Source organism: Streptomyces sp. NPDC025721 (genome assembly GCF_055558595.1).
This window is the reverse complement of the sequence record NZ_JBVHMF010000019.1, coordinates 1-115,343: the sequence shown is the minus strand read 5'-3', so window position 1 is coordinate 115,343 and position 115,343 is coordinate 1. Positions and strand designations below refer to the sequence as shown.

General features: G+C 71.5%; 96 protein-coding genes (1 of these 96 running past the window's edge). 53 read left to right on the top strand and 43 right to left on the bottom strand.

Annotation, left to right across the window (positions count from 1 at the left end; genetic code table 11):
- Positions 1-1,562, top strand: partial view of a phosphoenolpyruvate carboxykinase (GTP) gene (locus tag ACZ4EF_RS24830; protein WP_467506417.1) — the 3' portion only. The gene continues 259 nt to the left of window position 1, outside the view; 1,562 of the gene's 1,821 nt are visible here — the last part of the coding sequence; its start codon lies beyond the left edge, outside the window; it ends in the stop codon at positions 1,560-1,562.
- Between the two features lie 82 nt (positions 1,563-1,644).
- Here ACZ4EF_RS24830 and ACZ4EF_RS24825 read toward each other — a convergent pair whose 3' ends face one another.
- The gene (locus ACZ4EF_RS24825) at positions 1,645-2,859 is read right to left on the bottom strand and encodes a pyridoxal phosphate-dependent aminotransferase (protein ID WP_391127123.1); all 1,215 of its coding nucleotides are present in this window, start codon (positions 2,857-2,859) and stop codon (positions 1,645-1,647) included.
- A 91-nt stretch (positions 2,860-2,950) separates the two neighbouring features.
- Between ACZ4EF_RS24825 and ACZ4EF_RS24820 the strand changes: the two genes are divergently transcribed.
- Positions 2,951-5,230: a KAP family P-loop NTPase fold protein gene (locus ACZ4EF_RS24820; protein ID WP_467506416.1), complete on the top strand. Its 2,280-nt coding sequence runs from the start codon at positions 2,951-2,953 to the stop codon at positions 5,228-5,230.
- On the opposite strand, the gene ACZ4EF_RS24815 is transcribed toward ACZ4EF_RS24820, so the two are convergent.
- Both ACZ4EF_RS24815 and ACZ4EF_RS24810 read right to left on the bottom strand, forming a co-directional pair.
- Positions 5,133-6,737, bottom strand: coding sequence for an N-acyl-D-amino-acid deacylase family protein (locus ACZ4EF_RS24815; RefSeq protein ID WP_467349413.1), 1,605 nt, complete (start codon positions 6,735-6,737; stop codon positions 5,133-5,135). The genes ACZ4EF_RS24820 and ACZ4EF_RS24815 overlap by 98 nt on opposite strands.
- 433 nt (positions 6,738-7,170) lie before the next feature.
- Complete coding sequence (locus ACZ4EF_RS24810) at positions 7,171-8,529, bottom strand: alanine racemase (protein WP_401721715.1); 1,359 nt, start codon at positions 8,527-8,529, stop codon at positions 7,171-7,173.
- 147 nt (positions 8,530-8,676) lie between these two features.
- On the opposite strand from ACZ4EF_RS24810, the gene ACZ4EF_RS24805 reads away from it, so the two are divergent.
- From ACZ4EF_RS24805 to ACZ4EF_RS24795, 3 genes are read left to right on the top strand one after another with little or no spacing between them, the layout of a single operon-like run.
- Positions 8,677-9,750 carry a sugar kinase gene (locus tag ACZ4EF_RS24805; RefSeq protein WP_467506415.1) on the top strand — a complete coding sequence of 358 codons (1,074 nt, stop codon included), beginning with the start codon at positions 8,677-8,679 and terminating at the stop codon, positions 9,748-9,750.
- Entirely contained in the window at positions 9,747-10,583 is an 837-nt protein-coding gene (locus tag ACZ4EF_RS24800) for an IclR family transcriptional regulator (protein ID WP_467506414.1), read from the top strand. The genes ACZ4EF_RS24805 and ACZ4EF_RS24800 overlap by 4 nt, the downstream gene beginning before the upstream one ends.
- On the top strand, positions 10,580-10,990 hold the full coding sequence (locus tag ACZ4EF_RS24795) for a RidA family protein (protein ID WP_355347857.1): 411 nt from the start codon (positions 10,580-10,582) through the stop codon (positions 10,988-10,990). Before ACZ4EF_RS24800 ends, ACZ4EF_RS24795 begins: the two co-directional genes overlap by 4 nt.
- Positions 10,991-11,147: 157 nt before the next feature.
- Here the strand turns inward: ACZ4EF_RS24795 and ACZ4EF_RS24790 are convergent, their stop codons facing one another.
- The gene (locus ACZ4EF_RS24790; protein ID WP_391049374.1) at positions 11,148-12,644 is read right to left on the bottom strand and encodes a chitinase; all 1,497 of its coding nucleotides are present in this window, start codon (positions 12,642-12,644) and stop codon (positions 11,148-11,150) included.
- A gap of 389 nt (positions 12,645-13,033) precedes the next feature.
- On the opposite strand from ACZ4EF_RS24790, the gene ACZ4EF_RS24785 reads away from it, so the two are divergent.
- From ACZ4EF_RS24785 to ACZ4EF_RS24735, 11 genes are all read left to right on the top strand, one after another.
- Entirely contained in the window at positions 13,034-13,882 is an 849-nt protein-coding gene (locus tag ACZ4EF_RS24785; protein ID WP_467506413.1) for a hypothetical protein, read from the top strand.
- A 12-nt stretch (positions 13,883-13,894) separates the two neighbouring features.
- On the top strand, positions 13,895-14,617 hold the full coding sequence (cpaB, locus tag ACZ4EF_RS24780; RefSeq protein WP_355347863.1) for a Flp pilus assembly protein CpaB: 723 nt from the start codon (positions 13,895-13,897) through the stop codon (positions 14,615-14,617).
- Positions 14,614-16,182, top strand: a complete 1,569-nt coding sequence (locus ACZ4EF_RS24775) for a CpaE/TadZ family protein (RefSeq protein ID WP_355347866.1) — start codon at positions 14,614-14,616, stop codon at positions 16,180-16,182. The genes cpaB and ACZ4EF_RS24775 overlap by 4 nt, the downstream gene beginning before the upstream one ends.
- Positions 16,183-16,319: 137 nt before the next feature.
- Positions 16,320-16,670 (top strand): TadE/TadG family type IV pilus assembly protein, encoded by a 351-nt coding sequence (locus ACZ4EF_RS24770; RefSeq protein ID WP_391049161.1) that lies wholly within the window; start codon positions 16,320-16,322, stop codon positions 16,668-16,670.
- On the top strand, positions 16,667-18,001 hold the full coding sequence (locus ACZ4EF_RS24765; RefSeq protein WP_401312911.1) for a CpaF family protein: 1,335 nt from the start codon (positions 16,667-16,669) through the stop codon (positions 17,999-18,001). Before ACZ4EF_RS24770 ends, ACZ4EF_RS24765 begins: the two co-directional genes overlap by 4 nt.
- A 59-nt stretch (positions 18,002-18,060) precedes the next feature.
- Positions 18,061-19,017: a type II secretion system F family protein gene (locus ACZ4EF_RS24760; RefSeq protein WP_467506441.1), complete on the top strand. Its 957-nt coding sequence runs from the start codon at positions 18,061-18,063 to the stop codon at positions 19,015-19,017.
- 55 nt (positions 19,018-19,072) lie between these two features.
- Positions 19,073-19,975, top strand: a complete 903-nt coding sequence (locus tag ACZ4EF_RS24755; RefSeq protein ID WP_467506412.1) for a DUF5936 domain-containing protein — start codon at positions 19,073-19,075, stop codon at positions 19,973-19,975.
- Positions 19,976-20,423: 448 nt separating this feature from the next.
- Positions 20,424-20,684, top strand: a complete 261-nt coding sequence (locus ACZ4EF_RS24750) for a hypothetical protein (protein ID WP_467349420.1) — start codon at positions 20,424-20,426, stop codon at positions 20,682-20,684.
- A gap of 29 nt (positions 20,685-20,713) precedes the next feature.
- Positions 20,714-21,277: a pilus assembly protein TadG-related protein gene (locus tag ACZ4EF_RS24745; protein ID WP_467349501.1), complete on the top strand. Its 564-nt coding sequence runs from the start codon at positions 20,714-20,716 to the stop codon at positions 21,275-21,277.
- A 31-nt stretch (positions 21,278-21,308) separates the two neighbouring features.
- Positions 21,309-21,896, top strand: a complete 588-nt coding sequence (locus tag ACZ4EF_RS24740) for a hypothetical protein (RefSeq protein ID WP_467506411.1) — start codon at positions 21,309-21,311, stop codon at positions 21,894-21,896.
- Between the two features lie 5 nt (positions 21,897-21,901).
- Complete coding sequence (locus ACZ4EF_RS24735) at positions 21,902-22,594, top strand: OmpA family protein (protein WP_467506410.1); 693 nt, start codon at positions 21,902-21,904, stop codon at positions 22,592-22,594.
- A 232-nt stretch (positions 22,595-22,826) separates the two neighbouring features.
- Here ACZ4EF_RS24735 and ACZ4EF_RS24730 read toward each other — a convergent pair whose 3' ends face one another.
- Positions 22,827-23,591 (bottom strand): GNAT family N-acetyltransferase, encoded by a 765-nt coding sequence (locus tag ACZ4EF_RS24730; protein ID WP_391161702.1) that lies wholly within the window; start codon positions 23,589-23,591, stop codon positions 22,827-22,829.
- Between the two features lie 50 nt (positions 23,592-23,641).
- Between ACZ4EF_RS24730 and ACZ4EF_RS24725 the strand changes: the two genes are divergently transcribed.
- Complete coding sequence (locus tag ACZ4EF_RS24725) at positions 23,642-24,157, top strand: hypothetical protein (protein ID WP_391049173.1); 516 nt, start codon at positions 23,642-23,644, stop codon at positions 24,155-24,157.
- Here ACZ4EF_RS24725 and ACZ4EF_RS24720 read toward each other — a convergent pair.
- Positions 24,154-24,525 (bottom strand): DUF192 domain-containing protein, encoded by a 372-nt coding sequence (locus tag ACZ4EF_RS24720; RefSeq protein ID WP_401312928.1) that lies wholly within the window; start codon positions 24,523-24,525, stop codon positions 24,154-24,156. The two genes, ACZ4EF_RS24725 and ACZ4EF_RS24720, sit on opposite strands and share 4 nt — an antisense overlap.
- 88 nt (positions 24,526-24,613) lie before the next feature.
- On the opposite strand from ACZ4EF_RS24720, the gene ACZ4EF_RS24715 reads away from it, so the two are divergent.
- On the top strand, positions 24,614-25,351 hold the full coding sequence (locus tag ACZ4EF_RS24715) for a prepilin peptidase (protein ID WP_402711097.1): 738 nt from the start codon (positions 24,614-24,616) through the stop codon (positions 25,349-25,351).
- Between the two features lie 316 nt (positions 25,352-25,667).
- On the opposite strand, the gene mgrA is transcribed toward ACZ4EF_RS24715, so the two are convergent.
- Positions 25,668-26,711, bottom strand: a complete 1,044-nt coding sequence (gene mgrA, locus ACZ4EF_RS24710; protein WP_355347898.1) for an L-glyceraldehyde 3-phosphate reductase — start codon at positions 26,709-26,711, stop codon at positions 25,668-25,670.
- Between the two features lie 112 nt (positions 26,712-26,823).
- On the opposite strand from mgrA, the gene ACZ4EF_RS24705 reads away from it, so the two are divergent.
- The 4 genes from ACZ4EF_RS24705 to ACZ4EF_RS24690 all read left to right on the top strand — a co-directional run bounded on the left by ACZ4EF_RS24705 (position 26,824) and on the right by ACZ4EF_RS24690 (position 32,190).
- Complete coding sequence (locus tag ACZ4EF_RS24705) at positions 26,824-27,585, top strand: isoprenyl transferase (RefSeq protein ID WP_355347900.1); 762 nt, start codon at positions 26,824-26,826, stop codon at positions 27,583-27,585.
- A gap of 312 nt (positions 27,586-27,897) precedes the next feature.
- Positions 27,898-29,217: a PhoH family protein gene (locus ACZ4EF_RS24700; protein ID WP_355347904.1), complete on the top strand. Its 1,320-nt coding sequence runs from the start codon at positions 27,898-27,900 to the stop codon at positions 29,215-29,217.
- A gap of 456 nt (positions 29,218-29,673) precedes the next feature.
- The gene (locus ACZ4EF_RS24695; protein ID WP_467349430.1) at positions 29,674-30,360 is read left to right on the top strand and encodes an aggregation-promoting factor C-terminal-like domain-containing protein; all 687 of its coding nucleotides are present in this window, start codon (positions 29,674-29,676) and stop codon (positions 30,358-30,360) included.
- 192 nt (positions 30,361-30,552) lie between these two features.
- The gene (locus ACZ4EF_RS24690) at positions 30,553-32,190 is read left to right on the top strand and encodes an AI-2E family transporter (protein ID WP_355347910.1); all 1,638 of its coding nucleotides are present in this window, start codon (positions 30,553-30,555) and stop codon (positions 32,188-32,190) included.
- Between the two features lie 94 nt (positions 32,191-32,284).
- On the opposite strand, the gene ACZ4EF_RS24685 is transcribed toward ACZ4EF_RS24690, so the two are convergent.
- The 15 genes from ACZ4EF_RS24685 to ACZ4EF_RS24615 all read right to left on the bottom strand — a co-directional run bounded on the left by ACZ4EF_RS24685 (position 32,285) and on the right by ACZ4EF_RS24615 (position 53,206).
- A complete protein-coding gene (locus tag ACZ4EF_RS24685; RefSeq protein WP_467506409.1) occupies positions 32,285-34,699 on the bottom strand; it encodes an FtsX-like permease family protein in 2,415 nt (804 codons plus the stop codon).
- Entirely contained in the window at positions 34,696-35,397 is a 702-nt protein-coding gene (locus tag ACZ4EF_RS24680; protein ID WP_391049189.1) for an ABC transporter ATP-binding protein, read from the bottom strand. Before ACZ4EF_RS24680 ends, ACZ4EF_RS24685 begins: the two co-directional genes overlap by 4 nt.
- A complete protein-coding gene (locus ACZ4EF_RS24675) occupies positions 35,394-35,918 on the bottom strand; it encodes a PadR family transcriptional regulator (RefSeq protein ID WP_355347919.1) in 525 nt (174 codons plus the stop codon). Before ACZ4EF_RS24675 ends, ACZ4EF_RS24680 begins: the two co-directional genes overlap by 4 nt.
- 105 nt (positions 35,919-36,023) lie before the next feature.
- Entirely contained in the window at positions 36,024-36,290 is a 267-nt protein-coding gene (locus ACZ4EF_RS24670) for a type II toxin-antitoxin system antitoxin (RefSeq protein ID WP_355347922.1), read from the bottom strand.
- On the bottom strand, positions 36,287-37,231 hold the full coding sequence (locus ACZ4EF_RS24665) for an SPFH domain-containing protein (protein ID WP_467506408.1): 945 nt from the start codon (positions 37,229-37,231) through the stop codon (positions 36,287-36,289). Before ACZ4EF_RS24665 ends, ACZ4EF_RS24670 begins: the two co-directional genes overlap by 4 nt.
- A 179-nt stretch (positions 37,232-37,410) precedes the next feature.
- Positions 37,411-38,859: a catalase gene (locus ACZ4EF_RS24660; RefSeq protein ID WP_391049197.1), complete on the bottom strand. Its 1,449-nt coding sequence runs from the start codon at positions 38,857-38,859 to the stop codon at positions 37,411-37,413.
- A 548-nt stretch (positions 38,860-39,407) separates the two neighbouring features.
- A complete protein-coding gene (locus ACZ4EF_RS24655; RefSeq protein ID WP_467506440.1) occupies positions 39,408-41,564 on the bottom strand; it encodes an ATP-binding SpoIIE family protein phosphatase in 2,157 nt (718 codons plus the stop codon).
- Between the two features lie 194 nt (positions 41,565-41,758).
- Entirely contained in the window at positions 41,759-42,433 is a 675-nt protein-coding gene (locus tag ACZ4EF_RS24650; protein ID WP_355348005.1) for a class I SAM-dependent DNA methyltransferase, read from the bottom strand.
- Between the two features lie 284 nt (positions 42,434-42,717).
- A complete protein-coding gene (gene fomD, locus ACZ4EF_RS24645; RefSeq protein WP_355347933.1) occupies positions 42,718-43,392 on the bottom strand; it encodes a cytidylyl-2-hydroxypropylphosphonate hydrolase in 675 nt (224 codons plus the stop codon).
- Between the two features lie 23 nt (positions 43,393-43,415).
- Positions 43,416-44,801, bottom strand: a complete 1,386-nt coding sequence (locus ACZ4EF_RS24640; RefSeq protein ID WP_401721751.1) for a class II fumarate hydratase — start codon at positions 44,799-44,801, stop codon at positions 43,416-43,418.
- Positions 44,802-44,934: 133 nt separating this feature from the next.
- Positions 44,935-45,426, bottom strand: a complete 492-nt coding sequence (locus ACZ4EF_RS24635) for a DoxX family protein (RefSeq protein WP_467506407.1) — start codon at positions 45,424-45,426, stop codon at positions 44,935-44,937.
- Between the two features lie 19 nt (positions 45,427-45,445).
- Positions 45,446-47,203, bottom strand: coding sequence for a discoidin domain-containing protein (locus ACZ4EF_RS24630; protein ID WP_391049204.1), 1,758 nt, complete (start codon positions 47,201-47,203; stop codon positions 45,446-45,448).
- A 17-nt stretch (positions 47,204-47,220) separates the two neighbouring features.
- Entirely contained in the window at positions 47,221-49,104 is a 1,884-nt protein-coding gene (locus ACZ4EF_RS24625; RefSeq protein ID WP_467506406.1) for an adenylyl cyclase, read from the bottom strand.
- A gap of 96 nt (positions 49,105-49,200) precedes the next feature.
- Positions 49,201-50,307 carry a DUF1996 domain-containing protein gene (locus tag ACZ4EF_RS24620; protein ID WP_355347946.1) on the bottom strand — a complete coding sequence of 369 codons (1,107 nt, stop codon included), beginning with the start codon at positions 50,305-50,307 and terminating at the stop codon, positions 49,201-49,203.
- A gap of 1,243 nt (positions 50,308-51,550) precedes the next feature.
- Entirely contained in the window at positions 51,551-53,206 is a 1,656-nt protein-coding gene (locus ACZ4EF_RS24615) for a fumarate hydratase (RefSeq protein WP_401312956.1), read from the bottom strand.
- A 132-nt stretch (positions 53,207-53,338) separates the two neighbouring features.
- Here ACZ4EF_RS24615 and ACZ4EF_RS24610 point away from each other — a divergent pair, with 132 nt between their 5' ends.
- Together ACZ4EF_RS24610 and ACZ4EF_RS24605 are read left to right on the top strand one after the other, a co-directional pair.
- Positions 53,339-54,034, top strand: a complete 696-nt coding sequence (locus ACZ4EF_RS24610) for a DUF1707 SHOCT-like domain-containing protein (protein WP_355347952.1) — start codon at positions 53,339-53,341, stop codon at positions 54,032-54,034.
- A 333-nt stretch (positions 54,035-54,367) separates the two neighbouring features.
- A complete protein-coding gene (locus ACZ4EF_RS24605) occupies positions 54,368-54,721 on the top strand; it encodes a WhiB family transcriptional regulator (protein WP_188281299.1) in 354 nt (117 codons plus the stop codon).
- Between the two features lie 138 nt (positions 54,722-54,859).
- On the opposite strand, the gene glpX is transcribed toward ACZ4EF_RS24605, so the two are convergent.
- Positions 54,860-55,891: a class II fructose-bisphosphatase gene (gene glpX / locus ACZ4EF_RS24600; protein WP_355347954.1), complete on the bottom strand. Its 1,032-nt coding sequence runs from the start codon at positions 55,889-55,891 to the stop codon at positions 54,860-54,862.
- Between the two features lie 164 nt (positions 55,892-56,055).
- Between glpX and ACZ4EF_RS24595 the strand changes: the two genes are divergently transcribed.
- A complete protein-coding gene (locus ACZ4EF_RS24595) occupies positions 56,056-56,613 on the top strand; it encodes a DUF4245 domain-containing protein (RefSeq protein ID WP_467506405.1) in 558 nt (185 codons plus the stop codon).
- A 140-nt stretch (positions 56,614-56,753) separates the two neighbouring features.
- Here the strand turns inward: ACZ4EF_RS24595 and ACZ4EF_RS24590 are convergent, their stop codons facing one another.
- The 3 genes from ACZ4EF_RS24590 to xseA all read right to left on the bottom strand — a co-directional run bounded on the left by ACZ4EF_RS24590 (position 56,754) and on the right by xseA (position 59,111).
- Complete coding sequence (locus ACZ4EF_RS24590; RefSeq protein WP_391049214.1) at positions 56,754-57,347, bottom strand: malonic semialdehyde reductase; 594 nt, start codon at positions 57,345-57,347, stop codon at positions 56,754-56,756.
- Positions 57,348-57,465: 118 nt separating this feature from the next.
- Complete coding sequence (locus tag ACZ4EF_RS24585) at positions 57,466-57,747, bottom strand: exodeoxyribonuclease VII small subunit (protein WP_467506404.1); 282 nt, start codon at positions 57,745-57,747, stop codon at positions 57,466-57,468.
- Positions 57,748-57,902: 155 nt separating this feature from the next.
- Positions 57,903-59,111, bottom strand: coding sequence for an exodeoxyribonuclease VII large subunit (xseA, locus tag ACZ4EF_RS24580; RefSeq protein ID WP_467506403.1), 1,209 nt, complete (start codon positions 59,109-59,111; stop codon positions 57,903-57,905).
- Between the two features lie 88 nt (positions 59,112-59,199).
- On the opposite strand from xseA, the gene ACZ4EF_RS24575 reads away from it, so the two are divergent.
- Both ACZ4EF_RS24575 and ppgK read left to right on the top strand, forming a co-directional pair.
- On the top strand, positions 59,200-60,198 hold the full coding sequence (locus tag ACZ4EF_RS24575; protein ID WP_355347969.1) for a 4-hydroxy-3-methylbut-2-enyl diphosphate reductase: 999 nt from the start codon (positions 59,200-59,202) through the stop codon (positions 60,196-60,198).
- A gap of 30 nt (positions 60,199-60,228) precedes the next feature.
- A complete protein-coding gene (gene ppgK, locus ACZ4EF_RS24570) occupies positions 60,229-60,966 on the top strand; it encodes a polyphosphate--glucose phosphotransferase (protein WP_355347972.1) in 738 nt (245 codons plus the stop codon).
- Here ppgK and ACZ4EF_RS24565 read toward each other — a convergent pair.
- Positions 60,887-61,450, bottom strand: coding sequence for a DUF6542 domain-containing protein (locus ACZ4EF_RS24565; RefSeq protein ID WP_355347975.1), 564 nt, complete (start codon positions 61,448-61,450; stop codon positions 60,887-60,889). The genes ppgK and ACZ4EF_RS24565 overlap by 80 nt on opposite strands.
- A 229-nt stretch (positions 61,451-61,679) precedes the next feature.
- Between ACZ4EF_RS24565 and ychF the strand changes: the two genes are divergently transcribed.
- Positions 61,680-62,768: a redox-regulated ATPase YchF gene (gene ychF, locus ACZ4EF_RS24560; RefSeq protein ID WP_355347978.1), complete on the top strand. Its 1,089-nt coding sequence runs from the start codon at positions 61,680-61,682 to the stop codon at positions 62,766-62,768.
- A 49-nt stretch (positions 62,769-62,817) separates the two neighbouring features.
- Here ychF and ACZ4EF_RS24555 read toward each other — a convergent pair whose 3' ends face one another.
- Positions 62,818-62,946, bottom strand: a complete 129-nt coding sequence (locus ACZ4EF_RS24555; RefSeq protein WP_401312967.1) for a hypothetical protein — start codon at positions 62,944-62,946, stop codon at positions 62,818-62,820.
- A 563-nt stretch (positions 62,947-63,509) separates the two neighbouring features.
- On the opposite strand from ACZ4EF_RS24555, the gene ACZ4EF_RS24550 reads away from it, so the two are divergent.
- Positions 63,510-64,610, top strand: coding sequence for a hypothetical protein (locus ACZ4EF_RS24550; protein WP_467506402.1), 1,101 nt, complete (start codon positions 63,510-63,512; stop codon positions 64,608-64,610).
- A 20-nt stretch (positions 64,611-64,630) separates the two neighbouring features.
- Here the strand turns inward: ACZ4EF_RS24550 and ACZ4EF_RS24545 are convergent, their stop codons facing one another.
- The gene (locus ACZ4EF_RS24545) at positions 64,631-65,179 is read right to left on the bottom strand and encodes a hypothetical protein (protein WP_467506401.1); all 549 of its coding nucleotides are present in this window, start codon (positions 65,177-65,179) and stop codon (positions 64,631-64,633) included.
- Positions 65,180-65,229: 50 nt separating this feature from the next.
- On the opposite strand from ACZ4EF_RS24545, the gene ACZ4EF_RS24540 reads away from it, so the two are divergent.
- Complete coding sequence (locus ACZ4EF_RS24540; RefSeq protein ID WP_467506439.1) at positions 65,230-65,601, top strand: effector-associated constant component EACC1; 372 nt, start codon at positions 65,230-65,232, stop codon at positions 65,599-65,601.
- Positions 65,602-65,796: 195 nt separating this feature from the next.
- Here ACZ4EF_RS24540 and ACZ4EF_RS24535 read toward each other — a convergent pair whose 3' ends face one another.
- Positions 65,797-66,540, bottom strand: coding sequence for a hypothetical protein (locus tag ACZ4EF_RS24535; RefSeq protein ID WP_467506400.1), 744 nt, complete (start codon positions 66,538-66,540; stop codon positions 65,797-65,799).
- A 727-nt stretch (positions 66,541-67,267) separates the two neighbouring features.
- On the opposite strand from ACZ4EF_RS24535, the gene ACZ4EF_RS24530 reads away from it, so the two are divergent.
- Positions 67,268-70,132 (top strand): hypothetical protein, encoded by a 2,865-nt coding sequence (locus ACZ4EF_RS24530; protein ID WP_467506399.1) that lies wholly within the window; start codon positions 67,268-67,270, stop codon positions 70,130-70,132.
- A gap of 95 nt (positions 70,133-70,227) precedes the next feature.
- On the top strand, positions 70,228-71,658 hold the full coding sequence (locus ACZ4EF_RS24525) for a hypothetical protein (RefSeq protein ID WP_467506398.1): 1,431 nt from the start codon (positions 70,228-70,230) through the stop codon (positions 71,656-71,658).
- Between the two features lie 55 nt (positions 71,659-71,713).
- On the opposite strand, the gene ACZ4EF_RS24520 is transcribed toward ACZ4EF_RS24525, so the two are convergent.
- Positions 71,714-72,604 carry an RICIN domain-containing protein gene (locus ACZ4EF_RS24520; protein ID WP_467506397.1) on the bottom strand — a complete coding sequence of 297 codons (891 nt, stop codon included), beginning with the start codon at positions 72,602-72,604 and terminating at the stop codon, positions 71,714-71,716.
- A gap of 88 nt (positions 72,605-72,692) precedes the next feature.
- Positions 72,693-74,759, bottom strand: coding sequence for an ATP-binding protein (locus tag ACZ4EF_RS24515; RefSeq protein WP_467506396.1), 2,067 nt, complete (start codon positions 74,757-74,759; stop codon positions 72,693-72,695).
- A gap of 473 nt (positions 74,760-75,232) precedes the next feature.
- Between ACZ4EF_RS24515 and ACZ4EF_RS24510 the strand changes: the two genes are divergently transcribed.
- On the top strand, positions 75,233-76,180 hold the full coding sequence (locus ACZ4EF_RS24510) for a GntR family transcriptional regulator (RefSeq protein ID WP_355348329.1): 948 nt from the start codon (positions 75,233-75,235) through the stop codon (positions 76,178-76,180).
- Positions 76,181-76,328: 148 nt separating this feature from the next.
- Here the strand turns inward: ACZ4EF_RS24510 and ACZ4EF_RS24505 are convergent, their stop codons facing one another.
- Entirely contained in the window at positions 76,329-77,699 is a 1,371-nt protein-coding gene (locus tag ACZ4EF_RS24505) for a glycoside hydrolase family 18 protein (RefSeq protein WP_467506395.1), read from the bottom strand.
- Positions 77,700-77,791: 92 nt separating this feature from the next.
- On the opposite strand from ACZ4EF_RS24505, the gene ACZ4EF_RS24500 reads away from it, so the two are divergent.
- From ACZ4EF_RS24500 to ACZ4EF_RS24465, 8 genes are all read left to right on the top strand, one after another.
- Positions 77,792-78,859 carry a DUF4190 domain-containing protein gene (locus ACZ4EF_RS24500; RefSeq protein WP_467506394.1) on the top strand — a complete coding sequence of 356 codons (1,068 nt, stop codon included), beginning with the start codon at positions 77,792-77,794 and terminating at the stop codon, positions 78,857-78,859.
- A 77-nt stretch (positions 78,860-78,936) separates the two neighbouring features.
- Complete coding sequence (locus tag ACZ4EF_RS24495; protein WP_355348321.1) at positions 78,937-79,689, top strand: GntR family transcriptional regulator; 753 nt, start codon at positions 78,937-78,939, stop codon at positions 79,687-79,689.
- 212 nt (positions 79,690-79,901) lie between these two features.
- A complete protein-coding gene (locus ACZ4EF_RS24490) occupies positions 79,902-80,375 on the top strand; it encodes an RpiB/LacA/LacB family sugar-phosphate isomerase (protein ID WP_467506393.1) in 474 nt (157 codons plus the stop codon).
- A 4-nt stretch (positions 80,376-80,379) separates the two neighbouring features.
- A complete protein-coding gene (locus ACZ4EF_RS24485) occupies positions 80,380-80,574 on the top strand; it encodes an SPOR domain-containing protein (protein WP_355348316.1) in 195 nt (64 codons plus the stop codon).
- A 59-nt stretch (positions 80,575-80,633) separates the two neighbouring features.
- Positions 80,634-81,026, top strand: coding sequence for a (deoxy)nucleoside triphosphate pyrophosphohydrolase (locus tag ACZ4EF_RS24480; protein WP_355348313.1), 393 nt, complete (start codon positions 80,634-80,636; stop codon positions 81,024-81,026).
- Positions 81,027-81,049: 23 nt separating this feature from the next.
- Positions 81,050-81,883: an alpha/beta fold hydrolase gene (locus tag ACZ4EF_RS24475; RefSeq protein ID WP_467506392.1), complete on the top strand. Its 834-nt coding sequence runs from the start codon at positions 81,050-81,052 to the stop codon at positions 81,881-81,883.
- A gap of 768 nt (positions 81,884-82,651) precedes the next feature.
- Positions 82,652-85,180 carry a SpoIIE family protein phosphatase gene (locus tag ACZ4EF_RS24470; RefSeq protein WP_467506391.1) on the top strand — a complete coding sequence of 843 codons (2,529 nt, stop codon included), beginning with the start codon at positions 82,652-82,654 and terminating at the stop codon, positions 85,178-85,180.
- Positions 85,181-85,392: 212 nt separating this feature from the next.
- On the top strand, positions 85,393-87,936 hold the full coding sequence (locus ACZ4EF_RS24465) for a SpoIIE family protein phosphatase (RefSeq protein ID WP_391161743.1): 2,544 nt from the start codon (positions 85,393-85,395) through the stop codon (positions 87,934-87,936).
- Positions 87,937-87,973: 37 nt separating this feature from the next.
- Here ACZ4EF_RS24465 and ACZ4EF_RS24460 read toward each other — a convergent pair whose 3' ends face one another.
- The 6 genes from ACZ4EF_RS24460 to ACZ4EF_RS24435 all read right to left on the bottom strand — a co-directional run bounded on the left by ACZ4EF_RS24460 (position 87,974) and on the right by ACZ4EF_RS24435 (position 94,984).
- Positions 87,974-88,690, bottom strand: a complete 717-nt coding sequence (locus ACZ4EF_RS24460) for a PspA/IM30 family protein (RefSeq protein ID WP_467506390.1) — start codon at positions 88,688-88,690, stop codon at positions 87,974-87,976.
- Positions 88,691-88,812: 122 nt separating this feature from the next.
- Positions 88,813-90,867, bottom strand: coding sequence for a TPM domain-containing protein (locus tag ACZ4EF_RS24455; protein WP_391049260.1), 2,055 nt, complete (start codon positions 90,865-90,867; stop codon positions 88,813-88,815).
- A gap of 177 nt (positions 90,868-91,044) precedes the next feature.
- The gene (locus ACZ4EF_RS24450) at positions 91,045-91,812 is read right to left on the bottom strand and encodes a succinate dehydrogenase/fumarate reductase iron-sulfur subunit (protein WP_355348299.1); all 768 of its coding nucleotides are present in this window, start codon (positions 91,810-91,812) and stop codon (positions 91,045-91,047) included.
- The gene (locus ACZ4EF_RS24445; RefSeq protein WP_355348296.1) at positions 91,809-93,776 is read right to left on the bottom strand and encodes a fumarate reductase/succinate dehydrogenase flavoprotein subunit; all 1,968 of its coding nucleotides are present in this window, start codon (positions 93,774-93,776) and stop codon (positions 91,809-91,811) included. The genes ACZ4EF_RS24450 and ACZ4EF_RS24445 overlap by 4 nt, the downstream gene beginning before the upstream one ends.
- 1 nt (position 93,777) lies before the next feature.
- Positions 93,778-94,602, bottom strand: a complete 825-nt coding sequence (locus ACZ4EF_RS24440; protein WP_355348294.1) for a hypothetical protein — start codon at positions 94,600-94,602, stop codon at positions 93,778-93,780.
- A gap of 94 nt (positions 94,603-94,696) precedes the next feature.
- On the bottom strand, positions 94,697-94,984 hold the full coding sequence (locus ACZ4EF_RS24435) for a hypothetical protein (protein WP_355348291.1): 288 nt from the start codon (positions 94,982-94,984) through the stop codon (positions 94,697-94,699).
- Between the two features lie 353 nt (positions 94,985-95,337).
- Between ACZ4EF_RS24435 and ACZ4EF_RS24430 the strand changes: the two genes are divergently transcribed.
- The 7 genes from ACZ4EF_RS24430 to ACZ4EF_RS24400 all read left to right on the top strand — a co-directional run bounded on the left by ACZ4EF_RS24430 (position 95,338) and on the right by ACZ4EF_RS24400 (position 105,338).
- Complete coding sequence (locus tag ACZ4EF_RS24430; protein ID WP_355348288.1) at positions 95,338-97,095, top strand: ABC transporter family substrate-binding protein; 1,758 nt, start codon at positions 95,338-95,340, stop codon at positions 97,093-97,095.
- A gap of 186 nt (positions 97,096-97,281) precedes the next feature.
- The gene (gene typA, locus ACZ4EF_RS24425; RefSeq protein WP_391161664.1) at positions 97,282-99,147 is read left to right on the top strand and encodes a translational GTPase TypA; all 1,866 of its coding nucleotides are present in this window, start codon (positions 97,282-97,284) and stop codon (positions 99,145-99,147) included.
- Positions 99,148-99,587: 440 nt separating this feature from the next.
- On the top strand, positions 99,588-101,231 hold the full coding sequence (locus ACZ4EF_RS24420) for a peptide ABC transporter substrate-binding protein (RefSeq protein WP_391049267.1): 1,644 nt from the start codon (positions 99,588-99,590) through the stop codon (positions 101,229-101,231).
- Between the two features lie 140 nt (positions 101,232-101,371).
- Positions 101,372-102,295, top strand: a complete 924-nt coding sequence (locus ACZ4EF_RS24415; protein WP_188285682.1) for an ABC transporter permease — start codon at positions 101,372-101,374, stop codon at positions 102,293-102,295.
- A 1-nt stretch (position 102,296) separates the two neighbouring features.
- Positions 102,297-103,259: an ABC transporter permease gene (locus tag ACZ4EF_RS24410; RefSeq protein ID WP_355348360.1), complete on the top strand. Its 963-nt coding sequence runs from the start codon at positions 102,297-102,299 to the stop codon at positions 103,257-103,259.
- A gap of 11 nt (positions 103,260-103,270) precedes the next feature.
- On the top strand, positions 103,271-104,299 hold the full coding sequence (locus ACZ4EF_RS24405; protein ID WP_355348278.1) for an ABC transporter ATP-binding protein: 1,029 nt from the start codon (positions 103,271-103,273) through the stop codon (positions 104,297-104,299).
- A complete protein-coding gene (locus tag ACZ4EF_RS24400; RefSeq protein ID WP_355348275.1) occupies positions 104,262-105,338 on the top strand; it encodes an ABC transporter ATP-binding protein in 1,077 nt (358 codons plus the stop codon). The genes ACZ4EF_RS24405 and ACZ4EF_RS24400 overlap by 38 nt, the downstream gene beginning before the upstream one ends.
- 70 nt (positions 105,339-105,408) lie before the next feature.
- On the opposite strand, the gene ACZ4EF_RS24395 is transcribed toward ACZ4EF_RS24400, so the two are convergent.
- Positions 105,409-105,792: a VOC family protein gene (locus tag ACZ4EF_RS24395; RefSeq protein ID WP_467506389.1), complete on the bottom strand. Its 384-nt coding sequence runs from the start codon at positions 105,790-105,792 to the stop codon at positions 105,409-105,411.
- Positions 105,793-106,088: 296 nt separating this feature from the next.
- Here ACZ4EF_RS24395 and ACZ4EF_RS24390 point away from each other — a divergent pair, with 296 nt between their 5' ends.
- The 5 genes from ACZ4EF_RS24390 to ACZ4EF_RS24370 all read left to right on the top strand — a co-directional run bounded on the left by ACZ4EF_RS24390 (position 106,089) and on the right by ACZ4EF_RS24370 (position 111,835).
- Entirely contained in the window at positions 106,089-107,735 is a 1,647-nt protein-coding gene (locus ACZ4EF_RS24390) for a peptide ABC transporter substrate-binding protein (RefSeq protein ID WP_355348269.1), read from the top strand.
- 100 nt (positions 107,736-107,835) lie between these two features.
- Complete coding sequence (locus ACZ4EF_RS24385; protein WP_355348266.1) at positions 107,836-108,759, top strand: ABC transporter permease; 924 nt, start codon at positions 107,836-107,838, stop codon at positions 108,757-108,759.
- Positions 108,752-109,735, top strand: a complete 984-nt coding sequence (locus ACZ4EF_RS24380; protein ID WP_355348263.1) for an ABC transporter permease — start codon at positions 108,752-108,754, stop codon at positions 109,733-109,735. The genes ACZ4EF_RS24385 and ACZ4EF_RS24380 overlap by 8 nt, the downstream gene beginning before the upstream one ends.
- Positions 109,736-109,746: 11 nt before the next feature.
- The gene (locus tag ACZ4EF_RS24375) at positions 109,747-110,772 is read left to right on the top strand and encodes an ABC transporter ATP-binding protein (RefSeq protein WP_355348260.1); all 1,026 of its coding nucleotides are present in this window, start codon (positions 109,747-109,749) and stop codon (positions 110,770-110,772) included.
- A 10-nt stretch (positions 110,773-110,782) separates the two neighbouring features.
- Positions 110,783-111,835 carry an ABC transporter ATP-binding protein gene (locus tag ACZ4EF_RS24370; protein ID WP_401852792.1) on the top strand — a complete coding sequence of 351 codons (1,053 nt, stop codon included), beginning with the start codon at positions 110,783-110,785 and terminating at the stop codon, positions 111,833-111,835.
- A 120-nt stretch (positions 111,836-111,955) separates the two neighbouring features.
- Here the strand turns inward: ACZ4EF_RS24370 and ACZ4EF_RS24365 are convergent, their stop codons facing one another.
- From ACZ4EF_RS24365 to ACZ4EF_RS24355, 3 genes are read right to left on the bottom strand one after another with little or no spacing between them, the layout of a single operon-like run.
- Positions 111,956-113,089, bottom strand: coding sequence for an ABC transporter ATP-binding protein (locus tag ACZ4EF_RS24365; protein ID WP_391049279.1), 1,134 nt, complete (start codon positions 113,087-113,089; stop codon positions 111,956-111,958).
- 27 nt (positions 113,090-113,116) lie between these two features.
- Positions 113,117-114,178, bottom strand: coding sequence for an ABC transporter ATP-binding protein (locus ACZ4EF_RS24360; RefSeq protein WP_391049281.1), 1,062 nt, complete (start codon positions 114,176-114,178; stop codon positions 113,117-113,119).
- 10 nt (positions 114,179-114,188) lie between these two features.
- Positions 114,189-115,166: an ABC transporter permease gene (locus ACZ4EF_RS24355; RefSeq protein ID WP_355348256.1), complete on the bottom strand. Its 978-nt coding sequence runs from the start codon at positions 115,164-115,166 to the stop codon at positions 114,189-114,191.
- Between the last annotated feature and the right edge of the window lie 177 nt (positions 115,167-115,343).

The following is a 115,343-nucleotide window of genomic DNA, read 5'->3' as shown; positions in this document are numbered from 1 at the left end:
ACGAGGCGGACGCGGGCCCGACCAACCACTGGAAGGCCCCCGCCGAGATGCGGGAGATCTTCACCGGCGACAAGGGCGTCTTCCGCGGCTCGATGAAGGGCCGCACGATGTACGTCGTGCCCTTCTGCATGGGCCCGGTCGGCTCACCGCTGTCCGCCATCGGCGTGGAGATCACCGACTCCGCGTACGTCGCCGTCTCCATGCGCACCATGACCCGGATGGGTCAGGCCGTGCTGGACGAACTGGGCACCGACGGCTTCTTCGTCAAGGCCGTGCACACCCTGGGCGCCCCGCTCGAAGAGGGCCAGGCCGACGTGCCGTGGCCGTGCAACAGCACCAAGTACATCTCGCACTTCCCCGAGAGCCGCGAGATCTGGTCCTACGGCTCCGGCTACGGCGGCAACGCCCTGCTCGGCAAGAAGTGCTACGCGCTGCGCATCGCCTCCGTCATGGCCCGCGACGAGGGCTGGCTCGCCGAGCACATGCTGATCCTCAAGCTCACCCCGCCCAAGGGGGGACCCGAGGCCGTCAAGTACGTCGCCGCCGCGTTCCCCTCGGCCTGCGGCAAGACCAACCTCGCGATGCTGGAGCCCACCGTCCCCGGCTGGACCGTCGAGACCATCGGCGACGACATCGCCTGGATGCGCTTCGGCGAGGACGGCCGCCTGTACGCCATCAACCCCGAGGCCGGTTTCTTCGGCGTGGCGCCCGGCACCGGAGAGCACACCAACTCCAACGCGATGAAGACGATGTACGGCAACTCCGTCTTCACCAATGTCGCCCTCACCGACGACGGCGACGTGTGGTGGGAGGGCATGACCGAGGAGCCGCCCGCGCACCTCACGGACTGGAAGGGCCAGGACTGGACGCCGCAGTCCGGCACGCCCGCCGCCCACCCCAACGCCCGCTTCACCGTCCCCGCCGCGCAGTGCCCGATCATCGCGCCCGAGTGGGAGGACCCGCGCGGCGTCCCGATCTCCGCGATCCTCTTCGGCGGACGCCGCGCCTCGGCCGTACCGCTGGTCACCGAGTCCTTCGACTGGCAGCACGGCGTCTTCCTCGGCGCCAACGTCGCCAGCGAGAAGACCGCCGCCGCCGAGGGCAAGGTCGGCGAACTGCGCCGCGACCCCTTCGCGATGCTGCCGTTCTGCGGCTACAACATGGGCGACTACTTCGGCCACTGGGTGTCGCTCGGCAAGACGCACGACGCCGCCAAGCTGCCGAAGATCTACTACGTCAACTGGTTCCGCAAGGACGCCGCCGGGCGCTTCGTCTGGCCGGGCTTCGGCGAGAACAGCCGGGTCCTGAAGTGGATCGTCGAACGCCTCAACGGCGAGGCCAAGGGCGTCGAGACCCCCATCGGCATCCTGCCGGCCCCCGGCGACCTCGACACCGAGGGGCTCGACATCTCCCAGGACGACCTCGACCTGCTGCTGTCCGTCGACCGCGAGGTCTGGAAAGAGGAAGCCGCCCTCATCCCCGCCCACCTCGAAACCTTCGGCACCCACACCCCGCGCGAGCTGTGGGACGAGTACGAGTCCCTGGTGGCGCGCCTGGGCTGACGTGGGGGGCGCGGATCGCCCGCGCCCCTTCGCGGTGACCTCCCGCGCTCCTTCGCCGTACCCCTCCCGGACGCCGTACCTCTTACGGCACCTGGCTGTAGCCGCCCAGGAAGTCGCCGATGCGGGTGACCGCGTCCGTCAGGTCCTCCTTGGCGGGGAGGGTGACGAGGCGGAAGTGGTCGGGGTCGGGCCAGTTGAAGCCGGTGCCCTGGACGACGAGGATGCGCTCGGCCCGCAGGAGGTCGAGGACCATCTGCTGGTCGTCCTTGATCTTGTGCACCTTGGGGTCGAGGCGCGGGAAGGCGTAGAGGGCGCCCTTGGGCTTCACGCAGGTGACGCCGGGGATGGCGGTCAGGGCCGCGTACGCCGCGTCGCGCTGCTCGGTCAGCCGGCCGCCGGGCAGGACGAGGTCCTTGATGGACTGGCGCCCGCCGAGGGCGGTGGCGATGGCGTGCTGCGCGGGCACATTCGCGCACAGCCGCATGTTCGCCAGGATCGTCAGACCCTCGATGTAGCTGGTCGCGTGGTCCTTGGGGCCGCAGACCGCGAGCCAGCCGCTGCGGAAGCCCGCCACCCGGTACGCCTTCGACAGACCGTTGAAGGTCAGGGTCATCAGGTCGGGGGCGATGGCGGCGAAGGGGGTGTGCGTCGCGTCGTCGTACAGGATCTTGTCGTAGATCTCGTCGGCGCAGACGATCAGCCGGTGCCTGCGGGCGATCTCGGCGATGCCGCGCAGCATCTCGTCGTCGTACACGGCGCCGGTCGGGTTGTTCGGGTTGATGATCACGATCGCCTTGGTGCGGTCGGTGATCTTCCGCTCGATGTCGGCGAGGTCCGGCTGCCATTCCGCCTGCTCGTCGCAGCGGTAGTGCACGGCCGTGCCGCCGGACAGCGAGACCGACGCCGTCCACAGCGGGTAGTCCGGCGCGGGCACCAGCACCTCGTCACCGTCGTCGAGCAGCGCCTGCATCGACATCTGGATCAGCTCCGACACCCCGTTGCCGAGGTAGACGTCCTCGACGTCCAGGTCGATGCCCTTGGTCTGGTAGTGCTGCATCACCGCGCGGCGCGCCGGGAGGATGCCCTTGGAGTTCACATACCCGTGCGCCGTCCCCAGCGACCTGAGCATGTCCTCCAGGATCTCCGGCGGGCACTCGAACCCGAACGGCGCCGGATTCCCGGTGTTCAGCTCCAGGATGCGGTGACCCGCCGCCTGAAGCCGCATGGCCTCTTCGAGGACCGGGCCCCGGATGTCGTAGCAGACGTTGGCGAGCTTCGTGGACTGGATCACCTGCATGCCGGTCACCTTACGGCCACGTCACGCGGACCGCTCGGTGTTTTCCGCCACGTACCGGCGGACCCGGGGGCGCGGCTGCCAGACTTGGACGGTGTCCTCCCCAGCGGCCGGACCGCCGCCCATGTCGCCGTACGCGACGCCTTACGCGACGCCGTACGCATCCCCGTACGGGTCCTCGTACCCGCCGGTGACCCCGCCCGCGTTCGCTCTGCTCAACGACGAACCCGTGGCCGACGAGACGCGCGACCTGCTCGGCGCCAACCGGGCGGCGGCGCAGCTCACCGGACTGCTGGTGGCCTCGCGCGACGCCACGCCCTTCACCCTCGCGGTGGACGCCGGATGGGGGATGGGCAAGAGCAGCCTGATGCGGCTGGTCGACGTACGGCTCCAGCGGTTCCCCGACGTGCACACCGTCTGGTACAACGCCTGGACCTCGACCGGCGGCGACGCCCTCGAAGGGCTCATCAAATCGGTGCTCAACCAGGTCGACCCCAGCATCCTGCGGCGCGCCCTGCGCCGGATCAGGGCCGGCGGCGCCCTGATGGGCCTGTTACGGGCGCTGACCGTCGTCGCCGCCGGGCCGCTCGGCGTGGCGGGCATGGTCGACGAGCTGTGGAAGCGCCTGTCGGTCGACGCGGGCGCCCGCAACGGCATGCGGGACGCGCTGCGCGACATGGTCGGCGAGTGGACCGCGACGCGCGGCTCCGCGCCCGGCGGCAAACTCCTCGTCATCTTCATCGACGACCTCGACCGCTGCTCGGAGCAGACCTTCCTCGCCGTCTGCGAGGCCGTGAAGGTCTACCTCGACGTGCCGGGCCTCGCCTTCGTCATCGGCTGCGACCGCGCCGCGATCGGCCCCGGCGGACTGCTGCCCGATCTCTCGCCCGCCGGGGCCGCCTTCGTGGAGAAGATCTTCCAGACCAGCTACCGCATCCCCGCCCCCAGCGGCCGGGAGATCCAGGCGTACGTCCGCTCCTGCGCCGAACTGGCAGGTATCGACCACCTGTTGGACCCGCACCTGGTCGAACTCCTCGCCTACCGCGCCGCCCGCAACCCGCGCCGGGTCAAACGCCTGCTCAACGGCCTGCTGTTGGAGGCGAGCCTCAACCCGGTCTGGGCGGGCATCCGCCCCGAGGCCGTCATCCGCACCCTGCTGCTCCAGTACCTCTATCCCGACTTCCACCGCATGATGACGGCGCCCGCCGGGCCCGGGGACGACGCCGACGTGGTGCGCGAATTCCGCACCTACCGCCGGGTCCGCACCCGCCTGTGGTCCCCGGCGCCGCTCGCCGACCCCGACCGGCCGATGGTCGCCGACTTCCTGCGCGCCCACTCCCTGCCGCCGCTGCACGGGCACGAGGACCACGGCACGGTCCTCGCCGACCTCGAAGCCCAGCTCCCGGTCGGCTTCCCCGACCTGGCGGGCGACCCCGCCTTCGTCTCCCTGGTCGAGGACCTGGTGGCGCTGCCCGAGTCCGAACTGGTGCTGCGACGGCTGCGGCAGGGCACCGAGGACGGCGAGACGGCGCCGTATCCGCCGCTGGCCGGTCCGTGGGAGAGCGCGCCGCAGCCCGCGGCCGGGCCGGAACCGGCCGGGGACCCGGTGGCGTCACCGGAGCCGAGCGGATCGTCGGTCGACTACGGCGATACGGGGGTCGGCACGCCGCCGTACCCGGGGCCCGTGCAGGGGTACGGGCAGGGGCCCGTGCAGGGGTACGCGCCGGGGTACGGCTACGGCTACCCGCGCGGTGACGGGTCGCCGTACGAGCCGGATCCGCTGGAGCGGCCGCAGTCGGTGAGCCCCGCGCTCGACGACCCGGAACTGGCCGGGTACGGCGCCGACGCACCGGCCTGGCACGCGCCGCAACAGGGTTCCGGCTACCCGGCCGGGACGCCGGAGCGTACGTTCGCGCTCGCGGTGGCGGCGGGCTTCGCGCGGGGCAGAGGCCGTGCCATCGCCCAGTTGCTGACGGTGAGCTCCGCCGTGCTCCCCGCCGACACGGAAGCCGAACTCGTCCAGATCTTCGCCGAACACCGCCCCGCCCTGCTGCTCTGCCACGCGGGCTTCGCGGACGAGCCCGCCAAGGGCTTCGCGCTGGTACGCGGTGTGAGGTCACGCGGCTACGCGGGTCCGGTGATCTTCTACTCCGGGCGGATCACGCCCAACGACCGGGCCGCCGCCGGGGCGTTGGAGGCGGTCATCACCGACGACCTGACCGCCGTACCGGCGATCGCCGAGACCCTCACCTCAGGGACTCTCGCCCCAGGGGCCCTCACCCCCGGGCCGTTCGCCGACCAGCCGTTCCTCGCGCCTCGGTCCGCCGCACCGAGCGTCCCGCCAGCACGTCCGTCCGACGGGCGTCCTCGATGACGAACCGGCCGTCGATCAGGACGTACGGGATACCGGTGGGCAGGGTGCGGGGGCGGTCGTACGTGGAACCGGCCGCGACGGTGGCCGGGTCGAACAGGACCAGGTCGGCGCGGTAGCCCTCGCGGACCAGGCCGCGATCGGGCAGCCGCAGCCGGGCGGCGGGCCTGCCGGTCAGATGGGCCACGCACTCCTCAAGGGGCAGCACCCCCAACTCCCTGACGTAGCGGCCCAGATACTCGGGGAAGGTGCCGTACGCGCGCGGGTGCGGCTTGTCGCCGCGCAGGATGCCGTCGGAGCCGCCGGTGTGGACGCGGTGCCGCATGATGGCCCGGACGTTCTCCTCGTGGCCGACGTGCTGGAGGATCGTGGTGGCGAGCCGGTCCTCCAGCAGGAGCCGCCGGGCGGTCGCGAAGTCCGCGATCCTGCGCCCGACATGGGCGGCCAGCGAGCGCTCGCGCACCCCGGCGACCTCGATCACCGACCAGTCGACGGGGACGCCGTGGCTGCCGTCGGCGCCGTCCACCTCCATCACCCGGCGGATGCGCGCCGCCGTCGCGTCGTCGCGCAGCCGGGCCAGCGTCGCGTCGGGGCCGCCCTCGGTGGCCCAACTGGGCAGCATCGCCACGAGGGTTGTGGAGCCGGGGAGGTAGGGGTAGCTGTCCAGGGAGATGTCCGCGCCTGCGGCCAGGGCCGCGTCCAGCAGCGCCAGCAGTTCGGGGGCGCGGCCCTCGTTCTCCGGGAAGTTCATCGTGGCGTGCGCCAAGTGCAGCGCGCAGCCCGCCTGTTCGGTGAGCGCCACCATCTCCTCGTACGCCCGCAGCGCGCCCGCCCCGTACGACCTGTGGTGTGGGCAGTAGTAGCCGTCGTACGCCGCCACCACCCGGCACAGCTCGGTCAGTTCCGCGTCGGACGCGTACATCCCCGGTGTGTACGTCAGCCCCGACGACAGGCCCACCGCGCCCTGGGCCAGGCCGTCGGCGACCAGTTCCTTCATCCGTGCCAGCTCCGCCGCCGTGGCCGGGCGGTCCTCCCAGCCCAGCGCCAGCATCCGGACCGTGCCCTGCGGCACCAGATACGCGGCGTTGACCGCGATGCCCCGGTCCAGCCGGTCCAGGTACTCGCCGACGCTCCGCCAGTCGAACTCCACGTCCGAGCCGTCGCCGTTCCACCCCGCGATCTGGGCCCGCACCTGCGCCAACGTCCGGTCGTCGACCGGCGCGTACGACAGGCCGTCCTGGCCGAGGACTTCCAGCGTCACGCCCTGTGCCGCCTTCGCCTCGTGCGACGGGTCCCGCAGCAGCGCCAGGTCGCTGTGCGCGTGCATGTCGATGAACCCCGGCGCCAGCGCCAGACCCTCCGCGTCCACCACCCGTCTCGCCGTGAGCCGCCGCCCCCCGTCCTTCCGCCGGATCTCCCCGACCCGGCCCCCCGCCAGCCCCACGTCCGCCACATACGACGCCGCCCCCGTTCCGTCGATGACGCGAGCGTCGCGGAACACGAGATCCATGGCGGGGCCTTTCATGTCGTCACGGTTGCCGCCCATCGCCGCCGGGCCTGGCCCTCAACCGCCGGACGGGCTGGTCGGCTGGCGGGGGTTGCGTCGTCGGTCGCGGGTCGGGCTGTGCGTTGCTTCGCGCTGGTCGGCCGACGGCGGGCTTCGTCCTCGGTCGCCGGACGGGCTGTTTGTTGCTTCTGGCGCGCCCGCCCAACCGGCCGCCCGTGCCCAGGGTTCGGACCCGGCGGTCGTCCCGCCCGGACCCGAGCCGCCTTCCCGCCCATCCGGCGGCCTCCGCCGAGCCCGTCCGGTGGGCGGGCGAAGCCTGCGCCGCGCCGCCCGCGCCGCGCGGGCCAGACGGTCCGGGCACCGCTGCCGGCGCGGGACGCGCCAACCCCCCCTTTTCAGCCCGTCCGGCGATTGAGGACATGGGGGGGCGGGTGGGTTAGAAGAAGGTGCGGATGTAGGCGGGGACGGTGGCGTCGGGGGCGGTGACCGGGATGAGGGGCCACTTGTCGAAGGTGGTGCAGGGGTGGGAGAGGCCGAGGGCGACCCAGTCGCCGACGGCGAGGGGGTCGGAGGCGGGCACGGCCAGCCAGGTGTGCTGGTCGGACAGGGCGGTGACGGTGAGCCCGTCCGGCGCCGGACGCGGACCGGCGTCGGCGCCGCGAACCGTCTGGACGGACGGCAGCCCGAGATCGTACGGCGCGTCGCGCTTCCCGGCGTTGAGGAATGCCTGGGTGGGCGAGGGCCGGGAGACGACCTGGGCCCAGAGCCGGAAGGCCGGTTCGAGGGCGCCCTCGTCCGGGACCCGGTTGAACGGCGTGCGCCGCCGGTAGTGGTCGTCGTCGTGCGTGACGTACGCCCCGGAGCGCAGCAGCTTCAGGACCGGCCGGGACATCGCGGGCACGTCCGCGAAGACCTCCGCGACGAGGTCGAACCAGGCGGAGCCCCCGGCGCTGACCACGATCTGCTCGGCGTCCCCGAAGAGCCCGTCGGCGTCGAGGGCGCCTGCGAGCGCGACCAGCCGCCGCAGCCACGCACGTACCCGCTCGGGGTCGGCGTCCGGCACCTCGCCCTCGTACCCGGCGACGCCGGTCAGCCGCAGCGTGCCGGTCGCGGCGACGGCCGCCGCGACGGCCGCGCACTCGTCCTCGGTCCTGACACCGGTCCTGGCGCCCTCGCCGCCCGCGAGCTCGACGACGACGTCCAGCCGCCGCCGCGTCCCGGCGTCCCGCAGCGCCGCGTCCATCAGCTCGACACCGCGCACGGAGTCGACGTACGTGACGACGGTGAGGCCGGGGTCGGCGTCGAGCTGACCGCCGATCCAGCGCAGCGCCACCGGGTCGACGACCTCGTTGGCGATGAAGATCCGCGGCACCCCGAACGCCCGGCACACGCGCGCCTGGTGGGGTACGGCGACGGTGATCCCCCAGGCGCCGCGCGCGAGTTGGTCGGCGAAGAGCTGCGGGGCCATGGACGTCTTGCCGTGCGGGGCGAAGGACAGGCCGTGTTGGGCGGTGTACCGCTCCAGGAGGTCGAGGTTGTGCGCGAGGGCGGCCTGGGACAGGACGAGGACGGGCGTGGTGAAGCCGCCGTCGAAGAGGCCGCGGCGCTGGTCGGCCAGCTCGCCGACGGTCAGCCCCTCGGCGTCCGGCGGCAGCCCCTTGAAACGGTGGTCGACCCGCTCCTCGCGCAGCCCGGCCGCCAGCGCCGCCACCCGCTCGGCACCGGCACCGGCACCGGCACCCGTGCCGACCCCGGCCCCGGCCCCGCCCCCGTGTCCGCCCACGTCCGCCGTCATCGAACCTCCCGAGTTGCAACATATGCAACGGCCGTTGCATACAGTGATGCAAGCTGTCTAACATCCCCGCGAGTGCCTGGTCAACGGTGCTCCTGCCCACCAGGCCACCGCCGCTCCCGCCGCGGCCCGCAGAAGTGAGTGACCGCCGTGACCGTACCGACGAGCCCGAGCGCCGCCCCCGGCGCCGCCGACTTCGACGTCGTCTGCCTCGGCGAGTCCATGGTCACCTTCGTCCCCTCCCGCCCCGGCCGCCTCGCCGACGTGCCCGCCTTCCACCGCGCGATCGGCGGCGCCGAGTCCAATGTGGCCTGCACCCTGGCCCGCACCGGCCACCGCGCCCGCTGGATCAGCCGCGTCGGCGCCGACGGCTTCGGCGACCACCTGGTGGAGACGATCGCCGCGGCCGGGGTCGACGTCAGCGCCGTACAGCGCGACCCGCACCGCCCCACCGGCGTGTACTTCCGTACGGCGGGCGAGCGCGCCGTCGGTACGGACGCCCCCGCCGACCGGGCCGAGGTCGTCTACTACCGGGCCGGTTCCGCCGCCTCCGCGCTCGCCCCCGACCTCGTCGCCCGCGCCGACGCGTGGAGCGGCCGGGTGCTGCACCTCACCGGCATCACCGCCGCGCTCTCCGCGACCTGCGCGGAGCTGATGCGCGGCCTCACCCGCCGCGCGCCGGGACGCCCGCTGGTCTCCTTCGACGTCAACCACCGCCCGGCGCTGTGGCGCGACGCCGACCCCCGGCGCACGCTCGACCTCGCCCGCGGCTGCGACCTCGTCTTCGTCGGCGAGGACGAGGCGCAGGCCGCCTGGGGGCTGCCGGACGCGGCCGCGGTACGGGCCGCGCTGCCCGAGCCGCGGACGCTGGTGGTCAAGCAGGGCGAGGCGGGCGCGACCGTCTTCGACGGCGACGAACGCCGTCACGTCCCCGCCCTCGCGGTCGACGTCGTCGCGCACGTCGGCGCGGGCGACGCCTTCGCCGCCGGGTACCTGTCGGCGGCCCTGCGCGGCCTGCCCGTACGCGACCGCGTCAGGCACGGCCATGTGCTGGCCGCCGCCGCGTTGACCGAGCCGGGCGACCTCGGCACGCCGCCCGGCCGCGCCCGCGCCGACGCGCTGGTCACCCTGGACGACGCGGCATGGGGGAGACTGCGGCTGGGCGCCGGGTGGACGGCGTCCGGAGATCGTGCGCCCACGACGACGGAGGAGGGACCGCGGTGAGCCAGACGGTCGACCGCGCGCTGAGCATCCTGCCGCTGCTGGCCGAGGGCCCGGCGGGGCTCGAACAGGTCGCCACCCGGCTCGATGTCCACAAGTCCACCGCGCTGCGGCTGCTGCGGACCCTGCACGAACACGGCCTGGTCTACCGGCAGCAGGACCAGCGCTACCGGCTCGGCGCCCGCCTGTTCGCCCTCGCCCAGCAGGCCATCGAGACCCTCGACATCCGCGGCATCGCCCACCCCCACCTCGCCGCGCTCAACGAACGCACCGGCCACACCGTGCACCTCGCGGTGTACGAGCAGGGCGAGGTCGTCTACATCGACAAGGTCGAGAGCCGCTATCCGGTACGGATGTACTCCCGGATCGGCCGCCCGGTCGCCATCACGGTCGCGGCCGTCGCCAAACTGCTCCTGGCCGACCTGCCCGAGCCCGAACGGCGCTCGGTGGCCGAGCAGTTGGAGTACCCCCGCTACACCGCGAAGTCCACGCCCGACGCCGCCGCGTTCCTCGCCGAACTGGCCCGCGTCCGCGAACAGGGCTGGGCCACCGACCTCGGCGGCCACGAGGAGTCCATCAACTGCGTCGGCGCGCCCCTGCGCGGTCCCGACGGCCGCGTCTGCGCCGCCATGTCGCTCTCGGCCCCCAATGTCGTCGTCCCCGCCGACGAACTGCTGCGCCTGCGCCCGCTGTTGCTGCGGACGGCCGAGGCCGTCAGCCGCGACCTGTCGGGAAGCGCGCCCGCGCCCGCATCCGCATCTGTACCCGTACCCGTACCCGCATCCGTATCCGCGTCTGTACCCGCACCAGATTCAGTGAAGGACAACTCCGCATGAGCAACGGCCAGAAGACCGCGATCGTCCCGGCCACCCACACGGCGCCGCCCGCCAAGTTCTCGCACGGCGTCCGCAAGGGGAATCTCCTCCAGGTGGCCGGCCAGGTCGGCTTCCTCCCGGCCGTCGAGGGCCAGCCCCCGACGCCCGCGGGCCCCGGCCTGCGCGAGCAGACCCTCCAGACCCTCGCCAACGTCCAGGCCGTCCTCGAAGCGGGCGGTGCCACCTGGGAAGACGTCATCATGATCCGCGTCTACCTCACGGACACGGACCACTTCGCCGAACTCAACGCCATCTACAATGAGTTCTTCGCCTCCCTCGTCGAGCCCCCCGCCGCCCGCACCACCATCTACGTCGGCCTCCCCGCCGGCCTGCTGATCGAAATCGACGCCCTGGCCGTCCTGGGGTGACGGCTCCTCCCGCGCGGGAGGAGAGCTTTCGGGGCGCGGGGAACGCGTCGGGGGGGGGGGGGGGGGGGGGGGGGGGGGGGGGGGGGGGGGGGGGGGGGGGCCTTTCTTGCGGGAGGGGGGAGGCGGCGGGGGGCGCCCCCTTGGAGCGGACTCCGTGTTACGGCATGCCGTGCACGTGGGCTCCGACGCTGTTGGACCAGGCGTTGCCCGCCGAGGCGTCCCAGTTGGTGGACCAGGTCATGGCCCCGCGGATGGTGGGCCAGGTGGTGGACGGGTGGAAGGTCCCGCACCCGGTGCCCTTGGCGAGGCAGTCGAGCGCGTTGTTGACGACGGTCGGGCTGACGTAACCGGAGCCCGCGGCGCTGGTGGACGCCGGGGTGCCGATGCCGACCTGGGACGGGGAGAGCCCGGCCTGGATGGCGGTGCAGGCCAGGGTCGTGATGAAGTCCACCGTGCCCTGGCTGTAGACGCCGCCGTCGCAGCCGTTCATCGAACCGCTGTTGTAGTACTGGGTGTTGACGACGGTCAGGATGTCCTTGATCTTCAGCGCGGTGGCCAGGTAGTCACTGCCCGCCGAGAGCATGTCGATGGTCTGCGGCGCCATCGTGATGATGAGCGACGAGCCCGCCTTGGCGCTCAGCGCGCGCAGCGCCTGCGGCATGTAGGTGGTGTCGATGCCGTTCTCGAGGTCGATGTCGACGCCGTTGAAGCCGTACGTCTGCATCAGCGTGTAGACGCTGTTGGCGAAGTTGGTGGCCGAGGCGGAGTCACGGACCGAGATGGTGCCGTTCTGACCGCCGACGGAGATGATCACCTTCTTGCCCGCGGCCTGCTTGGCGGCGATGTCCGCCTTGAACTGCGCGGTGCTGTAGTTCAGCGCCGGGTCGAGGGTGAACGAGACCGCGCCGGGCGTGGTCGTCGCGTCCGCGAAGGCGACGGCGATGATGTCGTACTGGCTCTGCACCTGCGCGATGGTCTGCACGGTGGCGCCGTTGTTGAAGTTCTGCCAGTAGCCGGTGACCGCGTGCTTGGGGATGCTGCTGGTGGGCGGGCTGGTCGGCGGCGTGGTGGGAGGCGTCGTGGGCGGGGTGGTGGGAGGTGTCGTGGGGGGAGTGGTGGGAGGCGTCGTGGGAGGCGTCGTCGGCGGGGTGGTCGGCGGGGTCGTGCCCGTACCGCCGGGGCCCGACAGCGAGATGTCGTCCGCGAAGTACGCGGGCTGCGCGTACCAGCCGTGGGTGTAGATCGTCACGGACTTGGTGTTCGCGCCGGTGGTGAAGCTGACGCTGAGCTGCTGGTACGAGGAGGCCGACGGCGTCCAGGTGGACGGGTCGGTGCCGCCGGTGCCGGTCGCGCCCAGGTAGACGTACGAGCCCTGCACCCAACCGCTGAGCGTGTACTGGGAGTTGGGCTGCACGCTGACGACCTGGGAACACTGGCCGGTGTCGCTGCTGGTCGGGGTGGCCTTGAGGGCGGCGGAGCCGGAGTGCACCGGGCTGGAGACGGTGCTGCCGCTGCCCGCGGTGCAGGTCCAGCCGGAAAGGCCGCTCTCGAAGCCGGGGTTGGCGGCGAGGTTGGTGGTCGCGGCGCTGGCGCTGCCCATGTCGACGAGCGCGACACCGGTGCCGATCACCGCGGCGGCGCTCAGCCCCGCGATACCTCGGCGGAAGAACGTCGAGCGGACGAGCTTTGATCTGTGCTGGGCATGGCTCGCTTGATTCGCGTGCGATGCACGTTCCACGACTGCCTCCTGGGGGCAAGGAGTTGGGGGGTAGTGGGAGTGCGGTGGCGCATGACATGACGTACGGACGTGAACGGGTGACCTGAAGTGCCGACGTGCGGAGCAATGTGAAGCGCATGCAGAAAACAGATGACAGGGAGAAAGTTGGTCCAGACCAATTCGGTTGTCAAGACCTCCGCCGGACACCTGTCGTTCACCACTTCCGATCCGCAACTTTCCGCACCCAAGCCGCTACACATCGATAAGCTGACGACCGCGAATCGCCAGGTACCGGCCACCACCGGGCGCAGGAGGGGAGGTTCCGCATGCCGAGCGTCATCACCGTCACCTCTGACGATCTCTCGCTCTCGCTGGAAGAGCAGTTGACGCGCACCACGACCGCGCTCGACACGTACGGGCACCTCATCGCCCTGGCACCGGCCGAACCGGCCGACCCCGCCAGGCGCCGGATGCACACCGTGCGGTCCGCCCTCGAAGCCGACCGGATAGCGATCGTCCCCAGCCCGCTGCCCCCGCTGGCCATCGCCCTGCTCGCCGAGCAACTGCGCCAGCTCTCCGGCACCGACCTCGGCCCCGGCGTCCTCGCGGGCGGCGCCCGGCTGCTCACGTACTACCTGCACTCCGGCGCGCTGCTCGGCTCTGTCGCCAAGCTCGACCGCGTCCCGGTCGGCGTCGGCGCCCACGTCAAGTCCCTCGTGCCGGGACGGCACTTCGCCGTCGTCGCGCACCCCGAGCCGTACCTGGCCGAGGCCGAACCGGGCACCGTACCGCCAGGACCCGGCTACCAGACACAGCTCGCCGTCGCGGGCAAGGGCGTCGACCCCGCCTGGGTCACCGGACCGCTCGCCAGCGGCTGGCGCGCCCAGCACCTGCGCGAAGTACCGCTGCCGACCGACTCCCCACGCTGGTGGGGCACGTCCCGGCTGGTCGAATTCACCGCCTACATCGCCGATGTGGGCATGCTCTACCAACTCGTCACCTCGGTACGGCGCGACACCTGCACCTGGTGCGGGCTCGAAGTCATCGGTGACCAGTGCTTGTTCTGCGCCACACGGCTGGGGGATCGTACGGCTCCGGCGAAGCACGCCGCCGCCCGGCCGGGGCGCGAGGTCGAGACACCGCGCCGCCCCCAACTCGAACCCCACAAGCGATAGGTCCGCCCGCACATGAACTCACGTCAGCGTCGTGGTGTCGTCCTCCTCGTGATCTCCGTGATCTGCGCGGTGGCCGCCTTCGCGGGAGTGCTCGCCGTCGTCAGCGACGCGCGGTCACAGGTCGGACCGAAGGTCACCGCGTACGAACTCAGCGCCGACGTACCGGCGTACCAGGCGCTGACCGCGTCCCAGGTGCACCGGATCCGGATACCGAAGCGCTGGCTGCCGGACACCGCCGTACGCGATCTCGGCCAGCTCCAGGGAAAGATCGCCGCCGTGCCGCTGCGCAAGGGCTCGCTGCTCCAGTCCGACATGGTCGCCGCCCGGCCCGAACTCCAGGCCGGACAGATGGAGATCGCCATCATGATCGACGCCGAGACCGGCGTGGCGGGCAAGATCACCCCCGGCGCCCGGGTCAACATCTTCGCCACCTTCCAGGGCCGCAAGGACACCGACCCCGACGTCTCGAAGATCATCGTGTCCGGCGCGCAGGTCATCGACGTCGGCGAGATCAAGGCCTTCGACAAGAGCGAGAACGCCCAGCGGCTGTCCACCGAAGGCGTGCCGATCACCTTCGCGCTCAACGCCGGGGACGCCCAACGCGTCGCCTACGCCGAGTCGTTCGCGGAACACGTACGCCTCGCCCTCGTCGCCCCAGGTGACAGCTCCGCACCCTCGCAGACCGACCGCACGTACACCCTGAGCGGCGACGGCGGCACCGGAGGCAAGCCGTGACCGTACGCATCCTCGCCGGAACCGCCGACCCCGACGCCGCGCGCGCCCTGCTCGGCCTGCTCGGCCAACTGCCCGGCGCGGAACCGGCACCCGCGCTCGGCGACTCCACGGCGCTGCTCGAAACCCTCACGCGCGCCGCCGAGGCCGGGATCGACGAACTGCCCGAGGTCGTCATCGTGCAGGAGGGCATCGGACCGATGCCCGCACTCGACCTCATCCGCGACGTCGCCCTGCGCTTCCCCGCCATCGGCGTCGTCCTGCTCACCGCCGACCCCAGCCCCGCCGTGCTCGCCGCCGCCATGGACTCCGGCGCCCGAGGCGTCGTCGGATTCCCGCTCTCCTACGACGAGTTGGGCGCCCGCGTCGAAGCCGCCGCCACCTGGTCGGCCGGCGTCCGCAGACACCTCGGCCCGCAGCGCGCCCTGCCCGCCGTCGCCGGCGGCACCCTCATCGCCGTCGCCGGGGCCAAGGGCGGCGTCGGTACCACCGTCACCGCCGTCCAACTCGCCCTCGCCGCCCACGCGTCGGGCCGCTCCACCGCCCTGGTCGACCTCGACCTCCAGGGCGGTGACATCGCCTCCTACCTCGACGTCCAGTTCCGCCGCTCCATCGCCGACCTCGCCGACATCGCGGACGTCTCCTCCCGGGTCCTGCACGACGCCATGTACGTCCACGAGTCCGGCCCCGCCCTGCTGCTCGCCCCCGCCGACGGCGAACGCGGCGAGGACGTCACCGACCGCTCGGCCCGCCTCGTCCTCGCCGCGCTCCGGCAGCGCTACGAAGTCGTCGTCGTGGACTGCGGCACCCAGATGACCAGCGCCAACGCCGTCGCCGTCGAGGTCGCCGACGCCGCCGTCCTCGTGCTCACGCCCGACGTCATCGCCGTGCGCGCAGCCAAGCGCATGGTCCGCATGTGGGACCGGCTCCAGATCCGCAAGCCCCAGGACACCACCGCCGTCGTCAACCGCCACACCCGCGGCACCGAGATCCAGCCGTCGCTGATCGGCCGCATCACCGGCACCCGCATGGCGACCTCCGTCATCCCCGCCGGATTCCGCGAACTCCAGGCCGTCATCGACGCCGGCCGCCTCCAGGACCTCGACGCCCGCTCCACCGTCAAGGCCGGAATCTGGGCACTGGCAGGGGAGTTGGGGCTGGTCAGCGGCGCGACGCTGCCCGCCGCACGCGGGAAGAAGCAGCGCCGCGAGCGGTCCGAACGCGGCGACCGGGGCCAGGTCACCCTCGAAACCCTCGGCATGACGCCGATCATCCTCATCACCCTGCTGCTCATCTGGCAGGCGGTGCTGGCCGGTTACACCTTCACGCTCGCGGGCAACGCCGCCGATCAGGCGGCCCGGGCCGCGGCGGTGGGTTCCGACGCCTCCGCCGCCGCGAGCAGCGACCTTCCCAGCGCGTGGGGGCCAGGCGACACCTCGGTCAGCCGCGCGGACGGCACCGTCTCGGCGACCGTCACCCTCAAAATGCCCCTCCTCATCCCCGGCATCGGCGACTTCGTCCCCATCTCGGGCCACGCGAAGACGCTGGACGAAACGGCCAAGCGATGAAGCGCTCCCGCCGCCGGGCTCCCGCAGCCCGTACCTCCGCCGAGCGCACGGTTCCCCGCGCCCCTTCGGGGCCCTCCCGGCGCGGGTTCGGGGGCGGCGCCCCCGAGAGGCACCGCGGGTCCGCCCGGGACCGGGGAGTGGCATCGCTCGAATACCTCGGAATGCTCCCGTTCCTGCTCCTGATCGCCCTCGCGGGCATCCAACTCGGCCTCGTCGCGTACTGCGGCGAACAGGCCGGCACAGCGGCCCGTACGGCGGCCAGGACCGCCGCGCAGGCGGGCCCGAACGGGGGAGAGGCGGCCGGCCAGCAGGCCGGCCAGGCGGCGGTGAGCGACTGGCTGACCGCGACGATCCGGTTCACGACGTCCGACGCGACGACCGTGACCGCGCAGGCCACGGTGAAGGTCCCGTCCGTCCTGCCGGGCGTCAGCTTCTTCGACCCCGTGAAGCGCTCCGCCACCATGCCGAAGGAGGACACGACACGATGAGCCTCCGTGCCCGCCTCGCCGTCGAAGAGGCGACCCCGCAGACGCAGGAAGGCCACATGGTGGCCGTCTACCGCGCGAAACTGCTCCAGGAGATCGACCTCGCGGAGATGTCGGCGCTCGCGCCGGGCGAGCGCAGGGCCCGGCTGGAACGGGTGCTCGGCCACATCATCAGCCGCGAGGGCCCGGTGCTGTCCACGGCGGAACGCGCCGCGCTGATCCGCCGCGTGGTGGACGAGGCGCTCGGCCTCGGCATCCTGGAACCGCTGCTCGAAGACCCCACCGTCACCGAGATCATGGTCAACGGCCCCGACAAGATCTACGTCGAGCGCGGCGGCCGGGTCGAGGCGGTCGCCGCCCGCTTCTCGTCGGCGGAACAGCTCCTCCAGACCATCGAGCGGATCGTCTCCACCGTCAACCGCCGTGTGGACGAGTCGAATCCGATGGTCGACGCCCGGCTGCCGTCGGGCGAGCGCGTCAACGTCATCATCCCGCCGCTGTCGCTGACCGGACCCACGCTCACCATCCGCCGCTTCCCGCGCGCGTACACGCTCCAGGAGCTGATCGGCCTCGGGACGCTGGACGAGCACATGCTGTTGCTGCTCTCGTCGTTCGTGCGCGCGAAGTGCAACATCATCGTCAGCGGCGGTACGGGCTCGGGCAAGACCACGCTGCTCAACGCGCTGTCCGGGCTGATCCCCGACGGCGAGCGGATCATCACGGTCGAGGACGCGGCCGAACTCCAGCTCCAGCAGGAGCATGTGATCCGGCTGGAGTCGCGCCCGCCCAACGTCGAGGGCGAGGGCCGGATCACGATTCGCGACCTCGTACGCAACTCCCTGCGGATGCGCCCCGACCGGATCATCGTCGGTGAGGTCCGCGGCGGCGAGACCCTCGACATGCTCCAGGCGATGTCCACAGGACACGACGGCTCACTGGCCACCGTGCACGCCAACTCCGCCGAGGACGCGGTGCTCAGGCTCCAGACGCTCGCGTCGATGAGCGAGGTCAAGATCCCCTTCGAGGCGCTGCGCGACCAGATCAACAGCGCCGTGGACGTCCTCGTCCAGCTCAACCGCCACATCGACGGCACCCGCAGGATCGGCGAGATCGCCGTCCTGTCCTCCCGCGGCCGTGACGTCTTCCGGCTCACCTCCGCCACCCGCTTCCGCGCGGAACCGCTCGGCGTCGACCGCATCGTCCGCGGCTGGTACGAACACCGGCCCGTCCCGCGCGAGATCGCCGAGCGGCTCTACCTGTCCGGCGAACACGTACCCGCCGCCTTCGGCATCGGCGCGAGCGAACTCGAACTCGACAGCAGGGAGGCGAAGTGAGCGCCGTTCCGCAAGAGTTGACGGCGGTCGCGGCCCCGCCCGGCAGCGGTCTCCCACACCTGGCAGCGAGCCCCGGATTCGCCTCGGGACCGTACCCGCTGCTCGTCCTCGGCGTCAGCGTGCTCGCCCTCGCACTGGCCGTGTGGGGCGGCCACGCCTGGCGCGGCGGCAGGGCCGACCGGGCCGCGCTCGTCGACCGGCTCGCCGGCGACTTCGGCGGCGGCACCCGCGAATCGGCCTTCGCCGGACTCGACCGCCGCGTACGCCGCTACGCCTGGGGCCAGCGCCTCGCGGGCCGACTGGCCGCCACCGGGACCAACTTGACGCCAGGTCAGTTCACCGCGGCCGCGATCGGCGTCGTCCTCGTCGCGTGGGTGCTCGCCGCGGCGGTCCTCGCCCCCTTCTTCGGGCCGATCGCCGCACTCATCGCGGGCTGGTCCGCGTACAGCTTCCTGGAGTGGCGCCGCCGCGTCCGTACCGAGCGCTTCATCGCCCAACTCCCCGAGCTCGCACGCGTCCTGGCCAACGCCACCCAGGCCGGGCTCGCCCTGCGCACCGCCGTCTCCATGGCGGCGGAGGAGCTGGACGCGCCCGCGGGCGAGGAGCTGAAGCAGGTCGCGGACGCGATGGCGGTGGGCCACTCCATCGAGGACGCGCTGGCCGAGCTGCAACAGCGGCTGCCCAGCCGCGAGTTGGTCGTGCTGGTCTCCACGCTGGTGCTCTCCAGCCGCGCGGGCGGCTCCGTCGTCGAGTCGCTGCGCAACCTCACGGTCACCCTGGAGGAGCGCAAGGAGACCCGGCGCGAGATCCGCACCCAGATGTCCCAGGTCACCGTCACCGCCTACGCGGTCCCGGTCATCGGCATCGGCTCCCTGCTGCTCCTCAACCAGATCATGCCGGGCTCGCTCAGCGCCATGACCGGCTCCACCGTCGGCCGGATCTGCGTCCTGGTCGCGCTGGGCCTGTACGTGGTCGGCTTCGCGCTGATCCGCCGGATGTCGAGGATCGACGTATGACCGCGACCGTGCACACCTCACGCGGCAACCGGCCGGTGACCGGAGGGAATTCCCGATGCTCCTGATCGGCCTCGTCCTGGCGGCGGTCGTCGCCGCGGGCGTCGTCGGCGTCGTCCACGCCGTCGCACTCCTGCGCGCCGACGTGAAGCTCCCCGACGACCTGGCCCTCGCGCTGGAAGTCGGCAGGACCCGGACGACCCGTACCGGCAACGCCATCGACCGGATCGGCATCCGCTGGGCGCCGATGGTGATGCGGATGATGGGCCCGGCCCGGATCGCGAAAATGCGCGCCCGGATCGACCACGCGGGCCACCCGCACGGCCTCACCGTGGAGCGCTACGCCGCCCGCCGCGCCGTCTACGGCGGCCTCGGCGGCTTCGCGGCCCTGCTGCTGCTCGTCCAAGGGCACTGGATCCTGGCCCTGTTGCTCGCCGCGTACGCCTGGTGGTGGGCCGACCTCGGCATCTGGCTGGCCGTCCGCCGCCGCCGCGACGACATCGAACGCACCCTCCCCGACTTCCTCGACGTCCTCGCCGTCGTCGTCAGCGCTGGCCTCGGCTTCCGCCAGGCCCTGGAGCGTGTCAACGCCGTGTACCAGGGCCCCTGGTCGGACGAGATCCGGGTCGCCCTGCGTCAGATGGACGTCGGCGTCAGCCGCCGCGACGCCTTCGACCAGCTCCGCAGGCGCAACCGCAGCGACCAGGTCGGCCAGTTCGTCACCGCCCTCCAGCAGGGCGAGGAACTGGGCGCCCCGATCGCCCGCACCCTCCTCCAGATCGCCAACGACATGCGCCGCACCGAGGCCCAGAACGCCCGCCGCCGCGCCGCCCGCATGGTCCCGCGCGCCACCGGCGTCATCACCACCATCCTCGTCCCGGCGACCATGATCCTGCTGATCACCGGCACGATCATGGGCTCCCACATCCAGTTCGCCGACACCTTCGGCAGCGGCGGATGACGGGGCGGGTGACGGTTCGTACGCCGGGTCGGGTGCCGGCGCGGGTGCCGGCGCGGGTGTCGGAGTGGGCGCCGGCGCGGACGACCGGGCGGATGACGGTCGTGGCCGCCGGACGCGGCGGGGGCGTGACCGGTGACGATGAGCGGAGATGGCGGCCGATGACCGGAGATGAGCGGTTGATGACCTGGCGATTACCGTGATCCGCTGGCCACACAGCGTGATCAACCGGCATGCTGTAAGCGCCAATTGGCGCAGAACGGGCTGCGGATGTCCGAGGTTCGGGTGTACCTTTGCATTCGCAACCATATTTGCACCTGCAATCAGAACCGATCCGCTGCGGACGGCAACACGACCAGCGAGAGGCGGTGCGCCGTGGACACCTACCCCGACAGGTGGAACGCGGCCGTCGCACGCATCCGTCAGGTGACGAAGAATGGGGCGAACGATGATGAACAGGTGGGTAGTCCGGCGCTACACGGACACCGAGATCTGGCTGCGCGACCGCACGGACAGACTCGCGGCCCGGATCGCCGACCGGTCGGCGGACGGGTCGGCCGACAGGGGTCAGACGTCGTTCGAGTATCTCGGGATCGCGGTGGTGATCGCGGTGATCATCGGAGTGCTGGCGGGGACGACGGACATCGGAAACGCCGTCAAGAACGGGATCACCGGCATGATCGACAAGATCGTCAGCGGCAACGGCAAGTAGGCGTCCTCGGTGACGACCGTGGTCAGACGCTGGGGATCTACATCGTCGCCATGGCCGCGCTGTTCTTCCTCGGCTTCGCGTTCTTCGCGGTGGGTCAGGCCGCTGTCGTCCGCAACTCCGCACAGACAGCGGCGGATTCGGCGGCTCTCGCCGCCGCCCGTGCGGATCGCGACGCGGCTCACGACGCCTTCCTGAGCGCACTGCGGTCCGGTGACCTGGTCCAACTCGGTCTGCTTCTGCAGAATTTGGGTCAGCACGACGCGGAGGCGTGTGCCGCCGCTTCGGCCTACGCCGGAGAGAACAACGCCGCCGTGGACGCCCCGGACGGCTGCGGCCGGGCATCGGGGCTCCAGGGATACACCGTCTCGGTCACGACGTTGGGCACGGTCGGCACCTCCGTGATCGACGGCACCGAGACCAAGCACGCCAAGGCCACCGCCACCGCGGTGGTCGAACCGCGCTGCGGACTTGGCGACAAGGACGGCAACGCGATCGGATTCATCTGCAACGGCGACCATGTGACGGTCGATCCGACGGCGGGCGGCTTCGTGCTGGACCTGTCAACCTTCTACACCGTCCACTTGAGCAAGTGACGGCGGCCGAGCGATGAGGGAACGGGGAACGATGCGATACGGGCGCAGGGCGACGATTGCGGTGGCGTTCGCCGCCGGTGCCGCCATCACGCTGGCCGGATGCGGTGGCGGAGGCGGCGGTGGCGACAAGGGCGGTGACAAGCCGTCCACGTCTGCCGGCGCGCCGAAGACAAGCGGCAGCAGCGGAGGCGGCGATGACACGCCTTCCGCGACTCCCACCGAGGTTCTGGCCCAGATCAAGGGCGAGAAGGACATGGTGGTGACCATCAACTCGGCGACCCGGGACTCCGGTGGATTCGTGACCGTGGAGGGTGTCGTCACCAACAACGGCACTTCCGGGTTCACCGCCAACCTGTGGGTGGGGTCGGAGACCGCGCTGTCCCACTCCGGCGCTTCCGTGGCCGGCGCCGTCCTTGTCGACGAGGCGGGCAAGAAGCGCTACTACGTGCTGCGGGACACCGACGGCCGCTGCCTGTGCACGATGGGTCTCGTCAGCATCCAGCCCAAGGAATCCCGCCCGTTCTTCGCCCAGTTCCCCGCCCCGCCGGAAGCCACCACCCAAGTGTCGTTCGAGCTGCCGACGATGCCGCCCGCGAAGATCACGCTCTCGGAGGGGTGAGGACGATGAAGCGCAACGCGTCGCCGCCCGGGGCGGCATCCCGCGCCGGAGGGCAGCGGGCCCCCCTGTCGGGCGTGGTGATCGTGCTCGTGCTGGCCGCCGGGACGGTGGCCGGGGGGACCGCGGCCGTGGCCGACACGAATCCGCCGCCCACGGCCGGTGACAGCACGCCGACGGCCCCCGTGCGGATCGACCCGACGTCGCCAGGACTCAGGCTGCCGGAGGGCTCGACGCTGGCGCCGGCGAAGGTGCTGGACATCGTGTCCGTGACGGACGAGTCGTCGACGAAGGCGAGCCAGCCGGAGCAGCGGCAGGAGACGTCGAACTCGACGGTCACCTACGCGCTCCAGTCGGAGGTGCTGTTCAAGAAGGACAGCGCCGTGCTGTCGCCCACGGCGACCTCGCGGATCCAGGCCATCGCGGACGACATCACCGCACGCCATGTGACGTCACCCATCCGGGTGTTCGGGTTCACGGACAATCTCGGCAGCTCCGAGCACGGCATGGTGCTCTCGAAGCAACGCGCCGACGCCGTTTACCAAGTCCTGGCAACGGAAATGGGCAGCGCCGGTGACCCGTCCCACACGTTTCAGGTCCGTGGGTACGGCGAGGACTACCCGATTGCCGACAATTCGTCCGAAACCGGACGCAGTCAGAATCGCCGCGTCGAGATCACTTTCACGCCACCTGCCGCGTAACGAGCTGAGCGGTCGCTCTGACGCGGTACGGTGTAACTCCCCCCCTCGGGCCGGTTCGCTCTCCCCCCCCCTGCGAACCGGCCCGTTTTTCTTTTCCCGCGCCCGCGCCCGCACCGCACCCGCGCCGCACCTGGCACCGCACGCGCTTTCGTGCCTGTCCCGCGCCCGGCGCCGCCCCGCACCCGCGTGCCCCCCATAGGCCGCCCCCGCAGGGCCCCCGCGAACGCCACCCTCAGCCCGTCTTCTCCACCCCCGCCGCCCGCAGCGGCCGGTAGGCCAGCCCCAGGCCGCGGTAGAGCCGCAGCGCCGGGGCGTTGGAGTCGTCGACGATCAGGGCGGCGGTGCCGTGAACGGCCAGCGCCTCCGCGACGACGAGCGCGCAGACCTCGCGGGCCAGCCCCCGGCCGCGCGCCGCCGCGGCGGTCGCGACCCCCGCCACGTACCCGACCGTCGGCGCGCACCAGGTGAGCGCGGCGACCGCGGCCAGGCGCCCGTCCACGCGGGCCCCGGCCCACCGGTCCCGCGCGCCGGGGCGGCCGGGGTAGGCGTACGAGGCGGGGAAGGCGGTGTCCAGCAGGGCGCCCACCTCCGGGGCGGCGCTGTCCGGAAGCCACCGGGCGGAACCGTCTCCCGAGGGGACCGGCCCGACCGGCGGCCCCGTACGGTCCATCCAGCCGAAACCGGCCACCGGCCGCAGCGAGGGCACCGCGCGCACGACCGTGTCGATCAACTCCCGGTCGCCGAGCGGCCGATAGCTCGGGCCGACCTCGCGCAGCACCTCGCGTACGAGCGGGACGGCGTCGTCCGCGGGGCCGGTGACCGCGAGCCGGTCGAGCAGCGACAGGTTCGGCGCCGCCACCGCGACCGCCGCGCCGCGGACGAAGGCCCGGCCCGCGCTCAGGTCCTGCGCCGCCCAGCGGCACAGCGAGTCGTCGGTGGGCAGGTCGCGGAGGCGGCCGATCTCGTGGGTGGAACGGGCGGAAGAGGTCGCGGGCATTCCGCATGCCTATCAAGGAGATGCGGGCCGCCGCATCGTAGATTGCCCGCATGCGGAACAAAACGGCGAAAAGCCGCCGGTATTCGCTCACCGGCGCCGCCCTGACCTGCCTGGTCCTGGCCACCCTCTCCGCCTGCTCGGTCGGCGCCGGAGCCCCGGACGGCTGGCGCTATCTGCGGGCGGACCCGCTGGCGGTCGCGGTCCCCAAGACCTGGCAGGACGTGCGCGGCGGGGCGGTGCTGCGCGGCCCTGACGGCCGTACGGACGCCGAGGTCGCCGTCAGCGCCAATCCGGGCGCAGGCGGTCCCCCCGACAAGGCGACGGCCACCGCCCTCGCCACCGCCCGCAAGGAGTCGCTGGACTTCGACGGCCAGCCCGGCCAGGTCCTCAGCTATGTCCAGGCCGCCCCCGACGGCCGCCCCGCCGCGCGCGTCGAGGTCCGCCTGCACGACTACGAGGGCCACCCGGTCACCGTCCGCGCCTGGACGGCCGACGGCGCGGCCGACCCGATGCTGCTGCGCCGGATCATCAACAGCATCGAATTCGCCACCGACCCGAACCGCTAGGGCCTGTCCGGCCCGCCTCCCACGTCCGCCTCCAGCCGCACCCCCTTGCGCACCCCCCACCGCGCCAGCGCGCCCGCCTCCGCCTCCAGGACGTGCCGGGCCAGCAGCCGGGGGCGGCCGACGCGGCCGGGCGGCATCGTACGCACGGCCAGGACGCGCAGCCGGCGGTCCAGATAGGCGACGTCGATCGGAAACCGCATCCGTACGGTGTGCACGCTGGAGGCCGGGGTCAGCAGCAGGGCGCCCTCGATCCCGTCCAGGCCGAGCAGCCCGCGGGTCCGCGCCCGGTACGACGCGGCGACCCGCAGCGGCACCTCGGCGTCGGGCGTCCGCAGCGTGCCGTCACCGTCTCGCCAACGTCGGCGCATGGCCACTCCCCGGGGTGCTCGATCAGGCGGCAGGTGACGCGGTACGGGCCCCGTTACGGGTCCGCGGCGGCCGTGTACGGTCGGCCCGGTGCATGTCTATCCGATCGTGGCCGCCGCCGTGTGGGGAATCGTCAGCGGCCTGTCGCTGCCGCGCGCCGCCTACCGGTTGGCCGTCCCCTCAGGTGAGCCGTGGGCGGCGCACTGCCCCGAGGGTCACCCGCTGCCCGAGGGCATACGCGGCTGGCTCGGACCGGCGCGCTGCCCGCGCTGCGCCGAGCGCGGCTCCTACGGCTCCTACGGGCCCGCCGTCGTCCTCGCCCTCGTGTGCGCGCTCGCCTGCGCCGGACTGGCCGCCAGGGTGGGCGCCCACCCCGAACTCGTCGTCTGGCTCCTGCTGGTGCCGCTCGGCCTCGTCCTCGGCCGCGTCGACCTCAAGGTCTTCCGGCTCCCGGACGTCCTCACCTTCCCCGCCTTCTTCGGCACCGCCGCGCTGCTCGGTCTCGCCGCCCTGCTCCCCGATCACCGGGGCTCCTGGCCGCGCGCCCTGTTCGGCGCCCTCGCCGTCGGCTTCGTCTACCTGCTCCTCTTCCTCGTCAACCCCGCCGGCATGGGCTTCGGCGACGTCAAACTCGCCCCCACCCTCGGCCTCGCCCTCGGCTGGTACGGCTGGCCCACCGTCTTCACCGGCACGTTTCTCGGCTTCGCCCTCGGCGCCGTCATCGGCCTCGCCCTTATCGCCACTCGGCGCGCCACCCGCAAGACCCCACTGCCGTTCGGGCCCTTCATGCTCCTCGGCACCCTCACCGCCCTCCTGCTCACCCCCTGAGCCCCCCTCAGACCCCCGCCCCCCTGTCCGCCCGCCCTCCGCAAGACGATGCCCCCCCAGGGGCGCGGGGAACTGCGCGCTCAGCCCCCACCGGCCCAATGGTCGGGAGACCACCGAACTGCCCCTCCGGGCCCGGTGGTGACCCGCAGCCATCGCCGTGGCCGGCCGCGCAGTTCCCCGCGCCCCTGAAAAACGCGGCGTACCGCCCGGCGCAGCCGCGGGCCCGGGGCCCGAGCCCCGAAAGAAAGGGGGTGCCCCCCTCCGCCCGGTGAGGGGCGAAAGGGGGCACCCCCTTTAAACGGAAGCGAGCCGCAGGCTAGGCCTCGCTGCTGACCGACCAGAGGTTGACCCCCTCCGGCTCCACCGCGTGCGCGTCGATGGAGGAGAGCTCCTCGGCGGTGAGGGGGGCGGCGCCGACGGCGGCGACGTTGGCCTCGAGCTGGGCGACGGAGGAGGCGCCGATGAGGGCGGAGGTGACGCGGGGGTCGCGCAGGACCCAGGACAGGGCGAGCTGGGCGAGCGACTGGCCGCGCGCGGCGGCGATGTCGTTGAGGGCGCGCAGCCGGCCGATGGTCTCGTCGTTGACGAGGCCGGGGTTGAGGGACTTACCCTGGGCGGCCCGCGACCCCTCGGGGATGCCGCCGAGGTAACGGTCGGTCAGCAGCCCCTGGGCGAGCGGCACGAAGCCGATGCAGCCCATGCCCTCCTCCTCCAGGACGTCCAGCAGACCCTCGTCCTCGATCCACCGGTTGATCATGGAGTACGAGGGCTGGTGGATCAGCGCGGGCACCCCCAGCTCGCGCAGGATGCGCGCGGCCTCGCGCGTACGGTCGGGACCGTACGAGGAGATGCCGACGTAGAGCGCCTTGCCCTGCTGGACGGCGGTCGCCAGCGCGCCCATCGTCTCTTCGAGGGGCGTGTCGGGGTCGAAGCGGTGGGAGTAGAAGATGTCGACGTAGTCGAGGCCCATGCGGGACAGGGACTGGTCGAGGGAGGACAGCAGGTACTTGCGCGAGCCCCATTCCCCGTACGGTCCCGGCCACATGTCGTAGCCCGCCTTGGTGGAGATGACCAGTTCGTCGCGGTAGGGCCGGAAGTCCTGGGCGAAGAGGGTGCCGAAGTTGGCCTCGGCGGCGCCGTACGGCGGGCCGTAGTTGTTGGCGAGGTCGAAGTGCGTGACGCCGAGGTCGAACGCGCGGCGCAGGATGGCGCGCTGGGAGTCCAGGGTGCGGTCGTCGCCGAAGTTGTGCCACAGACCCAGGGAGACGGCGGGGAGCTTGAGGCCGCTGCGGCCGGTCCTGCGGTACTCCATCGAGTCGTAGCGCTCGTCGGAGGCGCGGTAAAGGGAACGAATATTCACGGTCTCTGCTTATCACGCGGGGGTGTCGGCCCCGCCTCCCCGGTTCGTCCGCGAGCCCTTGTGCGCAGTAGTGTGGCCGCCGGGCGACAGGCCCAGGAGGGGCTGGTGTGCGATGAATCTGCGCGACCTGGTGTACGGGCTGTACTCCCGCAGGGTGGAACGCCGGCTGGACGTGGCGCAGGGCCCCAAGCACATCGGCGTGATCCTGGACGGCAACCGGCGCTGGGCCAAGGCGTCCGGCGGCAGTCCCGAGCAGGGGCACAGGGCCGGGGCCGACAAGATCTCCGAAATGCTCGGCTGGTGCGAGGAGACCGGTGTCGAGGTGGTCACGCTGTGGCTGCTGTCCACCGACAATCTGGACCGCCCCGCCGACCAGTTGGTGCCGCTGCTGGGCATCATCGAGGACGCGGTGCGCGAACTGGCCGCGACCGGCCGCTGGCGCGTGCACCACGTGGGCACCATGGACCTGCTGCCCGCGCACACCCAGTCGGTGCTCAAGGAGGCCGAGCAGGAGACGCACGCGCTCGGCGGCCTGCTGGTGAACGTGGCGGTGGGCTACGGCGGCCGGCAGGAGATCGCCGACGCCGTACGGTCGCTGCTGCACGAGCACGCGGGGCGCGGCACCACCATTGAGGACCTGGCCGAGATCCTGGACGTCGAGCACATCTCGGAGCACCTCTACACGCGCGGCCAGCCCGACCCGGATCTGGTGATCCGCACCTCGGGGGAGCAGCGGCTGTCCGGCTTCATGCTCTGGCAGAGCGCCCACTCGGAGTACTACTTCTGCGAGGTCTTCTGGCCCGCCTTCCGCAAGGTGGACTTCCTGCGGGCGCTGCGCGACTACGCGGCCAGGCACCGGCGCTACGGCACCTGACGACTCCGTACCGGCGCGCCGGTACGGAAGACCCCGTGGAGCCCCTGCCGCGCGGGGCGCGGTGTGGGCCGTACGGGGGGCGTGGGGGCGGCCTGAATCCGGTGCCGCGAGGGCTCGACGACGGCGTGCGGAGGCCGGTTTCTCCCGCGTAATGGCCGGTGAGCGGTCGGTGACCGGGCGATGACCGTCGGATGACTGTCATATGCATTCGCATGGGCGACGGTTTTCCAGGGCATATCACTGGGAGACCGGCATCCGGCCCATGGTTGCCGGTACCGCAGTTCGACCTCTCCCGAGGGGGTTCGTCCACACGTGGTGACCAGCAAGAATCGCCGTGACAACGACCGGCGCACGTACGTACTCGACACCAGCGTGCTGCTCGCAGACCCCAATGCCATCGCCCGCTTCGACGAGCACGAGGTTGTGCTGCCGGTCGTCGTGGTGACGGAGTTGGAAGCCAAGCGCCACCACCCGGAACTCGGCTACTTCGCCCGCCAGGCGTTGCGGCTGCTGGATGAGTTCCGGATCCGCTACGGCCGTCTGGACGCACCGATTCCGATCGGTGACGTCGGTGGCACGCTGCGTGTCGAGCTTAACCACTCGGATCCCGGGGTGCTCCCCGCCGGATTCCGGCTCGGTGACAACGACTCGCGCATTCTGGCGGTCGCCCGCAATCTGCAGGCCGAGGGGTACGACGTCACCGTCGTCTCCAAGGATCTGCCGCTGCGGGTGAAGGCGTCCTCCGTCGGCCTGCTGGCCGAGGAGTACCGGGCCGAGCTGGCGATCACCTCGGGCTGGACGGGAATGGAGGAACTGCTGGTCGGGGCGGACGAGGTGGACACCCTCTTCGCGGAGGAGTCCATCGCGCTGCCCGAAGCGGCCGAGCTGCCGGTGCACACCGGCCTGGTGCTCCAGTCCGAGCGCGGCAAGGCGCTGGGCCGGGTCACCGAGGACGGCCGGGTGCGGCTGGTGCGCGGCGACCGCGAGGCGTTCGGCATCCACGGCCGCAGCGCGGAACAGCGGATCGCGCTCGATCTGCTGCTCGACCCCGACGTCGGCATCGTGTCGATGGGCGGGCGCGCGGGTACCGGCAAGTCCGCGCTGGCCCTGTGCGCGGGCCTCGAAGCCGTCCTGGAGCGCCGTCAGCACCGCAAGGTGATGGTCTTCCGGCCGCTGTACGCGGTCGGCGGCCAGGAGCTGGGCTACCTGCCCGGCAGCGAGGCGGAGAAGATGAGCCCCTGGGCTCAGGCCGTCTTCGACACGCTGTCGGCCGTGACGTCCAAGGAGGTCATCGAGGAGGTCGTGGCGCGCGGCATGCTGGAAGTGCTGCCGCTGACCCACATCAGGGGCCGTTCGCTGCACGACGCCTTCGTGATCGTCGACGAGGCCCAGTCGCTGGAGCGGAACGTCCTGCTGACCGTCCTGTCGCGGATCGGCGCCGGATCGCGGGTGGTCCTCACCCACGACGTGGCGCAGCGCGACAACCTCCGGGTGGGCCGTTACGACGGTGTCGTGGCGGTGGTGGAGAAGCTGAAGGGCCATCCGCTGTTCGCCCACATCACCCTCAACCGCTCCGAGCGGTCGCCGATCGCCGCTCTCGTCACCGAGATGCTGGAGGACGGCGGGGCCTGACCGGGGCACGGCCCCCGAATGGCGGGGGGCCTGAAGTGTCCGGATTTACTGAGTGATAGCGTGAGTTGAGGCTGCTGCGCCCGGCGTGAAGGGCGCAGCAGCCTAGCGTTTTACGGGGTCCGCCGCTCGGATTTACCCTCCTCCGCAGCGTGTGAGCTTTGCCACTCAACCGGAAATTGCCGCGCGGCGTCCGCGTACGGCAGGGTGTGAGGCTGTCAGGCCCCGCTTATGGCACTCCTACACCCTCAGGGGTGTGGGAAGAGCAGCTCCACACAAATCCACATCGACCGCCATGAGCCGCCCGAGCACCACGCGGGACTCCTCCGGGAGTTCGCACCGGGCCAGTGCCCCCGTGACCGACCGGCCCGTATTGGCGGACCGGCAGGAAGGGGACCGTGCCAGGGGCACGATTTCGTCCGTGAGGTCACCCATCGGGCGATGCTGGAAGGAAACCGTGTGAGCCGGATCTCGGTCCGGGGACTCGCGGTGGCTTCGGCCACTGCGGTCACCACTGTGGGCGCCGTCGTAGGCGTCGCGTCGGGCGCCGACCAGGGCTCTTCCGAGCCTGTCGAAGCAGCCGGCACGACGACCCTCCTTGCGGACATTCCCGCTGGACAGCAGATTCAGCAGGCTTCGCTGACCGAGCAGGTGCAGGCGCAGTCGGACGCCGCCGATGCCACGGCCCGGCAGTCCGCTGAGCAGACCGCCCGCGTCCAGGCGGCCAAGGACGCCGCCGCCAAGAAGAAGGCGGCGGACGAGGCGGCTGCCAAGGAGAAGCAGCGCAAGCTCGAAGAGGCCGCCAGCCGGGGCGGTGGCGACTCACGTGCCACGTTCCCCGTCACGGCCTCGTACACGGTGGCGCAGGTCAAGGCGATGGCGCAGACCATCGTCGGCGGCGACCAGTTCGCGTGCTTCTCCAACATCGTCTCCCGCGAGAGCGGCTGGAACTACACGGCGACCAACCCCTCCTCCGGGGCGTACGGCCTGGTTCAGTCCAACCCCGGTTCGAAGATGGCCTCGGTCGCCTCGGACTGGCGGACCAATCCGGCCACGCAGATAAAGTGGGGCCTCAACTACATGAACAGCCGGTACGGCAGCCCTTGCGGCGCCTGGTCGTTCTGGCAGAGTCACAACTACTACTGAGCCGACGGCGCCCAGCCGTCAGGCGGCAGTGCGCGGTATCTCTCCGCAAGCCCCCGAGCCCTCAGGGCCGGGGGCTTGTGCGTGTCCCGGAACGGGGTAGGCGCGGGGAGGATGTGGGAGGCAACCCTCCTCGCGAATAACATCGTCATTCTCAGCAGTTCCACAGATGGTCGACGGGGTCAGGGGAGAGCAATGCCGGACAAGCGCCACTGGAGCGCCGTACTGGCCTCCGGGCTGGCCAATATCGCCGGACGGATCGACGAACGCCAGGCGGCGGTGAACGCGAGCCGCGGCGTCGGCGCCGCGATCGAGGACCCGCGCCGCGACTCCTCGGACGCCGCTCCCGCCACCGACCCCTCCGCCGGTACGGACCGGGAGGCCGACACGCCCGACGCGGCCTCCGAACCGGGCGGCGGGAAGCGTACGGCGAAGGCCGCCGGTGCGGGAGGCGGGGCCGTCGCGCCCCCGCCCGTCGTCGTCGTGCCCGCGCCGCGCGCGCCGCAGCCCGATCCGGTGTCGGCCGTGCCGTGGAGCATGCGCGTCGGCGCCGAGGTCGGCTGGCGGCTGCTGGTGCTCGCGGGCACCGTCTGGGTGCTGATGCGGGTGATCGGCGCCGTACAGCTCGTGGTGCTGGCCTTCACCGCCGGCCTGCTGATCACCGCGCTGCTCCAGCCGTTCGTCGCCCGCCTCAAGCGGCGCGGTGTGCCGCGCGGGGTGGCGACGGCCATGGTCTTCGTCGGCGGCTTCGTCATCATGGGCCTGGTCGGCTGGTTCGTGGTCTGGCAGGTGATGGACAACATCAGCAATCTGTCGACCAGCCTCCAGGACGGCGTCAACGAGGTGAAGAAGTGGCTGCTCAACAGCCCCTTCCACGTCACCGACGACCAGATCAACCAGGTCGCCAAGAACCTCCAGGAAGCGATCGGCTCCAACACCAAGGCGCTGACCGACGCCGGGCTCCAGGGCGTCACCGTCATCGTCGAACTGCTCACCGGCATACTGCTGGCGATGTTCAGCACGCTGTTCCTGCTCTACGACGGGCCGAACATCTGGAACTGGTTCCTCAAGCTGTTCCCCGACGCGGCCAGGGACGGGCTGGCCGGCGCCGGTCCGCGCGCCTGGCGCACCCTCACCCTGTACGTGCGCGGCACGGTGATAGTCGCCCTCATCGACGCCATCTTCATCGGCGTCGGCATCTTCTTCCTCGGCGTGCCGATGGCCGTGCCGCTGGCCGTGGTCATCTTCCTGTCGTCCTTCGTGCCGCTGGTCGGCGCCGTCGCCTCCGGCTTCATCGCGGTCGTCGTGGCCCTGGTCACCCAGGGGCCGTTCACCGCGCTGATGGTGCTGGTCGTCGTGCTCGCCGTCCAGCAGATCGAGGGGCACATCCTCCAGCCCTTCATCCTCGGCCGCGCCGTCCGCGTCCACCCGCTGGCCGTCGTCCTGTCCGTCGCCGCCGGTTCGATGATCGCGGGCATCGGCGGCGCCGTCGTCGCCGTGCCGCTGGTCGCGGTCGGCAACACGGTGGTCGGCTACCTCAGGGCCCACACCAAGGAGCGGGCGGCAGCCGCAGCCGGTCCGCACGGCGCGACGGCCTACGAGATCGCCCCGGTCACCACCCGTCAGCCCCCGGCGGACCCGGAGGCCCCGGCCTCGGGCGGCCCGACACCGGACGGCCCCGGCCCCGGGGGCTCCGGTCCTGAGGGCCCCGGCCCTGAGGATTCCGGTCCCGAGGGTTCCGGTCCTGAGGGCCCCGGCCCGAACGGTCCCGGCCCGGACGACCGGGACCCCTCCCACGAGGACGACCACACTCACGAGGGCGCGTCCGCCTAACAGCGCCCCCGCGACCGCCCCCCGCCTCCGACCGCCCCCGCGTCCCCCCTCCGGACGCGGGGGCGGTCGCGTCGTTCGGCCTTCGCCCTTCGGCCTATTCGGTCCGCAGACCGTCCGGCCGCATCAGCCGCCACAGCGGCGGCAGGCTGAGGAGGGTGACGGCCAGGACTACGGACGCGCCGATCGCCGACATCTGGGCGACGATCGCCCAGTCGACGTGGAACGTACGGCCGACCATCGCCAGGAGCGCGGCACCGAGCCCGAGCCCGCCGACACAGGCGAGGACCAGGCCGAGCGCCATCGGAATGGCCGTCTGCCACAGCACCGACCAGGCCAGGGCGGTGCGCCGGGTGCCGAAGGCGACCAGGACGGCGAGCAGCTTCTTGCGGTCGCGGAGCTGCTCCAGCATCGTGACCAGCAGGCTGGCGCCGATCAGCGCCATGGTGATGGCCGCGCCCACGAACAGGCCGCGCCGCAACTGGCCGTACTGCGTCTGCGTGGTGCTGTCGCTCACGGCCGAGACGGTGACCGTCGGGCCGAGCGCGGCCCCGGTGTTGCGCAGGTACTCCACCGCGTCCCGCTTGCCCGCGTCGAGGTTGACCATGACGACGGCCGTGGGATCGGCCAGCTTCGACTGGTCGACGGCCTCGGGGGTCAGCAGGACGCCCCAGTTGGTCTGACCGCGCGGGTCGGTCCGCGCCGTGACCGAACGGGCGTCGGACGGGACCGTCCACAGCCGCGGAGCGCCGGTGTACGGCAGGGCGCCGGTGTTGAGGTCGAGGCGCTTGCCGGGCTTGGCGTACTTGGCCAGGTCCGCGTTGGACGACGCGCCCCACTGCTCGTTGTTGGGCACGATGTAGACGCTGCCCGCCCCGCAGGAGCCGATGTCGGCCATCTGCCGCAGCGTGTCGCAGTCGGCGACCAGCAGCGGGATGTAGGCGGTCTCGGCGTCGGGGCCGAGCTTGCTGGCGTCCGGCTGCGTGGCCCGCGTGTCGATGAAGCCGTACGCCCGCGCCACGCCGGGCGTCGCCCGGACCTTCGCGGTGTAGTCGACCGCCTGCCGCGCGTCGGCGGTCGGCGCGCTGACGGTGGCCTGGATACGGGACGTGTCGGCGCCCGTGGAGTGCACGAAGGTGTCGTTGACGCCCGCGAAGAGCATCTGGAGCGCGATGGCCCCGGCGACCGCGACCGTGACGCCGCTGACCATCCGCGCCGATCCGTTGCTGTTCAACTGGAGCCTGCGGGTGGCCAGTTGCCAGGCGACCGGCCCGCCGCGCAGCCGTCCGACGACGGCCTCCACGACCCAGGGCAGCACCGTGGTGACACCGAACAGCAGCAGCACCGCGCCCGCCGCGGTCTGGTACTCGTTCACATGCGCGTCGCTGCCGTTGACCGAACCGAACAGCGGGACCAGCAGGCCGATGCCGACCAGCGGCACCAGCAGCCGCCACCACAGGGTGCGGCGCCGGCCGAGCCCCTGGCGGACCACGCCGAGCGGTTCGATCGCCGTGCCGCGCAGGCTGACCAGGGTCACGGCGACGGCCGCCACCGGGACCGCCAGCACGATCAGCGTGGTGAGCGCCGCGTTCGGCGTCATGTCGGCGGGGAAGGCGCTGATGTCGTGGATCGTGAAGTGCGAGGCCAGCTGCCGACCGGTGAAGAAGAACACCGCGCCCAGCACCAGCCCGAACAGCGACCCCAACAGGGCTTCCCCCGCGGCGATTCTGCGGGTCATCCGGATGTCCGCGCCGACCAGCCGCATCGCCGCCAGCCGCCGGTCCCGCCGCTCGCCGCCCAGCCGTACCGCCGCGCCGACGAAGACCGCGACCGGCAGCAGCAGCACCACCAGCATGACGACCAGCAGCAGCGTCAGCACCGGGCTCATCGCCTCGGACGGGGCGTGGTAGCCGTACGAGGTGACCCGCGTGGCGTTGCCGTGCCCGTAGTTCTCGTCACGGGCGGTGAGCTGATCGCTGCCCGCGTAGTACAGCAGCTCGCTCGGGCCCATCAGCCCGGCTTCCCCGACGGTGCCGGTGATCTTGTACGGGATGCGCTCGCGCAGCAGCGGCGTGGAGTTCAGCAGCTTGCGCAGCGCGGGGGAGACCACCATCTCCCCGGCGCCCGGCAGATGGGCGACGCCGGGCGGCGAGGGCGCCTTGGCCCCCTCGGCCTGGAGCAGCGAGCCGCCGATCTGCGAGTCCCGGTAGACGGTCCTGACGTCGGCCACCAGGAGCGAGCGGTCGGACGGCTTGGCGATGAACGTGGCGGAGGAGGTGTCGCGGGCCACCCGCTTCTGCTCCCGCGTGTCCAGCATGGCCGGTACGGCGGCGGCGAGCAGCAGCAGCGCCACGCCGAGCCCGACGCCGACGGCGGTCAGCACCGTACGGGTCCAGCCCTCGCGTCCGCCGCCCGCCGCGAAACGCGCGCCGAGCGCGAGGTCGCGCGCCCAGGTCCGCACGCCGGCCGGCTGGTCCGGTGCCCCGGTGCCGTGAGGTTCGCGGCTGTTCATGACACCCGCTCCATGTCGCGCGACTTCCCGTCCCGCACGACGATCTCCCGGTCGGAGTAGGCGGCCACCCGCGCTTCGTGGGTGACCAGGACGACGGCGGCGCGGGTGTCGTGCGCGGCGTCGGTCAGCAGCCGCATCACCCGCTCGCCGTTGAGCGAGTCCAGCGCGCCGGTCGGCTCGTCGGCGAAGACGACCCGCGGGCCGCCGACCAGCGCGCGCGCCACCGCGACGCGCTGGCCCTGGCCGCCGGAGACCTCGCCGGGCCGCTTGTCGGCGATGTCGGCGACCTCCAGGCGCTCCAGCCACTGCGCCGCCTGCTGCTCGGCCGGCCTGCGCTTGGCGCCGCCGAGCCGCATCGGCATCGCCACGTTCTCCAGGCAGGTCAGCTCGGGTACGAGCTGGCCGAACTGGAAGACGAAGCCGAAGTCGGCGCGGCGCAGCGCGCTGCGCTCGCCGTCCGACATGGCCGACAGGTCGCGTCCCCGGTAGCGCACCTGGCCGGAGTCGGCCTTCACGATGCCGGCCAGGCAGTGCAGCAGGGTCGACTTGCCCGACCCCGAGGGGCCCATGACCGCGACGACCTCGCCGGGCCTGATGCTGAAGTCGGCGCCGTCCAGCGCCGGGGTCGGGCCGTACGCCTTGCGCAGTCCCGCGGCCACCAGCAGCGGCTCGGGTCGGGGCTCGGTCGACGCGTTCATTTGGCCACCTCCGCGGCGAGCTGGTCGAGACGGGCGGCGGTCAGCTCCAGCCACCGCAGATCCGCCTCCAGATGGAACAGGGCGTGGTCGCAGATGAGCTGGTCCGCCAGGTCGCCCGCCGACTTGCGCCGGGTGAGGTCGCGCATCAGCCGCAGGTGCTCGGCGCGCTGGGTGTCGAGCAGGTCGGCGGCCGGGCGGCCGGTCAGCAGCGCCAGCACGACCTTCGTGTACAGCGTGGTCTGGAGGTACGGCTCCGGCTTCTCCGGCTGCGTCAGCCACGTCTCGACGTCCGTGATCCCCGCTTCGGTGATCGCGTACCGCTTGCGCTCGGGGCCGCCGCCCGGCTCTATGCCGTCCACCTCGACCAGGCCGTTCTTCAGCAGCCTGGCCATCGTCGAGTAGACCTGCCCATAGGCCAGCGGGCGGTCGTGTCCGAACCGTTCGTCGAATGCGCGCTTGAGGTCGTAGCCGTGGCGCGGGCCGGACTCCAGGAGTCCGAGCAGGGTGTGCCCAATTGACATGCGGAGCACTGTACACCACGGGTATACACACCATGTATACGCACCGGAGCGCTGCCTTCCGCCGCCGTGCGGTGGTGTCGGGAGGGGGCCGGTGGCGGGCGGGGCCTACGTACCGGCCGACGGCTTCGGGGGCCGGCCGCGGCGGGGGAGGGGGCGGGTCGCGCTGGGCAGGCGGCCCGCCTCGGCGAGGGCGCGGCGCAGCAGGAACTCGATCTGCGCGTTGGTGCTGCGCAGCTCCGCCGCCGCCCAGGACGCGAGGGCGTCGTGAACGGCGGGGTCGAGCCGCAGCAGCACCTGCTTGCGTACGGGGCGGGCGGCGGTCTCCCCGCCGCCCGCCCCGTCGGGCCCGTCGTCGGGCGCGGAGGAGGTCACTGGTAGAGGGTGCCCGTGTTCAGGACCGGCTGCGCGGCGCGGTCACCGCAGAGCACGACCAGCAGATTGCTGACCATGGACGCCTTGCGCTCCTCGTCCAGTTCGACGATCCCCTGCTCGGCGATCCGGGACAGCGCCGACTCGACCATGCCGACCGCGCCGTCCACGATCGTCTGCCGGGCGGCCACGATGGCCCCGGCCTGCTGCCGCTGAAGCATCGCGGAGGCGATCTCGGGCGCGTAGGCGAGGTGTGTGAAGCGGGATTCGATGATCTTCACACCGGCCGACTCGACGCGGGCGGCGATCTCGGCGGACAGCCGCTCGGTGATGTCCTCGGAGTTGCCGCGCAGCGAGATCGACTGGCCGTCGTGGGCGTCGTACGGGTAGTTGGTCGCGATGTGCCGGACGGCGGTGTCGGTCTGGATGCTCACGAACTGGACGTAGTTGTCGACCTCGAACGTCGCCTGCGCGGTGTCCCTGACCTGCCAGACCACGACCGCGGCCAGTTCGATCGGGTTGCCGTACGCGTCGTTGACCTTCAGCGTCGAGGTCTCGTGGTTGCGCAGCCGGGTGGAGATCTTGCGGCGGCTGGTGAAGGGGTTCACCCAGCGCAGGCCGTCCTGCCGGATGGTGCCCTGGTAGCGCCCGAAGAGCTGGCACACCCGCGCCGAGCCCGGCGCGACCTGGGTGAGGCCGAACAGGGTGATGAACGCGCAGAGGACGACCACCGCGCCCGCGACGATCAGCGTGGTCGCGAGGGCGCCGGGGTGGTCCTTGGCGTGCACCGCCCCCGCGGCGATCAGCGCCACACCACCGGCCACCACCACCAGCGCGAGCAGCAGAAAGGGCAGACCGGGCATGCCCACCGCCCGTCGCTCCTGCACCCGCGGCGCGGGCATGTCCGGTGCGTCGACGGCGAGCTGTGGTTTCTGGTCCGACATGGCGGGTCCCCGTTCCTCCGAAAAAGTGTCTATCAAAGAGATATCACATTTTCGGGAAACCCAAACCTTGGCAAAGCCTCGAACCCGCACCGGACCCGCACCGGACCCGCCCCCGGACGCGATGCAGCCCCGGGGCACGGGACATGATCACGTGCCTCGGGGCTGCGCTTCGGTGGGCGTCAGCCGGTCTTGACCTCACCGGCGATCCGGTCGCCCAGCGACTGGTCGACATTGCGCCAGTACGTCAGCGCCCGCTCCAGCACCGGCGCGCTCACCCCGTCGCTGAGGTGGCCCGCCACGTTCGACACCAGCCGGGCGCGCGCCGCGTCGTCCAGCACCTCGCGCACCATCGTGCCCGCCTGCCCGAAGTCGTCGTCCTCCGCGTGCAGCGCGTACGCCTCGCGCACCATCTCGCCCGCCGCCCGCCAGCCGGTGACCTCCCCGTACGCCTGCGGCGAAGCGGCCGGTCCGCCGTACGAGTTGGGCGCGTACGGCGCCCCCGCGTTCGACGGCTCGTACCGCATCGGGCCGTCCTTGGCATAGGAGTTGACCGGCGAGTGCGGGCGGTTCGGCGGGAGCTGGGCGTAGTTGGGGCCGATCCGGTACCGGTGCGTGTCCGGGTACGAGAACAGGCGGCCGAGCAGCATCTTGTCCGGGGACGGGCCGATGCCCGGCACCATGTTCGAGGGCTCGAACGCCGCCTGCTCGATGTGGACGAAGTAGTCCTCGGGGTTGTGGTCCAGCGTCATCCGGCCGACCTCGATCAGCGGGTAGTCGCCGTGCGGCCACACCTTCGTCAGGTCGAACGGGTTGAAGCGGTAGTCCGCCGCGTCCTCGAACGGCATGACCTGCACATACAGCGTCCACGACGGGTGGTCGCCGCGGTCGATGGCCTCCCACAGGTCCTGCCGGTGGTAGTCGGCGTTCTGGCCCGCGAGGGTGTCGGCGTCCGCCTGGGTGAGGAAGTCGATGCCCTGGTCGGTCTTGAAGTGGTACTTCACCCAGAACTTCGTGCCGCCGCCGTTGACCCACATGTACGTGTGCGAGCCGTAGCCGTTCATGTGCCGGTACGACTTGGGGATGCCGCGGTCGCCCATCAGCCACGTCACCTGGTGCGCGGACTCCGGCGAGAGCGTCCAGAAGTCCCACTGCATGTCGTTGTCGCGCAGCCCGTTGTCCGGGCGGCGCTTCTGCGACCTGATGAAGTCCTGGAACTTGATCGTGTCGCGCACGAAGAACACCGGGGTGTTGTTGCCGACCAGGTCGTAATTGCCGTGCTCGGTGTAGAACTTCAGCGCGAAGCCGCGCGGGTCCCGCCACGTGTCCGGGCTGCCCTGCTCACCCGCGACCGTCGAGAACCGCGCCAGCATCTGCGTGCGCTTGCCCGGCTGGAACAGGTCCGCGCGGGTGAACTGGCTGACGTCGTTGGTCACTTCGAACCGGCCGTACGCCCCGCTGCCCTTGGCGTGCACCACCCGCTCGGGGACCCGCTCCCGGTTGAACTGGGCCATCTTCTCGATCAGGTAGTGATCCTGCAGCAGGATCGGCCCGTCGGCCCCCACGGTCAGCGAGTGCTCGTCGCTCTCGACCGGGATACCGGCGTTGTTGGTGGTGTACGGGGTGCTCATCGAGAGTGTCCTCACGCTCGGGAGTCGTATGACCTCGCTGCTCCCCACCTTCCCACCGAATATGCCTGTCGGCACGCTGAGCCACAAGACGGTGACCCTTGGTCACGCTGGTGGCCGAGTCACCGGGGTGCGTTCGCGCGAGGGGCTGCGCCCCTGCGGCACCGCTGCACAGGTGGGGTTCGCCGGTAGCCAGCGAGCCGAAGGCGGCGCCGGTGTCGAAAGCGACGATGAGCAGGGAGCGAGGAACGAGCGACCGTCGAAGAGGAGCGTCGACACCGGATCTAAGCCGCCGGAGGCGAGAGGGCGGCAAAAAAAGGGGATCGCGGTGAGCATGGGAAAGACGGCTCCCACGCACGGTTCGCCGTGACGCTGAGCCGACGCAAGACGGCTCCCCCCTACGGTCCGCCGCCACGCTGAGCCGACGCAAGACGGCTCCCCCTTACGGTCCGCCGTGACGCTGAGCCGACGCAAGAGGGTGCCGCGGGCGTTCACCCCCCACGGCAACCCCACCCAAGACGGCACCCCCACCCCCGTACCCCCGTACGGCCCTAGATCGGGAGCTCGAACCACACCACCTTGCCCGCGCCCAAGCGGGTGGCGCCCCAGCGTTGGGCCATGCGGTTGACGAGGTAGAGGCCGCGGCCACCTTCCTCCTCCGGGGCGGCGTGGCGCATGCGCGGCAGAAGAGGCGCGTCGTCGCCGACTTCGCAGCGCAGGACGTCGGTGCGCAGGAGGCGCAGGGTGATGGGGCGCTCGGCGTAGCGCACGGCGTTGGTGACGATCTCGCTGACCAGGAGTTCGGCGGCGTCGGACTGGTCCTCGAGGTCCCAGCGGCGCAGGGCCTGGCGGATCAGGCGGCGGGCGCGGCCGGGCGTCTGGGGGTGCGGCTCCAGGAACCAGTAGGCGACGTCGCTGGGCGAGATGCCGTCGAAGCGCGCGGCGAGCAGGGCGATGTCGTCGTCGCGGTCGCCGGGGCCGAGGATCTCCAGCACCTCGTCGCACAGCGGCTCCAGCGGCGGCGGCGAGACCACGCTGGCGGCGTCGTGCAGCCGTTCGCGCAGCAGCTCGATGCCGCCCCACACGTCACGGCTGCGGGACTCGACCAGGCCGTCGGTGTAGAGCAGCAGGGTCGCCCCCGCGGGGGCGGGCAGCTCCACGGCCTCGAAGGGCACCCCGCCGACGCCGATCGGCGCGCCGGGCGGCACGCGCAGCACCTCGGCGAGACCGTCGGCGTGCAGCAGCACCGGCGGCGGGTGGCCCGCGTTGGCGACCACCAGCCGGTGGGCGATCGGGTCGTAGACGGCGTAGACGCAGGTCGCCATGCGGTCCTGGCCGAGCCGCTGGGCCTGTTCGTCCAGGTGGTAGAGGACTTCCTGGGGCGCCAGGTCGAGCCCGGCCAGGGTCTGGACGGTGGTACGGAGCTGGCCCATGATCGCCGCGGAGGTCATGGAGTGGCCCATGACGTCGCCGACGACGAGCGCCACCCGGCTGCCGGGCAGCGGGATCGCGTCGTACCAGTCGCCGCCGACACGCGCGGACTCGGCCGCCGGAAGGTATCTGCTGGCGAGCTGGACGCCGGTCGGCTGCGGCAGCGAGTCCGGCAGCATCTCGCGCTGGAGGGCGTCCGCGATGTACGCCTCGCGGCCGTAGAGCACGGCCTTGTCGACGCCGAGCGCGGTGTGCGTGGCGAGCTGGGCGGCCACCAGCAGGTCGTCCGCCTCGAAGGGCGTACGGTCCGCGCGCCGCAGCAGCACCGCGGCGCCGATCACCCGGCGACGGCCGCGCAGCGGTGCCAGCAGGGCGCGGCGCCCGGTCGGCATGCCCGGCAGCGGCCCGTCGCTGTGGTCGGGGCGGCCGAGGAGTTCGGCGAGCGCGTCGGCGGCGCGCGGGGAGTCCGCGAAGACCGGCCGTACGCCGCGCAGCACTTCCGCCAGCGGTCCGTCGAGCAGCACCGCGATGGACTCGGCGGCGCCGCCGTACGACGACTCCAGGGCGGGCAGCAGCGGCGCCGCGCCGACCGGGGCGGTCGCGGTCGCCAGCGGGTCCGCGGGCTCCTCCAGGCCGCCGTCGGCGCGCCGCAGCCGCAGCCGCAGCGGCCCGGACGGCCGCTCGTCGCCGACCGGCAGCGGGTCGCGCAGATAGACCAGGATCGCGTCGGCGAAGGCGGGCACCGCCGAGCGGCACAGGCCGAGCAGGATCTCGTCGAGGTCGAGCCCGCGGGCGATCCGCCGGGTCGCGGCGCCCACGTATCGCAGCCGGTCGGCCTCGGGACCGGTCTGCACGGGCATCGGGATGCGCATCCCCACAGAATCCTCGTCGCCGGGGTGTCCCGCCGCTTCCAGCGGTGTGCCGCGCGGCGGAGTGCTGACGAACGACGCCAGCGACTCGCCCTCGGGCGGCGCCGTCCAGCCGGAGCCGTGCGTCGGGATGGGCGGCAGCGGCGGCAGGTGCGGCTCCACGGCGCGCGAGGGTCCGCGCGGGGTCTCGGGGGCGGATCCGCCGGGTATGGCCGAGGGCCGGTCCGCGCCGGGGCGGTCGGTGGCGGGGCGCTCGGCCGCCGGGTGGTCGGCGCCGGGGCGCTCGGCCGGCCTGCCCTCCGGCTCGTTCTCGTCGTGCGGGCGGGCCCCACCGGGGCGCGGGGGTGTGGCGGAGGCCGCCGAGGCCAGGCCGCGCGCCGACTCGAAGTCGCGGGCGGCGCGGGGCAGCTCGTGGTGGCCCGTGGCCGAGCCGAGGCCCGCAGCGGTACTCGGCCCCGAAGGCGTCTCGGGTACGGCGAAGCCGCCACGCGGGTCCGGTGGGGTCGCGGCGTGGTTCCTGGGCGTACGGGGCGGGTCCGTGGTCACGCGAGTCGTTCCATCCGTCTGTGCGCCACGCGCTGGCCGCGGCGGGTCGGGCCTGGTCAGGCGCGTCGGCAGGAGAGGAAGATCTGCTCCTCCGGCGGCACGTCGGTGCTCGCCGGTGCGTAGGCGTACGAATCCTCCTTGATCACCTCGAAGCCCGCGTCCACCACGACATGGCGCAGTTCATCCCTTAGATAACCGGATACCCGGATGGTGTGACCGAGGAACGGAATCGGCACATTGTCCAGATCGGCTTCCACCATCGAAACGGCGAGCAGGCCGCCGGGCTCCAACAGGCCGTGGAGCGCCCGCAAGGTGCCGGGGATCTCGTCCTTGGGCAGCATGAGCAGCGAGAAGAACGCGGCGACCGCCGCGAAACTTCCCGGCGCCAGCGGGCCGCCCTCGGTGAGGTCGGCGAAGTCGGCCTGGACGAAGTCGGCCGCGGGCACGTTCACCCGTGCCTGCGCGAGCATTCCGGCCGACAGGTCCACGCCCGTCACCCGCAGCCCCGCGTCGGTGAACTGGCGCGCGGTCGGCAGTCCCGTACCGCAGCCGAGGTCCAGCACACGGGCACCGGCGGGCAGGGTCTCGACGAGCCATTCACCGGCCCTGACCTGCCCGTCCTTGTGCGGGAACGCTTCGTCGTACCGGTCGCCGATCGCGTCGAACGCCTCGGCCTGGCCGGTACGGTCCCTGCCCTGATCCTCGTGATCGTCGGCAGGGGGGATCCCCATGTGCTCGTAGCCGCCGGTTCCCACCGTTCCGGGCCTCCCTGACTGCTGCTGGATGGCTGCTGCTGAATGGCTGTACGAATGGCTGTGTTCGCGTCGCTGTGACGTAGCGTCAAACTCTAGGCCGCGATCGGCAATTGCGCAGTGTTCCGGAGCACGATCCTACGGTTGGGGGTCAGGGACGCAACAAGGGGCTCGGAGGTTCACTCCCGCCCCCCACGGCTTACGCCCGCTTACGCCCCCTACCGTACGCACCGCGGCCGTACCCCCGGCCCGGCCCGCCGCTTCTACGACGGCGGCCGGTCCCAGTCCGGCGGCAGCGCGGGCACCGGCCACGCCGGGTCGGGCCGCCAGTCCTCCCAGCCGTCGCGGAACGGCGGACCCCAGGCCCTGACCACCCCCGCCGCGCGCTCACCGGCCCGCCGCACACGCGCCGCCAGCTCCGCCGGCATCAGCCCGTCCGCCTGCGCCTGCGCGAACTCGTCCTCGTCCAGCCAGCGCCAGGAGCGGTCCGGGTGGACCGAGATGTCGAGGAAGTGATCCTCCGAGTCCACCCCTCCCGACCAGCGCCGACGAGGTTCCTCAAGGTTCACATACCAGCATTTGAACCGCCACCCGGGCTCCCAGAACAGCCACACCGACCACGGCTCGCCCGGCCGCGCCAGCTTCAGCACCCCGGCGCCCCACCACGGCTCGACCCGCGCCACCCGCGGCTTCACGTACCGGCTCGCCAGCGGCTCCCGGTGCACCGGCGTCCCGTCCGCCAGCACCGGCTTCACGCACGCCGTACCGGGCGCCATCCACACCGCGAGCAGCTCCGCGTCGTCGCGCACCACGGTCACCGGACGGCAGATGTGCACCGCGTCCGTGCCGTTCCCCCGGTAACGCCACAGCACCTGCGCGCCGGGCGTCCAGAAGTGGCGCTCCCCGGCGCGGGTCGAGAGATCGGCTTCGGCTGTCATGAACAGAGTTTACGGAAGCACTGTTACGGATGCGTCATACGCAGAACGTCCAGCGCCTCGTCGAGCTGCGTTTCGGACAGCAGGCCGCGTTCGACGTAACCGGACTCGATCACCACCTCGCGGATCGTCTTCCGCTGCGCCAGCGCCTTCTTCGCGACCTTCGCGGCCTCCTCGTACCCGATGTAACGGTTCAGCGGAGTGACGACCGAAGGCGAGGACTCGGCGTACTCGCGGGCCCGCTCGACATTCGCCGTGATCCCGTCCACCGTGCGGTCCGCCAGCAGCCGCGTGACGTTGGCGAGCAGCCGGACCGACTCCAGGACGTTGCGGGCGATCACCGGCAGCATCACGTTCAGCTCGAAGTTGCCCGCCGCGCCCGCCACCGAGATGGCCGTGTCATTGCCCGTCACCTGCGCCGCCACCATCAGCACCGCCTCCGGGACGACCGGATTGACCTTGCCCGGCATGATCGACGAGCCGGGCTGAAGGTCGGGCAGCGCGATCTCGGACAGCCCGGTACGCGGCCCCGAGGACATCCACCGCAGGTCGTTGGCGATCTTGGTGAGGCCGACCGCGATCGTCCGCAGCTGCCCCGAGGTCTCCACGATGCCGTCCCTGGCGCCCTGCGCCTCGAAGTGGTCGCGGGCCTCGGTCAATGGCAGCCCGGTCGCGCGCGCCACCTCCGCGATCACCGCGGCCGGGAAGCCCGCCGGGGTGTTGATGCCGGTGCCCACCGCCGTGCCGCCCAGCGGCAGCTCCGCCAGCCGCGGCAGCGAGGACCGCAGCCGCTCGATCCCGTACCGCACCTGCGCCGCGTAGCCGCCGAACTCCTGGCCCAGCGTGACCGGCGTGGCGTCCATCAGGTGCGTGCGGCCCGCCTTCACGACGGTCGCGAACTCCGCCGCCTTCGCCTCCAGGGACTCCGCCAGACGGGTGAGCGCCGGAATCAGGTCGCCGGTCACCGCCGCCGTCGCCGCGATGTGGATGGAGGACGGGAAGACGTCGTTGGACGACTGCGAGGCGTTGACGTGGTCGTTGGGGTGGACGTCGCGGCCCAGGCGCTCGGTGGCCAGGGTGGCGATCACCTCGTTGGCGTTCATGTTGGACGAGGTGCCGGAACCGGTCTGGAAGACGTCCACCGGGAAGTGCTCGTCCCAGCGCCCCTCGGCGACCTCGGCCGCGGCCTCCTGGATCGCCTCGGCGGTGTCCTTGTCCAGGACGCCCAGCTCCGCGTTGACCTTCGCGGCGGCGGCCTTGATCCGGGCCAGCGCAGCGATGTGCGCCCGCTCGATCCGCTGCCCCGAGATCGGGAAGTTCTCCACCGCGCGCTGCGTCTGCGCCCGCCACTTCGCCTCGGCGGGCACCCGTACCTCGCCCATCGAGTCGTGCTCGATCCGGTATTCGCTCATGCCTATAACAGTGCCCGGGAACACCAGGGTGTTCCCGGGCACTGTCTCCCCGTGGTGAGATCGGCCGAATCCGCGCGCAGCCGCGCGAGCCCGCGTGGAGCCGGGCGAGGCCGCGTGAGATCCGCGCGGAGCCTCAGGCGGGCATGGCCAGCCGGCCGTTCCCCCCGTCCTGCGGCTCCTGCGCGTCGAGCGCCGCCCGCGCGGCCGACCTGCGGTCCGCGAGCAGCCGGTCCAGCGCCAGGGCGCCCGGCCCCGAGAAGACGATCAGCAGCAGCGTCCAGCAGAAGAAGACCGCCGCCTCACCGCCGTTCTCGATCGGCAGCAGCCCCCGGTGCTGATGGACGTCGAAGTACGCGAACGCCATCGACCCCGAGCCGATCAGCGCGGCCGGCCTGGTCGCCAGGCCGAACAGCACCAGCACACCGCCGACGAGCTGGATCAGCGCCGCGTACCACCCCGGCCACCGGCCCGCCGACAGCTCGGCCGTGCCGAGCACGCCGAAGAGCGACGCCACACCGTGGCAGGTGAACAGGAGCCCGACGACGATACGGAACAGGCTGAGCGCGTACGGCTGGGCCCGGTCGATGCGGGAGTCCGAACCCGTACCGGTAACGGTGTCCGACATGAGCGCACCTCCTCTCCGCTTAGTTGTAGACGCCGAATTCGTAGAGCGAGTACCCGTAGGCCGTGCCGCGCTGCGTGCCCGTCAGGCGCACATAGCGGCCGGTGCCGGAGACGTCGAGGTCGTCGATGTCACCGTTGCCGTCGGTCACGGACTTCACCGTCGTCCAGTTCTGCCCGTCGTCGGAGGTCTGGATGTCGTACGCCTTGGCGTACGCCGACTCCCAGGAGAGCTGGACGTGGTGGAAGGCGGTGGTGGCGCCCAGGTCGACCTGGATCCACTGCGGGTCGCTCCAGTCGCTCGCCCAGCGGGTCCCGGCGTTGCCGTCCACCGCGTTCGACGGGGTGCACGGGCAGCCGCCGGTCGGGTCGGTCTGGTACGTGGAGGCCGTCGCGGGCTTGTTGAGCGCGACATTCGTACCGTTCGGCTTCGGCGGCACGATCCGCACCGACTTGGAGCCGTAGCTGACGTTGCCGTGGTTGTCGGTGGCGCGGACGTACGCCTCGTACACGCCGACCTTCTCCGGCGCCTTCGCCGTCAGCGTGCCGCCGTTCTGCGTGGTCGCGGCCGGGGTGAGCGAGCCGTTGTTGTCGATGTAGATGCTGCTGAACAGCACCTGGTACGTGATCGGGTCGTTCTCCGGGTCGGAGGTCGAGGTGGTGATCGTCACCGTGCCGCCCGCGGGCACACCCGAAGTGGCGTTGTCCACCGTCATGTCGGTCACCAGCGGCGGCTGGTTGTCACCCGAGGTGTTCCCGCCGTACGCGCGCTTGACCGCGTAGTACGAGGGCCGCTTCAGGCCGTCGGGCACCAGGTTGAACCAGATGCCGCCGAAGTCGTCCTCGTTGCCGTAGTGGAAGAGCGTGGCGCCCAGCGCCACACCGGGGTGGCCGGCCACGCAGTTCCACGCGTTGGTGTAACCGTCCGCCTTCTGCTGGTCGGTGGGCTCGTCCGCCACACCGTTCGCGTCGTTCGGCACCTCCCACGAACCGGCCGGGCCGCCCTCGGTGATGATGTACGGCTTGTCGTAACCGCCGCTCTCCCACGCCGACTTGACGTTGCAGACGTCCTTGTAGGAGTTGACCGCCAGCAGGTCCAGGTCCGGGGTGTTGCGCTTGTAGTACGGCCACGCGCCGGTCCACGCGTCGGTCGACGTCACCGGGTGGTTCGGGTCCGCCGCGTGCACCGCCTTCGACAGGTCGTTGACGAAGGAGGTGTACGCGTTGCGCTCCTGCTCCAACTGGTCACCGCTGTAGCAGTTCTGGAGCCCCAGCACCGACTCGTTGCCGACGTCCCACATCAGCACGCCCGGGTTGTCCTTGTAGGTGTTCACCCACTTCGGGAACTCCGCGAGCATGTTGTTCTTGTACGTGGTGTCCGTCAGGTAGTCGACACAGCCGCCCGAGCCGGGACCGCCGCCCGGCTGGAGCCAGAAACCGGCGATCACCTTGATGCCGTTGGCCGCCGCCGCGTCGAACAGCGGCGCGCTGCTCGCGTCCGTACCCCACGTACGGATCGTGTTGACGCCCATCCGCGCCACGTCCGGCAGGTCCGCCGCCGCCTGCGAGGGCTGCGGACCCCACGTCAGACCCTTCACGGTGTACGGGGCGCCGTCCACGGTGAGCTGCCAATTGCCCTGCGAGCCGGTCACCTTGACCACGCTGCCCGCCGCCTGCGCGGCCGGGGCCTGCACGACGGCGAGACCCGCCGCGACCAGTGCCGCCACCGCGAGGGGCGCCAGGCCGCGCCTGGCCGTCCTCCTGATCACATGTGCGCGCATCTCGTCCTCCGAGGGGGTCACGGGTAGCTCACCAGGTAGGAGATACCGGAGTTGGTGTTGTTCACCGGGTCTCCGGTCTCGTTGACGACATGGCTGATCGTCCCGTCGTTGCCGAGCGAGACGGTGACCATGTCGTGCAGCCGCACCCCGGACGTGTTCGGCACCAGCAGGGCGCTGTCGGCGACGACGCTCGGGTCCGCGAGGAAAAGGCAGTAGCTGCCCAGCCCCCACGCCTCGTGCGAGGAGACCGAGTCCGCCACCTGGTAGGCGGCGTAGCCGTGCCGCGAACCGTCCATCCAGGCCGCCTGGTTGGGCGGGTCGTACGGCATCTCGTTCTGGAAGAAGTACGTCCGTCCGGCGTCGCCGTTCCAGAGCACCTCGGTCTTCTGGTGGTGCTCCACGAACAGGCCGTACAGCGTGACGCGCGCGCCGTTGACGACCAGGCCGGTGTCGCTGGTGTTGACATCCCAGCCGACACCGCTGCCGTGGTCGGCCCGCCACAGCCACAGGTTGTCGCCGATCACGTCGGAGCTGTTGATCTCGACGCTCACGGTGGCCTTGCCGGCCTGCGCGCCGCCGATCCGCACGAACACGTCCTGGAGGAGCGTCGGGTCGCCCGCGTGGCCGCCGCCGGCGCCCTGCGGGCCGACGCGGACCAGCACCGCGGAATTCGTGGCGCCCGCGTCGATCAGCAGCCCGGAGATCTTCACACCGTCGACGTCGGCGACGGACAGCGCGGTGATGCCGTTGTCCGGCAGCAGCGTGGCGATGCCCAGGCCCAGCACGACCGTGCCCGCCCGCGTCACCTCCACGGTCTGGTCGAGGGCGTACACGCCCGGCGTGACCAGCAGGTGCTTGCCCTGCGCCAGCGCGGAGTTGATCGTGGCCGCCGAGTCGCCCGGCTTCGTGACGTAGAAGTCGGTCAGCGGGATCGACTCGCCCTGCGCGCCGCCGTTCCAGGTCACCCCGCGGGCGTTGCTGTGCAGCGCGGGCACGAACACCTGGTACGCGCCGGACCCGTCCACGTACAGGAAGGGCTTCTCCCGGATCACCGGGGCGCTGTCGACCACCGTGTGGGAGGGGTCGGGGAAGTTCTGCGGCGGCGCGCCGTCCACGCCGACGAAGACCATGTTCCATACGGAACCGGCCCATTCGCCGAGCGCGCTGTTCCGGGTCAGCCACTGCTGCTGGGAGCCGGACACGACCCGGCCGTCCACCTTGCAGTCGGCCATGAAGCCGCCGCTGGACCAGCCGTCGTAGCCGTTCCACAGCGGGACCTCGCCGCGGATGTGCACGCGGCGCAGCGGGGCGGCCTGCGAGACCGCCCAGCGGTTGGAGCCGCCGGTCGGGGTGACCGACAGATTCTCGGCGCTGCGCCAGAAGTTCTGGGTGGCGTTGCCCTGCATCCAGTCGGCCTCGACGTGCACCAGGCCGTGGATGTCGACGTCGTCGGGGGACAGGCCGAGACCGGCGACGTGGGTGTAGAAGCCGACGTTGACGTCGAGTCCTTCGTACGTGCCCGGCTTGAAGAAGAGCGCGAAGCGGTCGGTGCCGAACTGGTTGGACTCCTGGCGGCGGAAGACGTCCGAGACCTTCGCCTGGATGTCGGCGATCGGCATCGAGGGGTCGAAGACCAGGACGTTGGGGCCGAAGTCGGGGTCCGCGGCGGCGGCGCGCGGACCGGCCGTCGTACCGGCCTTCGTACCGTTCGCGCCGGACGCGGTGGCCGCGGTGGCCGCCGAGGCGCGGCCCGCCAGTACCGGGGTGGCCGCGAGGGCCGCCAGCGCGCCGAGGGCCGCGCGCCGGGAGAAGACGGATGTCACCGGTGAGCCGGGTGTGCCGGTCGTGCTGCCTGTGCTGCTTGTGGGGGGTTGAGAGGGGGGAAGTGCGGGGCTGTTCATAGATCACCTGTGTGTTGGGGGGACAGGTTTCCGGAGAGCGCTCTCCCACGGGGTCGGGTAAAGCCCGGCCCGCGCGGGAGAGCGCGGTGTCCGGGCTTACGGCAGTTGGTAGTTCTGGTTCAGAGCCGCGCCCTTCTGGGGCTGCGACTGGTCGTAACCGCGGGCGTCGCACTGGAGTCCACCGTTGATGCAGTGGGTGACCAGCGCGTTGAGGGTCGGGGCGTCCCAGTCGTTGAAGAAGTCGTAGTGGAAGGAGAAGCCCTGGCCACTGGAGAGGTGGACCTGCGACATGTCGCCGTTCACCGGCCAGGCCATCTTGAACTCGATCATCGGCAGGGCGACCGGGTGGTCGGCCGGGCAGACGTTCTGGTTGGCGCCGCCGGCGACCGGGTAGGCCATGTGACTCTTGTGGTCCGGCACGTCCAGGTGGATGCCGTCCCAGCAACTCGGTGCCTGGAGACGGATGTTGAGCTGCGTGTCAGGCGTGTTGGGGCAGCTCACCGGGATGTTCCAGTTGTGGTAACTGGTCCCGCACTCCCAGCCCTCGACGGTGCCCTTGAGGTGCTGGAACTCGTCCTGCGTCTGGCTCGGGCTGCCGACCACGAAGCGCAGGCCCTTGGGGAAGGGGCGGACGCTGGTGTAGTCGTTCACGGACGACTTGTAGTAGATCGTCTGCGTGCCGACCGGCAGGATCTTCTGGGTGCCCTTGAACAGACTCGGCATCCAGTACGCCGACTTGTCGCCAGGCGCCAGACACACGGTGTTACCGGTCTCCAGCGAGGCCGTCGTGGAGTTGCCGTTCGTGCTGGTGTTGCCCATGAAGGTGTGGTCGTGCGACGCCCCCGGCTGGCCGGGGAAGACGATCGGGTCGTCCGGCGCCGTGTGCGTGGGGGCACACTGGGCCTGGAACTCGTGGAAGTACGCGTGCGGCGGCTCGTACGTCGACGGCGTCACGCCGGTGACCGGCGGGTTCGCCATGATGTAGCCGTCGCCGTCCGGGTCGTCGCCGGACGCCAGTCCGTTGCCGGTCAGCGGCATCGCCATGCCGGGCATCCCGGCGTGGTCGGCCGCGTGGTCCGCGGCGGCCGGTGTGCTGGCGGAAGCGTTTCCGGTCGTCATCGCGACCCCGCCGATACCGAGGCCGGTAGCGGCGAGTGACAGGGCTATGAGCAGCCCCGGGATCCTTCTGGTCCTCCGTGCCATGGAGACCTCCTGCTTGATGGTGCGCATGGGGGGCTGACGGCACGACGTGGCGGCAGGCGTCATGACGGGCCGTCAGTTGGGAGAGCGCTCTCCCAGGTACGGAATGTTCCGCTCCCGCTAAGGACATGTCAACGGTTGATGAATCGGCCCCGCTGCGCGAGCCGGGCATTCCGCCACCCCCCGACCACCCTGGCCTGCAAGCCCTCCACTTCTTGCGGATTTCGTGAAGGTCCACCCCCTGCCCTTGGCCTATACCAACCCCCGGCGCCACGCGCTGGCGTTCACCACCGACCCCCAGCGCCACGCGCTGTCGTAATCAGCGGCCCCCCCGCCGGGCCGCCCCTGCGACACGTGCGGGTGCCGCCCCGCCGCCCGGGCGCTGCGTGCTGGCGTAATCAGCGGCCCCCGCCCTACGCGGTTCTCGGCCGGCCCCGCCGCCCCGGCGCCGTGCGCTGGCATACGCGGCGGTCCCCCCGCCGGGCCTGCGGCGCGCGCGCTGGGGTGTCACCCCCGGCCGGTGGGTAACCGGCAGGGCTCCGGCGCCGTGCCGCGCCCCATCGGGCGGGGCCTTCGCCCGGTTCAGCGCCGCGTCGCGACGCATGCCGGGTGACGGGCGTCGGCGATCAGCCGCCGGGCCGGCCCCGTAACGCGGGCGCTGCCACGCCCCGCCGCATCAGGTGCACCGGCTTATGGCCCGTTGCCGCCGGGCCCTGCTTCGACTCGCCTTGCGCGCTGCCCGCGCTACCTGCTGCCGCGTCCGCGTCTGCCGCTGCTCCTGCGGGCACCATCGCCCAGCCCGCGTGCAGTGCGCGCTCGCGCCCGCGTATGTCGCCGTCGCCGCTCCCGAGTCTGCGGAGTTGCGGCCCCACCCCGCAGGGCAAGCGCGTGCCCATTACCGTGCGCGAGCATGCGGTCGTTGCCGCCCCGTGGGTCTGCACGCACCCGTGCCGCGCTGGCGCCGTCGCGGCTCCCGTGCCGCCAGCGCCCCGCAGGGCGGTACCCGCCCCGTGCCTGCGCCGTGCGCGTCCGAGCATGCCGCCGCTGCGGTTACCCAATGGCGCGCGCCCGCCCCCCCCCGCGGCGGCGACAGCACGCACCCGTGCCGCCACCGCCCCGCAGGGCGGTACCCGCCCGTGCCTGCGCCGTGCGCGTCCGCGGCTACCGCCCCCGCGCGGCGCGCGCCCCCCGCGGCGCGGCCCCCCGTCGGGCGGCAGAGCCGTAGGCGGTGAGCTTCCCGCAGGGGTCAGGCGCCTTGGCGGCGGGGGATGGTGGTGAAGGTGGGGGAGGGGGAAGGGTCTTGGAAGAAGTCGTTGCCCTTGTCGTCGACGACGACGAAGGCGGGGAAGTCCTCGACCTCGATCTTCCAGACGGCTTCCATGCCGAGTTCGGCGTATTCGAGGACGTCGACCCGCTTGATGCAGTCCTGGGCGAGGCGGGCGGCGGGGCCGCCGATGGAGCCGAGGTAGAAGCCGCCGTGGGCGGCGCACGCGTCAGTGACCTGCTTGCTGCGGTTGCCCTTGGCGAGCATCACGAAGGAGCCGCCCGCGGCCTGGAACTGCTCGACGTAGGCGTCCATCCGGCCCGCGGTGGTCGGCCCGAAGGAGCCCGAGGCGTACCCCTCGGGCGTCTTGGCCGGGCCCGCGTAGTAGACGGCGTGGTCGCGCAGGTACCGCGGCATCTCCTCGCCCGCGTCCAGCCGCTCCTTGATCTTGGCGTGCGCGATGTCGCGGGCCACGACCAGCGGCCCGGACAGCGAAAGCCGGGTCTTCACGGGGTACTTGGTCAGCTCGGCGCGGATCTCGTCCATCGGCCGGTTGAGGTCGACGCGGACGACGTCGTCGTCCAGGTGCTCGTCGGTGGTCTCCGGCAGGAAACGCGCCGGGTCCGTCTCCAACTGCTCCAGGAAGACGCCCTCGGCGGTGATCTTCGCCAGCGCCTGCCGGTCCGCCGAGCAGGACACCGCGATGGCGACCGGGCACGACGCGCCGTGCCGCGGCAGCCGCACCACCCGCACGTCGTGGCAGAAGTACTTCCCGCCGAACTGCGCCCCGATCCCGATCCTCTGCGTCAGCTCGAAGACCTTCTGCTCCAACTCCTTGTCCCGGAAGCCGTGTCCGGCCGCCGAGCCCTCGGCGGGCAGCTCGTCCAGGTAGTGCGCGGACGCGTACTTGGCCGTCTTCAGGGCGAATTCGGCGCTGGTCCCGCCCACCACGATCGCCAGGTGGTACGGCGGACAGGCCGCCGTACCCAGCGAACGGATCTTCTCCTCAAGGAACTTCATCATCGACGCCTCGTTCAGCACCGCCTTCGTCTCCTGGTAGAGGAAGGACTTGTTGGCGCTGCCACCGCCCTTGGCCATGAAGAGGAACTTGTACGCGCCGCCGTCCGTCGCGTACAGCTCGATCTGCGCGGGCAGGTTGGAGCCGGTGTTCTTCTCGTCCCACATCGTCAGCGGGGCCATCTGCGAGTAGCGCAGATTGAGCTTGGTGTACGCGTCGTAGATCCCGCGCGACAGCGCCTCCTCGTCACCGCCCGCGGTGAGGACCTGCTGGCCGCGCTTGCCCATGACGATCGCCGTACCGGTGTCCTGGCACATCGGGAGCACGCCGGCCGCCGCGATGTTCGCGTTCTTCAGCAGGTCGAGCGCGACGAATTTGTCGTTGGGGCTCGCCTGCGGGTCGTCCAGGATGCGGCGGAGCTGCGCGAGGTGGGTCGGGCGCAGGTAGTGGGAGATGTCGTGCATCGCCTCGGCCGCGAGCAGCCGCAGCGCCTCCGGATCGACCGTGAGGAACGTACGCCCGTCCGCCTCGAAGGTGCTGACACCCTCGGCGGTGAGCAGGCGGTACGTGGTGGGGTCCTCGCCGAGGGGAAGCAGATCCGTGTAGGCGAACTCAGGCATGGGGCATTCCTCACTCGGCGGCGGCGCTGCGGCCTCCCGATTCTAGAACGCCCCCGAACGGCCGGGCGGGCCGGACCCCTAGGGGGTACTTCGGGGTAGTCGCGATCTATCGCGTCTGTGTACCGTAGGGACGTGGACGAATCGCAGCTCCAGAAGCGCGCGCAAGAGCAGCCCCAGCCGGTGCGTACGGGCAAGCCCACCGCGGAAGCGGACCTGCGGGCGTCGGACGCGGACCGGGACCGAATCGCCGACATCCTGCGCGAGGCCCTGGCCGAGGGCCGTCTGGACTCGTCGGAGCACTCCGAGCGGCTCGACCAGGTCTACGCGGCCAAGACGATGGGCGAACTGGAGCCGCTGGTACGGGATCTGCCGGTGGGCAGGACCAGCGCACCGGCGCCCGCCCCCGCGGCCCGCGGCGGTTACCACTACGCCCCCGACCCCAGCGGCGAGAACCCGAACCTGGTCGGCATCCTCGGCGGGGCCGAGCGCAAGGGCCGCTGGCGCGTCGGCCACCGGATCACCGCGGTCGCGATCATGGGCGGTGTCGAGATCGACCTCACCGAGGCCACCTTCACCTCGCCCGAACTGGTCATCCACTGCACCGCGATCATGGGCGGCATCAGCGTCAAGCTGCCGGAGAACGTGACGCTGCGCGGCGGCGGGGTCGTCGGCATCATGGGCGGCTCCGACGTCAAGGCGTTCGAGGCGCCGGACGCCGACGCGCCGGTGGTCCGCATCGACGGCTTCGCCTTCTGGGGCGGCGTCGAGGCGAAGGCCAAGCGCGGCAAGAAGGTCAAGGACTGGACGAAGAAGAACCTCGAGAGCTGAGGCGCGGGACCGGTCGGGGGAGCCTCCGGCGCCGGGGTGAGGCGGCCTCGGGCACGGGTGAGCGGGCAGCGGCGGTTTCACGCCCCCCGACTCGGTAACGGCTGTGATTGATGGTGCGTAAGTGCGCCAAGCATCGTGCGTGTTTCCGCCATCCGCAGGTCACAGGCTTGCGGGGCTCTCGCGCCGGGCGAACACGGTGCGCATGAAGTCGCGTACAGCGGGTAGGGGTTCGAGCACGCCGCCGCACTGCCGCCGTTGAGATCCGCGCCCGCCGGGGGAGTGGTCGGTGACGCGCCAGGGTGGCAATCGCCGAGCCGTCGTCAGGAGTATCCCGTGCTTCAACCGATCGAGCCCGTCACGGACACCGCCTACCCGCCCGGTCATCCGCGGGATCTGGGCGGGCCCTGGCACTCGGAGGCCGCCTGCCGCAGTGACGAGGCGGGGCTGTTCTTCGCCCCGTCGAAGGAGCCCACTGCCGCTCGTCTGTCCCGGGAAGAGGCGGCCAAACGCGTGTGCGCGCGCTGCCCGGTGATGCTCGAATGCCGTGAACACGCCTTGCTCCAGCCGGAACCGTACGGGGTGTGGGGCGGCATGACCGCCGCCGAGCGCCGCGTGGTGCTGGCCCGCCGCCGCCGTCGCGAGGTCGAACTCCAGCGCCCCGACCCGCAGATCGCCGCCGCGGGCTGACCGTACGGCTCAGCGGCTCAGGAGTTTCGTCGGCCGGGCGCCGCCCGCCGCGCCGCATCCGGGAATACGGGGCCCGAGTGCGCCGCGGCAGGCGGCAGCCGACATACCGAAGGACGTACCGAAGGCGGGGAGTGAGCCTCAGCGCGCCCGGTCGAAGTCGATCGCGCTGTACGCCCGCAGCTTGGACAGCCGGTGCGTGGAGTCGATCTGCCGGATCGTGCCGGACTTGGAGCGCATCACCAGCGACGAGGTGGTGGCGGTCTCCGCGCGGTACCGCACCCCGCGCAGCAGTTCGCCGTCGGTGATCCCGGTGGCGACGAAGAAGACGTTCTCGCCGCTGACCAGGTCCTTGGTGTGCAGAATCCGGTCCAGGTCGTGCCCGGCGTCCAGCGCACGGCGCCGCTCGGCGTCGTCCTTCGGCCACAGCCTGCCCTGGATCGTGCCGCCGAGGCAGGTGATCGCGCAGGCCGCGATGATGCCCTCGGGCGTGCCCCCGATGCCCAGCAGCATGTCCACGCCGGTGCCCTCGCGCACCGCCATGATCGCGCCCGCCACGTCGCCGTCGGCGATGAACTTGATCCGGGCGCCGGTCTCGCGGATCTCCTTCACGATGCCGTCGTGCCGCGGCCGGTCGAGCACCACGACGGTGACGTCCTCGGGCGCGCTGCCCTTGGCCTTGGCGACCCGGCGCACATTGACCGCGGGCGGCGCGGTGATGTCGACGTACTCGGCGGCCTCGGGGCCGACCACCAGCTTGTCCATGTAGAAGACGGCCGAGGGGTCGAACATGGTGCCGCGGTCGGCGACGGCGAGCACCGCCACCGCGTTCGGCATGCCCTTGGCGGTCAGCGTGGTGCCGTCCACCGGGTCGACGGCGACATCGCACTCGGGCCCGGTGCCGTCACCGATCCGCTCGCCGTTGTAGAGCATGGGCGCCTCGTCCTTCTCGCCCTCGCCGATGACGACGACGCCGTTCATCGAGACGGTGTGGACGAGGGTGCGCATCGCGTTCACCGCGGCGCCGTCGGCCCCGTTCTTGTCGCCCCTGCCGACCCAGCGTCCGGCCGCCATCGCGGCGGCCTCGGTGACGCGTACGAGTTCCAGTGCCAGGTTGCGGTCGGGGGCCTCCGGGCTCACTTCGAGCTGGGGCGGCAAATGCTGTTCGGTCATCACGCGCACCTTTCTGTACGAGGACGGCCGGAATATGAGGGTGTTCCGACCCTATCGGTTCGGCGCGAATATGAGCAGGGTGCACGTCACATGAGCGCCTGGTGCCCTGTGCGGGCCGGGGCCCGCGGAGGGTGCGGACCCCGGCGTCCGGGGCCGTTCCCGGCATGGGGGACGATGGTCGGGTGGCAGCAGACAAACGTGGCAACAAGACCGTGCGGGACCTGGTGCTGTCGATGGCGGTGATCGGCGCCGTCGCCGCCCTCATCTATGTGTTCATCCCGCACGACTCGAAGGCCGACCCGACCAAGCCGGTCACCTTCTCGGTGGAGCTCGGCCAGGCGCGGCGCGACGCGCCGTACAAGGTGGCGGGGCCCGAGGGGCTGCCCGCGACCTGGCGGGCCACCTCGGTCACCTACAGCGCGGCCGACCCGCAGGCGGTGACCTGGCACATCGGCTTCGTCGACCCCGAGGACCAGTACGTCGCCGTCGAGCAGAGCAACGCCGCGGCCGAGCCGTACATCAAGGACGTCACCTTCGACGCGCACCGCGACGGCGGCCGTACGGTCACCGCGGGCGGCCTGGTCTGGGAGCGCTACGCGGGGCCGAAGTACAACGCGCTGGTCCGCAAGGAGCAGGGCGTCACCACGGTGGTACTGGGCACCGGCAAGGACGCGGAGCTGACGACGATGGCCGCCGCGCTGAAGGAGCGCGGCGGCCAGTAACCGGTAGCCGGTCGTATGGACATACGTCCCACCGGGGGCGGCCGGTCGTATGGACATACGTCCCACCGGTAGCCGGTCATACGGACGTACGTGTGACCAGGTGCCCGGTCATACGGACATACGTCGGTCCGTCGTACGGATCAGACGGTCGTCACGACCTGCTCGTACGACAGGCGCGGGTTGCGGTCGTACCAGGCGGCCTCGCCCGGCTTGCCTATGTTGACCACGGCCAGCACCGAGTGCTCGCCGTCCGCGAAGAACTCCTTGTTGATGCCGTCGGCGTCGAAGCCGGTCATCGGGCCGGCGGCCAGACCGGCGGCGCGAACGCCGATGATGAAGTAGCCGACCTGGAGCGCGGCGTTCAGCGCGGCGGACTGCTCGCGGACCGGGCGCTCGGCGAAGATCACGTCCTTGGCCTGCGGGAAGACCGGGAGCAGGGTGGGCAGCTCCTCGTGGAACTCGTTGTCCGCGGCCAGGATCGCCACCAGCGGCGCGGTCGACGTCTTCGCCTTGTTGCCCTCGCTCATGTGCCGCACCAGGCGCTCGCGCCCCTCTTCGGTACGGGCCAGGACGACGCGCAGCGGCTGCTGGTTGAAGGCGGTCGGCGCGTACTTCACCAGGTCGTAGATGGCCTGGACCTGCTCGTCGGTCACCGGCTCGTCGGTGAACGTGTTGGCGGTGCGGGCCTCACGGAAGAGCAGGTCCTGGGCGGCGGTGTCGAGCACGAGAGTCATGCGGGATCCTCAGGTCTTTCGGTCGTGCGAGGGGGGCGCGCCGGGGGGCGGCGCGTCGGAACACTCCGACCAACCTGGGTGAACGTTCAACCATTCCCTGGGGCAAGTGTGACCCCTGTCACTCCTGTGCGGCCCCCGTGGCCCCTTCCGCCTCCTCGTCGTCCTCCTCCGCTGCCAGCGCCGCGTCCAGCCGGGCCCGCGCGCCCTCCAGCCAGCGGCGGCAGACCTTGGCCAGCTCCTCGCCCCGCTCCCACAGGGCCAGGGACTCCTCCAAGGTCGCGCCGCCCGCTTCCAGCCGCCGTACGACGTCCACCAGCTCGTCGCGCGCCTGCTCGTACCCGAGGGCCGCGCTGCCGCTCTCCCGGTCCGCCGTATCGGTGGTGCCTGCCGTGTCTGCCATGGGGGCAAGCCTAGGCGCGGGGTGGGACAGGTCAGGCGACGCGCACACCGGCATCACCGCGTGACGACGCCGAACCGCGCGCCGCCGACATCACCGCGCGCCGCCGAACCGCGCGACGCCGACATCACCGCGCGCCGCCCACGCGCACCCCGGCATCACTCCGTGACGCGCACCGTGAAGTCGCCCTCGGCCACCCGCGCCCGCAACGCGTCGTCCGGCGCCACCTCCGCCGGGTCCCGTACCACCGAGCCGTCCTCGCGCTGGAGCACCGCGTACCCGCGGCGCAGCGTCGCGGCCGGGGACAGCGCGACCACCCGCGCCAGGGTGTGCGAGAGATCCGCGTCGGCGCGCTCCAGCAGATGGCGCAGCGTGCGGCGGGCCCGGTCCACCCGGTCGGCCACCTCCGCCGCGCGGCCGTCGATCATCCCGTACGGCGCCGCCATCGACGGACGGCTCAGCGCCGCATCCAGGCCGCGCTCCTCCCGGTCCAGCAGCCCGCGCATCACCCGCAGCGCCCGGTCCCGTACCAACTGGACGCGCGCCAGCTCCTCGCGCACATCCGGCACGATCCGCTTGGCCGCGTCGGTCGGGGTGGACGCCCGCAGGTCGGCGACCAGGTCGAGCAGCGGCGAGTCCGGCTCGTGGCCGATCGCCGAGACCACCGGGGTCCGGCAGGCCGCGACCGCGCGGACCAGCTCCTCGTCGGAGAACGGCAGCAGGTCCTCGACGCTGCCGCCGCCGCGCGCCACCACGATCACGTCGACATCCGGACGCGCGTCCAGCTCCCGTACCGCCTCGATCACCCGCGGCACCGCGCTCGCGCCCTGCACCGGCACATTGCGCACCTCGAAGCGGACGGCGGGCCAGCGCAGCCGCGCGTTCTCCCGCACGTCCCGCTCGGCCGCCGAGGCGCGGCCGGTCACCAGGCCGATGAGCTGCGGCAGAAACGGTATGGGCCGCTTGCGGTCCAGGGCGAAGAGCCCCTCGGCCGCCAGCGTCTTCTTCAACTGCTCCAGGCGCGCCAGCAGTTCGCCCACCCCGACCGGGCGGATCTCCACCGCGCGCAGCGAGAGCTGGCCGCGCGGCCCGTACCACTCGGGCTTGGCGTGCATCACCACCCGCGCGCCCTCGCCGACCACGTCCGCGACCTGCTCGAAGACACCGCGGAAGCACGTCACCGTGATCGACACGTCGTGCGAGGGGTCGCGCAGCGTCATGAACACCACGCCCGCGCCCGGCCGCCGCGACAACTGGGTGATCTGCCCCTCCACCCACACCGCGCCCAGCCGGTCGATCCAGCCGCCGATCAGCCGCGACACCTCACCGACGGGGATCGGCGTCTGCGCCGAGGTGTTCAGAGCCATGCCCGCAGCGTAGTGGGCGCGACCGACACCGCCGCCGAACGGCCGCACCCCCGTACGCCCCCGCGCGTGCGATCAGCGCCCCCGTACGATGGACCCCATGACTGCCGCTACGAGCCCCCGCCGCGTCCTCCTCGCCGCCCCCCGCGGGTACTGCGCGGGCGTGGACCGGGCCGTGATCACCGTCGAGAAGGCGCTGGAGCAGTACGGCGCCCCGGTCTATGTGCGCAAGCAGATCGTGCACAACAAATACGTGGTCCAGACGCTGGAGAAGAAGGGCGCGATCTTCGTCGACGAGACGGACGAGGTGCCCGAGAACGCCATCGTGATCTTCTCCGCGCACGGCGTGGCCCCCGTCGTCCACGAGGAGGCCGCCCAGCGCAGCCTCGCCTCGATCGACGCGACCTGCCCGCTGGTGACCAAGGTCCACAAGGAAGCCGTCCGCTACTCCAAGGACGACTACGACATCCTGCTGATCGGCCACGACGGCCACGAAGAGGTCGTCGGCACGATGGGCGAGGCGCCCGACCACATGCACCTGGTCGACGGCCCCGCCGACGCCGCCAAGGTCACGGTCCGCGACGAGTCCAAGGTCGTCTGGCTCTCCCAGACCACCCTGTCGGTGGACGAGACGATGGAAACCGTGGACGCGCTCAAGGAGCGCTTCCCCAACCTGCTCTCGCCGCCCAGCGACGACATCTGCTACGCCACGCAGAACCGCCAGGTCGCGGTCAAGCAGATCGCCGCCGACGCCGACCTGCTGATCGTGGTCGGCTCCCGCAACTCCTCCAACTCCATCCGGCTGGTCGAGGTCGCCCTCCAGTCCGGCGCCGGCGCCTCGTACCTGGTCGACTTCGCCGAGGAGTGCGACGAGGCGTGGCTGGACGGCGTCACCACCGTCGGCGTCACCTCCGGCGCGTCCGTCCCGGAGATCCTGGTCGACGGCGTCCTGGACTGGCTGGCCGAGCGCGGCTACGCCGATGTGCAGGTGGTGACCTCCGCCGAGGAGTCCATCCAGTTCTCGCTGCCCAAGGAACTGCGCCGCGATCTGCGTGCCGAGGCCGCCGCCGGGGAATCCGCCAAGAGGTGACTTTTTCCCGTCACCTCTAACCTGGGGGCCATGAATATGTTCGGTGTGGACATCGGTGGTACGGGAATCAAGGGCGCTCCGGTCGATCTGGACCAGGGCGCCCTGTCGGACGATCGCTACAAGATCGACACCCCTCAGCCCGCGACTCCGGAGTCGGTGATCGACGGGGTGCACCAGGTCATCGAGCACTTCGGCTGGTCGGGCCCGGTCGGCGTGACCTTCCCCGGGGTGGTGGTGGACGGCACCACCCGTACGGCGGCCAACGTGGACGGCGGCTGGGTCGGCCTGGACGCGCGCGGCATGCTCGGCGACCGCCTCGGCCTGCCCGTGGTGGTGCTCAACGACGCGGACGCGGCGGGTGTCGCGGAGATGACGTTCGGCGCGGGCCGCGGCCGGGGCGGCACGGTCATCATGCTGACGCTGGGCACCGGCATCGGCAGCGCCCTGTTCGTGGACGGCAATCTCGTGCCCAACACGGAACTGGGCCACCTGGAGCTGCACGGGCACGACGCGGAGAAGAAGGCGTCGGTCAAGGCCCGCGAGGACGAGGACCTGAGCTGGGAGCACTGGGCGCACCGGCTCCAGAAGTACCTGGCGCACGTGGAGATGCTCTTCTCGCCCGACCTGTTCGTGATCGGCGGCGGCGTCAGCCGCAAGTCGGAGAAGTTCCTGCCCCTGGTGAAGGGGATCAGCGCCGAGATCGTTCCCGCTGAACTGCAGAACAACGCGGGGATCGTCGGCGCCGCGATGGCAGCCGCAAAGCTCTGATCCCGACGATCGCGGCGGCCAGCACCGTCCCGGCGTAGAGCCAGCCGGTCATCAGCGCCAGCCCGGTGAAGACGCCGAGCAGATGACCGGCCAGGCCGCCGCCCCCGCTATCGGCGGTCAGCGCGATGCCCACGGCGAAGGCGATCGGCGCCGCCACCGGGGCCGCCACCAGGTCGTACGGGCGTACGTACACCGCCGCCGCCACGCACACCGCGACGAAGACCAGGCCGAAGAAGACGCCGGGGCCGTCGAAGAGCAGGACGTCGATCCCGCCGCCCGCGACCGTCACGGCGGTGGTCAGCAGCCCGGTGCCGAGGCCGGTCAGCCGTGGCCTGGGCCGCTGGGCGGTACGCAGCCGGTGGACGGTCTGCCGTACCGCGGTGGCCATGACGGCCTGCCGGGGGCGCGGGGCGCGGTACACCCCGACTGCGGCCTCTCCGCCGGGTCCCGGAGCGGCACCTGAACGCGCACTGTGTTGGTCCACCTACTTACAGTAGGCACGGCAGTCGGGTGATCGCACGGCGGGACACGCGCTTTGCCCCTCCGGGGCGGGGCGGGGCTTTTTGGCGCGCGCGTCCTCGGAGCGGTCCCCGTACCGGGTGCGGTGACGTCCTCGGGCCCGTGTTCGACGGGCGGCCGGGCGGTACGGCGGCGGCCCGTAGACTGGTGGCCGTCCGAACACCCACCAGCCCACCGCTCCGGGAAGTCTCCACGTGTCGCTCTCCATCGGAATCGTCGGTCTGCCGAATGTCGGCAAGTCGACGCTCTTCAACGCCCTGACCAAGAACGACGTGCTGGCGGCCAACTACCCGTTCGCCACGATCGAGCCGAACGTCGGAGTCGTGGGCGTCCCCGACGCCCGCCTCGGCACGCTCGCGGAGATCTTCGGGTCGGCGCGGGTGCTGCCCGCCACCGTCGACTTCGTGGACATCGCGGGCATCGTCCGCGGCGCCTCCGAGGGCGAGGGCCTGGGCAACAAATTCCTCGCGAACATCCGCGAGTCCGACGCGATCTGCCAGGTCATCCGGGCCTTCAAGGACGACAACGTGGTGCACGTCGACGGCCGCGTCTCGCCGAAGGACGACATCGAGACGATCAACACCGAGCTGATCCTCGCCGACCTCCAGTCCGTCGAGAAGGCGATCCCGCGCCTCACCAAGGAGGCCCGCCTCCAGAAGGAGAAGGCCGCGGTCCTCGCCGCCGCCGAGGCCGCCCAGGAGATCCTGGCCGCGGGTGACACCCTCTTCTCGCGCGGCATCACCAAGGGCACCGAGCAGGGCACCCTCCTCCACGAGCTGCACCTGCTCACCACCAAGCCGTTCCTCTACGTCTTCAACGTCGACGAGGACGAGCTGGCCGACGAGGACTTCAAGAACGAGCAGCGCGCCCTCGTGGCCCCCGCCGAGGCGATCTTCCTCGACGCCAAGCTCGAGTCCGACCTCGTCGAGCTCGACGACGCCGAAGCCCTCGAACTCCTCCAGTCCGTCGGCCAGGAGGAGCCCGGCCTCGCCACCCTCGCCCGTGTCGGCTTCGAGACCCTCGGCCTCCAGACCTACCTCACCGCCGGCCCCAAGGAATCCCGCGCCTGGACCATCAAGCGCGGCGCCACCGCCCCCGAGGCCGCCGGCGTCATCCACACCGACTTCCAAAAGGGCTTCATCAAAGCCGAGGTCATCTCCTTCGCCGACCTCGTCTCCACCGGCTCCGTGGCCGAAGCCCGCGCCAAGGGCAAAGCCCGCATGGAGGGCAAGGAATACGTGATGCAGGACGGCGACGTGGTCGAATTCCGCTTTAACGTGTAGCCGCTTGCGCGGAGGGCCGTCTGAACTGCGGCGGAGGAGGTGCGCGGCCTCAGGGCCCGCACCGAATCCGCAGGCGTACCGACATCTCGTCGCCCTCGTCGGGGCTGTCCGCGTACGCCTTGCCGACGGCGGCGCGGGTCCGTTCGTCGAGAGTTCCGAATTCTCGCTCTTCTTTCATTCCCCTCTCCTTCTCAGTAGGCGATACGTCAACCAGCAGACGTAGCCAATCGCCACTGAGGCAAGCGGAGGTACCCACTCGGGAGAACGCGGCCACGCTGCCCGTATGACCACCATGGACACCATGCAGCAGGTGAACCCGATGAAATTCAGAGGTTCGTTCACCCGCCACCTCCCCTGACTTCTGCTTTGCTTATTTTCCATACGGTTGGCCTTCTTTAGTTCCATCGATACTGCCCTGCTCCGACCGCACAGCCAACCAGCAGGGCGCCTGGCAGAAGTTTTTTGGCCACCTTGGTTCCCCAGTCGCGGTGCAGAGGGCTCCAGCGGCCCGGGGCGGCGCGTTGCAGCGCGGCATCCGGGACGTCCTCGCGCACCGCGTGCCCTTCGCCTGCAACGGCTCGGCTGAGGCCGAAAAGGTCATCCCCTCCCGCCTCCCGTAGGCCGCTTGTGCTGTCGGGCCGGCTGAGCATCACCGCATGGCGGCCGTAGCGGCGCGGAAAACCGGTGGGGCGGTCGCCGCTGTCATGCGACGATGCGGCTGTTTTGCAGGGGGGAGGACGGTTGTTCGTTTTCGCGTGTGCGGGATGTGGCGGTGAGGTGACCGCGCCGGTGTCGCAGGTCGAGCTGCCGGTCCACGCGTATCAGAAGTCCGGGAACGCGGTGCAGCTCCCGGTGCTCATGGCGCAGGGCACGTTCGCGGTGGACCCGGAGCCCAGCGGGCAGCCGTGGCGGGGGTGGGAGGAGATCGATCCGGACGAGGCGGCGGCCCGGGGCGTCTACGCGCCGGTCACCGGGCTGTCCTACGGGGTGCCCGGCGCGGTTGTCATCGCACCCGGAGACGTCCGCGGCACCCTGCTGGTCCCGGAGAAGAACGGGAGCGCCTGCTGCGGCCTCGCCGGGGGCGACGGGCCCAACATGGTGTGCGAGGTGTGCGGCCTGCCCGTGGCGACCCGGATCGACGACTGCTCGCTCTGGCAGGCGGTGTGGCTCGCTCCGGACGCTGTGCGGCGGGTGCGCGTCGACGGTGACGACGCCGTACCGCTGTCCTGGGGGGAACTGGCGGCGCACGGGCGGAGTACGCCGCCGGTCGTACCGATCACCGCGTGGGGATCATCGAGTGGGCTGTATCACCGGTGGTCGTGGAACCCCCAGTGGGAGGCGGCGGCCGGCCGTGCGCTCGCCCACCTGCTGGTGGCCTCGGGCGGTCGCACCGTGGCACTCCCGAACGGCCTGGCCAGCGACGTGTTCCAACGTGCCCTCGACGCGCTGCTTCCCGCAGGCCCGGCTGCCCTGCGCGCCGACTTCGCGGGACCGGTACCGGGACTGTCCGGCGCGGACGCCGACATCCTCTTCGTCCCCACCCACCCGCAGACGGGGGAGATCTGGAGCCCGGACGCCTCCGCTCAGTGCGTGCCCCTGCCGTTCGGCGTCTGGCTCTCCCTGGCCCTTCCCGAACCGGCCCCCCTGCCCCTCATCGCGTCCGGCGTCATGCCCGACGGTGTCCTGCGCGACGAACCGCTCGCGCCCCACCCCGGCACGCCCTTCCGGATCGACCAGAACGCCTTCGAGTACGCCCTCGTCCGGCTGCCGGCCGTCCGCAGGCCGTGGCTGCGCCGGATCCTCGACCACCTCACCCGGCCGGTGCGGGCCCGTCTCTTCTGATCAGCGGCGGAAGGCCGTGGTCACGACGGTGCTCCGGGCGGCGGGAAGAGGGGGGCGTAGGGCTGGTGGTCGGGGGCGGGGACGTAGGGGAGGTAATGCGGGGTGGTGCGGGCGGCGGTGGTGCACAGGCGGATGGCGGCCTGTTCCGCGGTGAGAGGGGGGAGCGCGAGGGCGGCCAGGAGGTGGTCGCGGCGGGCGTCGAAGTCGGGGTGGTCCGCGCGGCGTTCGGCTGCCAGCTCGCCGATCGGGAAGCCGCCGGCCAGGTCGCGCCAGAAGGGCAGCACGGCGATGAGCGTGACGGCCTCGGCGAGGTCGTCACCGATCAGCGTGGCGCCGCCCTCGGAGTCGGCGTACAGCACCGGCCGCGTCTCGGTATCGGCGTCCCCGCACAGGAAGTACGTGCCCCCGGCGCCGCAACCGGCTATCGCGTGCAGCGGTATGCCGGTGGGCAGGACGAGATCCTCGACGGGATCCCGGCGCTCGATGTCGAAGTCACCGGGCCACGCCAACGTCGCGGCCAGTGCCGGGTCCTGGGCGATCCGGCGGAGCAGGTCGTCTGAGCGGGACATGAGCGCAAGTTAACAGCGCCTCTGGGGGATTGGGCGGGTTGGGCGTCGAAGTGGTGGTGCGGGTGGTGCCGGGGGACGGGGCGGTTGGCGGGGAAGTGGAGTGGGCCGCGCGGGGGTTGAGGGCGGAGCTCCTGGCGGGGGACGAGGACGGGGTACGGGAGGTGCGCCCGCGGGGCGGGGCGGCGCCGGAGGGGGCGAAGGGGGACGCGCATTCGTGGGCGGCGCTGGTGATCACGCCGGCGGCGTCGGGGGGGGTGCTGACGAGGTTGATCACGGCGGTCAGCGGCTGGCTGGCGCGGCAACGGCCGGACACGACGGTCGTGTGGGAGGTCGGCGGGGACCGCATCACGCTGCCGGGGGCGACCGGGGCCGAACGGGCGCGGCTGATCGGAATCCTGGCCGCACGGCACGACGACGCGTAGCCACGACGACGCGACGTCAGGAAAACGGGCGGGAACGCCAACGCGCAGCCCGGCCAGGGGCGTTCAGGCGGGAGAGCCCGCGCGCTTGAGGCGCAGCGCGGAGACCAGGAAGAAGACCCCGCCGAGGAAGGCGTAACCCGCGAGATTACGCAGGGAGGGATCGTCCTTGCCCGCCTGGGCCGCGACGTCAGGGCCTCACGCGGGCCTCAATGGGGCTTCCGCTCTTGGCGGTTCGGCGGTGAGGCCCCTGAAGGTGGTGCGGCCCCACTGGGAGGCGCAGTCGACTGATATGCCGTCAGGCGCCAACCGCTCGTTGAGCCGTACGATCCGGGCCTGCAAGGCGCGGCGGGTCATCGGCTCGTCGGCCGTGCCGAGCAGGAGGCACAGGTCGTGGCAGCACCAGGGGCGCGCGGTGGTGCGGAGGATGTCGAACAGGACCTGCTGGGTGCCGCGTTGGGGGCGCGGCGATCCGTGGCGCGGTGCGTCCGGCGGCCGGCGGGGCGAGGACCTGGTGTCGAGCCAGCGCCGTTCGGCGAGGATGCGGCCGGCCAGTTCACGGGGGTCCGCGTCGCGCGGGATGACGTTGGCGGCGCCGGCCAGCAGCAGGTCAGCGGAGTCCGTACGGTCGGGCACCAGCACCACCACGGACGACAGATGGCTGAGGGCGTGGACGCGCTGGCCCAGATCGCCGGTCCCGCGCGGGCTCGGGACGTCCAGCACGGCGAGGGGGGTCCCGGCCCTGCGCAGCAGCGTGCGGTAGGCGGATTCCGAGCCCCAGGGGTGGCACAGCGCGGGCAGTACGTGGTGGGTGCGCAGGGCGCGCAGCAGGGCCGGGGTCCGCTCGCGGTGCAGCGAGAGAACGACGCTCACGGGATACGTGAACTGCTCCTCGGCCGGGACGGAGCGAATTAACTTCTCGCCAAACAGGTCAATAGGCATGGCAATGCCGCTGACACGGACCTCTCCTGTGGACGGTCACGGGAGCCGGGGACGGCACTCGGGTGCGGGAGGCGGGGGACGGGACGCGATGTTACTGACGGCGATCCCCGATTCCCCGTGGCTGAGCATGGGTTGGTCACCGTCTGAGCACGATCGGGCCCCGTGCTGAGCGTCCGGAGCGGCAGGCGGGAGAAGGGCCGGAAGGCCGGCCGGGCCGTCGGTCGCGGTCGGCCGCCGTGCTCCCGGCCGGGTCATACGGTGGGCGGCCACGCGGCGTTGGCCGGTCCGACACCGTGGTGCCATTGGGGTCTGATATATCTGGATGCCTGAATGACCCAACCAATAGGGCCGATTATCGCTCCACAGGGATAGGCAGTACACCGGCCGCCGAGCAACGTCGTTCCGGTCGGCCGGGATTGGGCAGGGGAGGGCAGGTGGTGGGGTGTCTCCCACACGTCCGCGAGCGGTACGCGTCCGGTACGGCGCGAGGTGACGGACATCGTTGTCCCGTCGCTCCCGCGCTGACACCGCGCGGGCCGGTCTCTCGTGGCACGAGATGAGGACGCATCCGCCCGGTCCGCGGAGACCCGCCGGCGCACGCAGGCTCGCGTGACCGGCCGGGAACGACTCACCGAACGAGGACAGTGATGAGCCAGCAGGGCGCGGGACGGCCGCGGTCGCCGTCGCGCACGACGGCACGGTACGGGGACCACGGGGAGGGCCAGGCATGAGCCGTTGGGCCTCCCGCCTGTCCCGCAAGGGCGGCGGCGCGAGCGGTACGGGCGGCGCGACCCGTACGAGCGCTACGGCCGGTACGAGCCGCGGCGCCGGTGCGGCGGAGTCCGTCCCCGCCCCCCTCGTCGAGGACATCGACGGCGTCCTCCTGGTCCGCTCGGTGGACGACGACTCCTTCCCGATGGCCGTCCTGGCCGAAGTGGCCCACACCTTCGGCGCCGAGGCGGACATCGTCACCGTCATGGTCGGCTCGGAGGGCGCGGGGCAGGGCAACGGCGGCGGCCACTGGCCGCGCCTGGTCACCCTCCTGGACTCGCTGCGCGCGCAGGGCACCCGCCGCGTCCGCCTCGTCCTGTCCGGCGCGGGCGACGACCGGCCGGGCCGCCCCGGCACCGCCCGCAGGATCGCCGACGGTTGGGGCTTCGAGGTGTTCGCGCCGGACGGCGTCGTCCTCATCACGCCCGGCGGCAGCCTCTTCGTCCGGGGCGACGGCCGTCCCGAGGGCGGCTGGTGGCGCTTCGCGCCCGGCGAGGCGCCCCGGAAGCTGGGCCCCCGCGCGCCCGCACCGGCCTGGCAGGAGGCCGTCGGCCGCGTGCCCACGCGGACATCGGGCGGCTGCGTGGTCGAGCAGATTCCGGCGGGCCTGGTGATCCGCCCCGCCGACGCGCCCGGGCCGCGCCCCGACGACCTGTGCTTCGCGGTGCCGCTCGACTCCGCGCACGCCGTCGTGCTGGTCGGCGCCCCGCACGCGGAGGACGTCGCCGCCGACGAGGTCGCCGCCGTCCTGTCCGCGCTCCCGGCGGAACACCGCGCCCGCGTGTGCCTCGCACCCGGCGGACAGGCCGACCTGCTGCGTCTGGCCCACACGGTCGCCGACACGCTGGACAGCCGGGTCGACGTCCTGACGGGCCTGCCGCTGCTCGCCGACCACGCGCCGCCCGGCGCCGTACCCCGCCCGACCCTGATCGGCCGTGACGGCGAACCGAGTTGGCAGCCGTACGTCACCGCCGTCGCGTGCCTCCCGACCGACGCGCGGGGCAGAACGCCCCTGCCCCGGCTGCTCGGCAGCCTCCCGCCCGACTGGCTCCCCGGCGGCACAGAACCGGGCACCGTACGGCTCACGGACGGCTGGCAGGCGACGGTGACGCGCTCCGGCCTCGCCCTGTGGGCCCAGGGCACGCCCCGCCCCCCGCTCGTGGGAACCGCCGTCGACCCCGAGACCTGCGCCATCGAACTCTGCGCGCCCGGACAGCGGTTGGACGCCTCCCTGCTCACCGCGCTGGCCCGCCTGCTCACCGGCCTCGGCGCCACGGCCCGCGCCAGGACCACCCTCCTCGTGCGAGGACGGCTCACCAGCGGCGAGGCCGAACTGCGCCGTCTGGCGGCGGAACACGGCGTACGCGGCATCCGCTACGTCACCGCCGCCCGCCCGGCCCCGCCCCCCTGGCAGGCCCCGCCCCGCCCGAACCAGGACCGTCCGGGACCTGACCGCCCGAATCAGGACCGCCCGAATCAGGACCGCCCAGGACCGGACCGCCCGGGACCGGCAGCGTCCCCGCGCCCACCCGCGCCCGTGGCCGTACCGCCCGACGCTCCCCGCGAACGACCGCCCGCTGTCCGGGAGTTGACTGGTACGGCACCGGCTCCGGCGCCGGGGGCGGAGCCGGTACGCCGTCCGGCCGCCGCGAGCGTGCCCACCGACAGCGCGTCCCCGGCCGGGGACAGCGGCGGCGACGGAACGCTCGTCCGCACGCCGACGACGGAGACGGATGTCGCCGCGCGCGACCGTTCCGCGCCGGGCGCTCCGGGGGAGCGGGGCGGTGAACGGCCCGACGGTACGGCCGAGGCGGCCCGTACGGTCGCCCCCGGCCCTCGCACGAACAGCCGGGGACACGGTCCGACGCGGTCGGCACCCGCGATCACCGCGCCCCTGCGGGGCTCCGCACTCGTCCGCGCACTCGTCGTCTCACCCGACCCCGAGCCTGACCACACCCCCGAGCCTGACCCCACCCCCGAGCCCGACCCCGCACCCGTCGCTCAGGTCGCTCAGCCCGAACAGTCCGAACGGCCCGAACAGCCCGAGCCACCGGCCCCGTTGGCCGTCAGGCGGGAGGAGCCCCGCCTCGTGCTGCCCGGACACGTCAGCACCGCCGCGCAACGGGCGGCGTTCCGCGAGCTGGTGGGGGACGGCTGGGAGGGGCACGCCGCAGCCGTGGACGGGCTGTTGGAGCGGAAGCTCGCGCTGCGCGGGGACGAGCGGGAGGCGGCGCGGCTCGATCTGGTCGCGGTGCGCGCGTATCTGTCGGCTGACGAAGGGCCGCTGAGCCAGCGGGAGTTGGCGCGGGGCCTGCGGGCGGGCGAGGCGCGGTCGCAGGCGTACGCCGGGTGCGTGGCGTCCGGGCTGCGGCGGCTGCCGTCGTACCGGGGCGTGGCCCTGCGCGGCGGCGCGGCGGGCGGTGCCGAGCCGAGGTTGGGCGCGCTGCTCCAGGACCCGGCGCCGATAGGGGCGTTGGCCCGGATTCCGGCGGCGGGCGGGACCGCCGTGCGCTACGCGATCTGGTCGACGACCGGCCGCGAGGTGGGTGATCTGGCGGCGGCGGACGGTGAGATCGTCTTCGCGCCGGGCACCGGATTCCGCGTGCTGGGGACGTGGACCGCACCCGCCGGGACCCCGGTCGTACTGCTGCGGGAACTGCCCGTGCACGCGACCACGTACATGGACGGAGCACGGGAGTTGAGCCCACGGGACCTCACCGCGCTCGCCGAACTGAAGGACGCGCTCGCCGGTGGTCCGCCCGCCGAGGAGGGCCGGAGCTGGCCCGAGCGCTGTGTCGGGCCCGTGGGCGGCAGCGGGTAGCCGCCCGCACCGCACATCCGGGCCGCACGCCCGCCGGCACGCAGGGCAGGACACCGCGCCGCACGACCGACTGACCACCAGGCCGAAGGAGAACCATGAGCAGCCGTCAGACCCGACCCGACCCCGACGGAACGCCCCGCGCCACCGAAGGCGGCGCGAACTCGGCTTCCTCCAGGGGCGGTTCGTCCGTGCGCCGGGCGGTCACGCTGGGTCCCGTGGCGGCCGATCCGGGCGACGCGCTGACGCCCGCGGTGCCGCGGACCACCGGCGCGGCGGCGCCCCCGGCCCCCGACACCTCCTCGCGCCCGGGTACGTCGTCCGCCCCGGTGACGGCCGCCGCCGCGCGGCCTGAGCCCGCCGCGGGCGGTACGGCGGAGGCGGGCGGTACGTCCGAGGAGCCGACGCTGCCCGGAAAGGGATCGGCCGAGGAGACCCCGGCCCCGGCCCCGACCCCTGCCCCGGCCCCGACTCCTGCCTCGGCCTCCGCCCCGACCACGGCGCTGACCACCGCCTCGGCCTCCGCCCCGACCACGGCGCTGACCACCGCCTCGGCCTCCGCCCCGACCACCGCCTCGGCCCCCACCACCGAAGCGGGCGAAACACCCGCCGAGACCCCCGACGCGAAGGCCACCCGCGAACTCACCCGCGAGACCGGCCCCGGAGCCGCGCTCCCGGCCGAGGGACCGCCCTCCGGCCCGTCCCGCAAGCCGCTGCTCGCCGCCGTCGGCGTGGTCGGCGTGGTCATCCTCGCGGTGCCCCTGGTGGCCTGGGCGACCAGCGGCTCCGGGCACAAGAACGACCATCTGACGACGGCGGCCAGCACCGCCGGGCGGATCACCGACCCGCCCGCGACCGTCCCGCACATCCCCCTTCCCCAGAAGTCCTCGGCGTCGCCCGCCGCCAAGCCCACGACGAAGCCCAAGGCCAGAACCAAGGCCGTGGCGCCGCGCCCGCCCGCGCCGCCGAGCCCGACGGCCCGGCCGACCGCGACACCGACGAGGAAGGCGACGACCCCGTACCTCGGCCCCGGCCCGCAGATGCCCGGCGACGACAGGACCGCCTCGGCCACGGTCCTCCGGCTGGCGGCGCGCGAACCCGGCCGCCACATCTGCTACCGGGTCTACGTGGCGACCTTCGGCTGGCAACTCGCCGTCTGCGACGGGTCCGTGGCGGGTTCCGAGGTGGACGCGCGGAGCATCAAGGCCATTCAGATCGCCGTGTCCGGCACCAAGGGCACCTCCGCCAACGCCTACTTCCAGGCGAAGGGGTGGGTGAACAAGTCGTGGGTCACCGTGGAGGACGGCGCCGATCTGACCCTCGGCGCGGCCAGGCAGGACGCGCCCAACATCTCGGGCTTCGGCATCAGCGTCGGCAGGGCGACGGGCACCGTCTGCCAGAACACGTACAGCCGCGGCGGACCGTGGGGCAGCATGGCCTGCGACACTCCGCAGACCGCTGACAACTACATCTTCGGCGGCACGCTGGACGAGACGCGCTGGCTGGACGCGGTGCGGTTCACCGTCTGACGGGCGCCGGCGGGCAGGGGACGGCCGCACGCCGGCCGTCCGCCGACGGTCCGGGTCAGCCGAGCAGCCGCCAGCGGCTGTCGTCGTCGGTGCCGCACGAGCCGATCATGAGCCGGGCGGAGGGTGCCTTCTTGTCGGTGCCCTCGACGCGCAGGCACAGATGGTTGCTCGCGTAGTTGCGTATCCACACGGTGTCGCCCCCGGCCGGGGCGAGCCACCACAGTTGGTTGTCCGCCAGCGTCCCGGTGCAGTTCGCCTCGGACAGTTCGGTCCCCGACGGCTGCGCCCCGCGCTCCGGCGGGTCGATGCACAGACCATCCATCGTGTTGGAGAACTGCACGAGATCGGTGCCGCCGGGACCGCTCGCGGGGAGCTTGACCGTCATGTTCCAGAACTGGTTGTCCTGGTCGGTGCCGTCGCAGTGGTACTGGTCGATCTCCAGGCCCAGTTGGCCCGGTCCGTTGTAGGGGATGTCGACGCACATCCCGCTGTAGGCGTTCATGATCAGCACCTTGCGGTCGTGCGCGGTCAGCGCCCGCGGGTCCTTGCCGCCCGACCCGGCCGTCCGCTTCGGCGTCGGCGTGCTGGAAGGGGTCCTGTGCGGCTTGGGCGAGGCGGTGTGCGGGACGGGCTTCCCGGTCCGCTTCGGCACGGTCTTCGTCGGCTTCGGGGTGGGCGACGGCGACGCGGAGTGCGCGATGTTCTTGTACGCGGCGGTCCGTTGGGCCGCCAGGTCCCGCTTCTTGTCGTGCTCGTCCGCCTGGTGGCTGCGCCAGGCGCCGATGCCCAGCGTGGCGCCCGCGACGAGGGCCAGTACGGCCACGGCGCCCGCGACCCTGCTGCCCACACGCGAGTGCTCGCCGGGCTGACGGGTGTGCGTCGCCAACGCCTCGACGAACCGCGCCCGTTGCCGCCGCTTCGCCTCGTCGTGGTCACTCTCGCTCAACGCCGCTCCCCACTCGCGGAAGGTCCAACTGGCAGGGTACGCAGATGCGTTCGCGCCGCCCGCTCACGCGGGCCGGGACGGGCGCGGCTCACCGCGGCGCCGACCCGTACAGCTCGCGCTCGCGCAGCACCTCCGCCGCCGTCGCCAGCGCGGTGGACAGGCGGCGCCGGTAGGTGCTGAAGGACAGTCCCGCCCGGCTCGCGGCGGCCTGCTGGCTGCGCGGCCCGCTCAGATACGTGATCTCCAGGACGTTGCCCAACTGCCGCCGTCCCGGCTGCGCGCGCAGGTACGCCACCGTCTCGGTCAGCACCTCGCGCAGCGCCGCCGCGTCCCCGTCCGGCGCCACCAGCCGGGTGCCGAGCAGCGAGCTCTCCGCGAGCTGCCGCGCGTCCTGGAGGCTGCGGTAGGCGTGCTTGACGGCTTCGGCGAACTCCGGCCACGGCATGGCGGCCTCCGCGGTGACGGTCACCGGCGCCGGGCCCGGCGCGGGCTCGTCGGCCAGCAGCCGGACCCGCAGATCCACCGCCCACCGGTCGAAGGGCGCGCTGCGCCAGTCCTGCACGAAGGCCAACACCCCTTCGCCGTAAGCCCCTTCGCCGTACGGTCCTTCGGCTGGTGCCACCCGCTGCTGCCCGTACAGGTCGAGCAGCGAGGCGAGCCCCGGCCGGTCAGGGGCCGCGCAGGTCCAGCTCACCGCGAGGTTCGGTGTGGTCGCCCACAGCGTGGTCAGCGCGAAGGCCGCGGCGGCGGCGCCGCCGGTGCTCCACCGCGCCAGCAGCAGCCGCTCGGCGCGCCGCAGCGGCCGGCGGCCGGCGGTGTACTCCAGCGCGGCACGCGCCGTCGGGTCGTCGGGCAGCCCGGTGGCCCCCGGGTCCAGGCAGGGCGCGACGAGGGCGGCGGTGACGCCGCGGCGGCCGTCCTCGGCGACGCAGAAGGCGCCCGGCTGCCGGTCCCACCACTGCCGGGCCAGAGCGGCGGCCTCGTCGCCGTGCTCCTTGCCGATCGCGGCCAGCACCTCGTCCAGATCCTCCGGGCGGGCGGTGCGCAGCCGCAGCCGGTCCGTACCGCGCCAGTCGACCGTCTCCCGCGGGAAGCGGCCGGAACGCCCCAGATAGGCCAGGCCCGCGCCGAACGCCCAGCGGCTGCCCGTGCGGCACGCCAGTTGCTCTGCCAGATGCGCGTGCAGCCGGGTGAAGAGCCGTTCGTACGCCGACAGGTCGCGCCAGCGCAGCTCGACCAGGAGCGCCTCGCGGACCAGCTCGTGCGGGACCAGGCCCTCGGCGGTGCTGCGGACGAAGGAGAGTCCGCGCAGCCAGGCGCAGAGCTCTCCGGCCTCCGCCGACGGCACGTCGAGCGTGTGCCGCAGCAGGTCCTCGGTGGTGACCCGGGCCAGCGCCAGGACGTGCAGCGCTTCCGCCTGACCGGGCGACAGACTCTCGCGCAGCAGCAGGTGCAGCAGTTCGCCCACCAGGTCGGGGGAGTCGGCCAACTCCCAGGCGGTGCGCGGCTCCACGGAGTCCGTGGCGCGTTCGCGCGCGTCGGCGAAGAGCGCCAGGGCGAGCGGCACGCCGTGCGCGGCCCGCACGATGTCGGGGATGTCCGCCTCCGGCACGTCCCGGTTGCGCAGCAGCTTCGTGGCCTCCGCGGTGTCCATGCCGCGCAGTTCGACACTGCGCAGCGCCTGCCACCACTGCACGTCGGCCCGCCACTCGGCCGACGGGGGCCGCCGACTGCCGACCACCAGGAACAGGTGCGAGGGCATCCGCGGCAGGAACTCGTCCCGCAGCCACTGCTCCAGCGGCCCGAGGGCCTCACCGGAGTCGATGAGCAGCAACTGGGCTTCCTGCGACGGGCCTTGCGCGTCGAGGGCGGCCAGGAACGCCTCCGGTGTCGCGGCCGTGGCGCGCATGTCGACGGTGCGGACCGTCCTGCCGTGCGCCTCGGCCTCGTCGGCGAACCGGTGCAGCAGGCTGCTCTTGCCGAAGCCGCCCATGCCGTGCAGCCACACCACGAAGCAGGAGCGCCGGTCGCTGAGCATCAGGTCCCGCAGCAGCCGCAGTTCCGCGGTCCTGCCGGTGAACACCGCTCTCCTGCGGGCCGCCAGCGTGTACCCGTGGGAGTCGGCCGGCAGGGGTGTGGGGGATATGCGCATCATCTATTGATGAGTCCTCGGGAGCGGGTGCGGTTCCCCCGGGCGCCGGGACGTCCGGCCCCGCGTCGGTCGCCGGTGCCGTGGGCTCGAACGAGAAGGGTCACTCATCGCTCCCGTCGCGGATGGGGGTGGGCGCCACAGGCCGGCGCGACCGGGGCCGTCACTCGGCGGCGGGGTACTGCCTACCCTGGTGGGTCGATGTTAGACCCATCGATACACGGACGGGCGACGGCCAGAGATATATGTCCCGTTGTGCTGTTGCAGTGCATTTGCGCAGGCGAAGCGGGGTGCGGGCGCTGTCGATCTCCGCCGGGGCGGGGCGGCCTGACGTGCTTTCTGCCTAGCCGGTTGGGCCAATTCAAGCCGAAGACAAGAGGGCGCACGGGGCATGCTTGACTGCCTCCCGCGTGGATAAGGTGGTTTGGCTGAGATGCGCAACGGGGGAGGCCGGGCACCTGGTGGACAGCGACGTGCAGGTGAGTCGTCACTCGGACGTACCCATCTACCGGCAGATCGTGACCCAGGTGTCGTTCATGATCGAGACCGGCGATCTCGCGGTCGGCCAGACCCTTCCCAGCGCCCGGCTGCTGGCCGACAACCTCCAGATCAACCGCAACACGGTGGCCCGCGCGTACGCGGAGTTGAGCGAGCTGGGCCTGGTCGAGAGCCGGGGCCGCAGCGGGACGACCGTGGTCGGTACGGGCCTGGCGCGTACGAGTTCGCCCGCCAGGGACCGGGCGTGGGCGGTACTGGACGCGGCGGCCAGGGAGTGCGTCGCGCTCGGCCTGTCCGCCGTCGAGATCCAGTCACTCGTGACGAGCCTCGCCCTGCGCGCCGAGGACGACGTCCTCAAGGTCGCGTTCGTGGAGTGCAACGCCGACCGGGCAGGCTACTTCGCGAGCGAACTCGGCCTGCACCTCGGTCTCAAGGTCAAGCCCCTGGTGCTCGGGGACTTCTCGCCCGAGGAGGAGCACGACGACCTCGCCCTCACCACGTTCTTCCATCTGGCCGAGGTGCGGCGGCTGTGGCGCGGGGAGCCGACCGAGGTGGTCGCCATCGTCGCCGCGCCGCATGTGCAGACGCTGGTGCGGATCGCCTCCGCCGCCAGGAGCGGCACGGTGGGCATCTGTTACTCCACCTACGGCCAGGCCGTCAGCATCCGGGACTCCCTGACGCAGTCCGGGATCAGCAATGTCAGGGTGCTGCACGGGGACGAGGGGGAGGACGTCGGGGACCTCGACCTCGTCGTGATCCCCAGCGACATGCCGCAGTTGAAGGCGCGCTTCGAGGAGCGGGTCGAGGTGGTCGAGTTCGGCAATGTGCTGGACGCCGCGTCCGTCCGGATGGTGACGCAGGTCGTCGGCGACATGCAGGCGGCCAAGCTGGCCGCCAAACGGGCCGCCGCCTCCGCCGCGCGCGGCTGACGTATCCGCCGCGCGTGGGGAGGCCCGGTGCTCCCCCGCGGAGAGGGAGGGCTGGGGAGCACCGGGCGTGAGGGGCGGGATTACCCGAGGAGCCGGGTCACCCGAGGAGCCGGGTCACTTGGGGGTCGTGGCCACTTGGGGGTCCGGGTCACCGGAGGTGCGCGGCGAGGCCCTGGTGAACGGCGTTGATCAGCTCGCCGTCCGCCGTGTCGCCGTCCAGGGACCAGACCATCGCGCCGCCCAGGTGGGCCCGCTTGATGTAGGCGGTCTTCTGGGCGATGACCTGCGGGTCGTCGTAGGTCCAGAAGTTGGTGCCGTCGTAGAGCCAGGCGAAGCCGTTCCGCACGTCCCGGTGGACGGTGTAAGTGCCGGAGGAGGCAAGGGCCTTGAGGGCGTGGTAGTCCTCGTTGCCCGCCTGCCAGGTGGCGGGGGCGGGGCCGGTGGACGGCTGGAAGAGGCCCGCGGTGCCGCCGTCGGGGACGCCGGTCCAGCCCTGGCCGTAGAAGGGCACGCCGAGGACGAGCTGCCGGGCGGGTGCGCCGCGCTTGAGCCAGTCGCCGACCGCCTGGGTGTCGCTGAAGTCGTGCGGGACGGGCGAGTTGCGCGGGGCCTTGAGCGCGGACTGCTGGTTGGTGGTGGCCTCGTAGGGGCCGTGGAAGTCGTAGCCCTGGACGGTGCCGAAGTCGAGGTACTTGAAGATCTTCCGGACCTCGAAGCCCGCGTCGATCTTGGCCGGTGCGGCGGGCAGGAAGGCGCTCAGGTCGTAGTGCTTGTGCGCCTTGCGGCCCAACGCGTCGAGCTGGCCGCGGAATTCGGCCGCGAGCGCGGTGAAGTTCCGCTTGTCCTCGGGCCGGTAGACGGTGTCGACGTCACCGGAGGAGCCGGGCCACTCCCAGTCGATGTCCACGCCGTCGAAGAGCCCGGCGGCCGAACCGGGGCCGCCCTTGCCGTCGAGCAGCGGCAGATTGCCCTTGACGAAGATGTCCAGGCAGGACGCGACGAGCGCCTTGCGCGAGGCGGCGGTGCGGGCCGCGTCGGAGAAGTGCGTCGACCAGCCCCAGCCGCCGATCGAGATCATCACCTTCAACTTCGGGTTGGCGGCCTTCAGTTCGCGGAGCTGGTTGAAGTTGCCCGCCAGCGGCTGCTCGGCGGTGTCCGCGGTGCCGTCGACCGAGGAGGCGGCGTCGAGCGGGCGCTGGTAGTCGGCCCAGGCGTCGCCCTCGCCGGCCACGTTGGCCTCGAAGCACTTGCCGTCGGCGCCGATGTTGGCGAACGCGTAGTTGAGGTGGGTGAGTTTGGCCGCGGTGCCCGAGGTCTGGACGTTCTTCACCTGGTAGTCGCGTCCGTAGACGCCCCACTGGGTGAAGTAGCCGACGCTCTTGTACGACGAGGCGGAGGAGCCGTGGTCGTCGCGGCCGTGCGCCTGGGCGGCGGAGCCGCCCGTGACGGCGGGCAGGACGGCGACCAGGGAGAGGGTGGCTGCGGTTGCGGCCATACGGCCGAGAATTCTTCGACGCATGCGCGTGAAGGTATTGGTCTGGACCAATGAGGGTCAAGGGGGACGGCACAACCCGTTCACAACCCGTCGGCGCAGAACCGTAGGATCCCCCAGTGGACATACCGCCGCCGCCCCCGCCTCCGCCGTCCTCCGACGACGCGCCCCCGTCCCAGCCGCCGCACGACGCCCCCACTTCGCCGTACGCCGGACTGCCCTCGTATCCGCAGAAGCCGTACGACCAGCAGGGCGGACCGCCGTACAGCGGTCCGGGACAGCCGACGTACGGCGGCCCGTCATCGGGCGGGCCCGGCCCCTACGGCTCCGTGCCCCCGCCCTACAGCGGACAGCAGCCCCCCGGCTCCGCGCCGCCCTACGGCGGGCAGGCCCCGTATCCCGGCCAGGCCCCGTATTCCGGGCAGCCTCCCTACGGCGGTCAGGGTCCGCACGGCGGCCAGGCCCCGTACGGCGGGAATCCGTACGGCGGGCAGAATCCGTACGGTCCCCAGCCGTATCCCGGCTATCCGCAGACCGCCGGCTGGTACAACCCGCAGGCGAACACCAACGGCATGGCCATCGCCTCGCTCGTGGTGGGCTTCACCTGCATCCCCGTCCTCGGGGTGATCTTCGGCCTGGTCGCGCTCAGCCAGATCAAGAAGCGCGGCGAGCGCGGCAAGGGACTGGCCGTCGCGGGCCTGATCCTCAACGGCGTCGCCACGGTGCTTCTCGCGGTCTTCATCGCGCTCGGCGTGGCGGGCGCCTTCGACGACGGCAACACCCGCGTCGACCGGATCAGGGTCGGCCAGTGCTTCAACACGGTCGACAGTTCGCTGGGCGACTACGGCGGCGACGGCGCGCGCTCCACCACCGTGGACGTCGTCGACTGCTCCGAGGAGCACGACGCGGAGGCGTACGCGATCTTCACCGTCGACGCGGCGGACGACGGCGGCTACCCCGGAACGGATCGCATCTCGGCCGTCGCGGAGTCGAAGTGCGCCTCTTACGCGGACGACTACGCGGACGGCACGCCCTGGGAGAAGAGCGCCGACGTCTACTACTACATGCCGCCGGCGGACGGCTGGCGCCGCGGCGACCACAAGGTGACCTGCTTCTTCGGCGCCACGCACGGCTCGATGACCGGCTCGGTGAAGGACGGAGGCACCAACTCCGGATTCGGAGTGTGATGCTCGGGGGAGGGCTTGCGGACGGGCACCGACGGTTGTCAAGCTGTCGCAGACAGTCAACCCCTTGGGAGGGGCACGTGCCTTTCGGTGAGCAGCCCGCCTACCTTCGCGTCGCCGAGGATCTGCGGCGCAAGATCCTCGACGGGACGCTCCCGCCGCACGCGCGGCTGCCCTCGCAGGCCAGGATCCGTACCGAGTACGGGGTCTCGGACACCGTCGCGCTCGAAGCGCGCAAGGTGCTGATGGCCGAGGGCTTCGTGGAGGGCAGGTCCGGCTCCGGCACGTACGTACGGGAGCGGCCGAGGCCGCGGCGCATCGTCCGCAGCGGCTACCGGCCCGCCGGGACGGCCAGCCCGTTCCGGCAGGAGCAGGGGGACGAGGGGTGCAAGGGCACCTGGGAGTCGCGCAGCGTCCAGGACCACGCCTCGCCCGCCGTCGCCGAGCGGCTGCGGATCGAGCCCGGCGACCGGGTGATGCGCACCCACTACCTCTTCCGCACCGAGGGTGAGCCCTCGATGCTCTCCACCTCCTGGGAGCCGCTGGCGCTGACCGCCCGCACACCGGTGCTGCTGCCGGAGGAAGGGCCGGTCGGCGGCCAGGGCGTCGTGGAGCGGATGGCGGCGATCGACCTGGTGGTCGACCACATGGCCGAGGAGGTCGGCGCCCGGCCGGGGCTCGCGGAGGAGACGGCGGCGCTCGGCGGAGTGCCGGGGCACATCGTCATCGAGATCCAGCGCACGTACTACTGCTCGGGGCAGCCGGTGGAGACCGCGGACGTCATCATCCCGGCCGAGCGGTACCGGGCCGTCTACCACCTGCCGGTACGCTGACCCGCCGTCAACTCCCTTACGGAGCCTGGCGGTACGGATGGTCCGGGCGGTACGGGCGCTGGTGCCCACTCCGGCGTGCGCCCGGCGTGACCGCCGGGGGCGTCGGACACGTGTGACCTACAGTCAACTTCTGGTCGAACACCTGGCCGGAACGGTACCTCTTCGTGTCATTCCGTGCCCGCGCCGTGAACCTCGGGCGTAGGGTCGGGCATATGCGCATCGCCGTTTCCTCGGACATGGATGAACCGGTGGCCAGGCAGGTCGTCGACGAGCTTCGTCACCGTGGTCACACGGTGCTCGCCTACGGCGCACTGCGCCCCGGAGACCGCAAGGACTGGGCCTGGAGCGCGGAGGCGGCGGCCCGCGCGGTGGCCGAGGGCGCGGCCGACCAGGCGGTGTTCTGCTGCTGGACCGGCACCGGCGCGTCCATCGCCGCGAACAATCTCCCGGGCGTCCGGGCCGCGTTGTGCGCCGACGCGTACACCGCGCGGGGTGCCCGCCGGTGGAACGACGCCAACGCGCTGGCGCTGAGCCTGCGTTCGGTGTCCGGCGCCGTACTCGCCGAGATCCTGGACGCCTGGTTCGACAGCGCCGCGAGCGACGCGGCGGACGACCGGGACAATGTCGCGCACCTGGCGGACCTGGAAGCCGGTTCCGCTGCCGCGACCTCGCCTGAGGGGGCCTGAGCTGATGACGACCGACCTCGTATGGCTCCTCATACGGCAGGACGAGAGCGGCAACCGGTACCGGGTCGGGCGCTACGCCACCCGCGCCGAGGCCGAGCGCGTCGCGGCCACGCTGAACGGTCCCGGCCTCAACCGGGACCAGCAGCAACGGCGTTACGTGATCGAGCGGTTGACGCCGCGCGCCGTGCAGTCCTCGTAACGGGTTCGCGCCGCGCGCTGTGCGGGTCGCGGGTCTCCGTCTTACGTATCCTGCGTCGCATGACCGAACGTGTGGTGGTGGGCGGGGCCGTGCTCGACGCCGGACGGCTGCTGGCCGCGCGGCGGACCGCGCCGCCCGCGCTGGCGGGACGCTGGGAACTGCCGGGCGGCAAGGTCGAGGCGGGGGAGAGCCCGCCGGACGCGCTCGTGCGCGAGCTGCGCGAGGAGCTGGGCGTCACGGTGGAGCCCCTCCAACGCGTCCCCGGCGCCTGGCCGTTGGCCAACGGCCTCACCCTGCACGTCTGGACCGCCCGCCTGGTGAGCGGCACGCCCCGCCCCCTCCAGGACCACGACGAGCTGCGCTGGCTGCTCCCCGCGCAGACCTCCGACGTCGACTGGCTCGACCAGGACCGCCCGGCGGTCGAGTGGGCGACACGCCTTCTGGTCGGCTGACGGCCTGAGGGTAGGGTTTTTCGGTGTCCGCGACCGAGACGGGGGATTCGATGCTGGTGCAGGTGGAACGCGACGGTGTGGTGCTGGTGCTCGGCCACCGGGTGGGCGAGGGCAGGCCGCTGCTGATCGTTCCCGGGGTCATGGCCGACGCCGTGTCGTGGCAGCCGGTGGTGGACGCGCTTCCGGCCGGCCGGCCGGTGTACGTACTGAACCGGCGCGGCCGACGGCCCAGCGGTGAGCTGGGTGACGGATACGGGGTCGGCACCGAGGTCGCGGATCTGCGGCGGGTGCTCGACGAGGTGGCCGGGCGGCACGGCGGCGGCGACGGCGGGGTGGACCTCTTCGGCTGGAGCTACGGCGGCCTGATCGCGCTGGAGGCCGCGACGCGGCACTCCGGCGTCCGTTCCCTGACCCTCTACGAGCCGGTGGTGCGGCCCTTCGGCGCGCAGGTGCTGGACTCGCTGCGCGCGGCCGACGCGGCCGGTGACCTGGACCGGGCCGTGGAGATCGTCAACCGGGACGTGTCCGGATTCTCCGCCGAGTACGTCGCCGAGCTGCGCCGGAGCCCGGCCTGGCAGGTGCTGCGGCCTCTCGCCGCGCCGCTCGGGCGCGAGCTGACCGCCCTGAACGAGCACCACGCCGACCTGGCCTCCTACGGCAAGCTCGACATGCCCGTCACCCTGCTGGTCGGCGGCGACGACGACGGCGTCGGGCCCTACTGGGAGCCCTTCGCCCGCATCGCGGGCGCCATGCCCCGCGCCCGCGTCCACGTCATTCCGGGCCAGGGCCACCTCGCCCACGTCCAGGGCCCGGCCGCCCTGGCCGCCGCCCTCACCCAAGCCCTAGCCCTAGCCTGACGGCCCCGCCCGCCCCCCGGCCCGCCCTCGCCGCACCTGCCCCCCGGCGGGACCCCGCCGCACCTGCCCCGGCGCGGACCCCGCCGCGCCCGGGGCTTTCCGTGCCACCGACCCCGACCCCTGGTCGCATCTGGCGCCTGCGCCTGGCCAACCCGGCCACCCTCGGCCTCCAGCCGGCCCCGGCCGACTCCCGACCTCGGGCTCCCGTCGCTAGCGCCGCTCCAGGCGCTTCCCGTGCCGCTGGCCTCGCCCCCGCCGCGCCTGGCGCTCCCGGCTCCGGCCGACCCCGGACCCCGGCCGCCTCCGCCGCCCGCGCCGCGCCGCGCGCTTCCCGCTGGCCCCGGCCTCCCGGCCGACCCCGGCCGTTGCGCCGTCTCCCCGTGGCCCGCGCGGTATCGGGGTGTTTGGGGGAATATCGGGTAAGAGGGATAATTCCCACTGACAGTGGCCGGGGCGGAACCGGCCCGACCCGGTCGGGGGTGACGCATGAGCGCCAGCGGCGGCGATGGCCCTGAGGCGTCCCCGAACCGCGCCCCGGACCCCGCCGCAGGCGGTCCCGAGGAAGGCGGTCAGCCCCCCGCCGCAGGCGGCCAGGCTCCCGCCGGTGGCGGTCCCGCCGAGGCCAGCCCAGCCCCCGCCGCAGGCGGACAAGCTCCCGCCGCAGGCGGCCAGGTCCCCGCAGGGGAGAGCCCCCCGGCGGGGGAGAGCCACCGGGCCGGGGAGGGGGAGCCGGGGGTGGGGCGGCCGCATCGGCATCATCATCCGGATATGGATCCCGATCCGGAGTCGTGGGGTGAGGGGCGGGGAAAGAGCACGGGGACGCTGCTCGACACGCTGCGGGTGGCGGTCGTCATGCTGGACACGTCGGGGCGGGTGCTGCTGTGGAGCCCCCTGGCACAGGAAGTGCTGGGCTGGGCGGGGGAGCACATCGTGGGCCGCCGGGTGGGCGGGCTGTTCGGGCCGCCCGAGAGCCCGCCGGGACAGTCCCCGCGGCGCGGGCCGGACGAGATCCCGCGGATGCCGGACCCCAGCCCCGCCGAGCAGATCCTCGCCGACCTGCTGCGAGGGGGCCGCTGGGACGGCATCCTCTCGCTGCGGCACCGCGACGGCCACACCGTCCAGGTGGAGACCCGTGCCTCGCTGCTGGTCGACGGCGACGGCCGCCCCTTCGTCCTGGCCTCGATGGTCGAGACGAGCCGCCTGCGGACGCTGGAGCACGACCTCGCCGCCCTCGACTCGCTCTTCGACTCCTCACCCCTCGGCGTCGCCATCTTCGACCGCGACCTGCGCTACGTACGACTCAACGAGGCGCTGGCGGCGATGAACGGCAGGCCCGTCGCCGACCACATCGGCCACACCGTGCGGGAGGTGCTGGACGAGCGGTCGGCCGCCGACCTCACCGCGCTCCAGCGGGACGTCCTGGCCACCGGGCGGCCGGTGATCGACCTGGTCACGTACGCGCCGCACGGCCGCGGCCACCGCTCGCTGTCGTACCACCGGCTGGTCGACCGGGCCGGGCGGGTGCTGGGGATCAGCGCCACCGTCATCGACGTGACCGAGCGCGTGCAGGCCGCCGCGAAGGTCGAGCGGGCCCGGCGGCGGCTGGCGCTGCTCAACGACGTGGGCACCCGGATCGCGAACGTGCTGGACGTCCGCCGGTGCGCCGAGGCGCTGGCCGCCGCCGTCGTGCCGACCTTCAGCGACTACTCCGGGGTGATCCTGCACGCCGAGGTCGCCGACGGCGGCGAGCTGCCGACCGCGCCGTACGGCGACAACACCCCGATGCGGCAGCTCGGCACGGGCGCGGTGCGCTGGGGGCCCGAGGTCGAACGGATGATCCTGACCGGCCAGCCGATCCGCTTCACCCGCAAGTCGATCTTCGGCACGGTGCTGACCACCGGGCAGCCCAGGATGGTGAGTTCGGAGGAGGAGCTGCTGGCCACCACCTTCCCCGGCGACCCGAAGGTGCGCGCGGCCATCGCGCTCGGCGTCCACTCGCTGCTCGTGCTGCCGCTGCGGGCCCGCGGCGTCGTCCTCGGCCTGCTGGTGGTCAGCAGGGCCCGCGAGCGCGAGCCGTTCGACCACGACGACCTGGCCCTCGCGATGGAACTGGCCAACCGCGCGGGCGCCGCCCTGGACAACGCCCGGCTCTACGTCCGCGAGCGCGAGGGCGCCCTGATGCTCCAGCGCAGCCTGCTCCCGCAGAGCGTCGTGGAACCCCCCGGCGTCGGCGTCGCCTTCCGGTACGTGCCCGGCAGCAGCGGCGCGGAGGTCGGCGGCGACTGGTTCGACGTGATCCCGCTGGCCGGGGGCCGGGTCGCCTTCGTCGTCGGCGACGTGATGGGCCACGGCCTGGGCGCGGCGGCCACCATGGGCCGGCTCCGTACCGCCGTACGGACGCTCGCCGGGCTCGACATGCCGCCGGACGAGCTGCTGCGCCGGGTCAACGAGCTGGGCGACGACCTCGCGCAGGGCCAGGCCGAGGGCTGGATGGCCACCGCCGTCTACGCCGTCTACGACCCCTCGACGCGCCGGATCGCCATCGCGCAGGCGGGCCACCTGCCGCCGGTCCTGGTCGAACCCGTCACGCGGGCGCCGGGCGGCGAGGAACCCGGCGCCCACCCGGACGAGTGCCATGCCCGACTGGTCGAGCTGCCCTCCGGCGTCCCCCTGGGCGTCGGCGGCGTACGCTTCGAGACCACGGAGCTGGCGGTCGCCGACGGCACGGTCCTCGTGCTCTACACCGACGGCCTGGTGGAGACCCGCGGCCAGGACATCGGCGAGGGCCTGGAACGGCTGCGCCAGACGCTGTGCCGCCCGCTGCCCTCACTGGAGGACTCCTGCGACGACGTGCTCGCCATCATGCAGCCGGGCCGCGAGCCCGACGACGTGGCGCTGCTGATGGCCAGGCTCGGCGGGCTGCCCGCCGGATCAACCGCCTCCTGGACGTTCCCCGCCGAGCCCAGCGCCGTCCGGCTGGCGCGCCGCCGGGTCCGTGACACCCTGGTCGAATGGGGTCTCGCGCAGCTCACCGACGTCACGATGCTGCTGGTCAGCGAGCTGGTCACCAATTCGCTGCGGTACGCGCACGGACCGATCGGTGTACGGATGGTGCGCGGCGGCTCGCTGCTGGTGGAGGTCTCCGACCCGCTGCCGGACCCGCCGCGCGAGCGGATCGCCACCCTGGAGGACGAGGGCGGCCGTGGTCTGCAACTGGTCGCACGGGCCTCACGGCGCTGGGGAACGCGTCACGGACCGTTCGGAAAGACCGTCTGGTTCGAACTGGCTCTGCCGTGACGCGCGCGATGATTCACGGGAGCTGTGCCGGGTATGCCGAAGACGCGGGAGCGAGGGGTGTGACCGCGCTGTCCCGGGGACGGTCCCCGTACCCCAGGAGCCGAGATGATGCTGTGATCGACAAGACCGTGTGCTGGACGGTCCTCATGCTGAATACTCGGCTCCAACCGGTCCATGTGTGCTGAGCTGGAGGGGTCGGGCGAGTGAGCGACATGCCAGCGAGGGCGGTACCGCCCCGAGACGACACGGACGCGGTCGACGCGGTCTGGCAGTCGAGTCCGCCCGGTTCGCTCTACGACTACATACGCGTGGCGTCGTTCTCGCTCGACGGTGACGGCCGGATCGACCAGTGGAGCGCGCGGGCCGCGCAGTTCTTCGGCGTACCGGCAGAACGCGCGCTCGGCCGCGACCCGGTGAACGCCTTCGCGCCCGAGCACGTACGCGAGCGCGCGCACGAGCGCCTCGCGGAGATCCTCGACGGCCACGAGTGGACCGGACTCGTGCCGTACCGGGACGCCTCGGGCGGCCAGGGCCTGGCCGAGGTCTACGTGATGCCCGCCGACCACGGCGCGCTGTGCATCGCGGTCGACGTCGCCACGCTGCGCCAGATCGAGACCGATCTGGCCGCCTCCCAGGCGGTGTTCGGGCAGTCGCCGATGGGCTTCGTGCTCTTCGACACCAGCCTGCGGCTGATCCGGGTCAACGAGCGCTTCGCGACCGTCTTCGGCCGTGAGGCCGAGGAGAACCACGGCCGCGGCCCGCACGACTTCCTCTCCCGCGTCGAGGCCGACCGGCTCAGCGCCGCGCTGCGCCAGGTGCTGGAGACCGGCGAGCCCGTCCTGGACATGCCGCTGGTCGGCACCGTGCCCGGCGATCCGGGGCGGCGGCGCTGGTCGATGTCGCTGTACCGGCTGCACAGCGGCACCGGGCGGCCGATCGGCGTCGCGGGACTCGCGATGGACGTCACCGGACGTCAGCGAGCCGAGCGCGAGGCCGCGCACGCCCGCCGCAATCTCGCGCTGCTCAACGAGGCGGGCGCCCGTATCGGCACCTCGCTCGACCTGGAGACCACCGCGCGCGAACTGCTGGACGTCGCCGTCCCGCACTTCTGCGACATCGCCTCCGTCGACCTCTACCAGGCCCTGCTGTCCGGCGCCGAGGATCTGACCGGCACCACCGACGGCAGCGGGGACGTGCGCCGGGTGGCGTTCGCCAGTTCCGTGTCGGACGCGCCGATAGCGATGGCCGGGGACGACGACGATGTGGCGGACGGCCCGGTCGCGGTCGGCGCCGTGCACCGCTACCGCTTCAGCTCCGCCAGCGCGCGGGCGCTGCGCACCGCGCAGCCGCAGGTGATCGACGGCGATGGGGGGCCCGACCTCGGCGGCACCCTCGTGCAGTCCACGCTCGTGGTGCCGATGGTCGCCCGCGACACCGTACTGGGGCTGGTGCAGTTCTCCCGCGCCAAGGGCAGCGAGCCGTTCGTGGACCGCGACCGGATGCTCGCCGAGGAACTGGCCGCCCGCGCCGCGGTGTTCATCGACAACGCCCGGCTCTACCGGCGTGAGCACGAGCGCGCGCTGATCCTCCAGCGCAGCCTGCTGCCCCCCGACGACCCCGAGGCCGCGGGCCTCGACATCGCCTGCCGCTACCTGCCGGGCAGCATGGAGACCGAGGTCGGCGGCGACTGGTTCGACGTCATCGAACTGCCGGGCCACCGCACCGCGTTGGTGGTCGGCGACGTGATGGGCCGCGGCCTGCGCGCCGCCGTCGCGATGGGCGAACTGCGCACCGCCGTACGGACCCTGGCCGCGCTCGACCTCGAACCCGCCGAAGTGCTGGGCGCGTTGGACGAGGTGGCCAACGGCCTCGGCTCCCCGAACCAGGGCCGCACCCGCCGGGCCAAGGACCGCGGCGGCGCCGACCTGTCCGAGGTCTACCTGGCCACCTGTATCTACGTGGTCTACGACGCGGTCACCCGGCGCTGCACGATCGCCAACGCGGGCCATCTGCCGCCGGTCGTCGTGGAGTCGGGCGAGTCGCCGCTGCTGCTCGAAGTGCCCAGGGGAGTGCCGCTGGGCGTCGGCGGCGAGCCGTTCGAGGAGATCGAGGTCGAGCTGAACGAGGGCGCGCTGCTCGCCCTGTACACCGACGGTCTCGTGGAGTCCCGCAACCACCCGCTGGACGAGGGCCTCGACGCCTTCCGGGACTCGCTGGCCGGGCCGCCGAGGCCGCTCGAGGACATCTGCGACCACGTGCTGGCCACCCTGGACACCGCGCACGGCGAGGACGACATCGCCCTGCTGATGGCCAGAATCCGCGGTCTGCCCGCGGAGCAGGTCGGCGACTGGACGCTGGAACCGCGCCCCACGTCGGTGGCCAGGGCCCGCGAGCTGGCCCGCGAGCAACTGCTGAGCTGGGGGCTCGGCGACCTGGTCGACACCACGGAACTGCTGGTCAGCGAGCTGGTCACCAACGCGCTGCGGCACGGCTACGGCGACATACGACTGCGGCTGCTGCTGGACCGCACCCTGGTGTGCGAGGTGTGGGACAGCGCCCTGGTGCAGCCGCGCCGCCGCCGCGCCCGTGACACCGACGAGGGCGGGCGCGGCCTGCAACTGGTCACCATGCTCAGCGAGAGCTGGGGCAGCCGCCGTACCCACCGCGGCAAGACCGTCTGGTTCGAACTCGCCCTTCCCGGCGAGCAGTCCCACTCCAGCGGTCCTTCGGTGGACGAACTGCTGAGCATGTTCTAGCGCCTGCCGCGCGCGGCAGGCGGACGGCCCTCGGCGGTCAGGCCGCGCGGTCCTTGAGCTTGGCCAGTCGCGCGTCGATCTCCGCGCTGTCGCCGAGCGCGTCCAGCGACTCGAACTGCGCGTCGAGCGAGGACGCGGCCAGCTCCTCCTTGCCCTTGGCCCTGGCCTCCTCGCGCCGCACCTTGTCCTCGAAGTGGCCCAGCTCGCTGGTCGGGTCGAGCACGTCGATGTTCTTGACCGCGTCCATCATCTGGTTCTGCGCCTGCGCGGACTTCGCGCGCGCCACCAACGAGTCGCGCTTGCCCTGGAGTTCGCCCAGCTTGGCCTTCATCGAGTCCAGGCCGGACTTGAGCTTGCTCACGATCTCGTTCTGCGAGGCGATCGTCGGCTCGGCCGTCCGCGCCTCCTTCTCGGACTGGAGCTGACGGCCCAGCGCGATCTTGGCGAGGTTGTCGAAGCGGTCGGCCTCCGCGGCGTTGCCCGAGGCGCGCTGCTCGTCGGCCTTCTTGCTGGCCGCCAGCGCCTTGTCGCCCCACTCCTTGGCCGCCGCGACGTCCTCGGCGTGGTCCTGCTCCATCAGCCGCAGATTGCCGATGGTGGTGGCCACCGCCTCCTCGGCCTCGCGGATGTTGGTGGTGTAGTCCCTGATGAGCTGGTCCATCATCTTCTGCGGGTCCTCGGCCTGGTCGAGGAGGGCGTTGATGTTGGCCTTGGCGAGCTGGGTCACCCGGCCGAGGACGGTCTGCTTCGTCATGGTCGTACTCCTTGCGTGTCCGTATCCGTGAGCCAGAAAGGGCCGGAAAGGGCCGGAAAGTGGGGCCGGAAAGTAGGGGGGCCGGAAAGGAAGGGGGCGGATAGAAGGAGGGTCAGGGGAGTTCAGAAGCGGCCGCCGCCGCCCATCCGGCCGCGGGTCTGGCCGCCGCCGAAGCTGCCGGGCCCCGAGCCGCCGCCCCCGAAGCCCCCGCCGAAGCCGCCGCCGCCCCGGCCGCGCCCGCCGCCGAGGATCTCGCCGAGGATGATCCCGCCGAGCACCGCGCCGCCCATGCCGCCGCCGGAGCGCCGGCCGCCGGGTCCGCCGAAGCCCCCGCCGTACCCGCCGACGTCCCGCCGGGCCGCGTCCTGCGCCTGCCGGGCCAGCCGGTCCGCCTCCTGTGCGTGCGCCAGCGCGCCCGCCGCGTCGGAACCGGCCAGCGCCTCGGCCTGCTGGAGCCGCCGTTCCGCCTCGGTGAGCCGGGTACGGGCCTGGCTGCCGACCGCGCCGCGGTTGGTGGTGACCATGTCGCGGGCGGCGGCCACCTCGCTGCGCGCCCCCAGCAGCGCCTGGTCCAGCAGCCCGCGCGCCCGCTGCTCGCTGACCTCCCGCTCGCGGGCCCCGGCCAGCGCCTCGTCCAGCGCCGCGTCCGCCTCCTCGACCCGCCGCAGCCCGGCGATCGGGTCGTAGCGCCCCGCCGCCAGCTCCTGCCGTACGTCGGCCACGACCGTCTCGGCGCGGGCGATCCTGCCCTGGAGGTCGGCGGTGGAGACCCCGGCGGCGGTGCCGCCGAGCAGGCCGCGGGCCTCGGCGAGGTCGGTGTCGGCCTCGGTCAGCGCGTCCCGCAGCTTCCCGTCGGCCTCCGCCAGCTCCTGGGCCCTTCGGGTGACGGAGTCGGTGAGCATGACCGCCTGGTCCAGCGCGCCCTCGGCGGCCCGTACGTACACGGCGACCTTGCCGTGGTCGGTGCCGACGGCGGCCCTGGCCTGTACGAGGCTGGCGTGGGCGAACTCCAGCCGGTCCCTGGCCTCTGCCGGGTGGCCGGTGACGGGGTCGAGCGCGGCGTCCGCGTACTTCTGGGCCAGCGGCGCCAGGGACGCCTCGGCGGTGTCGATCCGGCTCGGCAGCGCCGCCGCCTTCGCCTCGGCCTGCTCCAGCACCTCCGGCGCGTTCGCCTCCAGGGCGCGCAGCCGGTCGAACGCCTCGGACTCCGCGTCCAGCCGCCGGTTGGCCTGGGTGCAGCGGGACAGGATCTCGTCCAGCATCTGCCGGCGGGTCGCGTCGTCCTCGGGTATCGCGTCGTCGAGCTGCTGCCGCAGCCGGAAGGCCGCGGTCAGCTCGGTCTTGGCGTACTCGACGGCCTCGGCGAACGGCCGCGCGGCCTCCTCGCCGAACTGCGCCGCCGCGAAGCCCACGTCCTCCTGGCTGGTGCGGACCGCGTCGTCGGTCTCCACCAGCAGGTGCTTGGCCTGCGAGTCCAGCTCGGGCAGCGGGGTCGGCTGCGGGGCGCCCCAGCCGCGCTCGCCGGGCGCCGGTCGGGCGGGCTGCCGCGGGCCGCGCTTCCTGCGGAACGCCCACACCCCGACCGCGCCCGCGGCGCCGACGGCCACCACCGGAATCCACAGGTCGGCCGCGGAGTCGCCCGGGGGCGCCCCGCTGCCGCCCGGGTCCGCGGTGCCGGGGGTGATCGAGGGGACGGTCACCGGAAGGCCGCTGAGGACCGCGTCGTAGCCGGTGGCCGCGCCGATCGCGGCGCCCGCCCAGTCGTTCTGCCGCAGCGCGGGCTCGACGGCCTGGCTGCTGACCTCGTTGAGCTGGGCCGCGGTCAGGCCGGAGTCCTGGTCGGCGGAGACCGCGTACTGCCGGTCGTGGGTGGCCACCGCCAGCAGGACGTCCCGCTGGCCCAGGCCGTTCTTGGTCGCGGTCGCGTTCGCCCAGTCCTGCGGAGCGCGGCCGGAGAAGGTGCGGACGTACGCCACGAAGAGCTGGACGCGCTGCTTCTGGTAGAGGCCGTCCAGCGCCGTGACGACCTGCGGCTTCCGGTCGCCCAGTGCGCCGACCTTGTCGGTTATCTGGCCGGACCTGGACAGCGTGATCGGGTCGTCCGCCCGTGCCGACGGCGCGCCGGACAGCAGCATCAGGGCGCCGAGCGCCGCAACGATTCCCGCGAGTCGCCGCATGCGTACCGCGCCCTTCGCCGCGCCACGGCCGCTTGCCGCGTGCTCCTTTTCGGAGGCTATGTCCGGTGTGTCCGGAGCGCGACTCGGAGTTCCGTTCCCGCCAGCCCGCCAGCCCGCCTGCTCCCCCTGCCTGCCCGCCCCGTGCGGGGCAGGCGGGCAGGCAGCGGAGAGGGGGGACTACTCGCCGCGGCGGCGGATCTTGTTGCCCAGCCAGATCAGCGGATCGTACTTACGGTCCACCGCCCGCTCCTTGAGCGGGATCAGCGCGTTGTCGGTGATCTTGATGTGCTCGGGGCACACCTCGGTGCAGCACTTGGTGATGTTGCAGTAGCCGAGCCCGTGGTCCTCCTGCGCGGACGAGGCGCGGGTCAGACCGGCCTCGGAGGCCGCGTCCAGCGGATGCATGTCCAGCTCCGCGATCCGCATCAGGAAACGCGGCCCGGCGAACGACGTCTTGTTCTCCTCGTGGTCGCGCACCACGTGACAGGTGTCCTGGCACAGGAAGCACTCGATGCACTTGCGGAACTCCTGCGAGCGCTCCACGTCGACCTGCTGCATCCGGTACTCCCCGGCCGCGACCCCCTTCGGCGGCACGAAGGCCGGGACCTGCCGGGCCTTGTCGTAGTTGAAGGAGACATCGGTGACCAGGTCGCGCACGACGGGGAAGGTCCGCATCGGGGTGACCGTGATCGTCTCCTCCGGTGCGAAGACCGACATGCGGGTCATGCACATCAGCCGCGGCCGTCCGTTGACCTCCGCGCTGCACGACCCGCACTTGCCCGCCTTGCAGTTCCAGCGGACCGCCAGGTCGCCCGCCTGGGTGGCCTGGAGGCGGTGGATGATGTCGAGCACGACCTCGCCGTCGTTGACCTCGACCTGGTAGTCGCGCAGCTCGCCGCCCTCGGCGTCACCGCGCCACACCTTGAAGTGCGCTTCGTAACTCACCCGTCGAGCTCCTCGTCCGTCAGGTATTTGAGCAGCTCGTCCCTGTCGAAGAGGTCGAGCAGGTCGCCCCGGATCGGGTCCGTCGCGCGCCGGCGCAGACCGATCTGGCCGTGGTCGGGGTCGGTGGCCGCCAGGCCCCCGGTGGGGTCGGTCAGCTCGCAGACCAGATTGACCTTGCGCCAGGCGCGGTCCATCTCCGGATGGTCGTCGCGGGTGTGGCCGCCGCGGCTCTCGGTCCGCTCCAGCGCGGCACGCGCCACGCACTCGCTGACCAGCAGCATGTTCCGCAGGTCGATCGCCAGGTGCCAGCCGGGATTGAACTGCCGGTGCCCCTCGACGCCCGCCCGCCGCGACCTGGCCCGCAGCCCGGTCAGCCGGTTCAGCGCGTCCTCCATCTCGGGACCGCGCCGGATGATGCCCACCAGGTCGTTCATCACCTGCTGGAGCTCCTGGTGCAGGGTGTACGGGTTCTCCGCGGGCCGCGCCCCGCCCGCCTGCGCACCCCCGGCGGCCTCCGCCGCGTCCGCGTCTTCCGCGCTGAACGGCCGCAGCGCCTCGGCCGCCGCGGTGTCGATCTGCTCCTCGGGTACGACGGGACGCGCGCCCTCGACGAACGAGGCCGCGTACCGCGCCGCGTGCAGCCCGGCCCTGCGGCCGAAGACCAGCAGGTCGGAGAGCGAGTTGCCGCCCAGCCGGTTGGAGCCGTGCATGCCGCCCGCGACCTCGCCCGCCGCGTAGAGCCCCGGCACCCCGCGCGCCGCGGCCGTGTCCGGGTCCACGTCGACGCCGCCCATCATGTAGTGACAGGTCGGGCCGACCTCCATCGGCTCCGCGGTGATGTCGACGTCCGCCAGCTCCTTGAACTGGTGGTGCATCGACGGCAGCCGCCGCTTGATCTCCTCGGCGGGCAGCCGCGTCGACACATCGAGGAAGACGCCGCCGTGCGGGGTGCCGCGCCCGGCCTTCACCTCGGAGTTGATCGCGCGCGCCACCTCGTCGCGGGGCAGCAGCTCCGGCGGTCGGCGGTGGGTGTCAGGGGCGGAGTACCAGCCGTCGGCCTCCTCCTCGGACTGCGCGTACTTCTCCTTGAAGACATCCGGCACGTAGTCGAACATGAACCGCTTGCCGTCGCTGTTGCGCAGCACCCCGCCGTCGCCGCGCACCGACTCGGTGACCAGGATGCCCTTCACCGACGGCGGCCAGACCATGCCCGTCGGGTGGAACTGGATGAACTCCATGTTGATCAGCGGCGCCCCGGCCAGCAGCGCCAGCGCGTGCCCGTCGCCGGTGTACTCCCAGGAGTTGGACGTCACCTTGAAGGACTTGCCGATGCCGCCGGTCGCCAGCACCACCGCGGGCGTGTCGATCACGAACAGCCGCCCGGACTCGCGCACGTAACCGAAGACGCCCGCGACCTTGTCGTCCTGCTTGAGCACGCGGGTGACCGTGCACTCCTGGAAGACCTTCAGCCGCGACTCGTAGTCGCCGGTCTCCGCGAAGTCCTCCTGCTGGAGCGAGACGATCTTCTGCTGGAGGGTGCGGATCAGCTCAAGGCCCGTACGGTCGCCGACGTGTGCCAGCCGCGGGTACTCGTGGCCGCCGAAGTTGCGCTGCGAGATCTTGCCGTCGGGGGTGCGGTCGAACAGCGCGCCCCAGGTCTCCAGCTCCCAGACCCGGTCGGGAGCCTCCTTGGCGTGCAGCTCCGCCATCCGCCAGTGGTTGAGGAACTTCCCGCCGCGCATGGTGTCGCGGAAGTGCACCTGCCAGTTGTCACCGGAGTTGACGTTGCCCATGCTGGCCGCGATGCCGCCCTCGGCCATCACCGTATGGGCCTTGCCGAACAGCGACTTGCAGATCACGGCGGTACGCATGCCCCGCTCCCGGGCCTCGATCGCGGCCCGCAGCCCGGCGCCGCCCGCGCCGACCACGACCACGTCGTACGCGTGCCGTTCGACTTGTGTCATCTCAGAAGAACCTCGGATCGTCGAATACGCCGCTGGAGACCAGATAGATGTAGAGGTCGGTGAGGCCGACGCTGATCAGGGACGACCAGGCGAGCAGCATGTGACGGCCGTTGAGGACGCCGACCCAGCCCCAGAGGCGGTAGCGCACCGGGTGCGCGGAGAAGTGCCTGAGCTTGCCGCCCATGATGTGCCGACACGAGTGGCACGACAGCGTGTACGCCCAGATCAGGATGATGTTCACGAGCAGGACGACCGTGCCCAGACCCATGTGGCCCCAGCGGTCGTGCTCGTCGCGGAAGCCGAGCACCGTGTCGTAGGTGAGGATGCCCGCCACCGGCAGCGCGAAGTAGAAGAAGTAGCGGTGCACGTTCTGCAGGATCAGCGGCAGCCGCGTCTCGCCGGTGTACTTCGCGTGCGGTTCGGCGACCGCGCAGGCGGGCGGCGAGGCCCAGAAGCCCCGGTAGTACGCCTTGCGGTAGTAGTAGCAGGTCAGCCGGAAGCCGAGCGGGAAGACCAGCACCAGCAGGGCCGGTGACAGGCCCCACCAGTCGCCGAACAGTGGCCAGTTGGCGCCGCCCTTCATGTCCGCGCAGTTCGACGCCAGGCACGGCGAGTAGAACGGCGAGACGTAGGGCGCCGCGTAGTAGTGGCTGTTGGCGAAGGCCCGCCAGGTCGAGTAGACGACGAAGGCCGCCAGGCCGAGCGCGGTGACCAGCGGTGGCACCCACCACCGGTCGGTCCGCAGATGCCGTTCGGAAATGGCCGCGCGCCCCGGCGTCAGGACGCCGCGGCGCGCGGTGGGGGAGGGGGTGGTTCCGGTGGCCAAGGAGGACTCCGAAGGAACGGGGGAGGGGACGCCGCCGGGTGCGGGCGCCGAGGGGTGCGGGGGTGGTACGGCCGCCGCGGGCCGGTGCCGCGCGCTACGGCGCGTGCCGGTGCGGCGAGCCCAGCCCCTCGTCCTCCGCGTCGGCCCACAGGCCGCGGTCGTACGGCGCGTCCGGGATCGTCACCATCTCGACCTTGCGGATGCCCGCGGTCGTCGGGACGGCCTCGTGCAGCAGAGCCAGGCTCTCCCGCAGATGGGCCGCGTCGGCCCGCACCCTGCGCATGTCCAGGCTGTCGCCCACGTGCTCGTCCAGCCGCCCGACGCAGCGCATCAAATCGTCGAGCCGCCGGGTGACCGACGTCAGATCGTCTTGCAGGGACATACGGATGCCTCACCTTCTCCGCCGTGCGGGGGTGATGCGGTTGATGACGCTGCCGCGCCTGGAAGTGTCGCGCGTCACACCTTCGGTTGGGAAGACGCGTGCACCAATTCCCCTCCGGGGCGGTTCGCCGGTCTCCGGGCGCGCCGCCCGCCCGGCCACCCCGCGCAGTCCCCCGCGCCCCTCATGGGCCGCCCCCCGCGCCAAGGGGCCGTCCGGGTGGAAGAGCGGGGCATTGCGGTCGTGTCGGGGCGGAGAGCCGCTCCTCGTCCCCTCCACTGGGAAGTGATTACCCGGAAATCAGGCCAAATGAGTATGTCCCCGGTCTATGCCGGGCCGCCGGAGGTGTCCGATCCATGAACCGCAGCGCGAACCCACCCGTATTGCGCGCCGCCGTGGCGCTGACCGCCGGGGCGGCCATGACCCTGACCGCCTGCTCCTCGGGCGGCGGCGCCGCCGGGACGGCGGGCACCGACATCGCGACCGTCTCGCGCGCGGGCGTCCGCGACGGCGGCACGCTGCGCTGGGCGACCGATGAGCTGCCCCGCACGCTGAACGCGTACCAGGCGGACGCGGACGCCGACACGCTGACGATCGCGGGGGCCACCCTCCCGGCGATGTACCGGCTCGACGGCCACGGCTCCCCGCGGGCCGACAGCGACTTCCTGGCGAGCGCGGACGTCGCGCAGTCACCGCGCCAGGTGGTCACGTACCACCTGAACCCCAAGGCGAAGTGGAGCGACGGCCAGGCGGTCGGCGCGGCCGACTTCGTCGCCCAGTGGAAGGCGCTGAACGGCAAGAACAGCGCCTTCTGGACGGCCCGCAACGCCGGTTACGACCGGATCTCCGACGTCCGGCAGGGCAAGGACGCCCAGCAGGTCGACGTCACCTTCGCCAGCCCGTACGCGGACTGGAAGTCGCTGTTCAGCCCGCTGTACCCGAAGTCGGTGACCAGTGACGCGGACACCTTCAACGACGGCGTGCGCACCAAGCTGCCGGTCGTCGCGGGCCCCTTCGCGGTCGAGGCCGTGGACACCAAGAAGGGCACCGTCACGCTGGACCGCAACAAGGCGTGGTGGGGCGAGCCCGCCAAGCTCGACCGGATCGTGCTCACCGCCGTGCCGGTGGACAAGCGCCCCGCCGCACTCGCCGCGGGCACCCTCGACCTGGCCGAGATCGACCCCGGCGCGGTCACCGCCGTGACCGGGACCAAGGGCCTGGCCGTACGGAAGGCGCCCGACGCCGCGTACGCGCAGCTCGCCATCAACGGCAGTACGGGACCGCTGGCCGACGAGCGCATCCGGCACGCCGTGGCCCGCGCCATCGACCGCAAGGCCATCGCCACCGCCGTGCTCAAGCCGCTCGGGCTGCCCGACGAGGCGCTCGGCAACCACCTGGTGCTGCCCTCGCAGGACGGCTACCGCGACAACAGCTCGGCGCTCGGCACCAACGACGTGCAGCAGGCCCAGGCGCTGCTGGCCGACGCGGGCTGGACGCGCAGCAACGCCAAGACCGGCGACCAGGCGGCCGGCGGCCCAGGCCGTACCGCGGCCTCCGGCGCCGTCACCGTCGTGGAGCCCGCAGCCGCCGTGAGCAAGGCGGGCAAGCAGCTCACCATGCGCTTCGTGCTCCCGGCGGACTCCCCGACGCTGGACGACGTCGGCACCCGGATCGCCTCGATGCTCTCCGGCATCGGCATCCGCACCGAGATCACCAAGGTCGCGGGCGACAGCTACTTCCAGGACCACATCGCCTCGGGCGACTTCGACCTGGCGCTCTACTCCTGGCCCGGCACGGCCTACCCGGCCACCGACGACACCCCGATCTTCGCCAAGCCGGTGCCCGCGCCAGACGGCTCGCTGACCGTGGCGCAGAACTACACGCGGGTCGGCACCGACCAGATCGACCAGCTCCTGGACCGGGCGGGCGGCGAGCTGGACACCTCCGCGGCCCGCGACCTGACCTCCAAGGCCGACGCCCGGATCTGGGCCGCGGCCGGTTCCATCCCGCTCTACCAGCGCCCCGGCCTGGTCGCGCTGCGCACCACCGTCGCCAACGCGGGCGCCTTCGGCTTCCAGACCCCCGACTACCAGAACCTCGGCTTCCGCAAGTAGGCGCGCGCGGTCGCGGAAAACCGTGCGATTACGGGCCCCAAATCCCCTCTGAAGCCAGCCATCGGCGGCCGAGGGGGGTTGGGGCCCGTACCATGGGGTAAGGCCGCGGCGTGACCTTGCCCGGCAGGCGAGCGCGTCAACGAGGAACGCGACGTCCATCCACGATTCCGGGAGAAGCGCCGCAGCATGTCCACGCGCCACGATATTCGTAACGTCGCCATCGTCGCCCACGTCGACCACGGCAAGACGACCCTCGTCGACGCGATGCTCAAGCAGGCCGGCGCATTCGCCGCCCACCAGCATCTCGACGATCGGATGATGGACTCCAACGACCTGGAGCGCGAGAAGGGCATCACCATTCTCGCGAAGAACACCGCCGTGAAGTACCACCCCAAGGGCGGTGGCGATGTCATCACGATCAACATCATCGACACCCCGGGCCACGCCGACTTCGGCGGCGAGGTAGAGCGCGGCTTGTCCATGGTCGACGCGGTCGTGCTGCTGGTGGACGCCTCCGAGGGCCCGCTGCCGCAGACCCGTTTCGTGCTCCGCAAGGCGCTGTCGGCGAACCTGCCGGTCATCCTCTGCGTGAACAAGACGGACCGCCCCGACTCCCGGATCGACGAGGTCGTCAACGAGACGTACGACCTGTTCCTGGACCTGGACGCCACCGAGGACCAGATCGAGTTCCCGATCGTCTACGCGTGCGCGCGGGACGGCATCGCCTCGCTGACCAAGCCGGAGAACGGCACGGTTCCGGCCGACAGCGACAGCCTGGAGCCGTTCTTCTCCACGATCCTGTCCACCGTCCCGGCCCCCACGTACACCGAGGGCGCGCCGCTCCAGGCGCACGTCACCAACCTCGACGCGGACAACTTCCTCGGCCGTATCGCCCTGCTCCGGGTGGAGGAGGGCGAGCTGCGCAAGGGCCAGCAGGTCGCGTGGATGAAGCGCGACGGCTCGGTCAGCCAGGTCAAGATCACCGAACTGCTGATGACCGAGGCGCTGACCCGCAAGCCCGCCGAGATGGCGGGCCCCGGCGACATCTGCGCGGTGGCCGGTATTCCGGAGATCACCATCGGCGAGACGCTGGCCGACCTGGAGAACCCGGTCGCGCTGCCGCTCATCACGGTCGACGAGCCCGCGATCTCGATGACCATCGGTACGAACACCTCGCCGCTGGTCGGCAAGGGCGGCAAGGGCCACAAGGTCACCGCCCGCCAGGTCAAGGACCGCCTCGACCGGGAGCTGATCGGCAACGTCTCGCTCCGCGTGCTGCCCACCGAGCGCCCCGACGCCTGGGAGGTCCAGGGCCGCGGCGAGCTGGCGCTGGCCATCCTGGTCGAGCAGATGCGCCGCGAGGGCTTCGAGCTGACCGTCGGCAAGCCGCAGGTGGTCACCAAGGTGATCGACGGCAAGGTCCACGAGCCGGTCGAGCGGATGACGGTGGACTGCCCCGAGGAGTACCTGGGCGCGATCACCCAGCTCATGGCGACCCGCAAGGGCCGCATGGAGACCATGACGAACCACGGCTCCGGCTGGGTCCGTATGGAGTTCGTCGTCCCGGCCCGCGGCCTGATCGGCTTCCGTACGGAATTCCTCACCGACACCCGCGGCACCGGCATCGCGCACAGCATCTTCGAGGGCCACGAGCCGTGGTTCGGCGACCTGCGGACCCGTAACAACGGCTCCCTGGTGGCCGACCGCGCCGGTGTCGTGACGCCGTTCGCCATGATCAACCTCCAGGAGCGCGGCGTGATCTTCGTCGAGGCGACCACGGAGGTCTACGAGGGCATGATCATCGGTGAGAACTCGCGGTCCGACGACATGGACGTGAACATCACCAAGGAGAAGAAGCTCACCAACATGCGCGCCGCGTCCGCGGACAACACCGAGAACGTGGTGCCGCCGCGCAAGCTCTCGCTGGAGCAGTCGCTGGAGTTCTGCCGCGAGGACGAGTGCATCGAGGTGACCCCGGAGACGGTCCGCATCCGCAAGGTCGTCCTGGACCAGAAGGAGCGGGGACGCTCGGCCGCTCGGGCCAAGCGCTGACCGCGCAGCGCCCGTAGGGGCGCGGGGAGCCGCGCGACCAGACTCCGCCGCCGGACGGCGGGGACCGGTCACGCGCTCTCCGCGCCCCTTTTGGGTTTTTCGCACTGTCCGTTATCCGGACGTTCATCTCCGCTCAGCGGCGTAAGAAAGATCACACTGTCCGTTTCGAACCTGTCTGTGTACGTTCCAGATTGTCCGAATTTTGAGCAGGCTCCTCTGCCCATCGTGACCGAAGCGAAACCAGACCCTGTTCCGAGCGACCTCAAACGTGCCCGATAGTGGACGAAGTTGAGCTCGGGTCAATGGGTCACGCGCTGATGGGGAGCGCCGACTCACGAGCACGGAAGGCCAGGCCCTTCTCCTGTCAGGGGTGTCAGGAGTGTCAGCGGCGACCGGCCTTCCTTTCACGTATCGACAGTGACTCCTGAGGAGGCAAACCCATGCGCGGTGCCAAGAGCGCCAAGTGGGTCATAGGCGCGGCAGTCGTCGCCCTCGCGGCAACCGCCTGCGGTTCCGGTGATTCGGACAACAAGGCCGGCGGTTCCAACGACGGCATCGTCAGGGCGTGGTGGGGAGACCCCCAGAACCCCCTGGAGCCGGCGAACACCAACGAGGTCCAGGGCGGCAAGGTCCTGGACATGATCTTCATGAACCTCAAGGAGTACGACCCCAAGACGGGGAAGGCCAACCTTGAGGCCGCTGACTCGATCACCACGACCGACCAGCAGAACTTCACCATCAAGATCAAGCAGGGCCTGAAGTTCTCCGACGGCACCCCGGTGACCGCCAACTCGTTCGTCGACGCCTGGAACTACGGCGCGCTGCTGACGAACAAGCAGCTCAACGCGTACTTCTTCGCGGACATCGACGGCTACGCCGCGGTGCACCCCGACAAGGAGGGCGCCGCCCCGACCGCGAAGACCATGTCGGGTCTGAAGGTCGTGGACGACACCACCTTCACCGTCAAGCTCACCCAGAAGTTCTCCACGTGGCCCGACCGCCTCGGCTACAAGGCGTTCGCGCCGCTGCCGAAGTCGTTCTTCACCGACCACGCCGGCTACCTGAACAAGCCGGTCGGCGACGGCCCGTACATGATCGACTCGTACAGCAAGGGCTCCAGCATGAAGCTGGTCCCGAACCCGAACTACACGGGCCCGAGCAAGCCGAAGAACAAGGGCGTGCTGCTGAAGGTCTACACCGACAGCAACACCGCCTACGCCGACCTCCAGGCGGGCAACCTGGACGTCCTGGACGACGTTCCGGCCGAGCAGCTCAGCCACGTGAAGTCGGACCTCGGCGGCCGCTACCTCAACCAGCCGGCCGGCATCATCCAGACGGTCTCCTTCCCGCTGAACCAGAAGGCGTGGAGCGCCCCCGGCATGGAGAAGGTCCGCCAGGGCCTGTCCATGGCGATCGACCGGAAGACCATCACCGAGAAGATCTTCCAGGGCACCCGCACCCCGGCCACCGACCTCACCTCCCCGGTGCTGGGCGCGGCCGGCGGTTACAGCGACTCCGTCGGCGGCGAGTCGGTCACGTACGACCCGGTCAAGGCGAAGCAGCTCATCCAGGAGGGCGGCGGCATTCCCGGCGGTCACATGACCATCGGGTACAACGCCGACACCGGCTCGCACAAGCAGTGGGTCGACGCGGTCTGCAACAGCATCAACAACGTGGTGGGCAACAACAAGGCGTGCGTCGGCGCCCCCACCGGCACGTTCGCGGACTTCCGCAACCAGATCACCAAGGGTGAGATGACCCAGCCGTTCCGCTCCGGCTGGCAGATGGACTACCCGCTGATCGACAACTTCCTGACGCCGCTGTACGTGACGGGCGCCAGCTCGAACGACTCGCACTACAGCAACCCGCAGTTCGACTCGCTGATCAAGCAGGCGAACTCGGAGCCGGACACCGCCAAGGCGATCGGGTTCTACCAGGACGCCGAGAAGATCCTGATGAAGGACATGCCCGTCATCCCGCTCTGGTACCAGAACGGTGGCGCCGGCTGGTCGTCCCGGGTGTCCAACGTGACGGAGAACGCCTTCAGTGTCCCCGTCTTCACCGACATCACGGTCAACAACTGACCTGATGCGGTAAGCGCGCCCGCCATGGCACCCCGTGGCGGGCGCGCGTTCGGGGGGAACTGACAGCAACCGCTCGCGGTGCGGAGGTCGGCCGGGGTCACAAGCCCCGGCTCACGTCTGCCCCGATCCCTGGAGGACAGATGGGGCGCTACGTCATTCGACGACTGCTCCAGATGGTTCCGGTCTTCATCGGAACCACCTTTTTGATCTTCGTCATGGTCTACGCGCTCGGCGACCCGGTGGCCGCCATGTTCGGCGACCGGGCGCCCGACCCCGCCACGGCGAACCAGATCAGGCACGACCTGTATCTGGACCACTCGCTGCCCGCGCAGTACGGGCACTACATGTGGCAGATCCTCAGCGGCAACTTCGGTACCGCCGCCACCGGGCAGCCGGTCACCGAGCTGATGGGCACGGCCTTCCCGGTCACCATCCGGCTGACCATGGTCGCCTTCGCGATCGAGGCGGTCGTCGGCATCGGGCTCGGCCTGCTGGCCGGGCTGCGGCGCGGACGGTTCGCGGACTCGGGCGTGCTCGCGTTCACGCTGCTCGTCGTGTCCATTCCGACCTTCGTGACCGCCTTCCTGCTCCAGTACTTCGTGGGCGTGAAGTGGGGCCTGGCCAATCCGGCGGTCGCCGAGGGCGCCCCGATCGGTGACCTGATCCTGCCGGGACTCGTCCTGGCCGGTGTCTCGCTCGCCTATGTGGCCCGGCTGACCCGTACCTCGGTCGCGGAGAACTCCCGCGCGGACTACCTGCGCACGGCCGTGGCCAAGGGCCTGCCCAAGCGCCGCGTGGTCACCGTCCACCTGCTGCGCAACTCGCTGATACCCGTGGTGACCTTCCTCGGCACCGACCTCGGCGCGCTCATGGGCGGCGCCATCGTCACCGAGCGGATCTACAACATCCACGGCGTCGGCTACCAGCTCTACCAGGGCATCCTGCGGCAGAATCCGCCGACCGTCGTCGGCTTCGTGACGATCCTGGTGATCGTCTTCCTGGCCGCCAACCTGCTCGTCGACCTGCTTTACGCGGTCCTGGACCCGAGGATTCGCTATGTCTGAGATGTCCGACGCCCGGAGCGCCGCGAACGCGATATCCACTGCGCCCGCCGGGCTGCCCGTGGACGGACCGCGCGGCCCGGGGGAGCCGTCGAAGCCGTCGCGTGACGCGGAGCGCGAGAAGCCGCGCAGCCTGTGGAACGACGCCTGGCACGACCTCAGCCGCAAGCCGATGTTCTACGTGTCCGGGCTGCTGATCCTCTTCCTGGTCGTCATCTCGATCTGGCCCAGCCTGATCGCCGGGGGCAGCCCGCTCTCCTGCGACCTCGCCAAGTCGCAGAACGGGGCGACCTCCGGGCACCCCTTCGGCTTCGACCAGCAGGGCTGCGACGTCTACACCCGCACCGTCTACGGCGCGCGCGCCTCGGTGTCGGTCGGCATCTTCGCGACCCTCGGCGTCACCGTGCTGGGCTCGCTGCTCGGCGGCCTGGCCGGTTACTTCGGCGGCTGGTGGGACTCGATCCTCTCCCGGATCAGCGACATCTTCTTCGGCATCCCGATCCTGCTCGGCGGCATCGTCTTCCTGTCCGTGGTCAAGGGCGGCAGCGTCACCACCGTTTCGCTCTTCATGATCCTGCTGGGCTGGCCGCAGATCGCGCGTATCGCGCGCGGCTCGGTCATCACGGCCAAGCAGCAGGACTACGTGCAGGCGGCGCGGGCACTCGGCGCGGGCAACGCGCGGATGCTGCTGCGGCACATCGCGCCCAACGCGCTCGCCCCGATCATCGTGGTCGCGACGATCGCGCTGGGCACGTACATCTCGCTGGAGGCGACGCTGTCGTTCCTCGGCGTGGGCCTCAAGCCGCCGGCCGTCTCCTGGGGCATCGACATCTCCCAGGCGTCCACCCAGATCCGCAACGCGCCGCACATGCTGCTGTGGCCCGCGGGCGCGCTCAGCGTGACGGTGCTGGCGTTCATCATGCTCGGCGACGCGGTGCGCGACGCCCTCGACCCCAAGCTGCGCTAGGAGGTACGGCGTTGACTGTCATCGATGAGACCGCGAGCGCCCCGGCGCCCGGCGTGCCGACGGCTCCGCTGCTCGAAGTACGGGACCTGCACGTCGAGTTCCACACCCGCGACGGTGTCGCCAAGGCCGTGAACGGCGTCAACTACTCGGTGAACGCCGGGGAGACGCTGGCCGTGCTCGGCGAGTCCGGCTCGGGCAAGTCCGTGACCGCGCAGGCGATCATGGGCATCCTCGATATGCCGCCCGGCCGTATCCCGCAGGGCGAGATCCTGTTCCAGGGCCGCGACATGCTCACGATGTCCGGCGAGGAGCGGCGCAAGCTGCGCGGCCGGAAGATCGCGATGATCTTCCAGGACGCGCTGTCGTCCCTCAACCCGGTGCTGTCGGTGGGCTACCAGCTCGGCGAGATGTTCCGGGTGCACCAGGGCCTGTCCCGCAAGGCCGCCAAGGCCAAGGCGGTCGAGCTGATGGACCGGGTGCGCATCCCGGCGGCGAAGGAGCGGGTGAACGACTACCCGCACCAGTTCTCCGGCGGTATGCGGCAGCGCATCATGATCGCGATGGCGCTCGCCCTCGAACCCGACCTCATCATCGCGGACGAGCCGACGACCGCGCTCGACGTCACCGTGCAGGCGCAGGTGATGGATCTGCTGGCCGAACTCCAGCGGGAGTTCAACATGGGCCTGATCCTGATCACCCACGACCTGGGTGTGGTCGCGGACGTGGCCGACAAGATCGCGGTGATGTACGCGGGCCGGATCGTCGAGAGCTCGCCGGTCCACGAGATCTACAAGAACCCGGCGCACCCGTACACCAAGGGCCTGCTCCAGTCGATTCCCCGGCTGGACCAGAAGGGCCAGGAGCTGTACGCGATCAAGGGGCTGCCGCCCAACCTGCTGCGTATCCCGTCGGGCTGCGCCTTCAACCCGCGCTGCCCGATGGCCCAGGACATCTGCCGGACCGAGGTGCCCGTGCTGCACACGATCGGCGACGGGCGCGGCAGTGCCTGCCACTTCTGGAAGGAGACGCTCGGTGAGTGACCTCTCGAACCGGGGTGAACCCATCCTCCAGGTGCGGAACCTGGTGAAGCACTTCCCGCTGACGCAGGGCATCCTGTTCAAGAAGCAGGTCGGCGCGGTCAAGGCGGTCGACGGGATCTCCTTCGACCTCTACCGGGGCGAGACGCTCGGCATCGTCGGCGAGTCCGGCTGCGGCAAGTCCACGGTCGCCAAGCTGCTGATGAACCTCGAACAGGCCACCGCGGGCGAGGTGTTCTACAAGGGCGAGGACATCACCAAGCTGACCGGGCGGGCCCTGAAGGCGGTCCGGCGCAACATCCAGATGGTGTTCCAGGACCCGTACACCTCGCTCAACCCCCGTATGACCGTCGGCGACATCATCGGTGAGCCCTTCGACATCCACCCCGAGGTGGCTCCCAAGGGGTCGCGCCGCAAGCGTGTCGAGGACCTGCTGGACGTGGTCGGCCTCAACCCCGAGTACATCAACCGGTATCCGCACCAGTTCTCCGGCGGCCAGCGGCAACGCATCGGCATCGCACGGGGGTTGGCGCTCAACCCGGAGATCATCATCTGCGACGAGCCGGTCTCCGCGCTCGACGTCTCGGTGCAGGCCCAGGTCATCAACCTGATGGAGAAGCTCCAGGACGAGTTCACCCTCTCCTACCTCTTCATCGCGCACGACCTGTCGATCGTCCGGCACATCTCCGACCGCGTCGGCGTGATGTACCTCGGGCGGATGGCGGAGATCGGCACCGACACCGAGATCTACGAGCACCCGACCCACCCCTACACCCAGGCCCTGCTCTCCGCCGTCCCGGTCCCGGACCCGGCCGCGCGTGAGCACCGCGAGCGGATCATCCTCTCCGGCGACGTGCCTTCCCCGGCCAACCCGCCCTCCGGCTGCCGCTTCCGCACCCGCTGCTGGAAGGCCGAGTCCCGCTGCGCCGAGGAGACCCCGCTGCTGGCGATCCCCGCCCGCTTCCAGGGCGGCTCCACCCCGGCCACCCACGAGTCGGCCTGCCACTTCGCCGAAGAAAAGGACGTCGTCGGCGCCGCCTGACGATCCCCCACCCCACAGGGGCGCCCCCCACCCCGGGGGGCGCCCCTCTCGCGCGCGTCAGGCGTGGCCGTCAGGCGTGGGCGGCCTCGCGGTCGGCTTGGCTGCGCAGGACGCAGAATTCGTTGCCCTCGGGGTCGGTGAGGACGGCCCAGCCGGTGCCGTCGGGGTTGCGGCGGTCGGTGAGGAGGGTGGCGCCGAGGGCGAGGAGGCGGTCGACCTCCTCGTCGCGGGTGGTGTCGGGGCGCAGGCACAGGTGGACGCGGTTCTTGACCGTCTTGGGCTCGGGCACCTGGTTGAAGTGGAGCAGGGGGCCGTCTGCGAGGAGCACTTGGACCTCCGGGTCGCCCGGCCGGTCCTCCGGATCCAGCGGACGGCCGGTGACGCCGCTCCAGAAGAGAGCCAGGCCGTAGGCGTCCGCACAGTCGATCGCCACGTTCTGCACTACCGAGACCATGGCCCGAGCCTTCCCGATCCCGGCGCCCGGCGCCACCGGGTATCCGCCGGACACGTCCTCGGACGGTGCCGCTCTCCCGCGCCGCACGGGACCGGACGGGCGAGCGGGCGCGGCCGCCTCCATTTTTGACGCGGACAGGTCACTTCATGCGGGCTGTGACACGGCTTTCTGACAGTGCGTTGCGCCATGGCCAACGCATTGGACATGCCGACACGGAGTAGTAGAAGTGCGACTTTGGCTCTATTGCGGTGTCATGGGTGACTAAGTGTCATTTGTGATCCATGAGGAGGCACGCGATGCGCGGAGCCACGCGCTTGAAGTGGGCCGTCTGTGCGACGGCCGTCGCCCTGGCAGCCGCCGCCTGCGGCAGCAGCAGCAACAACAGCGGTGGGGGCGGCGGCGGCAGCGGCTCCGGCGTCGTGCGCGCTTCCTGGGGCGACCCGCAGAACCCGCTGGAGCCCGCCAACACCAATGAGGTGCAGGGCGGCAAGGTGCTCGACATGGTCTTCCGCGGCCTGAAGAAGTACGACCCGAAGACCGGCAAGGCGACCGACATGATCGCCGACTCGATCACCACCACCGACTCGCAGACCTTCGACATCAAGATCAAGTCGGACTGGACCTTCAGCAACGGCGAGAAGGTCACCTCCGATTCCTTCATCAACGCCTGGAACTACGGCGCGCTGCTGAAGAACGCCCAGATCAACGCGTACTTCTTCCAGTACATCGACGGGTACGACAAGGTCCACCCGGACACCGCGGGCGCCAAGTCCTCCGCGACCACGCTCTCCGGTCTGACCAAGGTCAGCGACACCGAGTTCAAGGTGAAGCTCAACCAGAAGTTCTCCACCTTCCCCGACACCCTCGGGTACTCGGCGTACTACCCGCTGCCGAAGGCGTTCTTCGACGACCACGCCGCCTGGCTGAAGAAGCCGATCGGCGACGGCCCGTACACCATCCAGTCGTACAGCAAGGGCTCGCAGATGAGCCTGCGCAAGTGGGACGGCTACAAGGGCCCGGACCCGGCCCAGAACGGCGGCGTCGACCTGCGGGTCTACACCGACAACAACACCGCCTACACCGACCTCCAGGCGGGCAACCTGGACCTGGTCGACGACATCCCGGCCTCGCAGCTCAAGAACGTCAAGAGCGACCTCGGCGACCGGTACATCAACCAGCCCGCCGGCATCATCCAGACCCTCGCCTTCCCGCTGTACAACTCGCGCTGGTCGTCCGCGAACTCCGCGAAGGTCCGGCAGGGCCTGTCGATGGCGATCAACCGCCAGCAGATCACCCAGCAGATCTTCCAGAACACCCGCACCCCGGCCACCGACTGGACCTCCCCGGTGCTGGGCGCGTCCGGCGGCTACAAGGCCGGCCTGTGCGGCGCCGAGTGCACGTACGACGCGGCCAAGGCCAAGCAGCTCATCCAGGAGGGCGGCGGCCTGCCGGGCGGCAGCATCACCATCGGCTACAACGCGGACACCGGCTCCCACAAGGAGTGGGTCGACGCGGTCTGCAACAGCATCAACAACGTGCTGGGCAACAACAAGGCGTGCGTCGGCAGCCCCACCGGCACCTTCGCCGACTTCCGCAACAAGATCGTCAACAAGCAGATGGACAACCCGTTCCGGTCCGGCTGGCAGATGGACTACCCGCTGATCCAGAACTTCCTCCAGCCGCTGTACTACACCAACGCGTCGTCCAACGACTCGCACTACAGCAACGCCAACTTCGACAAGCTGGTCAACCAGGCCAACGCCGAGACCGACACCGCCAAGGCCGTCGGCCTCTTCCAGGACGCCGAGCGCCAGCTCGTCAAGGACATGCCCGCGATCCCGCTGTGGTACCAGAACGGCAGCGCCGGGTACTCCGACAAGATCACCAACGTCGAGCTGAACCCGTTCAGCGTCCCGGTCTACAACGAGATCAAGGTCAAGTGACGTCCGCCGGAGGCCGCACCGGTAACCCGGTGCGGCCTCCGGCCGCTCCGCTTCCCGCCCCTCCCCGTCACTGCTCGGAAGGCCCTTCGGAAGGCACCGCATGGGACGCTATGTGATCCGGCGGCTGCTCCAGATGATCCCGGTGTTCATCGGCAGCACATTCCTGATCTTCCTCATGGTCTACGCGCTCGGCGACCCCGTCGCCGCGCTCTTCGGCGACCGCGCACCGGACCCCGCCACCGCTGCCCAGATCCGCTCGGACCTGCACCTGAACGACCCGCTGTGGAAGCAGTACCTGCTCTACATGGGGAACATCTTCCGCGGCGACTTCGGCACCGCCTTCAACGGGCAGTCCGTCACCTCCCTGATGGGCAGCGCCTTCCCGGTCACCATCCGGCTCACCATCGTCGCCATCATCTTCGAGATCATCATCGGCATCCTGCTCGGCGTGATCACCGGCATGCGGCGCGGCAAGCCGATCGACACCGGGGTGCTGCTGATGACCCTGGTCGTCATCTCGGTGCCCACGTTCGTGACCGGCTACGTGCTCCAGTACCTGTTCGGCGTGAAGCTCGGCTGGGTCAGCCCCTCGGTCTCGCCCAGCGCCCCGTTCAACGAACTGATCCTGCCGGGCCTGGTCCTCGCCCTGGTCTCGCTCGCGTACGTCACCCGGCTGACCCGTACCTCGATCGCCGAGAACACCCGCGCTGACTATCTGCGCACCGCCGTCGCCAAGGGCCTGCCACGCCGCAAGGTGATCTTCCGGCACCTGCTGCGCAACTCGCTGATCCCGGTGGTCACCTTCATCGGCACCGACATCGGCGGCCTGATGGGCGGCGCGATCGTCACCGAGCGCATCTTCAACATCCACGGCGTCGGCTTCCAGCTCTACCAGGGCATCCTGCGCAACAACTCGCCGACGGTGGTCGGCTTCGTCACGATCCTGGTGCTGGTCTTCCTGCTGGCGAATCTGCTAGTCGACCTGCTGTACGCGGTCCTGGACCCGAGGATTCGTTATGCCTGAACAGAGCAACCCGCTCGACCCCGGCCAGTCCGTCTCGGCCGCGGGCGGTGGCGGCGGCTTCGACCTGGCGGCGGAGGAGGCCGGGTCACTGGAGAAGGGGCCGGGGCCCGACGGCGGCGACCCCGCGGAGAAGCCGCGCAGCCTGTGGTCGGACGCCTGGCGCGACCTGCGGCGCAATCCCATCTTCATCATCGCCGCGCTGATCATCCTCTTCCTGGTGATCATCTCGATCTGGCCCGGACTGATCGCCACCCAGGACCCGCTGAAGGCCGACCTGTCCAAGGCCCAGCAGGGCGCGAGCCCCGGCCACCCCTTCGGCTACGACCAGCAGGGCCGCGACGTCTACACGCGCGTGGTCTACGGCGCCCGCGCCTCGGTCACCGTCGGCGTCTGCGCGACCCTGGGCGTGGTCCTCCTCGGCAGCGTCCTCGGCGGCCTCGCCGGGTTCTTCGGCGGCTGGTGGGACGCGGTCCTCTCCCGGATCAGCGACATCTTCTTCGGCATCCCGGTCATCCTCGGCGGCCTGGTCTTCCTGTCCGTGGTCACCAACAGCACCGTCTGGCCGGTCATCGGCTTCATGGTGCTGCTCGGCTGGCCGCAGATCGCCCGTATCGCCCGCGGCTCGGTGATCACCTCGCGGGAGAACGACTACGTGCAGGCCGCGCGGGCGCTGGGCGCGGGCAACTCCCGCATCCTGCTGCGGCACATCACGCCCAACGCCGTCGCGCCGGTCATCGTCGTCGGCACCATCGCGCTGGGTACGTACATCGCGCTGGAGGCGACCTTGTCCTACCTCGGCGTGGGCCTCAAACCGCCCACCGTCTCCTGGGGCATCGACATCTCCGACGCGTCCTCGCAGATCCGCAACGCGCCGCACATGCTGCTGTGGCCCGCGGGCGCGCTGAGCATCACCGTGCTGGCCTTCATCATGCTCGGCGACGCGGTGCGCGACGCCCTCGACCCCAAGCTGCGCTGAGGAGCCCGTACATGAGCACCGAGTACCTGGCCGCAGAACACACCAGCGCCCCGCCCAGCGGCAACCTGCTGGACGTCCACGATCTGCACGTCGAATTCCGTACCAGGGACGGGGTCGCCAAGGCGGTCAACGGCGTCACCTACTCGGTGGCCGAGGGCGAGACGCTGGCCGTGCTCGGCGAGTCCGGCTCCGGCAAGTCCGTGACCGCGCAGGCCATCATGGGCATCCTCGACTCGCCGCCCGGCTTCATCACCAAGGGCGAGATCGTCTTCCAGGGCAAGAACCTGCTGACGATGGTCGGCGAGGAGCGGCGCAAGGTCCGCGGCGCGAAGATGGCGATGGTCTTCCAGGACGCGCTGTCGTCCCTCAACCCCGTGCTCACCGTGGGGGAACAGCTCGGCGAGATGTTCACCACCCACCAGGGCATGTCGAAGAAGGACTCGCGGATCAAGGCCGTAGAGCTGATGGAACGGGTCCGCATCCCCGCCGCCGCCGAACGCGTCAAGCAGTACCCGCACCAGTTCTCCGGCGGTATGCGGCAGCGCGTGATGATCGCCATGGCGATGGCCCTGGAACCCGCGCTGATCATCGCGGACGAGCCGACGACCGCGCTCGACGTGACGGTGCAGGCGCAGGTGATGGACCTGCTGGCCGAACTCCAGCGGGAGTTCAACATGGGCCTGATCCTCATCACCCACGACCTGGGCGTGGTCGCCGACGTGGCCGACAAGATCGCCGTGATGTACGCGGGCCGGATCGTGGAGACCTCGCCGGTCCACGAGATCTACAAGCGGCCCGCGCACCCGTACACCAAGGGCCTGTTGCAGTCGATTCCCCGGCTGGACCAGAAGGGCCAGGAGCTGTACGCGATCAAGGGGCTGCCGCCCAACCTGCTGCACATTCCGCCCGGTTGCGCCTTCAACCCGCGCTGCCCGATGGCCCAGGACATCTGCCGCACCGATGTGCCCCCGCTGGCGAAGGTGAGCCCCGACCGGGCGAGCGCCTGCCACTTCTGGAAGGAGACGCTCGGTGAGTGAACAGCCCGTCATGCACAAGGACCCGGTCAAGGCGGCGCACGAGCCGATCCTCGAAGTACGCGACCTGGTCAAGCACTTCCCGCTGACCCAGGGCATCCTGTTCAAGAAGCAGATCGGCGCGGTCAAGGCCGTCGACGGTGTCTCCTTCGACCTCTTCCCCGGCGAGACGCTGGGCATCGTCGGCGAGTCCGGCTGCGGCAAGTCGACCGTCGCCCGGCTGCTGATGAACCTCGAAGTGCCCACCGCCGGACGCATCCTGTACAAGGGCGACGACATCACCAAGCTGTCGGGGCGGGCCCTGAAGGCCGTCCGGCGCAACATCCAGATGGTGTTCCAGGACCCGTACACCTCGCTGAACCCCCGTATGACGGTCGGCGACATCATCGGTGAGCCGTACGAGATCCACCCCGAGGTCGCGCCCAAGGGCGACCGGCGCAAGCGCGTGCAGGACCTGCTCGACGTCGTCGGCCTCAACCCCGAGTACATCAACCGGTATCCGCACCAGTTCTCCGGCGGCCAGCGGCAACGCATCGGCATCGCACGGGGGTTGGCGCTGCGCCCCGAGATCATCGTGGCCGACGAGCCGGTCTCCGCGCTCGACGTGTCGGTGCAGGCCCAGGTGATCAACCTGATGGGCAATCTCCAGAAGGAGTTCAACCTCTCCTACATGTTCATCGCGCACGACCTGTCGATCGTCCGGCACATCTCCGACCGGGTCGGCGTGATGTACCTCGGCAAGATCGTCGAGATCGGCGGCGACGAGGCGATCTACGAGCACCCCACGCACCCGTACACCCAGGCCCTGCTCTCCGCCGTCCCGGTCCCCGACCCGGCCGCGCGTGAGCACCGCGAGCGGATCATCCTCTCCGGCGACGTGCCCTCCCCGGCCAACCCGCCCTCCGGCTGCCGCTTCCGCACCCGCTGCTGGAAGGCCCAGGAGCGCTGCACCCTGGAGGAGCCGCTGCTGGCGATCCCCCCGGCCTTCCGCGGCACGGCGGGCCCGGCCGAGCACGACTCGGCGTGCCACTTCGCCGAGGAGAAGCAGGTCGTCCCGAACGACTGACCGCGCGCCGCGGCCGGGAGCGTGTGACGGGCGCCGGCAACGCGAGACGGTCCGTACCCGGGTGGTGCTGGGGTGTCCGGGTACGGACCGTTTCCGAGCGGAGGCTGAACTGAGCCCGGGTCAAAGGGTCTTGTCAGCCGCCTCCTCGATCGCGGCCAGCGCGGGGTCGAGGACGATGTCCTCGTCCCGCGCCGCGATCGTCGGCTCTTCGGGGAAGTGACAGGCCGTCAGGTGCCCGTCCGTGTTCCCGTCGATCTGGACCAGCGGCGGTTCGTCCGTCGCGCACTTGTCCTGCGCCTTCCAGCACCGGGTGCGGAAGCGGCAGCCGGACGGCGGGTTGATCGGCGACGGCACGTCACCGGCCAGCCGGATCCGCTCGCGGTCGTCCGCGTGGTCCACGTCCACCTCGGGCACCGCGGACAGCAGCGCGTGGGTGTACGGGTGGCGCGGGCGCAGGTAGATCGAGTCGCGGTCGCCGACCTCCACGACCTTGCCCAGGTACATCACCGCGACGCGCTGCGAGAAGTGCCGCACGATCGCCAGGTCGTGCGCGATGAACAGGAACGCGATGCCCATCTCCTCCTGCACCTTCTGCAGGAGGTTGACGACCTGGGCCTGGATCGACACGTCGAGCGCCGACACCGGCTCGTCCGCCACGATCAGCTTCGGCTTGAGGGCCAGCGCCCGTGCCACGCCGATGCGCTGCCGCTGACCGCCGGAGAACTCGTGCGGGAAGCGGTTGTAGTGCTCCGGGTTGAGACCGACGGTCTCCAGCAGCTCGCGCACGTGCTTCTCGCGCCCGCCGGGCGGGTTGATCCCGTTGATCTCCATCGGGCCGCCGATGATGGTGCCGACCGTCTGGCGCGGGTTCAGCGACGAGTAGGGGTCCTGGAAGATCATCTGGATCTCGGACCTGATCGGCGCCAGCTCCTTGCGCGAGGAGTGCGCGATCTCCTGGCCCCGGTACAGCACGCTGCCCCCGGTCGGCTCCAGCAGCCGGGTGATCAGCCGGCCGGTCGTCGACTTGCCGCAGCCCGACTCGCCCACCAGGCCGAAGCTCTCGCCGGCGTGGACCTCCAGGTCCACCCCGTCCACGGCCCTGACGGCGCCCACTTGGCGCCTGAACGGAAAGCCGCCGTAGATCGGGAAGTGCTTGGTGAGGTCCTTGACCTCCAGCAGCTTCTCGCCGACGGGCCTTTTGTCGCGCTGTTCCGGGACCGTTTCGGTCACGGTAGCGCTGGTGTCGTTGCTCATGGTGGTATGCCTGCCCCTGGTGACCGGTCAGCCCAGCCGGGGCTGAATCTTCTCGATGAATACGGACTGCCGCTGTTCCGCGGTCAGATGGCACGCGGAACCGCGACCAGCCGGCAGGTCGGGCCGCGACGTGACGCAGGTGTCGCCGCCGACCAGCGCGGGGAACTCGCAGCGCGGGTGGAACGGGCAGCCGGTCGGCGGCCTGAGCAGGCTCGGCGGAGCGCCCGGAATCGGCGTCAGCGGGTCGTCGACATTGCCGCTGAGGCGCGGCATCGAGCTGAGCAGACCCCAGGTGTACGGGTGCTGCGGCTCCTTGACGATCTCCCGCACCGAACCGCGCTCCACGGCGCGCCCGGCGTACATCACGAGCAGGTCGTCGGCGACCTTGGAGACCACACCGAGGTCGTGGGTGATCAGGATGATCGCGGACCCGAACTCCTGCTGGAGGTCCTTGAGCAGGTCCAGGATCTGGGCCTGCACGGTCACGTCGAGCGCGGTGGTCGGCTCGTCGGCGATCAGCAGATCGGGGTTGCACACCAGCGACATCGCGATCATCGCGCGCTGCCGCATACCGCCGGAGAACTGGTGCGGGTAGTCGTCCACGCGCTGCTTGGGCTGCGGGATGCCGACCTTCTCCAGCATCTCGATCGCCCGGTCCCGGCCCTCGCGCTTGCTGGCGCCCAGGTGCTTCCGGTACGGCTCCGCGATCTGCCGGCCGACCGTGTAGTACGGCGACAGGGCGGTCAGCGGGTCCTGGAAGATCATCGCCATCTTGTTGCCGCGCAGCCGCTCCAGCGTGCGGTTGCTCGCACCGGTCAGCTCCTGGCCGTCCAGGATGATCTCCCCGGCGATCTCGGTGGTCGCCGGATTGTGCAGCCCGAGGATCGACAGGTTCGTCACCGACTTGCCGGAGCCGGACTCACCGACGATACCGAGCGTCTGGCCGCGCTCCAGGTCGAAGGAGAGACCGTCGACGGCCTTGACGGTGCCGTCCTCGGTGGAGAAGTGGACGTACAGGTCGCGTACGGACAAGAACGAGTCCGACCCGCCCTTGTGCGTGCCCTCCTCGGGCTTGGTCATGGTGGTCACTGACGTTCTCCTAGGACAGTCGCACGCGCGGGTCGATGAACGCGTAGGCGGCGTCCACGATGATGTTGAACAGGACGATCAAGGTGGCGCTGAAGAGCATCACGCCCATGAGCATGGGCAGGTCCGTCTTCATCACGGAGTCGATCGCCAGTCGGCCGAGCCCGGCGAGCTGGAAGGTGTACTCGGTGATCATCGCGCCGCCGAACAGCGAGCCGAGGTCGATACCGAGGATCGTGACGATGGGGATCAGCGAGCCACGCCAGGCGTACCGGAAGAAGACGTACGCCGACGACATGCCCTTGGCACGCGCGGTCCGTACATGTTCTTCCTGTAGCTGCTCGATCATCGTCGAGCGCGACATACGCGTGTAGTTGGCGGTGAAGATCACCGACAGCACACACCATGGGATGAGCAGTCCGTTGAACCAGGAGAGCGGATTCTGCGTGAACGGCACGTACTTGGGCTGATCCAGGATCTGGTTGTTGTAGACCAGCAGGGCCAGCACGATCGGGCCGAGGAAGTAGATCTGCATCGAGCTGAGAACCAGCGACGCGGAGCTGAAGATCTTGTCGATGAACGTGCCGCGCTTCCAGGCGGCCAGCATGCCGGAGCCGAGACCGACGAGCAGGAAGACCACGGTGCCGCCCGCGGCGAGCGAGATGGTCGTGGGCAGGCGGTTCATCAGGGTCGGCCAGACCGGCTCACTCGTGGCGAACGAGTAACCGAGGCAGGGCGCGGGGCAGTTGCCGGCACTGAACCTGTGGCCGGTGAATATCCGCACCATGTAGTTCCAGTACTGGACCGGCACCGGGTGGTCGAGACCCAGGTTGTGGTGGATCAGCGCGATGTTCTGCGGCGTGCAGTTCTTGCCGCAGGAAAGGAGCGCGGGGTCGTGCGGAATGGCGAAGAAGAGGAAGAACGTGAAGGCGCTGATGAACAAAAGAATGACCAGAGCGCCGAGCGTCCGGCGGACGAGGAATCGAAGCATGGCGGTCGCAGCTCTCAGAGGACGGCGGCGGTGGGCGGGTGATCGCACCCCAGGTGGGGGGGGGGGGGGGGGCGGGGCCCCCCCCCGACCCGAAGGGGTGCTCCCTTCTCCCCGCCACCTTTTCCCGTCTTCCTCCCAAGGTAGGCTTGTTCCTACAACACCCCCCCCCCTCCCAAC

Coding starts and splice junctions, on each gene's coding strand:
- ACZ4EF_RS24825 (WP_391127123.1), bottom strand. CDS start 2,859: ATGCAGGTGATCCAGTCCACGAAGCTCGCCAACGTCTGCTACGACATC.
- ACZ4EF_RS24815 (WP_467349413.1), bottom strand. CDS start 6,737: ATGGATCTCGTGTTCCGCGACGCTCGCGTCATCGACGGAACGGGGGCG.
- ACZ4EF_RS24810 (WP_401721715.1), bottom strand. CDS start 8,529: ATGACGGCGGACGTGGGCGGACACGGGGGCGGGGCCGGGGCCGGGGTC.
- ACZ4EF_RS24795 (WP_355347857.1), top strand. CDS start 10,580: ATGAGCAACGGCCAGAAGACCGCGATCGTCCCGGCCACCCACACGGCG.
- ACZ4EF_RS24785 (WP_467506413.1), top strand. CDS start 13,034: ATGCCGAGCGTCATCACCGTCACCTCTGACGATCTCTCGCTCTCGCTG.
- cpaB (WP_355347863.1), top strand. CDS start 13,895: ATGAACTCACGTCAGCGTCGTGGTGTCGTCCTCCTCGTGATCTCCGTG.
- ACZ4EF_RS24765 (WP_401312911.1), top strand. CDS start 16,667: ATGAGCCTCCGTGCCCGCCTCGCCGTCGAAGAGGCGACCCCGCAGACG.
- ACZ4EF_RS24755 (WP_467506412.1), top strand. CDS start 19,073: ATGCTCCTGATCGGCCTCGTCCTGGCGGCGGTCGTCGCCGCGGGCGTC.
- ACZ4EF_RS24750 (WP_467349420.1), top strand. CDS start 20,424: ATGAACAGGTGGGTAGTCCGGCGCTACACGGACACCGAGATCTGGCTG.
- ACZ4EF_RS24740 (WP_467506411.1), top strand. CDS start 21,309: ATGCGATACGGGCGCAGGGCGACGATTGCGGTGGCGTTCGCCGCCGGT.
- ACZ4EF_RS24735 (WP_467506410.1), top strand. CDS start 21,902: ATGAAGCGCAACGCGTCGCCGCCCGGGGCGGCATCCCGCGCCGGAGGG.
- ACZ4EF_RS24730 (WP_391161702.1), bottom strand. CDS start 23,591: ATGCCCGCGACCTCTTCCGCCCGTTCCACCCACGAGATCGGCCGCCTC.
- ACZ4EF_RS24725 (WP_391049173.1), top strand. CDS start 23,642: ATGCGGAACAAAACGGCGAAAAGCCGCCGGTATTCGCTCACCGGCGCC.
- ACZ4EF_RS24720 (WP_401312928.1), bottom strand. CDS start 24,525: ATGCGCCGACGTTGGCGAGACGGTGACGGCACGCTGCGGACGCCCGAC.
- ACZ4EF_RS24705 (WP_355347900.1), top strand. CDS start 26,824: ATGAATCTGCGCGACCTGGTGTACGGGCTGTACTCCCGCAGGGTGGAA.
- ACZ4EF_RS24690 (WP_355347910.1), top strand. CDS start 30,553: ATGCCGGACAAGCGCCACTGGAGCGCCGTACTGGCCTCCGGGCTGGCC.
- ACZ4EF_RS24685 (WP_467506409.1), bottom strand. CDS start 34,699: ATGAACAGCCGCGAACCTCACGGCACCGGGGCACCGGACCAGCCGGCC.
- ACZ4EF_RS24680 (WP_391049189.1), bottom strand. CDS start 35,397: ATGAACGCGTCGACCGAGCCCCGACCCGAGCCGCTGCTGGTGGCCGCG.
- ACZ4EF_RS24675 (WP_355347919.1), bottom strand. CDS start 35,918: ATGTCAATTGGGCACACCCTGCTCGGACTCCTGGAGTCCGGCCCGCGC.
- ACZ4EF_RS24665 (WP_467506408.1), bottom strand. CDS start 37,231: ATGTCGGACCAGAAACCACAGCTCGCCGTCGACGCACCGGACATGCCC.
- ACZ4EF_RS24660 (WP_391049197.1), bottom strand. CDS start 38,859: ATGAGCACCCCGTACACCACCAACAACGCCGGTATCCCGGTCGAGAGC.
- ACZ4EF_RS24650 (WP_355348005.1), bottom strand. CDS start 42,433: ATGGGGATCCCCCCTGCCGACGATCACGAGGATCAGGGCAGGGACCGT.
- fomD (WP_355347933.1), bottom strand. CDS start 43,392: ATGACAGCCGAAGCCGATCTCTCGACCCGCGCCGGGGAGCGCCACTTC.
- ACZ4EF_RS24640 (WP_401721751.1), bottom strand. CDS start 44,801: ATGAGCGAATACCGGATCGAGCACGACTCGATGGGCGAGGTACGGGTG.
- ACZ4EF_RS24635 (WP_467506407.1), bottom strand. CDS start 45,426: ATGTCGGACACCGTTACCGGTACGGGTTCGGACTCCCGCATCGACCGG.
- ACZ4EF_RS24630 (WP_391049204.1), bottom strand. CDS start 47,203: ATGCGCGCACATGTGATCAGGAGGACGGCCAGGCGCGGCCTGGCGCCC.
- ACZ4EF_RS24625 (WP_467506406.1), bottom strand. CDS start 49,104: ATGAACAGCCCCGCACTTCCCCCCTCTCAACCCCCCACAAGCAGCACA.
- ACZ4EF_RS24620 (WP_355347946.1), bottom strand. CDS start 50,307: ATGGCACGGAGGACCAGAAGGATCCCGGGGCTGCTCATAGCCCTGTCA.
- ACZ4EF_RS24615 (WP_401312956.1), bottom strand. CDS start 53,206: ATGCCTGAGTTCGCCTACACGGATCTGCTTCCCCTCGGCGAGGACCCC.
- glpX (WP_355347954.1), bottom strand. CDS start 55,891: ATGACCGAACAGCATTTGCCGCCCCAGCTCGAAGTGAGCCCGGAGGCC.
- ACZ4EF_RS24595 (WP_467506405.1), top strand. CDS start 56,056: ATGGGGGACGATGGTCGGGTGGCAGCAGACAAACGTGGCAACAAGACC.
- ACZ4EF_RS24590 (WP_391049214.1), bottom strand. CDS start 57,347: ATGACTCTCGTGCTCGACACCGCCGCCCAGGACCTGCTCTTCCGTGAG.
- ACZ4EF_RS24585 (WP_467506404.1), bottom strand. CDS start 57,747: ATGGCAGACACGGCAGGCACCACCGATACGGCGGACCGGGAGAGCGGC.
- xseA (WP_467506403.1), bottom strand. CDS start 59,111: ATGGCTCTGAACACCTCGGCGCAGACGCCGATCCCCGTCGGTGAGGTG.
- ACZ4EF_RS24575 (WP_355347969.1), top strand. CDS start 59,200: ATGGACCCCATGACTGCCGCTACGAGCCCCCGCCGCGTCCTCCTCGCC.
- ppgK (WP_355347972.1), top strand. CDS start 60,229: ATGAATATGTTCGGTGTGGACATCGGTGGTACGGGAATCAAGGGCGCT.
- ACZ4EF_RS24555 (WP_401312967.1), bottom strand. CDS start 62,946: ATGAAAGAAGAGCGAGAATTCGGAACTCTCGACGAACGGACCCGCGCC.
- ACZ4EF_RS24545 (WP_467506401.1), bottom strand. CDS start 65,179: ATGTCCCGCTCAGACGACCTGCTCCGCCGGATCGCCCAGGACCCGGCA.
- ACZ4EF_RS24535 (WP_467506400.1), bottom strand. CDS start 66,540: ATGCCTATTGACCTGTTTGGCGAGAAGTTAATTCGCTCCGTCCCGGCC.
- ACZ4EF_RS24530 (WP_467506399.1), top strand. CDS start 67,268: ATGAGCCGTTGGGCCTCCCGCCTGTCCCGCAAGGGCGGCGGCGCGAGC.
- ACZ4EF_RS24525 (WP_467506398.1), top strand. CDS start 70,228: ATGAGCAGCCGTCAGACCCGACCCGACCCCGACGGAACGCCCCGCGCC.
- ACZ4EF_RS24515 (WP_467506396.1), bottom strand. CDS start 74,759: ATGATGCGCATATCCCCCACACCCCTGCCGGCCGACTCCCACGGGTAC.
- ACZ4EF_RS24505 (WP_467506395.1), bottom strand. CDS start 77,699: ATGCGTCGAAGAATTCTCGGCCGTATGGCCGCAACCGCAGCCACCCTC.
- ACZ4EF_RS24490 (WP_467506393.1), top strand. CDS start 79,902: ATGCGCATCGCCGTTTCCTCGGACATGGATGAACCGGTGGCCAGGCAG.
- ACZ4EF_RS24485 (WP_355348316.1), top strand. CDS start 80,380: ATGACGACCGACCTCGTATGGCTCCTCATACGGCAGGACGAGAGCGGC.
- ACZ4EF_RS24480 (WP_355348313.1), top strand. CDS start 80,634: ATGACCGAACGTGTGGTGGTGGGCGGGGCCGTGCTCGACGCCGGACGG.
- ACZ4EF_RS24470 (WP_467506391.1), top strand. CDS start 82,652: ATGGATCCCGATCCGGAGTCGTGGGGTGAGGGGCGGGGAAAGAGCACG.
- ACZ4EF_RS24465 (WP_391161743.1), top strand. CDS start 85,393: ATGCCAGCGAGGGCGGTACCGCCCCGAGACGACACGGACGCGGTCGAC.
- ACZ4EF_RS24460 (WP_467506390.1), bottom strand. CDS start 88,690: ATGACGAAGCAGACCGTCCTCGGCCGGGTGACCCAGCTCGCCAAGGCC.
- ACZ4EF_RS24455 (WP_391049260.1), bottom strand. CDS start 90,867: ATGCGGCGACTCGCGGGAATCGTTGCGGCGCTCGGCGCCCTGATGCTG.
- ACZ4EF_RS24445 (WP_355348296.1), bottom strand. CDS start 93,776: ATGACACAAGTCGAACGGCACGCGTACGACGTGGTCGTGGTCGGCGCG.
- ACZ4EF_RS24435 (WP_355348291.1), bottom strand. CDS start 94,984: ATGTCCCTGCAAGACGATCTGACGTCGGTCACCCGGCGGCTCGACGAT.
- ACZ4EF_RS24430 (WP_355348288.1), top strand. CDS start 95,338: ATGAACCGCAGCGCGAACCCACCCGTATTGCGCGCCGCCGTGGCGCTG.
- typA (WP_391161664.1), top strand. CDS start 97,282: ATGTCCACGCGCCACGATATTCGTAACGTCGCCATCGTCGCCCACGTC.
- ACZ4EF_RS24420 (WP_391049267.1), top strand. CDS start 99,588: ATGCGCGGTGCCAAGAGCGCCAAGTGGGTCATAGGCGCGGCAGTCGTC.
- ACZ4EF_RS24415 (WP_188285682.1), top strand. CDS start 101,372: ATGGGGCGCTACGTCATTCGACGACTGCTCCAGATGGTTCCGGTCTTC.
- ACZ4EF_RS24410 (WP_355348360.1), top strand. CDS start 102,297: ATGTCCGACGCCCGGAGCGCCGCGAACGCGATATCCACTGCGCCCGCC.
- ACZ4EF_RS24395 (WP_467506389.1), bottom strand. CDS start 105,792: ATGGTCTCGGTAGTGCAGAACGTGGCGATCGACTGTGCGGACGCCTAC.
- ACZ4EF_RS24390 (WP_355348269.1), top strand. CDS start 106,089: ATGCGCGGAGCCACGCGCTTGAAGTGGGCCGTCTGTGCGACGGCCGTC.
- ACZ4EF_RS24385 (WP_355348266.1), top strand. CDS start 107,836: ATGGGACGCTATGTGATCCGGCGGCTGCTCCAGATGATCCCGGTGTTC.
- ACZ4EF_RS24380 (WP_355348263.1), top strand. CDS start 108,752: ATGCCTGAACAGAGCAACCCGCTCGACCCCGGCCAGTCCGTCTCGGCC.
- ACZ4EF_RS24375 (WP_355348260.1), top strand. CDS start 109,747: ATGAGCACCGAGTACCTGGCCGCAGAACACACCAGCGCCCCGCCCAGC.
- ACZ4EF_RS24370 (WP_401852792.1), top strand. CDS start 110,783: ATGCACAAGGACCCGGTCAAGGCGGCGCACGAGCCGATCCTCGAAGTA.
- ACZ4EF_RS24365 (WP_391049279.1), bottom strand. CDS start 113,089: ATGAGCAACGACACCAGCGCTACCGTGACCGAAACGGTCCCGGAACAG.
- ACZ4EF_RS24355 (WP_355348256.1), bottom strand. CDS start 115,166: ATGCTTCGATTCCTCGTCCGCCGGACGCTCGGCGCTCTGGTCATTCTT.